The 115343-nt window shown below is 68.5% G+C and carries 99 protein-coding genes (1 of these 99 running past the window's edge); 52 read left to right on the top strand and 47 right to left on the bottom strand.

Annotated elements, in window-relative coordinates:
* A protein-coding gene (locus tag BM417_RS25995; RefSeq protein WP_093599680.1) for a LysR family transcriptional regulator crosses the window boundary here: on the bottom strand, window positions 1-476 show its 5' portion. It extends 349 nt beyond the left edge of the window; 476 of the gene's 825 nt are visible here — the first part of the coding sequence; it begins with the start codon at window positions 474-476; the stop codon falls past the left edge of the window.
* Window positions 477-513: 37 nt separating this feature from the next.
* On the opposite strand from BM417_RS25995, the gene BM417_RS25990 reads away from it, so the two are divergent.
* The 3 genes from BM417_RS25990 to BM417_RS25980 all read left to right on the top strand — a co-directional run bounded on the left by BM417_RS25990 (window position 514) and on the right by BM417_RS25980 (window position 4678).
* The gene (locus tag BM417_RS25990) at window positions 514-1410 is read left to right on the top strand and encodes an ADP-ribosylglycohydrolase family protein (RefSeq protein ID WP_093599677.1); all 897 of its coding nucleotides are present in this window, start codon (window positions 514-516) and stop codon (window positions 1408-1410) included.
* 87 nt (window positions 1411-1497) lie between these two features.
* Window positions 1498-3993: a PEP/pyruvate-binding domain-containing protein gene (locus tag BM417_RS25985; protein ID WP_093599674.1), complete on the top strand. Its 2496-nt coding sequence runs from the start codon at window positions 1498-1500 to the stop codon at window positions 3991-3993.
* A complete protein-coding gene (locus BM417_RS25980) occupies window positions 3980-4678 on the top strand; it encodes an EcsC family protein (protein WP_245822174.1) in 699 nt (232 codons plus the stop codon). The genes BM417_RS25985 and BM417_RS25980 overlap by 14 nt, the downstream gene beginning before the upstream one ends.
* Here BM417_RS25980 and BM417_RS25975 read toward each other — a convergent pair.
* Window positions 4675-5433 carry a bestrophin-like domain gene (locus BM417_RS25975; RefSeq protein ID WP_093599668.1) on the bottom strand — a complete coding sequence of 253 codons (759 nt, stop codon included), beginning with the start codon at window positions 5431-5433 and terminating at the stop codon, window positions 4675-4677. The two genes, BM417_RS25980 and BM417_RS25975, sit on opposite strands and share 4 nt — an antisense overlap.
* A gap of 315 nt (window positions 5434-5748) precedes the next feature.
* On the opposite strand from BM417_RS25975, the gene BM417_RS46985 reads away from it, so the two are divergent.
* The 4 genes from BM417_RS46985 (at window position 5749) to BM417_RS25955 (ending at window position 8636) form a co-directional block, all read left to right on the top strand.
* Entirely contained in the window at window positions 5749-6708 is a 960-nt protein-coding gene (locus tag BM417_RS46985; RefSeq protein WP_143138802.1) for a DUF6923 family protein, read from the top strand.
* 206 nt (window positions 6709-6914) lie between these two features.
* Complete coding sequence (locus BM417_RS47955) at window positions 6915-7082, top strand: hypothetical protein (RefSeq protein WP_177320604.1); 168 nt, start codon at window positions 6915-6917, stop codon at window positions 7080-7082.
* A 144-nt stretch (window positions 7083-7226) separates the two neighbouring features.
* The gene (locus BM417_RS25960; RefSeq protein ID WP_093599659.1) at window positions 7227-7655 is read left to right on the top strand and encodes a CBS domain-containing protein; all 429 of its coding nucleotides are present in this window, start codon (window positions 7227-7229) and stop codon (window positions 7653-7655) included.
* Between the two features lie 39 nt (window positions 7656-7694).
* Window positions 7695-8636, top strand: a complete 942-nt coding sequence (locus BM417_RS25955; RefSeq protein WP_245822173.1) for an MBL fold metallo-hydrolase — start codon at window positions 7695-7697, stop codon at window positions 8634-8636.
* Window positions 8637-8739: 103 nt separating this feature from the next.
* On the opposite strand, the gene BM417_RS25950 is transcribed toward BM417_RS25955, so the two are convergent.
* Entirely contained in the window at window positions 8740-9276 is a 537-nt protein-coding gene (locus BM417_RS25950) for an SRPBCC domain-containing protein (protein WP_177320603.1), read from the bottom strand.
* Window positions 9269-9616 (bottom strand): ArsR/SmtB family transcription factor, encoded by a 348-nt coding sequence (locus BM417_RS25945; RefSeq protein WP_093599650.1) that lies wholly within the window; start codon window positions 9614-9616, stop codon window positions 9269-9271. The genes BM417_RS25950 and BM417_RS25945 overlap by 8 nt, the downstream gene beginning before the upstream one ends.
* A gap of 77 nt (window positions 9617-9693) precedes the next feature.
* On the opposite strand from BM417_RS25945, the gene BM417_RS25940 reads away from it, so the two are divergent.
* Both BM417_RS25940 and BM417_RS25935 read left to right on the top strand, forming a co-directional pair.
* Window positions 9694-10659 (top strand): DUF3500 domain-containing protein, encoded by a 966-nt coding sequence (locus BM417_RS25940; RefSeq protein ID WP_093600646.1) that lies wholly within the window; start codon window positions 9694-9696, stop codon window positions 10657-10659.
* On the top strand, window positions 10577-11314 hold the full coding sequence (locus BM417_RS25935; RefSeq protein WP_322788988.1) for an endonuclease V: 738 nt from the start codon (window positions 10577-10579) through the stop codon (window positions 11312-11314). The genes BM417_RS25940 and BM417_RS25935 overlap by 83 nt, the downstream gene beginning before the upstream one ends.
* Here BM417_RS25935 and lspA read toward each other — a convergent pair.
* Genes lspA through BM417_RS25920 form a run of 3 tightly spaced genes read right to left on the bottom strand, consistent with a single transcriptional unit; the run spans window position 11286 to window position 13591 of the window.
* On the bottom strand, window positions 11286-11771 hold the full coding sequence (lspA, locus tag BM417_RS25930; RefSeq protein ID WP_093599644.1) for a signal peptidase II: 486 nt from the start codon (window positions 11769-11771) through the stop codon (window positions 11286-11288). The genes BM417_RS25935 and lspA overlap by 29 nt on opposite strands.
* Before the next feature lie 49 nt (window positions 11772-11820).
* A complete protein-coding gene (locus tag BM417_RS25925; RefSeq protein ID WP_177320602.1) occupies window positions 11821-12288 on the bottom strand; it encodes a YybH family protein in 468 nt (155 codons plus the stop codon).
* 4 nt (window positions 12289-12292) lie between these two features.
* Window positions 12293-13591 carry a 6-phospho-beta-glucosidase gene (locus BM417_RS25920; RefSeq protein ID WP_093599639.1) on the bottom strand — a complete coding sequence of 433 codons (1299 nt, stop codon included), beginning with the start codon at window positions 13589-13591 and terminating at the stop codon, window positions 12293-12295.
* 325 nt (window positions 13592-13916) lie between these two features.
* On the opposite strand from BM417_RS25920, the gene BM417_RS25915 reads away from it, so the two are divergent.
* The gene (locus BM417_RS25915) at window positions 13917-15941 is read left to right on the top strand and encodes a UvrD-helicase domain-containing protein (RefSeq protein WP_322788987.1); all 2025 of its coding nucleotides are present in this window, start codon (window positions 13917-13919) and stop codon (window positions 15939-15941) included.
* Here the strand turns inward: BM417_RS25915 and cutA are convergent.
* Both cutA and add read right to left on the bottom strand, forming a co-directional pair.
* Window positions 15924-16238, bottom strand: a complete 315-nt coding sequence (gene cutA / locus BM417_RS25910; protein ID WP_245822172.1) for a divalent-cation tolerance protein CutA — start codon at window positions 16236-16238, stop codon at window positions 15924-15926. The two genes, BM417_RS25915 and cutA, sit on opposite strands and share 18 nt — an antisense overlap.
* The gene (gene add / locus BM417_RS25905) at window positions 16235-17236 is read right to left on the bottom strand and encodes an adenosine deaminase (protein ID WP_245822171.1); all 1002 of its coding nucleotides are present in this window, start codon (window positions 17234-17236) and stop codon (window positions 16235-16237) included. The genes cutA and add overlap by 4 nt, the downstream gene beginning before the upstream one ends.
* Before the next feature lie 107 nt (window positions 17237-17343).
* Here add and BM417_RS25900 point away from each other — a divergent pair, with 107 nt between their 5' ends.
* Window positions 17344-19143, top strand: a complete 1800-nt coding sequence (locus BM417_RS25900) for a Xaa-Pro dipeptidyl-peptidase (RefSeq protein WP_093599630.1) — start codon at window positions 17344-17346, stop codon at window positions 19141-19143.
* Window positions 19144-19316: 173 nt separating this feature from the next.
* Window positions 19317-20357, top strand: a complete 1041-nt coding sequence (locus BM417_RS25895) for a DUF4192 domain-containing protein (RefSeq protein WP_093599627.1) — start codon at window positions 19317-19319, stop codon at window positions 20355-20357.
* Here BM417_RS25895 and BM417_RS25890 read toward each other — a convergent pair.
* Genes BM417_RS25890 through BM417_RS25875 form a run of 4 tightly spaced genes read right to left on the bottom strand, consistent with a single transcriptional unit; the run spans window position 20327 to window position 25203 of the window.
* Window positions 20327-22330, bottom strand: coding sequence for a S9 family peptidase (locus tag BM417_RS25890; RefSeq protein ID WP_093599625.1), 2004 nt, complete (start codon window positions 22328-22330; stop codon window positions 20327-20329). The genes BM417_RS25895 and BM417_RS25890 overlap by 31 nt on opposite strands.
* 6 nt (window positions 22331-22336) lie before the next feature.
* Window positions 22337-23299 carry a UDP-glucose 4-epimerase GalE gene (gene galE, locus BM417_RS25885; RefSeq protein WP_093599622.1) on the bottom strand — a complete coding sequence of 321 codons (963 nt, stop codon included), beginning with the start codon at window positions 23297-23299 and terminating at the stop codon, window positions 22337-22339.
* Window positions 23300-23335: 36 nt separating this feature from the next.
* Window positions 23336-24511, bottom strand: coding sequence for a galactokinase (galK, locus tag BM417_RS25880; protein WP_093599619.1), 1176 nt, complete (start codon window positions 24509-24511; stop codon window positions 23336-23338).
* Window positions 24508-25203 carry a metal-dependent transcriptional regulator gene (locus BM417_RS25875; protein WP_030474727.1) on the bottom strand — a complete coding sequence of 232 codons (696 nt, stop codon included), beginning with the start codon at window positions 25201-25203 and terminating at the stop codon, window positions 24508-24510. Before BM417_RS25875 ends, galK begins: the two co-directional genes overlap by 4 nt.
* A gap of 78 nt (window positions 25204-25281) precedes the next feature.
* On the opposite strand from BM417_RS25875, the gene BM417_RS25870 reads away from it, so the two are divergent.
* Window positions 25282-26145 carry a sulfurtransferase gene (locus tag BM417_RS25870; protein WP_093599616.1) on the top strand — a complete coding sequence of 288 codons (864 nt, stop codon included), beginning with the start codon at window positions 25282-25284 and terminating at the stop codon, window positions 26143-26145.
* 28 nt (window positions 26146-26173) lie between these two features.
* Here the strand turns inward: BM417_RS25870 and BM417_RS25865 are convergent, their stop codons facing one another.
* A complete protein-coding gene (locus tag BM417_RS25865; protein WP_093599613.1) occupies window positions 26174-26776 on the bottom strand; it encodes a DUF3558 domain-containing protein in 603 nt (200 codons plus the stop codon).
* Window positions 26777-26879: 103 nt separating this feature from the next.
* Here BM417_RS25865 and BM417_RS25860 point away from each other — a divergent pair, with 103 nt between their 5' ends.
* The 6 genes from BM417_RS25860 (at window position 26880) to BM417_RS25835 (ending at window position 36621) form a co-directional block, all read left to right on the top strand.
* Window positions 26880-28052 (top strand): acetoin utilization protein AcuC, encoded by a 1173-nt coding sequence (locus tag BM417_RS25860; protein ID WP_093599610.1) that lies wholly within the window; start codon window positions 26880-26882, stop codon window positions 28050-28052.
* 6 nt (window positions 28053-28058) lie between these two features.
* Entirely contained in the window at window positions 28059-30704 is a 2646-nt protein-coding gene (locus BM417_RS25855) for a bifunctional acetate--CoA ligase family protein/GNAT family N-acetyltransferase (protein WP_093599607.1), read from the top strand.
* Between the two features lie 187 nt (window positions 30705-30891).
* Window positions 30892-31725 (top strand): glutamate ABC transporter substrate-binding protein, encoded by an 834-nt coding sequence (locus tag BM417_RS25850; RefSeq protein ID WP_093599604.1) that lies wholly within the window; start codon window positions 30892-30894, stop codon window positions 31723-31725.
* Window positions 31726-31756: 31 nt separating this feature from the next.
* Window positions 31757-32524 carry a GntR family transcriptional regulator gene (locus tag BM417_RS25845; RefSeq protein WP_093599601.1) on the top strand — a complete coding sequence of 256 codons (768 nt, stop codon included), beginning with the start codon at window positions 31757-31759 and terminating at the stop codon, window positions 32522-32524.
* Between the two features lie 50 nt (window positions 32525-32574).
* Window positions 32575-36126 carry an ABC transporter substrate-binding protein gene (locus BM417_RS25840; RefSeq protein ID WP_093599598.1) on the top strand — a complete coding sequence of 1184 codons (3552 nt, stop codon included), beginning with the start codon at window positions 32575-32577 and terminating at the stop codon, window positions 36124-36126.
* A 153-nt stretch (window positions 36127-36279) separates the two neighbouring features.
* On the top strand, window positions 36280-36621 hold the full coding sequence (locus BM417_RS25835) for a hypothetical protein (protein WP_093599595.1): 342 nt from the start codon (window positions 36280-36282) through the stop codon (window positions 36619-36621).
* A 73-nt stretch (window positions 36622-36694) separates the two neighbouring features.
* Here the strand turns inward: BM417_RS25835 and BM417_RS25830 are convergent, their stop codons facing one another.
* The 6 genes from BM417_RS25830 to BM417_RS25805 form a co-directional block, all read right to left on the bottom strand.
* Window positions 36695-37360, bottom strand: coding sequence for a hypothetical protein (locus BM417_RS25830; protein WP_093599592.1), 666 nt, complete (start codon window positions 37358-37360; stop codon window positions 36695-36697).
* Window positions 37353-37937 (bottom strand): hypothetical protein, encoded by a 585-nt coding sequence (locus tag BM417_RS25825; RefSeq protein ID WP_093599589.1) that lies wholly within the window; start codon window positions 37935-37937, stop codon window positions 37353-37355. The genes BM417_RS25830 and BM417_RS25825 overlap by 8 nt, the downstream gene beginning before the upstream one ends.
* Before the next feature lie 72 nt (window positions 37938-38009).
* Window positions 38010-39188 carry an RtcB family protein gene (locus BM417_RS25820; protein ID WP_093599586.1) on the bottom strand — a complete coding sequence of 393 codons (1179 nt, stop codon included), beginning with the start codon at window positions 39186-39188 and terminating at the stop codon, window positions 38010-38012.
* A gap of 10 nt (window positions 39189-39198) precedes the next feature.
* Complete coding sequence (locus tag BM417_RS25815) at window positions 39199-39870, bottom strand: hypothetical protein (protein ID WP_093599583.1); 672 nt, start codon at window positions 39868-39870, stop codon at window positions 39199-39201.
* A 48-nt stretch (window positions 39871-39918) separates the two neighbouring features.
* The gene (locus BM417_RS25810) at window positions 39919-40719 is read right to left on the bottom strand and encodes an ABC transporter permease (RefSeq protein ID WP_093599580.1); all 801 of its coding nucleotides are present in this window, start codon (window positions 40717-40719) and stop codon (window positions 39919-39921) included.
* The gene (locus tag BM417_RS25805; RefSeq protein ID WP_093599577.1) at window positions 40716-41681 is read right to left on the bottom strand and encodes an ATP-binding cassette domain-containing protein; all 966 of its coding nucleotides are present in this window, start codon (window positions 41679-41681) and stop codon (window positions 40716-40718) included. Before BM417_RS25805 ends, BM417_RS25810 begins: the two co-directional genes overlap by 4 nt.
* A gap of 97 nt (window positions 41682-41778) precedes the next feature.
* Between BM417_RS25805 and BM417_RS25800 the strand changes: the two genes are divergently transcribed.
* Complete coding sequence (locus BM417_RS25800) at window positions 41779-43098, top strand: NAD(P)-binding domain-containing protein (RefSeq protein WP_093599574.1); 1320 nt, start codon at window positions 41779-41781, stop codon at window positions 43096-43098.
* Window positions 43099-43336: 238 nt separating this feature from the next.
* Window positions 43337-43882 carry a chloramphenicol phosphotransferase CPT gene (gene cpt, locus BM417_RS25795; protein ID WP_245822170.1) on the top strand — a complete coding sequence of 182 codons (546 nt, stop codon included), beginning with the start codon at window positions 43337-43339 and terminating at the stop codon, window positions 43880-43882.
* Here the strand turns inward: cpt and BM417_RS25790 are convergent.
* The 5 genes from BM417_RS25790 to BM417_RS25770 form a co-directional block, all read right to left on the bottom strand.
* Entirely contained in the window at window positions 43879-44724 is an 846-nt protein-coding gene (locus BM417_RS25790; RefSeq protein ID WP_093599571.1) for a radical SAM/SPASM domain-containing protein, read from the bottom strand. The two genes, cpt and BM417_RS25790, sit on opposite strands and share 4 nt — an antisense overlap.
* 172 nt (window positions 44725-44896) lie before the next feature.
* Window positions 44897-45478 (bottom strand): class I SAM-dependent methyltransferase, encoded by a 582-nt coding sequence (locus tag BM417_RS25785; RefSeq protein ID WP_093599568.1) that lies wholly within the window; start codon window positions 45476-45478, stop codon window positions 44897-44899.
* Window positions 45479-45547: 69 nt separating this feature from the next.
* Window positions 45548-47053 (bottom strand): aldehyde dehydrogenase (NADP(+)), encoded by a 1506-nt coding sequence (locus BM417_RS25780; RefSeq protein WP_093599565.1) that lies wholly within the window; start codon window positions 47051-47053, stop codon window positions 45548-45550.
* A complete protein-coding gene (locus BM417_RS25775; protein WP_093599562.1) occupies window positions 47050-47877 on the bottom strand; it encodes an NAD-dependent epimerase/dehydratase family protein in 828 nt (275 codons plus the stop codon). Before BM417_RS25775 ends, BM417_RS25780 begins: the two co-directional genes overlap by 4 nt.
* A 41-nt stretch (window positions 47878-47918) precedes the next feature.
* A complete protein-coding gene (locus tag BM417_RS25770; RefSeq protein WP_281251357.1) occupies window positions 47919-48665 on the bottom strand; it encodes an IclR family transcriptional regulator in 747 nt (248 codons plus the stop codon).
* Between the two features lie 166 nt (window positions 48666-48831).
* Between BM417_RS25770 and BM417_RS25765 the strand changes: the two genes are divergently transcribed.
* The 8 genes from BM417_RS25765 to BM417_RS25730 all read left to right on the top strand — a co-directional run bounded on the left by BM417_RS25765 (window position 48832) and on the right by BM417_RS25730 (window position 56511).
* A complete protein-coding gene (locus BM417_RS25765) occupies window positions 48832-50151 on the top strand; it encodes a sugar ABC transporter substrate-binding protein (RefSeq protein WP_093599559.1) in 1320 nt (439 codons plus the stop codon).
* Window positions 50152-50228: 77 nt separating this feature from the next.
* Window positions 50229-51119 carry a carbohydrate ABC transporter permease gene (locus BM417_RS25760; protein ID WP_218164564.1) on the top strand — a complete coding sequence of 297 codons (891 nt, stop codon included), beginning with the start codon at window positions 50229-50231 and terminating at the stop codon, window positions 51117-51119.
* Complete coding sequence (locus tag BM417_RS25755; protein WP_093599556.1) at window positions 51116-51994, top strand: carbohydrate ABC transporter permease; 879 nt, start codon at window positions 51116-51118, stop codon at window positions 51992-51994. Before BM417_RS25760 ends, BM417_RS25755 begins: the two co-directional genes overlap by 4 nt.
* Window positions 51995-52002: 8 nt before the next feature.
* On the top strand, window positions 52003-52905 hold the full coding sequence (locus BM417_RS25750; protein ID WP_093599553.1) for a 5-dehydro-4-deoxyglucarate dehydratase: 903 nt from the start codon (window positions 52003-52005) through the stop codon (window positions 52903-52905).
* A gap of 13 nt (window positions 52906-52918) precedes the next feature.
* Window positions 52919-54178 (top strand): glucarate dehydratase family protein, encoded by a 1260-nt coding sequence (locus BM417_RS25745; protein WP_093599550.1) that lies wholly within the window; start codon window positions 52919-52921, stop codon window positions 54176-54178.
* On the top strand, window positions 54175-55302 hold the full coding sequence (locus tag BM417_RS25740; RefSeq protein WP_245822168.1) for a hypothetical protein: 1128 nt from the start codon (window positions 54175-54177) through the stop codon (window positions 55300-55302). The genes BM417_RS25745 and BM417_RS25740 overlap by 4 nt, the downstream gene beginning before the upstream one ends.
* Window positions 55303-55367: 65 nt before the next feature.
* Window positions 55368-55838 (top strand): hypothetical protein, encoded by a 471-nt coding sequence (locus BM417_RS25735; RefSeq protein WP_093599544.1) that lies wholly within the window; start codon window positions 55368-55370, stop codon window positions 55836-55838.
* A 136-nt stretch (window positions 55839-55974) separates the two neighbouring features.
* The gene (locus tag BM417_RS25730; protein ID WP_143138801.1) at window positions 55975-56511 is read left to right on the top strand and encodes a hypothetical protein; all 537 of its coding nucleotides are present in this window, start codon (window positions 55975-55977) and stop codon (window positions 56509-56511) included.
* Window positions 56512-56580: 69 nt separating this feature from the next.
* Here BM417_RS25730 and BM417_RS25725 read toward each other — a convergent pair whose 3' ends face one another.
* From BM417_RS25725 to BM417_RS25705, 5 genes are all read right to left on the bottom strand, one after another.
* Window positions 56581-58245 (bottom strand): fumarate hydratase, encoded by a 1665-nt coding sequence (locus BM417_RS25725; RefSeq protein WP_407656174.1) that lies wholly within the window; start codon window positions 58243-58245, stop codon window positions 56581-56583.
* Window positions 58246-58519: 274 nt separating this feature from the next.
* Window positions 58520-59509, bottom strand: a complete 990-nt coding sequence (locus BM417_RS25720) for a sigma-70 family RNA polymerase sigma factor (protein ID WP_090073384.1) — start codon at window positions 59507-59509, stop codon at window positions 58520-58522.
* Between the two features lie 250 nt (window positions 59510-59759).
* On the bottom strand, window positions 59760-60185 hold the full coding sequence (gene dtd / locus BM417_RS25715) for a D-aminoacyl-tRNA deacylase (protein ID WP_093599539.1): 426 nt from the start codon (window positions 60183-60185) through the stop codon (window positions 59760-59762).
* The gene (locus BM417_RS25710; RefSeq protein WP_245822167.1) at window positions 60182-61669 is read right to left on the bottom strand and encodes a DUF7782 domain-containing protein; all 1488 of its coding nucleotides are present in this window, start codon (window positions 61667-61669) and stop codon (window positions 60182-60184) included. The genes dtd and BM417_RS25710 overlap by 4 nt, the downstream gene beginning before the upstream one ends.
* A gap of 10 nt (window positions 61670-61679) precedes the next feature.
* Window positions 61680-63176: a PucR family transcriptional regulator gene (locus tag BM417_RS25705; RefSeq protein WP_093599533.1), complete on the bottom strand. Its 1497-nt coding sequence runs from the start codon at window positions 63174-63176 to the stop codon at window positions 61680-61682.
* A gap of 77 nt (window positions 63177-63253) precedes the next feature.
* Here BM417_RS25705 and BM417_RS25700 point away from each other — a divergent pair, with 77 nt between their 5' ends.
* Window positions 63254-63568: a DUF3099 domain-containing protein gene (locus tag BM417_RS25700; RefSeq protein ID WP_093599530.1), complete on the top strand. Its 315-nt coding sequence runs from the start codon at window positions 63254-63256 to the stop codon at window positions 63566-63568.
* Between the two features lie 283 nt (window positions 63569-63851).
* On the opposite strand, the gene BM417_RS25695 is transcribed toward BM417_RS25700, so the two are convergent.
* Both BM417_RS25695 and BM417_RS25690 read right to left on the bottom strand, forming a co-directional pair.
* Window positions 63852-64730, bottom strand: a complete 879-nt coding sequence (locus BM417_RS25695; RefSeq protein WP_093599527.1) for a carbohydrate kinase family protein — start codon at window positions 64728-64730, stop codon at window positions 63852-63854.
* Complete coding sequence (locus BM417_RS25690; protein WP_093599524.1) at window positions 64727-65617, bottom strand: pseudouridine-5'-phosphate glycosidase; 891 nt, start codon at window positions 65615-65617, stop codon at window positions 64727-64729. The genes BM417_RS25695 and BM417_RS25690 overlap by 4 nt, the downstream gene beginning before the upstream one ends.
* A gap of 31 nt (window positions 65618-65648) precedes the next feature.
* Here BM417_RS25690 and BM417_RS25685 point away from each other — a divergent pair, with 31 nt between their 5' ends.
* The 4 genes from BM417_RS25685 (at window position 65649) to BM417_RS25670 (ending at window position 80130) form a co-directional block, all read left to right on the top strand.
* Window positions 65649-65900, top strand: a complete 252-nt coding sequence (locus tag BM417_RS25685) for a DUF3039 domain-containing protein (protein WP_090006425.1) — start codon at window positions 65649-65651, stop codon at window positions 65898-65900.
* A gap of 500 nt (window positions 65901-66400) precedes the next feature.
* Complete coding sequence (locus BM417_RS25680) at window positions 66401-75091, top strand: DNRLRE domain-containing protein (protein WP_093599521.1); 8691 nt, start codon at window positions 66401-66403, stop codon at window positions 75089-75091.
* Window positions 75078-75599: an SMI1/KNR4 family protein gene (locus tag BM417_RS25675; protein ID WP_093599518.1), complete on the top strand. Its 522-nt coding sequence runs from the start codon at window positions 75078-75080 to the stop codon at window positions 75597-75599. Before BM417_RS25680 ends, BM417_RS25675 begins: the two co-directional genes overlap by 14 nt.
* Before the next feature lie 22 nt (window positions 75600-75621).
* Window positions 75622-80130, top strand: coding sequence for a ricin-type beta-trefoil lectin domain protein (locus BM417_RS25670; protein WP_177320599.1), 4509 nt, complete (start codon window positions 75622-75624; stop codon window positions 80128-80130).
* 39 nt (window positions 80131-80169) lie between these two features.
* On the opposite strand, the gene BM417_RS25665 is transcribed toward BM417_RS25670, so the two are convergent.
* Window positions 80170-81255: a YihY/virulence factor BrkB family protein gene (locus tag BM417_RS25665; RefSeq protein ID WP_245822166.1), complete on the bottom strand. Its 1086-nt coding sequence runs from the start codon at window positions 81253-81255 to the stop codon at window positions 80170-80172.
* A gap of 156 nt (window positions 81256-81411) precedes the next feature.
* On the opposite strand from BM417_RS25665, the gene BM417_RS25660 reads away from it, so the two are divergent.
* Complete coding sequence (locus BM417_RS25660; RefSeq protein ID WP_245822203.1) at window positions 81412-83097, top strand: DEAD/DEAH box helicase; 1686 nt, start codon at window positions 81412-81414, stop codon at window positions 83095-83097.
* 32 nt (window positions 83098-83129) lie between these two features.
* Here BM417_RS25660 and BM417_RS25655 read toward each other — a convergent pair whose 3' ends face one another.
* Window positions 83130-83900, bottom strand: a complete 771-nt coding sequence (locus BM417_RS25655; RefSeq protein ID WP_245822165.1) for a class I SAM-dependent methyltransferase — start codon at window positions 83898-83900, stop codon at window positions 83130-83132.
* A 276-nt stretch (window positions 83901-84176) separates the two neighbouring features.
* On the opposite strand from BM417_RS25655, the gene BM417_RS25650 reads away from it, so the two are divergent.
* From BM417_RS25650 to BM417_RS25635, 4 genes are all read left to right on the top strand, one after another.
* Window positions 84177-85301 (top strand): sugar ABC transporter substrate-binding protein, encoded by a 1125-nt coding sequence (locus tag BM417_RS25650; RefSeq protein ID WP_093599504.1) that lies wholly within the window; start codon window positions 84177-84179, stop codon window positions 85299-85301.
* Between the two features lie 76 nt (window positions 85302-85377).
* Complete coding sequence (locus BM417_RS25645) at window positions 85378-86151, top strand: ATP-binding cassette domain-containing protein (RefSeq protein ID WP_093599501.1); 774 nt, start codon at window positions 85378-85380, stop codon at window positions 86149-86151.
* Between the two features lie 23 nt (window positions 86152-86174).
* A complete protein-coding gene (locus BM417_RS25640) occupies window positions 86175-87602 on the top strand; it encodes a sugar ABC transporter permease (RefSeq protein WP_093599498.1) in 1428 nt (475 codons plus the stop codon).
* A gap of 4 nt (window positions 87603-87606) precedes the next feature.
* Window positions 87607-88761, top strand: coding sequence for an ROK family transcriptional regulator (locus BM417_RS25635; RefSeq protein WP_093599495.1), 1155 nt, complete (start codon window positions 87607-87609; stop codon window positions 88759-88761).
* 71 nt (window positions 88762-88832) lie between these two features.
* Here the strand turns inward: BM417_RS25635 and BM417_RS25630 are convergent, their stop codons facing one another.
* From BM417_RS25630 to ppgK, 5 genes are all read right to left on the bottom strand, one after another.
* Window positions 88833-89012 carry a DUF7455 domain-containing protein gene (locus tag BM417_RS25630; RefSeq protein WP_231642793.1) on the bottom strand — a complete coding sequence of 60 codons (180 nt, stop codon included), beginning with the start codon at window positions 89010-89012 and terminating at the stop codon, window positions 88833-88835.
* Window positions 89013-89429: 417 nt separating this feature from the next.
* Window positions 89430-89972 carry a helix-turn-helix domain-containing protein gene (locus BM417_RS25625; protein ID WP_177320598.1) on the bottom strand — a complete coding sequence of 181 codons (543 nt, stop codon included), beginning with the start codon at window positions 89970-89972 and terminating at the stop codon, window positions 89430-89432.
* Between the two features lie 133 nt (window positions 89973-90105).
* Complete coding sequence (locus tag BM417_RS25620; RefSeq protein WP_093599489.1) at window positions 90106-90711, bottom strand: nucleotidyltransferase family protein; 606 nt, start codon at window positions 90709-90711, stop codon at window positions 90106-90108.
* Window positions 90712-90791: 80 nt separating this feature from the next.
* Window positions 90792-92111: an RNA polymerase sigma factor gene (locus tag BM417_RS25615; RefSeq protein WP_093599486.1), complete on the bottom strand. Its 1320-nt coding sequence runs from the start codon at window positions 92109-92111 to the stop codon at window positions 90792-90794.
* Between the two features lie 218 nt (window positions 92112-92329).
* Window positions 92330-93091: a polyphosphate--glucose phosphotransferase gene (gene ppgK, locus BM417_RS25610; protein ID WP_093599484.1), complete on the bottom strand. Its 762-nt coding sequence runs from the start codon at window positions 93089-93091 to the stop codon at window positions 92330-92332.
* Window positions 93092-93206: 115 nt separating this feature from the next.
* Between ppgK and BM417_RS25605 the strand changes: the two genes are divergently transcribed.
* The gene (locus tag BM417_RS25605) at window positions 93207-94001 is read left to right on the top strand and encodes an inositol monophosphatase family protein (protein WP_093599481.1); all 795 of its coding nucleotides are present in this window, start codon (window positions 93207-93209) and stop codon (window positions 93999-94001) included.
* A gap of 120 nt (window positions 94002-94121) precedes the next feature.
* On the opposite strand, the gene BM417_RS25600 is transcribed toward BM417_RS25605, so the two are convergent.
* Window positions 94122-94655, bottom strand: a complete 534-nt coding sequence (locus BM417_RS25600) for a PH domain-containing protein (RefSeq protein WP_093599478.1) — start codon at window positions 94653-94655, stop codon at window positions 94122-94124.
* Window positions 94656-94686: 31 nt separating this feature from the next.
* The gene (gene cei / locus BM417_RS25595; RefSeq protein ID WP_281251352.1) at window positions 94687-95409 is read right to left on the bottom strand and encodes an envelope integrity protein Cei; all 723 of its coding nucleotides are present in this window, start codon (window positions 95407-95409) and stop codon (window positions 94687-94689) included.
* A 422-nt stretch (window positions 95410-95831) separates the two neighbouring features.
* Here cei and BM417_RS25590 point away from each other — a divergent pair, with 422 nt between their 5' ends.
* Complete coding sequence (locus BM417_RS25590) at window positions 95832-96131, top strand: DUF4193 domain-containing protein (protein ID WP_030474775.1); 300 nt, start codon at window positions 95832-95834, stop codon at window positions 96129-96131.
* Window positions 96132-96194: 63 nt separating this feature from the next.
* On the opposite strand, the gene BM417_RS25585 is transcribed toward BM417_RS25590, so the two are convergent.
* A complete protein-coding gene (locus BM417_RS25585; RefSeq protein ID WP_245822163.1) occupies window positions 96195-96656 on the bottom strand; it encodes a DUF3093 domain-containing protein in 462 nt (153 codons plus the stop codon).
* A 24-nt stretch (window positions 96657-96680) separates the two neighbouring features.
* Here BM417_RS25585 and dut point away from each other — a divergent pair, with 24 nt between their 5' ends.
* Both dut and BM417_RS25575 read left to right on the top strand, forming a co-directional pair.
* Window positions 96681-97154, top strand: a complete 474-nt coding sequence (gene dut, locus BM417_RS25580) for a dUTP diphosphatase (RefSeq protein WP_093599469.1) — start codon at window positions 96681-96683, stop codon at window positions 97152-97154.
* A gap of 4 nt (window positions 97155-97158) precedes the next feature.
* Window positions 97159-97776, top strand: coding sequence for a DUF3710 domain-containing protein (locus BM417_RS25575; RefSeq protein ID WP_093599466.1), 618 nt, complete (start codon window positions 97159-97161; stop codon window positions 97774-97776).
* Here the strand turns inward: BM417_RS25575 and BM417_RS25570 are convergent.
* Entirely contained in the window at window positions 97773-98429 is a 657-nt protein-coding gene (locus tag BM417_RS25570) for an alpha/beta fold hydrolase (RefSeq protein ID WP_093599463.1), read from the bottom strand. The genes BM417_RS25575 and BM417_RS25570 overlap by 4 nt on opposite strands.
* Before the next feature lie 84 nt (window positions 98430-98513).
* On the opposite strand from BM417_RS25570, the gene BM417_RS25565 reads away from it, so the two are divergent.
* Window positions 98514-98879: an OB-fold nucleic acid binding domain-containing protein gene (locus BM417_RS25565; protein ID WP_036013248.1), complete on the top strand. Its 366-nt coding sequence runs from the start codon at window positions 98514-98516 to the stop codon at window positions 98877-98879.
* Complete coding sequence (locus tag BM417_RS25560; RefSeq protein ID WP_093599460.1) at window positions 98876-99640, top strand: DUF3159 domain-containing protein; 765 nt, start codon at window positions 98876-98878, stop codon at window positions 99638-99640. The genes BM417_RS25565 and BM417_RS25560 overlap by 4 nt, the downstream gene beginning before the upstream one ends.
* 363 nt (window positions 99641-100003) lie before the next feature.
* Here BM417_RS25560 and BM417_RS25555 read toward each other — a convergent pair whose 3' ends face one another.
* Complete coding sequence (locus BM417_RS25555) at window positions 100004-102550, bottom strand: helix-turn-helix transcriptional regulator (protein WP_143138800.1); 2547 nt, start codon at window positions 102548-102550, stop codon at window positions 100004-100006.
* A 42-nt stretch (window positions 102551-102592) separates the two neighbouring features.
* Entirely contained in the window at window positions 102593-105139 is a 2547-nt protein-coding gene (locus BM417_RS25550) for an AAA family ATPase (RefSeq protein ID WP_093599454.1), read from the bottom strand.
* Between the two features lie 89 nt (window positions 105140-105228).
* On the opposite strand from BM417_RS25550, the gene BM417_RS25545 reads away from it, so the two are divergent.
* Window positions 105229-105723 (top strand): RICIN domain-containing protein, encoded by a 495-nt coding sequence (locus BM417_RS25545; protein ID WP_093599452.1) that lies wholly within the window; start codon window positions 105229-105231, stop codon window positions 105721-105723.
* On the opposite strand, the gene BM417_RS25540 is transcribed toward BM417_RS25545, so the two are convergent.
* Together BM417_RS25540 and BM417_RS25535 are read right to left on the bottom strand one after the other, a co-directional pair.
* Window positions 105720-106376 carry a potassium channel family protein gene (locus BM417_RS25540; RefSeq protein ID WP_093599449.1) on the bottom strand — a complete coding sequence of 219 codons (657 nt, stop codon included), beginning with the start codon at window positions 106374-106376 and terminating at the stop codon, window positions 105720-105722. The two genes, BM417_RS25545 and BM417_RS25540, sit on opposite strands and share 4 nt — an antisense overlap.
* On the bottom strand, window positions 106376-107038 hold the full coding sequence (locus tag BM417_RS25535; RefSeq protein WP_093599446.1) for a potassium channel family protein: 663 nt from the start codon (window positions 107036-107038) through the stop codon (window positions 106376-106378). Before BM417_RS25535 ends, BM417_RS25540 begins: the two co-directional genes overlap by 1 nt.
* Before the next feature lie 82 nt (window positions 107039-107120).
* Between BM417_RS25535 and BM417_RS25530 the strand changes: the two genes are divergently transcribed.
* From BM417_RS25530 to BM417_RS25505, 6 genes are all read left to right on the top strand, one after another.
* Window positions 107121-109106: an APC family permease gene (locus tag BM417_RS25530; RefSeq protein ID WP_093599443.1), complete on the top strand. Its 1986-nt coding sequence runs from the start codon at window positions 107121-107123 to the stop codon at window positions 109104-109106.
* A complete protein-coding gene (locus BM417_RS25525) occupies window positions 109103-110308 on the top strand; it encodes a class I SAM-dependent RNA methyltransferase (RefSeq protein ID WP_093599440.1) in 1206 nt (401 codons plus the stop codon). The genes BM417_RS25530 and BM417_RS25525 overlap by 4 nt, the downstream gene beginning before the upstream one ends.
* A 62-nt stretch (window positions 110309-110370) precedes the next feature.
* Complete coding sequence (gene dxs, locus BM417_RS25520) at window positions 110371-112275, top strand: 1-deoxy-D-xylulose-5-phosphate synthase (RefSeq protein ID WP_093600628.1); 1905 nt, start codon at window positions 110371-110373, stop codon at window positions 112273-112275.
* Between the two features lie 225 nt (window positions 112276-112500).
* Window positions 112501-113142 carry an SPFH domain-containing protein gene (locus BM417_RS25515; RefSeq protein ID WP_093600625.1) on the top strand — a complete coding sequence of 214 codons (642 nt, stop codon included), beginning with the start codon at window positions 112501-112503 and terminating at the stop codon, window positions 113140-113142.
* A 46-nt stretch (window positions 113143-113188) separates the two neighbouring features.
* Window positions 113189-113872: a response regulator transcription factor gene (locus tag BM417_RS25510; protein ID WP_093599437.1), complete on the top strand. Its 684-nt coding sequence runs from the start codon at window positions 113189-113191 to the stop codon at window positions 113870-113872.
* Window positions 113873-113875: 3 nt separating this feature from the next.
* The gene (locus BM417_RS25505) at window positions 113876-115003 is read left to right on the top strand and encodes a sensor histidine kinase (protein WP_093599434.1); all 1128 of its coding nucleotides are present in this window, start codon (window positions 113876-113878) and stop codon (window positions 115001-115003) included.
* Window positions 115004-115343 lie beyond the last annotated feature (340 nt).

The raw sequence follows: 115343 nt of genomic DNA, 5'->3' as shown, positions 1-115343 counted from the left end.
CGCGGTTCGGTGAACAACGGCAGGATCCTCAGCCCGTCCGCCGGTACCGGTAGCCGCACGTAGCCGGCGTCGACGCGGCCGTCGTGGATCACCTCGACCTGGTCGTCCCACGTCGTGCGCCGCACGTCGACCCGCAGGCCAGGATGTCGTGACGCCAGCAGGCGCGCGGCGGGCGTGACGATCAGTCCCGGCATGAACCCGACGGTGAACGTGTCCGCCACTCCCACGCGCCGCAGCAGCGCCGAGGCCTGAGCGAGCAACGGCCGTGCGTCGCTCAAGAGTTGTTCGCCGCCGGGCGTCAGCACGGTTCCTTTCGGCGAACGGTCGAACAGTTGCACCTTGAGTTCGGTCTCCAGCGCGCGGATCTGCCGCGACAACACCGGCTGCGCGATGTGCAGGGCCTCGGCGGCGCGGCCGAAGTTCAGATGCTCCGCGACCGCCACGAAATACCGCAGCTTCCGCAGGTCCAAATCCATGTGACCAGAGTAGGCCAAACCGGTAAAATCGCAGGTGATGCGCATTGTTCTGCACACTCGTGCGCGCCTGGACCTCGCATACGCCTCGCTCGACGGACTCTCCGTCGGCGACGCTCTGGGCGCACAGTTCTTCATGGTCGGCCGCTCGTTGCCCGACCTCGTGGCCGGCAAGCCGCCACGGGGTCCGTGGGAGTGGACCGACGACACCGAAATGGCCTGCAACCTCGTCGCCGAGCTTCGTGATCACGGCGACGTCGACCGAACCCGGCTCGCGGCGACGTTCGCCGATCGCTGCGAGCCCTACCGAGGTTACGGCGCGGGGGCTTTCACCATCCTGCGCAAGATTCGCCAAGGCACGCCGTGGAAAGAGGCGGCCTCCAGCGCGTTCGACGGGCAGGGTTCGTGCGGCAACGGCGCCGCGATGCGGATCGCACCGCTGGGCGCGTACTTCGCCGATGACCCTCAAACCGTTACGACGCAAGCGATTCGGGCCAGCGAGGTGACGCACCAGCATCCAGAGGGCGTCATGGGCGGCCTCGCGGTGGCGCACGCGTCGGCCGTCGCCGCCAGGGCACGGCTGACCGGTGCGCCACCACGTGATCTGCTCGGGACGGTGCTCGACCACCTCGAAGACTCGTTCGTGCGCAAGGGGATCGAGAAGGCGCGCAAGATCGGCAACGCCGAGGAGGCCGCGTACGTCCTGGGCAACGGCTCGCGCGTGACGGCGCAGGACACCGTGCCGTTCACGCTCTGGGTCGCGGCCCACCACCTCGGCGACTACCACGCCGCCATCACGGCGTGCGTCAGGGCGGGTGGCGACGTCGACACCACGGCCGCGATCGTCGGCGGCATCGTCGCGAGCCCGCCGGAGCAGTGGCGCCGGGAGCGTGAACCCCTTCCGGACTGGGTGAGCCGCTCTGATCAGGAGCTTTGACCTCGGCAGGGTGATTTATTCATCACGTGTTGAGTTTCTGGTCGATTGCTCGTAACCTCCTCTTCAGCAGAACCTGAAGGGGTAGCCATGGCGCTCACGATCGACTTCAAGTCCATCGACGGCACGATGCTCGCCATCGTGGGCGGCAAGGCCGCGAATCTCGGCGAGCTCACCAGGGCCGGCCTGCCGGTGCCGCAGGGCTTCTGCGTCACCACGGACGCCTACCGCGCCGTCGCGCAGGCCGACGAGCTGGCGAGCACCACTCCGGAGAACGCCCGCAGGACGTTGCTGGAAACCGCTGTGCCGCAAGAGATCCGGGACGCGATCGTCGCCGAGTACCGCGTACTCGGCGACGACGTTGCCGTCGCCGTGCGGTCCAGCGCCACGGCCGAGGACCTGCCGTTCGCGAGCTTCGCGGGCCAGCAGGACACGTTCCTCAACGTCGTCGGTGAGGACGCGGTGGTCGACGCGGTACGCCGGTGCTGGGCCTCGCTGTGGACGGACCGCGCGGTCAGCTACCGGGACACGAACGGCATCGACCACACCACGACCTACCTGGCCGTTGTCGTGCAACGGATGGTGCAGTCCGCGGTGTCCGGCGTGATGTTCACGGCGAACCCGGTCACCGGCACGCGCGACCAGATCGTCATCGACGCGAGCCCCGGCCTCGGTGAGGCCGTGGTGTCCGGCGCGGTCAACCCCGACCACTTCGTCGTCGACGGCGGCGAGATCGTCGAGAAACGGCTGGGGGACAAGAAGTTCGTCATCCGCTCGCTGCCCGGCGGTGGCACCGAGCACGTCGAGGTCGGCGAGAGCGACGAACAATGCCTCACGGACGGGCAGATCCACGCGCTCGCGGTCCTGGGCCGCAAGGTGCAGCAGCACTACGGGTCGCCGCAGGACACCGAATGGGCTATCGACGACGACGGCGACCTGCACCTCACTCAGGCGCGCCCGATCACGACGCTGTTCCCGTTGCCGGACAACCCGGACGGCAAGGCGCACGTCTACTTCTGCTTCAGCCTCGCGCAGGGTCTCGAACGCCCGATCACGCCGATGGGGCGCGCAGCGTTCCGGGAGATCGCCAAGTCCGCCTTCGAGATCGTGATCGGCGACCCGAAGAGCCAGTCCTATGTGGAGAACGGCGAGCGCATCTTCTTCGACGCCACCAAGGTCTTGCAGAGCAAGGTGGGCCGCGAGTTCGTCACGCGCCTGCTCGGTGTGATGGAAGCACGCTCCTCCGAGGTGCTGCGCGGACTGTTCGACGACCCGAGATTCGCGATCAGGAACTCCTCGCCCACGCCGGCGCTCAAGCGCGTTCTCCGGCTGGCTCGCCGGTTCCGCGTGCCCGTGACGGCGATGAAGGCGCTGGCGAACCCCGAGAAGGCCGTGCGGAACGCGTTGTTGCTGGAGCGCGAGGTTCTGGAGAAGTCCGCGGCCCTCCCGATCGAGCAGGCGCTGCAACAGTGCGTCGTGCCCGTGCTGCCCCGGCTCGCGCCCACCGCGCTGATCGGGTTCGCGATGCTCGGCCTGGTCGGCAAGATCGTGAAGACCAGGCCGGGGGAGCTGCAGACCGTGCTGCGCGGCCTGCCGAACAACATCACCACCGAGATGGACATGGCGATGTGGGACATGGCGCAGGAGATCCGCCACGATCCCGTCGCGCTACGGCAGTTCCAGAACGGTGAACGCCCTGCCGCGCTTGACCGGTTCCTCGCGCGATGGGGCCACCGCGCCGTCGCCGAGATCGACCTCGGCCTGCCGCGGTGGTCCGATGACCCGGCGCACGTCATCGGCGTCGTGAAGAACTTCCTGCGCCTGCAAGGGGACCAGGCCCATCCGGACGTGGTCTTCGCCCGCGGCGCCGCCGAAGCCGAGGCGATGATCGACACACTCGCCCGGCGCGCCTGGGGACGTGGCTGGTTCGTGCGCTTCGCGTTGCGCCGCACCAGGTTGCTCGCCGGCCTGCGGGAGTACCCGAAGTACCTGATCATCACGTTGTTCGGCGCGTTGCGGAAGCGCGTCGCCGACATCGGTGCCCAGCTCGTCGCGGCCGACCGCCTCGACACCACAGACGACGTGTTCTTCCTGAACTTCGAGGAAATGCGCTCTCCGCAAGGAGATCTGCGCTCTCTCGTGGCTGAGCGCCGTGAGGTCTACGGCCGCGAGATGCGACGCAGGCACATCCCGCGCGTGCTGCTGTCGGACGGTACGGAACCCGAAGCCGTGCACCACGGCGCCCCGGTGGAGGGCGATCTCGTCGGCACACCGGCGTCGGCGGGCACGATCACCGGTATCGCGCGCGTCGTCATGGATCCGGTCGGCGCGCATCTCGAACCCGGCGAGATCCTCGTGGCTCCGTCGACCGATCCTGGGTGGACACCGCTGTTCCTGACGGCGGGTGGTCTGGTGATGGAGATGGGCGGCGCGAACTCGCACGGCGCGGTCGTGGCGCGGGAGTACGGCATTCCGGCGGTCGTGGGCGTGCGCGAGGCCGTGACGAGGATCAAGACCGGCGAGCGGATCACCGTCGACGGCGGCACAGGAGCGGTTCTGCTGGAACAGCCTGTTGACGTCTCATAGCGGCAACCGAACGCGTAATGTCGGGATTGTGGCTGAGTCCAAGGGTGAGCTGAACAAGGTCCAGCAGGGCATCGCCGATTACCTGCTGCGCGCCGGCGTCGACGGCTTCGGCCCGTTCAAGAGCGCCCGCGAGTCCGCGTCCGACGCGCTCGTCAAGAAGGGCGACGAGACCGACGCGATCAAGCACCTCATCCGCACGCACGTCGCGCTGGCGGGTGCCCAGGGCTTCGTCACGAACCTCGGCGGCCTGATCACGCTTCCGGTGTCGCTGCCGTCCAACATCGCGGCCACGTACGTCATTCAGACGCACCTCATCGCGTCCATCGCGTCGTTGCGCGGCCACGACGTGGATAGCGACGAGGTGCAGATGGCCATCCTGCTGTGCCTGCTCGGCAATGCCGGAACCGAGCTGTTCAAGAAGGTCGGCATCAAGCAGTTCACCAAGAAGGCCGCGTCGGCCCTCATTACAAAATACGGTACAAAGAAACTCGGCACCGTCGCGGCGAAGGGTGTTCCGCTGCTGGGCGGCGTCATCGGTGGAGGCATCGACGCCGCCTCTACCAGAGCGGTCGGCGCATTCGCAAATCGCTACTTCGCTCAGACGGATGCATTGCCGAAGGTCATCGACGGCGAGGTGCTGTCCGTGCAGATCGAGGAAGCCGACGGAAAGTCCGATTCGCGCTAGCTGAGCCGGTCCAGTGCGGAGCTGAACGCGTCCGACGGGATGAGCACGCCACCGCTGAACGGATTCTGGAGCTGGTAGATCGCGAACAGCAGCAGGACCAGCGTCGAGGTCAGCGTGATGGTGATCAGCAGCTGTGAGGTCAGGGTCGGCCCGCGGAACAGGTACGGGAACAGCAGCGAGAGACCGGTGCCGATCAGCAGCGCGAGCCACACGACCGGGTTGACCCCGTTGTCCGCCGCGTCCAGGCGTTCCTGCCTGGCCTGGTAGACCTCCCACAGCTGGTTCGCGGCCTCGGCCTTGCGGTCCTGCTGCCAGTCGCCGTCCGGCGCCGCCGCCGCGATCGTGTCCCTGATCTGGTTCAACCTCGTCCAGCCCTCGTCGTCGACGCTCTCGCCGTCGCGCATGCGGGGCCACTCGTCGTGGACGACGGTCGTCACGTAGTCGCGGATCAGTTCGTCGACCTTGGTCTTCGCGGGCTCGGGCAGCGAGTCCGAGGCCCAGTTGACGGCGACGAGGGAGTTCGCCTCTTTCTGCACCTGTTCCTCCGCGCCGTTGGCCGCGTCGAACAGGGAGATCAGGATGAAGGCGGCCAGCACCGCGTGCAGGCCGGCGACGATGCTGAACACCGAGCCGCCCGCGCCGAGGTTCTTCTCGCTCACTTCCTCCGAGCCGAACCGGCGGGTGATGACGACGAGAACGGCGGAGATGACCGCGGCACCGAGAACCCAGAGCGTGCCGCTGAAGTAAATGCTCAATTCGGCTCCTTTCTGGTGTGGGATTAGACCACGGTCTACTGTGACCGGTACAGCACGGTCTGGTTAACGAGTAATGGTCAGGTGGGAATGCGCGGCAACAGCAGTGATACCCGGTTGTCGTATTGGGCTACTCCATTCCGGTGGCGGCGGAATATGCTCGCGCTGGGTGGGGTCTCGTCCCTGTTGATGCTTTCCGCGCCGTTCACCAGCGCCGTTGCTCAGGCCGCACTGCCGAACTGTGACGCTTATCAAGTACGTTCATCCCATCGTGGAGACTTTTCGACGTTCACGAAAGTGGACGTCTCATCCGGTGGGGTGACAGAAGTAGCCCGCCTGGACTACGCGGTGAACGCGCTGGGGTACTCGGCGACGTTGGGCCGTCTGGTCGGTCTCACGTCCAAGGGTCATCACTGGTGGAAGAACCCCTCGCACGTCGTGCTGATCGACACCAAGGGCGTGGTCAACGACCTCGGACCTGTTGACGCGCACTGGTTCCGCACCGACGACGTGTCGGCGGGAGCGGTCGTCGGCACCACGTTCTACGTGCGCGACACCGCCCGGCTGCACGCCGTCGACATCGACCCGGCCAGCCCGTCGTACCTCAAGATCGTGCGAACCGTCGTGCTGGACTGGCCCGCTCTCACGCTCGACGACTTCACCGCCGATCCGGCGACCGGCAAGCTGACCGGGGTGTCGGCCGCGGGGTGGGGACCGGGCGAGGTCGTGTCGTTCGATCCGGTGACGGGGCGCGTGCTGAGCAGGACGGAGATCGCGGGCCTGCCCGGCAAGTCCACCTACGGCGCCGTGCTGATCGACGCCGCCGGCACCGTCTACGCCATTAACAACGGCTACAACGGTTACAGCCGCGTCTATCGCGCCACGGGCACCACGGCGGTGGAGCTCTCGACCGGTCCGCAGATGGGCCTGATCGACGCGGCGGGTTGCCTGCCGAACCCGATGCCGCCCCGCGTCGAACCTCCCGCCCCACGCCCCGAGGTGCCGCCCCCGCCGCCTCCCGCCCCTGGCGTCCCTCCTGCTCCGGCCCCGGCGCCCGTGCCGGTCGTGCGACAGCCTCCGGTCGCCACGACCCCGCCGTCTTCCGTTGCGCCGCAACCGGTGCCGGTCCGTGCCGCGCGTCAGCGGACCGAGCCCCGCCAGGAACTCGCGGCCGATCCCGAGACCACGCCGCTGACCAAGTCCCGCAAGTGGGCGGTGGTGACCGTCATCCTCGTGATGTTCGGCGCCGGCGCGGCAGCCGCTCGCGCACGGGGCTAGATCCCCGGATTAATTCGGTTGGCGTGCGGCGACGGCGTCGCTAACGTTGCGGACATGCGCCTCATCTGATGAAGCCCCGCAGCGCTCTTGACGCTGCCCTCGCGACCTCGTCGTCGCGCGCCTCCGGTGACCCATGAGCGGGTCCATCTCTCACGGCCGTTTCTCGCCGTGCCCTTTGCACGCCCTCTTCGCGAGGAGGCTTTCGCATGCCTGACACCACCCAACCCCAGCCCGAGCCGGGCAACCGCGCCGCGCGTCGTGCGCAGAAGCGGGGCAAGCAGGACCCGAACACGCACTTCCAGCAGCCACAGCTGCGTGCGCCGTTGGTCCAGCCGCGCCAGTTCGCGACCCGTCGCCGCGGAGGAACCGCGTAGCCGACGCCGAACCAGGCGCGACACCAGCAGGGGACGCGTTCGAGCGAACGCGTCCCCTGCTCTCTTCGTGGGTTCGATCTCCCGTTCTGTCCGGATCCGATCTAGCCTGAGTTGCTACCGGACCGACAGGATCGGAGGCGCCAGATGAGGATCGCTGACGTTTTGCGGGCCAAGGGAACAGCCGTCGCCACAATCGACCCGGACGTTCCGGTGTCCGAACTGCTCAGAGCGCTCGCCGAGCACAACATCGGTGCGATCGTCGTCGTCGGCTCTTCCGGCGTCGCGGGGATCGTGTCGGAGCGCGACGTGGTGCGCCGGCTGCACGAAGTAGGCATTGACCTGCTGTCTTCACCCGTGTCGGCGATCATGACCGCCGACGTCTTCACGTGTTCGCCGTCGGACACGGTGGACAGCCTCACGGTCGTGATGACCGAGCGGCGCTTCCGTCACGTACCTGTGCTGTCCAACGGCGAGTTGGTCGGGATCGTCAGCATCGGCGACGTGGTGAAGAGCCGGATCGGGCAGCTCGAACAGTCGCAGGACCAGCTGCAGGCCTACATCGCCCAAGGCTGACCCCCGTCGGATCTCCAGGACCTCACTACGCTTGATCGGGTGAAACCTTCTCCTGGTCAGCCCGGACTCGTCCCAGAACTGGTGCAGGTCGCACCAGGAGTCCACGCCTACATCCAGCCCGACGGGTCCTGGATGATCAACAACACCGGCGTCGTCGTCGGCTCCGACGACACGCTGCTGCTCGTCGACACCACGTCCACCGAGGCACGCAACCGCGCGTTGCTCGCCTCGGTGGCGTCGGTGTGCCCGGCCGAACCCCGCTACGTGATCAACACCCACCACCACGGCGACCACACCTTCGGCAACTGGCTGATGCCACCGTCGACCACGATCGTCGGCCACGACGCGTGCCGCGAAGAGGTGCTCACCGCCGGCCTGCTCGCCGCGCAGGTCCTGACCGGCCCGGACTACGGCCACATCGAGGTCCGCCCGCCGTCGCTCACCTACGCCACGTCCCTGACCCTGCACCTGGGCACACGCGTGGTCGAACTGCACCACCCCGGCCCGGCACACACCCGCGGCGACACCGTCGTGTGGCTGCCGGCCGAACGTGTCCTGTTCACCGGCGACCTGGTCTTCGCGGGCGGCCAGCCGTTCCTCGCCGAGGGCAGCATCCACGGCTACCTGTCGGCACTCGAGTTCCTGCGCTCGTTCGACGCCGCCGTAGTCGTCCCCGGTCACGGTCCGCTACTGGAGGGCTCCGAGATCAACCGCGTCCTGGACGACCTGGTCGCCTACACGACCTATCTTTCGGAGCTCGCCACGTCCGGCCACGCCGCCGCCAAGACCCCGATGGAGGTCGTCCGCGAGGCAGGGGAGTCGCGCTTCTCGTCGTGGCAGGAGTCCGAACGCCTGGTCGGCAACCTCCACCGCGCCTACCACGAACTCGACGGCAAGCCCCTCTCCGAACGCCTCGAACTCCCTCGCGTCTGGATGGACATGATGGAACTCCACGGCGGCCCCATCGCCTGCCACGCCTGACCAGCCAATATATTACTTCCCGCGTCCCACCTGACCTGCCACTTAGCAATGAGTCTTTGGACGACGACGTCAAAAGACTCATTGCTAAACCAGGTTTCACGTTCTAGACGGCCTGGTCGATGCCGGGCGGTTCGGGAACGTTCTCGGTCTTGGTGCCCGCCGGCATCGCCCACATGAAGGCGCGCATCATCGCGTACTGGAACCTCAGGCCCGCGCCGACATCGCCGGACTCCACGACCTGCTTGAGCGCGGCGAGGATGCCCTTCCAGGTGGTGTCGACCTTGTCGAGCCGCTTGACGCCCTCGGGCCAACCGGAGTTGCGCAGCGTGACGCGAGTGCCGCCGTCGATCTCTTCGAGCTCCCACGAGACGACGGTCCACGGGTCGTCGCGCATGGTGAGCCGCTGCGTGTGGGAGAGCAGCCGCGGCGGGTCCACCTCGACGACGCGGCCGACGACGAAGACCCGCTTCCCATCGGTCGACCGGTAGTACAACGGCGCGCCGGGCTCGAGCGCGGAGTCGAGCACCGCGTCCATCATGGCGCGCTGCTTGCCGTCGAGTTTGGTGATCTCCGCCCAGACCTTCTCGATGGGCGCGGCGATCACGATGCTGTGCAACAGCTCGGTGCCGGGTTCAGCCAACGTCCTCATCCTCCTGTTCGGCGCTCTCGACCGTGAACTTCAGGCCGACCAGCGCCGCTGCCCAGTTCTCCTCGTAATGCGCGACCCACCGCTGGTGAATCTGCTGGATGGGCACGGGATTCAGGTGATTGACCCGCTTCCGGCCCCGCGGCTCCACGAGCACCAGATCGGCCTCGCGAAGCACACCGAGGTGCTGCATGACGACGTGCCGGCTGGTCTCCAACTCCTCGACCAGCTCTCCCGTGGTGCGCGGTCCCGTGCGCAGGACGTCGAGGATCGCGCGCCTCAGCGGGTTCGCGAGGGCGCGCCAGACGGCGTCATCGTCATGTAGCAACTTCATTACGTAAGGTTTTTAACACCTAAGTGCGCCCATGTCGAGCATCGATACGTCGACATCAAGGCCTATAAGTTCGAGTGATGCTGCACGACGTCACTGACGCCACGCACCGATATATTAATTCGCTCGCCGGTGACCAGCGCGAACACTCGATTCGCGCGATCACGGACGACGACCTGAGGCACCGCTGGGCGTATACACCCGGTACACGCCCAGGACTCGCGCTCGGTGAGCTCCGGCGGGACCAGCGCAAGGCGGTGCACGGCATGCTGGCTACCGTGCTCAGCCCGCACGCCTATGCACAAGCCGCAGCGGTGATGGCGTTGGAAGACGTGCTCGACCACCGCGAAGGCGGGCGTCGCGACCGGCACAACGGCGACTTTTGGACCGTGCTCTTCGGTGCGCCCGGCAGCGATGAGCCGTGGGGCTGGCGCGTCGAAGGACACCACCTGTCTGTGAACGTCGTCGTCGCGGACGGCCGCGTCTCCGCGACACCGTTCTTCCTCGGCGCGAACCCGGCCCGCGTCACCTACCGCGGCCGCGTCGTAGGCCAGCCTCTGCGACTGGAAGAGGAACTCGCCCGCGAACTCCTCGATCGCATGGGCCCGACCGCCCGCCGCCTGGCCGTCGTCTCGGACACCGCGCCGCACGACATCCGCACCGGCAACGCACCACGAATCAGCCCGTCCGAACCGGTCGGCGTGACCCCGGCCCAGCTCGGCAAACCAGCCGCGGAGCTGCTCGCCGACATCGTCCGCTTCTACCTCGACCGGCTCGCGTACGAACTGGCCGACGAGGAGTTCGCCCAGATCGACCCAGATCGCCTGCATTTCTCGTGGGAGGGCTCGCTACGCCGAGGCGAGGGCCACTACTACCGCGTCCAGGGCCCGGAACTGCTCATCGAATACGACAACACGGCCAACGAGGCCAACCACGTGCACACAGTCTGGCGTCGCCATTCAGGTGACTTCGGCGACGACCTACTCGCTGCCCACTACGGCGCGTCACGGCACACTGTCTCCCGTGGAGTGGCCCAGAACGGATGACCCGAGAATTGACGCCGCCGTAGCAACACAAGAACGCCTGCGCACCCAGGTGATCACCACCAGCGCCCCTGACCTGCGAATAGACACCGTCGCAGGCCTGGACGTCGGCTACCGTAGCAATGACACAGTTGCGGGCGTCTGCGTGGTGTTCGATGCAAAGACGCTGGTCGTGCTCGACGAGGTCGTCGTCGAGGACACGACGGACTTCCCATATATTGCCGGGCTCTTCGCGTTCCGTGAGATGCCTGTCCTGCTGCGCGCCCTCGATCAGGTGACCGTCGCGCCCGACCTGTTGGTTGCAGACGGTCAGGGCCTCGCGCACCCGCGCCGGTTCGGCCTGGCGTGCCATCTCGGCGTGCACACCGGCATCCCGAGCATCGGCGTCGCGAAGAACGCGATGGGCGCGTTCGAACAGCCAGGCCACACACGCGGATCGATGAGCGACCTCGTCATGGACGGCGACAACGGCGACGAGGTCGTCGGCAGAGCACTGCGGACGCAGGATGGCGTGAAACCCGTCTTCGTGTCGGTCGGGCACAAGATCGACCTGGACCGGGCGTGCGCCGAAGTGCTGCGCCTAGCGCCGCGCTACCGGCTGCCCGAGACGACCCGCCGGGCCGACACGCTCACGAAGCAGGTTGCTTCGTCGGGGTGAAGCTCAGCAGCACGAGCAGGATCGCACCGCCGACCAGCGCGATGTCCGCGACGTTGCCGACGAACCAGCCGTTGTAGTCGATGAAGTCGACGACGTGCCCGCGCGCGAAGCCCGGCGGCCGGAACAACCGGTCGAGCAGGTGCGTCGTCGCGCCGCCCAGCATCAACGCGAGCGCGATCGCCCGCAGCTTCGACTGCGGCTGCATGCCGTACCGGGCGAGCATCACGACCGCGACGGCCGCGACGATGGTGAAGATCCACGTCGAGCCTGCACCGATCGAGAACGCGGCGCCGGGGTTGTAGAGGAGCCTGAACTGCAGGAACTCCCCGAGAACGGGAATGGGCGCGCGGCCGGTCAGCGCGCTCTCGGCCCAGAACTTCGTGGCCTGGTCCAGCAGCAGCACGAGCACGGCGATGCCCATGACGAGTGGCACGCGGCGAGAGGTGGTGGTGTCCATTTGCGGACGAGCGTAGTTAAGAACACCGCCACTCGGCATCGGACCCTGGTCACTCCTTGAACGCGTCGACGTCGTTGACGTCGGCAGCGGCGAGAAACTCCTCCTCCAGCGTCGCTGACCGCTCATCGGTGTCGTAGTCGACGCAGATGCGCCACCGTCCGTCAATACGTCGCGAATACGTGTGGAAGCGGCCATAGAACGTGCGCCCGTCGCCATCCGCACGCGTCGACACGAGCTGGAAGACGCCGCGCTCGCTCGCGACGTCGTTCGCCGCGATGCGCTCGACGAACCGGAACGCGATGCTCACCGAGCTGCCACGGTCAGCGAGATCTGCGAACCACTTCTCCGTCTGGTCCGCGTACTCGGCGAACCCGAACACCTGTTTCGCCGGGCCGCCCGCGCGGATCAGCTCCGGCGAGTACAGGTCCAGGAACGCCGGCGCGTCCAGCCGTGCGTAGAGGAGCGGGAACGGGTGCCAGACGTCGTCGTTGAGCTGCCTCAACAGAGTGGTGTCCACGACCTCAGAACGTAGCGCGGAAGACTTCGGACAGGAGCGGATGTGCGTCAACGATCTTGCGAGCGACGCTGACGGAGTCAACGAGCGGATGCAGCGCCAAGGCTTTCACCGCGTGTGCGCGCTCGCCACTGATGGCCGCCTTGATGGTGGCGCGTTCGACGACCTTGAGCGCGGTGACGAGTCCGACGCCCTCGTCCGGCACCTGGCTGACCGAGACGGGCCGCGCGCCGTTCGCGTCGACGAGGCTTGGCACCTCGACGATGGCGTCCGCGTCGAGGCACGACAACGTCGTCCTGTTCGGCACGTTGAGGATCAGAGTGGCTCGCTGATCGGACGTGATGGCGTGCATCAGGTCGAGGGCGACCCGCTCGTAGCCGCCGCCGTCGAGGTCGTCGCTGTCGCGTTCGTCATCGCGGGTCTCGGCCATGTAGGTCTGCTCGCGTTCGAGACGGGTCCGCTCCCAGCTGTCCCACGAAGGCGCCGCGTAGAACTGTTTCTGCTGTTCCAGCAGGAACGCCCCGCGCGACGCACCGGACTGCACCGCCTCACGCGTGAAGTAGTAGTAGTGCAGGTACTCGTTCGGGATGGCGCCCAACGTCCGCAGCCACTCGGCGCCGAAGAGCTTGCCCTCCTCGAACGACTCGAGCCGCTCGGTGTCGGCGAGCAGATCCGGCAGCACATCGCGCCCGTGCACGTGGACGCCTTGCAACCAGCCGAGGTGATTGAGGCCGGCGTAGTCGAGCCACGCGTCTTCGGGATTGGCGCCGATCGCCCGCACGACTCGTTTGCCGAGTCCGACGGGGGAGTCGCAGATGCCGATGACGCGGTTGCCGAGGTGCGCCGACATCGCCTCGGTGACCATGCCGGCCGGGTTCGTGAAGTTGATGACCCACGCGTCGGGCGCGTGCACTGATATACGACGTGCGATGTCGAGTGCGACGGGCACGGTACGCAGACCGTATGCAACGCCGCCGGCGCCGACTGTCTCCTGTCCGAGCACACCGCAGCCCGCCGCGACGCTCTCGTCGGCCGCGCGCCCGTCGAGCCCGCCGACACGGATCGCGGAGAACACGAAGTCCGCTCCGCGCAGTGCCTCGTCGAGGTTGGTCGACGTCGTCACGGTCGGCGCATCCGAAATATCAGCCGCGAGTTCGGTGAGCACGCCACCGATCGCGGCGAGCCGGGCGGCGTCGAGGTCGTGCAGCACGACCTCGGTCACGCGGCCGGGCGAACGATCGGCGAGCAGCGCGCGATAGACAAGCGGCACGCGGAAGCCGCCGCCACCCAGGATGACCAGCTTCATGCCTTGACCACGTCCTCGAGGGCCTCTCCTGCAGTCCGAGCCGCTTCGCTGAATCTTACATTCTCAGGTGCGGTGGACGACGAATTACCAGGGACCCACAATCGGACCACCAGGAGTCTTCGGTCGGCATCGGCTCGTCGGTCCGGGCAATGGAACCTTGATTGCCGGTGATCACCCGCTGGGCTCGCTGACCTGCGCGAATCATCTTCATCGCGGGATCACTCGAAGGGTTCCGCGCGCGACTGAAGTGTGATAAAAAGAATGGCTTTGCATTTTCGGAATGAATTTTCCGGGAAGACAAAATGATTGTATCACAGGGGGCAAGGTGTTGGCGAGCGAACAGGCACGGATCACCTCTCTGTATGAAAAGCTCGACAAAGAACGGAACAAAGCGGCGGCCGACCTCGCGGCCGCGCTGCGGGACACCGTCACCCAGCGACTGGACCGCGAGGCCTCCGTCGAGCTGCTGACCAGGGAAGTGGGGAAGTACCGCGCGGCGGAGGAGGGGTTGTGCTTCGGCCGCATCGACTCGGAGAAAGGCGACTGCACCTACATCGGGCGCGTCGGGTTGTTCGACGACGACTTCGAACCGCTACTGCTGGATTGGCGCGCACCGGCCGCGCGCCCGTTCTACACGGCGACCGCCGCGAACCCGGAAGGTGTCGTACTGCGACGGCACTTCCGCGTTCGTGACCGGGAGCTGTGCGACTTCCACGACGACGAACTGCTGACCGACACGACCGCACTGCTCGACGCCCTCAACGCGCCGCGGACCGCGACGATGCGCGACATCGTCTCGACGATCCAGGCCGAACAGGACGAGATCATCCGCTACTCGAGCCCCGGTGTGCTGGTGATCGAGGGTGGTCCCGGCACCGGCAAGACCGCTGTGGCCCTGCATCGCGTGGCATACCTGCTGTATACGCGCCGTGAACGCCTGTCTCGGCACGGCGTGCTGATCGTCGGCCCGAACACCGGCTTCCTCCGCTACGTCGGCGACGTCCTGCCGTCGCTGGGAGAGACCGACGTCGTGTTCGCGACACCCGGCGAGCTGTATCCCGGCTTCGTGACCGACATTGAGGACACCCCGCCGTTGCAACGGCTCAAAGGCGATATATCAGTTCTGGACCTGCTGGCCGTCGCCGTCGCCGACCGGCAGGAGTTGCCCGACGAGCCCGTCGAGATCGAGTTGGAGGACGTCGTCGTCCCGCTCGACGCGCACGTCGCCGCCCTCGCGCGAGAGAAGACCCGCTACTACGGCTTGCCGCACAACGCCGCCCGCAAGTACTTCTTCCTCGCGCTCGCCGAGGAACTCGTCGCGCCGGCGTTGCGGCTGATCGGCGTCGACTGGCCGGAGATCGAGGAGGACGTCCGCCACGAGCTCCGCCACAGCTCCGCGCTGCGCGACGTCGTCGACAGGCTGTGGCCGCTGCTCACACCAGAGCAGTTGCTCGCCGACCTGTACGAAGGCCGCTGTTTCCGGATCGGCGCACCGGAGCTGTACCGGCCTGATCCCGAGGCGTGGACGGTGTCCGACGTGCCGCTGCTGGACGAGCTCGCCGACCTGCTCGGGTCCGACGGCACCGCGGAGCGCGCGGCGAGGCGAGAGGAGGAAGAACAGCTCGACTACGCGCGAGGCGTCATGGACGTCCTGTCCATCGAGAGGCGCGCGGACTCCGACGAGTACATCGTCACGGACTTCGTCAACGCCGAGGTGCTGGCCGCCCGGCATGAGGTTCGCGACCAGCGCACCCTCGCCGAACGCGCCGCCGACGACCGCACGTGGACCTACGGCCACGTCGTCGTGGACGAAGCACAGGAACTGTCCGCAATGGACTGGCGCGTGCTGCTGCGCCGATGCCCGAACAGGTCCATGACCGTCGTCGGCGACCTGGCCCAGCGCCAGGCGGCGGGTGGTGTCCGGAGCTGGGGATCGGTGTTCGACCGGTTCGCCTATCGCCGGCTGGAGGTCAACTACCGCACGCCCGGCGAGATCATGGCAGTGGCCACCCCGGTCCTGAAGCTCGTCGACCCCGACGCGTCGGCGCCGGTGTCGGTACGCACGGCCGGTGTACGTCCGTGGGCCCGCCGCGTGACTGATATATCGGCCGCTGTGCGCGACGAACTCGACGCGCATGCCGCCGCACGCAACGAGCGCACGATCGCGGTCATCGGCGAAGGCTGGATGCCGCCGCGTGCGTCGAAGGGGCTGGAGTTCGACGTCGTCCTCGTCGTCGAACCGCAACTCATGTCGCCCAGCGAGCTGTATGTGGCGCTGACGAGGGCGACGCAACGGCTCGGCGTCCTGCACACCGGACCGTTGCCGCGTCACCTAAGAGGTCTCCTCTGAGACCCACGCCAGGTAGTCGTCGTTACCTCCGGTCACGGGGGTGACGACGACCTCGGGTACGTCATAGGTGTGATGCGCCTTGATGTGCACGACGAGGTCGTCGACGCGGATGGTGGACGTCTTCACGACGCACTGCCACTCCGCGTCGACGCGCACCTCTCCGTCCCACCGATAGACGCTGCGGATCGGCACGATCTGCACGCACGCGCCAAGCCGCGCCTCGATGACGCCCTTCGCCAGCGACTCGGCGGCCTCGGCGGAATCGACCGTCGTCGTCACCACACTCACACCACTCACAGCGCGTCGATCTCCTTCAACAACTGGTCCTTCAGTTCGACCGGCGCGTACGACGCCCGCACCGCTGCCCGCGCGAGATCGGCGAGCTCGTCGCGACCGAATCCGAACCGCTCGTGGCACAGCAGGTACTCGCGGTCGAGATCGGTGTGGAACATGCCGGGGTCGTCGGTGCTGATCGTCACCGGCACCCCGGCTTCCACGAGCCGCGGCAACGGGTGCTCGTCCAGTGACGTCACGGCGCCCGTGCGGATGTTCGACGTCGGGCAGACCTCTACTACGACGCCTTCGTCGGCGAGATGCCGCACCAGTTCGGGATCCTGCACCGCGCTGACGCCGTGCCCGATCCGTTCGGCACGCAGATCGCGCAGCGCGGCCCAGATCTCGCTGGGCGGCGTCGTCTCACCGGCGTGCGGCACCATGCGCAGCCCGGCGTCGCGTGCCATCGCGAACGCTTCGCGGAAGTTCGACCTAGGCGAGTCCGACTCGAATCCGCCCAGGCCGAACCCGACCAGCCCATCAGGCCGGTGCTCGGTCGCGAACCGCGCACTCGTCATTCCCCAGTCGCGGTCCCAGACTCCGGGAACGTCGAAGATCCACTGCAATGCCACGCCATGTACGGCGAGCGCCTCGTCGCGGCCCGCCTCCAACGCTTCGACGAGCTCGTCGGGCGCGATGCCCGCCCGCAGGTGGCTGGTCGCGCTGATCGTCAGCTCCGCATATCGGATATTGGTTCGTGCGGCGTCGCGCGCGTATCCGACGATGAGAGTGCGGACGTCCTCGCCGGTGGTGACGAGGTCGTTGACGATGCCGTACACGTTGATGAAATGCCGGAAGTCCCTGAACTCGTAGAACTTCCGCAACGCGTCCTCGTCGGCCGGCACCCGTCCGTCTGGGTGGTTGCGGGCGAGCGTGAGGACGGTGTCGACGGAAGCCGCGCCCACGAGGTGGACGTGCAGCTCGGCCTTCGGCAACACGCGGACGAAGTCGGAAATGTGCACGGTCCATGCTCTCAGGTCAAGGGCCGTTCGACGGGTGACATGTCTTGCAGTCAAAGGAGAGGGTGCAGGGCGATCCCTGTCTCTGGCTTCCGCATTGGGGGTGCCTCGTGAGGGGCGCACGAAGAGTTGCACTGCTGACAGCGGTGCTGGTTCTGCCATTCCTGCCCACGACGGCCCAGGCCGCTGAAGGGCCGGTGTTCAAGGACGGCGAGGCGCAACCCGTCTTCGATCCGAAGGACGTGGTGAAGGAGAGCCTCTGGGTCCGGGCACCGGTCGACAGCGACCGCGACGGCAAGGACGACGAGGTCTACACCGAGGTCGTCCGGCCACGTGCCACCGAACGTGGTCTCAAGGTGCCTGTCGTCTACATGGTCAGCCCGTACTTCTCGGGTGGTAACGACGTCGCCAACCACAATGTCGACGTCGAACTGTACGTGCCCGACAAGCGCAACGGCCGTTTGCTCAAGTCCTCCTCCGACGAACGCATCACCGCCGCCCTCGGCCCGAACCCGATCACGTCGGGTCGTTACGAGGCCTACTTCATCGCGCGTGGCTACGCCGTCGTCTACGCCGAGTCGCTCGGCACCGGCAAGTCAACGGGCTGCCCCACGACTGGTGATGTCAACGAGACGATCGGCGCGCGTGTCGTCGTCGACTGGCTCAACGGCCGTGCGACCGCACGCACCGCCACGGGCGAAGCCATCAAGGCGACCTGGTCGACCGGCAAGACCGGCATGATGGGCGTCTCCTACAACGGAACGCTGCCCAACGCCGTCGCCTCCACCGGCGTGCGCGGCCTCGAAGCCATCGTGCCGATCGCCGCGATCTCCAGCTGGTACGACTACTACCGCGCGGACGGCGCCGTCGTCGCACCCGGCACGTTCCAGGGCGAGGACGCCGACGTTCTCGCCGAGTACGTCTACACGCGCGCGGACAGGGAGATCTGCAAGCCGATCATCGCCGAGATCGCGAAGGACCAGGACCGCGTCACCGGCGACTACAGCCAGTTCTGGGACAAGCGGAACTACCTGAACGACGTCCGCAAGGTCCGTGCGGCGGTGCTGGCGGTGCACGGGCTCAACGACTGGAACGTCAAGATGACGCACGTCGAGCAGTGGTACTCGGCGTTGAAGAAGGTCGGTGTGCCGCACAAGATCTGGCTGCACCAGTCCGGGCACACCGACGCCGACACGCTGCGTTCGGTCGAGTGGCGGCGCACGCTGAACCGCTGGTTCACCCAGTACCTCTGGGGTCACCGCAACGGCGTCGACAAGGAGCCGAAGGCGACTCTGCAGCGCGAGGACAAGACGTGGGTCGACGAGAAGGACTGGCCGGCTCCGGGCACGTCCGACGTGAAGCTGCGTCTGTCCGCGGGTGGATCCACCAAGGGCGGACTCGGGATTCTGCCCGGCCGCGGCGTCGAGAAGCTGACCGACGACGCGACGAAGACGGCTGAGTCGTTGATCGACCTGGCGACCTCGCCGAACCGGCTCTCCTACACCTCGGAGGCCGCGAAGAAGCCGCTGCGGCTGTCGGGCAAGTCGACGGCGAACCTGAGGGTCGCGTTCGACCGGCCCGCGGCCAACGTGACGACGCTGCTCGTCGACCGCGCAGCGGACGGCAGGTCGCACGTCATCACGCGCGGCTCGACGGACCCGCAGAACAGGGAGCGGCCCGACAAGACGTCGCCGATCAAGCCCGGCAAGTTCTACGACGTCGAGGTGCCGATCGTGCCGGACGACTACATCCTGCAGACCGGTCACCGGCTCGAGTTCGTCGTGATCTCCAGCGACTACGACTACACGCTGCGCCCGAAGCCGGGTGCCGGCCTGTCGCTGGACCTCACCCGGACGTCGGTGGAGCTGCCGGTCGTCGGCGGCTGGCGCACCGTGTTCCAGACGTTCTGATGTGGTGCCGCGCTTCGGTCTCTCGGGGCCGAAGCGCGGCAACATAGCACCGACCCCCGACAAAACCCCGTTTCAAAGCGCCCCAAGATCTCAACCTGTCCACAGCCGCCCAGTTGTCCACAACCTCGCGGCCGACCCGGTTCACGACCCTGCCCGCCCTCCACAGTGGGCCCATGCCCTCAGCCCTCTCGAAGCCGATCCGCGTCCGCGCAGCCGGCGATCTCTACGCCGCCATCCCGCACCTGATGGGGTTCCACCCGGCCGACTCGCTCGTCGTGCTGGTGCTGAAAGACCATCTGGTCAGCATGACCATGCGCGTCGACCTTCCCCGCCCGCGACATAGAGGCCTACTCGCGGCCCAGCTGGAAGGTCCGTTGCAAGAACAAGGCGCCACGGAAGTGATCCTCGTGGTCGTGTGCCCGCCGTCCGAGCACATGCCCGAGGAGCTGCCGCACGAACCACTGGTCACCACGCTCAAACTCGAACTGGGCGGCGTGGGCATCGAAGTCGTCGAGGCGGTGTGGCTGCCGTCGTGCCAGAAGGACGCGCGATGGCTCTGCTATCTCGACGTCGACTGCCACGGGACACTGCCGGATCCCCAGTTGTCCGCCATGGCCGCCGCGTCGGCACACGAGGGCAACGTGACGTTCGAGTCGCGGGCCGCCATGGCCGCGATCGCCGCGCTGGATCCGCCTGAGGCACTGGAACGCAGATCCACGTTGCTCGACGAACTCGTGACAGCCTCGTGCGACGCTGACCCGAGCACTGAACTGCACCGGGTCAGCGACGCGATCGACGCCGTGGAGCACCGCAAGGGATCGTTGCCGGACAAGGAGATCGTCGCTCTGGCGAGGGCGCTGGCCGTGCCCGAGGTGCGCGACGCGAGCATGGGGTTCGCGACACAGCCCAGGTCCCGGCTGGCTGAACGCCTGTGGCTCGAGCTCACCAGGGGCAGCCCGGCGCCGGAACGAGCGGAGCCGGCCTGTCTGCTCGCGTTCTACGCCTACCAGCGTGGCGACGGCGGGATCGCGTCCATCGCGCTCGACGCGGCCGAGGAGGCCTGCCCCGGCCATGCGCTGAGCAAGCTCATCCGCGCCGCTGTCAGCGCCGCGTTCCCTCCGTCGGAGATGCGGGCGCTGGCCGCCAAGTACATGGACAGCGCCCGTGGGTTGCTCGCAGGCGCTCAGAGCAGTTCGGGTCGCTCCCAGTCCTGATCCAGGACGTGTTCGGCCAGGAACGCCCACACCGTCTCGTACCAGACCCGAGAGTTGCCGGGGGTGAGGATCCAGTGGTTTTCGGTTGGGTAGTAAAGGTATTTCGCATCGACCCCGTGGCGGACGAGGTCGAAGTACAGGCGATGCCCTTCACCGATGGGAACCCGGTAGTCCTTGTCCCCGTGGATGACGAGCATCGGGGTCTTGATGTCGGCCACCCGCAGGTGCGGGGAGTTGGCCAGGATCCGCTCCGGCTGGGTGAGGGGGTCGCCCATCTCCCGCATCCAGAAGTAGGAGCTGTCGGTGCCGCCGGAGAAGGCGTCGAGGTGCCACAGCGACGCGTGGGTGACGATCGCGCGGAACCGGTCGGTCTGGGTGGCGATCCAGTTGGCCATGTAGCCGCCGAAGGACCCGCCCATCGCGGCTGTCCGGGAGGCATCGATGTCGGCTCGCTCGACGGCGACGTCCGTGATGGCCATCAGGTCGGTGTAGGGCTCGGCACCCCAGCGACCCCAGCCGGCTTTGATGAAGTCCGGCCCGTACCCGGTCGACAGTGCGGGGTCGGGCAGCAGGATGGCGTAGCCGCGAGCGGCCATCAGCCACGGGTTCCAGCGCCAGGTCCAGCCGTTCCAGCTCATGACCGGACCGCCGTGGACCCACAGGACCAGCGGCGCGGGGGAGTCGGCGGAGGCGCCTTCCGGCAGCACCAGCCAGGAACGGACGGTCCTGCCGTCGGCGACGACCGTGGAGATCTCGGTGAGGGTGCCGGGCACCGAACCGAGGGCGCCGGGCGCGCGCAGCCGTTCCGGATCCTGGTCGGCTCCGGTGGAGGCGAACCGCACGGGCTGCGGCGGATGGTCGACGGAGTTGCGCAACGCGTACAGCGTCTTGCTGTCCGGGCTCACGACCAGATCGCTGTAGTAACCGGTGACCGTCAGCTTCGTGATCTCGCCGTTCGCCAGGTCCAGCCGCCACAGCGGCTGGTGCCCGAGGTGGCTCGCGGTGAAGAAGACCGCCGACCCGTCCGGACTCACCACCGGGTGGTCCGGTTCCTCCTGGAAAACGGGCGCCAGTGGCGTGATCGAATCGTCTGCCAGATCGATGCGCACCAGATCGCGCCGGTATGGGGAGTCCGGAGTGGACTCGCGGAACCGGATCGCGATCACGGCGGCGGAGTCTGGTGTGAACGTGGCGCCGTGGAAGGAGAAACCCTCCTCGGAGGCGATGACCCGCGGTGCGCCGCCGCTCGTGGCGACGACCCGGAGCTCGATCCTGCGGCCGTAGGCGGCGCTCACGTCGACGGAGTGGCCGTAGACGGCCTGCTTCCCGTCTGGGCTGAGCGCGATGTCCTCGTCGCTGAGCCTGCTTTCGGAGTCTTCGCTCAGGGCAGCGACCTTCTCGGCGGTGATGTCCGCGAGCGGAGCCGCGAGCAGTCGCGGGTAGGCCGGGCCGAGATCCGAGTCCCAGTACCTGATCGGGTACGACTCGTGCAGGATCGCTGTCACGCCGGCGTCCTCGCGAGCCTTGCGCTTGGCGTTGTCGCCGTCGCCGAACTCGGTGAAGCGGTACGCCGACGACGTGAACAGCACCGTCTCACCGGCGGCACGCACCTGACCGACTCCGCTACCCGGCCGCAGCACCTCGGCGGCCTCACCGCGGACCGGAAGCCGCCACAGCGCCTTCTTGTCCTTGGTCTCGCCCGGCTTCGCGAGCGGGTCCGGGCGGGCCGACAGGAACAGCAGCGACCCGTCCGGTGCGAACACGGGGGAGGAGTCGCCCTTGGCGGAGCGGGTGAGCCGGACGGCTTCCCGCTCCCCGGTGGGATCGACCTCCCAGAGAGCGCCCTGCCACGTCTTGCCGTCCGGCGCGAGCGAGGACACGACCGTGACGAGCCGGGTGCCGTCCGGGGACAGCGCGAGCGACGCGAGACGCGGGGTGGCGTTGTAGCTCTCGAAGGAGGCGAAGTCGGTCATCCCGGCTCAGGCCCCGTGCCGGGCGCGGGTGAACTCCCACGCGTCGCGGACGATGCCGGTGATGTCCGCGCGCTCGGGCTTCCAGCCGAGGTCGGTGCGGGCCCGCTCGGCGGAGGCGACCAGGACGGCAGGGTCGCCGGCGCGCCGGGGGGCGACGACGGCGGGGATCGGGTGGCCGGTGACCTCGCGGCAGGTGTCGATGACCTGCTTGACCGAGAAGCCCGTGCCGTTGCCCAGGTTGTAGATCCGGTGCTCGCCGGCGGTGGCGTGCTCCAGCGCGAGGAGATGGGCGTCCGCGAGGTCCGTGACGTGGATGTAGTCGCGGACGCAGGTGCCGTCCTCGGTGGGCCAGTCCTCGCCGTAGATCGAGATGTGCTCACGCTGCCCGAGCGCGACTTGGAGCACGAGCGGGATGAGGTGGGTCTCCGTCGCGTGCCGCTCGCCGATGCTGCCGTAGGCGCCGGCGACGTTGAAGTACCGCAGGCTCGTCGCCGCCAGGCCGTGCGCGGCCGCGTACGACGTGATCGCGTGGTCGATGGCCAGCTTGGTGGCGCCGTAGGTGTTGGTGGGCGCGGTGGGCGCGGTCTCGGGGATCGGCACCTCCCGCGGCTCGCCGTACGTCGCGGCAGTCGAGGAGAAGACGAGCTTCGGCGTGCCGTGATCCTTCATCGCGTCGAGCAGATGAATCGCCGTCAGGACGTTACCCGTCCAATACTTGCCGGGGTCCTGCATGGACTCGCCGACGAGGGACTTCGCCGCGAAGTGCAGAACTCCGTCGAACCCTTCCGCGAGGACATCGCCGATCACCTCGGCGATGTCGCCCTTGACGAAGCGCGCTCCCGCGGGGACGGCGTCCTCGTGGCCGGTGGAGAGGTCGTCGAGGACGACCACCTCGTGTCCGGCTTCGAGCAGCCTGGCGGCGCACACGCTGCCGACGTATCCGGCCCCGCCCGTGACGAGCAGCTTCACCACAGTCCTCGCATTCCTGGTCAAGATCGTTCTTGGCTACCGGTCCCTGCCCGCGCCCGCGGACGGAACCGCCGTGAAGAGCCTCGGCCGCGTGAGCGAGCGCGAGGCGAAGCCGGCGAGCACGGACCGTTCGACCTCGTCGTGCCGTTCGACGGGCACGAGGGCGATGGCCGAGCCACCGAAACCGCCGCCGACCATCCGGGCGCCCAGCGCGCCCGCCGCCATCGCGGAGTCGACGGCGACGTCGAGCTCGAGGCACGAGACCCGGTAGTCGTCCCGCAGGCTCGCGTGGGAGCCCGAGAGGAGGGGGCCGACGTCGGCGAGCCTGCCCGTGCGGAGCAGTTCGACCGTGCGCAGGACCCTGTCGTTCTCGGTCACGACGTGCCGCACCAGCGGACGCAGCTCTTCGGGCAACCTGACGAGCGTCTGGTCGAGCTCGGCGATGTCGACGTCGCGCAGCGCGGGGACGCCGAGGATGCCGGCCGCGCGCTCACAGCCCGCCCGCCGGGCGCCGTAGCCGCCGTCGACGAGGGCGTGGCTGGCACGGGTGTCGATGACGAGAACCTCGAGCCCGCTGGCAGCCGCGTCGAACGCGACCTGCTCAGGCTTGCCGGAGCGCACGTCGTAAAACAGGGCGTGCGCTTCGATGCAGCACAGCGATGCGGTCTGGTCGAGGATGCCGGTCGGTGCGCCCACGAAGTCGTTCTCGGAGCGCTGCACCCAACGCGCGATGTCCGCCCGCTCGGCGTCGACGCCGGCGAGGCCGAGCAGCGCGAGCGCGACAGCGCACTCCAGGGCGTGCGAGGAGGAGAGACCGGCCCCCGCGGGCACGTCGCCCGCGATGACGAGGTCAGCCCCGCCGGTGACGGCGATCCCCTGCTCGCGCAGGGCCCAGGCGACTCCACCGGGGTACGCGGCCCACCCCTTGACGGTGCCGGGGACTAGGTCGGCGACCACGACCGGGTCCGCTTCCTGCAGCCCGCCGTCGTCGCCCATCGTGCTGACGGTCATGACGCCGTCGGCACGGGGCGACGCCGCCACCGCGATGCGGTGGGGCAACGCGAACGGCAGCACATAGCCGTCGTTGTAGTCGGTGTGCTCGCCGATGAGGTTGACGCGGCCTGGTGCCGACCAGACCCCGTCGGGCGCGCGTCCGTGCAGGCGCTGGAACGCCTCGGCCGCCCTCGCCGCCGGTGTCGTCGCCTGGGTCACCGGGCGAGCACCATGACGGCGTGGGCGACCGCGGGGTCGAGTTCTGCCGTGGTGCCGTTGCCACCGCGCACCTGGATGACCTTGGCGCCACCCAGCGCCTCGACCTCCACGGTGCCGCCCGGCACCACGCCGGCGGCCTTCAGTTCGGCCATGAGGTCCGGGTCGAGCTGGACGTGCTCCGCGATGCGGCGCACCTCGACGCGCCCGCCGCCGCGGCGGGCCACCTCGTCCACGCGCACCAGATCCGCCTCGGCGGGCGGGGCGGGCTCGCCGTCGCCCAGCTTGTCGAGGCCGGGGATCGGGTTGCCGTAGGGCGAGGTGGTGGGGTTGCCGAGCAGCTTGATGAGCTTGCGTTCGACCGCCTCGCTCATCACGTGCTCCCAGCGGCATGCCTCGCTGTGCACGTGCTCCCACTCGAGCCCGATGATGTCCACGAGGAGGCGCTCGGCGAGCCGGTGCTTGCGCATGACGGCGATCGCGAGGTTGCGGCCCTGCTCGGTGAGCTCGAGGTGGCGGTCCTCCGCCACGATGACCAAGCCGTCTCGTTCCATGCGGCCGACGGTCTGGCTCACCGTCGGTCCACTTTGGCCGAGGCGCTCGGCGATGCGGGCGCGCAGAGGCACCACGCCCTCTTCTTCGAGCTCGTAGATCGTGCGGAGATACATCTCCGTGGTGTCGATGAGGTCGTTCACACCCGCTCCCCTTCGTATGGTGTCAATGGTAGTCGTGCCGGGGGACACAGGTGTCCGCGCGGGTGCAGGATGTGAGCCGTGCATCCCTTGATCACTCCTGAGGCCCTCGCCGATGCGCTGAGTGCGCGTTCGGCCACCGTCGTGCTGGACGTCCGGTGGCGTCTCGGCGGACCACCCGGACGCCAAGACTACGAGGTCAGCCACGTGCCTGGCGCGGTGTACGTGGATCTGGACACCGAGCTGTCCGCTCCGCCCGGGATCGGGGGCCGTCATCCGCTGCCGGATCCGGAGCGGTTGCAGGAGGTGCTGCGCGGCGCGGGGGTGCGCGAGGGCGGTCAGGTCGTGGCGTACGACGGTGGGGACGGCTCGGTCGCCGCGCGGGTGTGGTGGCTGTTGCGGTGGGCCGGGTTCGGTGAGGTCGCGGTGCTGGACGGCGGGTTCGCCGCGTGGGAGGCCGCCGGGCTGCCGGTGACCGCGGACGTGCCGGCCGCCCTGACGGCTGACACCGCGAGTGATGCCGCCGGTGACGTGGTGGTGCGGCCTGGGCAGATGCCGGTGCTGGACGCGGACGGGGCGGCGGCGCTCGCTCAGGAAGGTGTGCTGCTCGACGCGCGGGCGGCCGCGCGGTATCGCGGGGAGACCGAGCCGGTGGATCCCAAGGCCGGGCACGTTCCTGGGGCGCTCAACGCGCCGACCACCGGGCATGTGGGAGCGGACGGGCGGTGGCTCGGGCCGGAGGAGCTGGCCGCGCGGTTCGCCGGGCTCGGGGTGTCGGGTGGTGTGGCTGTCGGTGTGTACTGCGGGTCGGGCGTGACCGCGTCGTCCGTGGTGCTCGCGCTGGAGGTCGCGGGGATCACGTCGGCCGAGAAGCCGGCGGCGTTGTACGCCGGGTCGTGGTCCAACTGGTGTGCGTTGGACCGGGAGGTCGCGACCGGCGGATGAGGGTGCCCGTCAGGGATGGACGCTGGGGCTAGGCGCTGGGGATGCGGTTGAAGCCGTCGGTGGCGAGTTTCAGGGCCGCGGCGCAGGTGTCCAGTTCCTCGATCGCCAGGACGCTCACCGAGAAGGCCGGGGTGATGACGTTCGGGTCGTCGGTCAGCATGACGGTGACCTGGCAGTCCTCCTTGGAGGCGCTGACCTGCCATGCCGTGTTGCCGCCGATCTCGATCTGCTTCTTCTCGCCGTCCTGGTCCGCCACCTCGGGGACCGTGACCATCTGGGTGATGACGGTGGACGGGCCGGTGGTGGTGTGGATGCAGCCGCCGTCCGCCGAGGACTTGCCGCCGGTGGCGGCTTCGATGTCCGCCGCCTTGAGGACGCCGCAGGTCTCCAGGCCGGTGGCCTTCTTCCTGGTGGTGATCTTCACGTCGCCCTGTTTCTGGGCGGTGGGGTCCGCCGGCTTGGAGGCCGGGGTGCTGGCGGGGGGTTTCTTCGTGGTCGTGCTGGGGTCGGCGGGCTCTTGGATCGCGTTGGGGTCGGCTGCCGCCGAGCCTGTGACCTGTTCGGCGCAGCCTGTGACGGCGGCGAGGGTCAGGCCCAGTGCGAGGAGGATGGCCGCTGGTCGCAGGTGCATGTCGCCTCTGACCCCTGTTCGGTGCGATCGGTTCCGGCGACGTGCGCCAGAAAGGGTGCGCTGGGAAGGCGCGCCGGAAAGTGGCGACTGTAGGTTGCTGGGCATGGGTAAGCCAGCCGCTGTTGTCTGGGACAGGTCCTTCCTCGGGTACGACCTCGGTGGCGACCATCCCCTGAATCCGGTGCGGCTCGACCTGACCGTGCGGCTCGCCACGGCGCTCGGGGTGCTGGACGGCGTTGACCTGCGGGTGCCTGAGCCGGCCAGCGAAGAGGAGATCGAGCTGGTGCACATGCCCGGCTATCTGAGTGCTGTGCAGGCGGCGCCCACGGCCGGGTGGGATGTCGGGCACGGGCTGGGGACGCCGGACAACCCCGTGTTCGAGCGGATGCACGAGGCTTCGGCGTTGGTCGTGGGCGGGTCGCTGGTGGCGGCTCGGGCCATCGCGTCGGGTGAGGTGGATCGGGCGGTCAACATCGCGGGTGGGTTGCACCACGCGATGCCGGACAGCGCGGCCGGGTTCTGCGTTTACAACGACTGCGCGGTGGCGATCGAGTGGCTGTTGCGCAGCGGGGTGGAACGCATTGCCTACGTCGATGTCGACGTGCATCACGGGGACGGGGTGCAGACGGCGTTCTGGGACGACCCTCGGGTGCTGACGGTCTCGTTGCACCAGCATCCGATGAGCCTGTGGCCCGGTACCGGCTGGGCCGATGAGGTCGGTGGCGCCGGGGCCGAGGGGAGTGCGGTCAACGTGCCGTTGCCCGCCGGGACGCGGGACGGCAGCTGGATGCGGGCGTTCCACGCGACGGTGCCCTCGTTGTTGCGGGCGTTCCGGCCGCAGGTGCTGGTGACGCAGTGCGGTGTCGACACGCACAAGGAGGATCCGCTCGCGGACCTGTCGTTGAGCGTGGACGGGCATCGGGCGATCTATCAGGCTTTCCGGGACCTGGTGAACGAGCACGGGTACAAGTGGCTCGCGCTCGGCGGTGGCGGGTATGAGCTGCTCAGGGTGGTGCCGCGGTCGTGGACGCACCTGCTGGCGACGGTCCTGGACCGCGACGTCGACCCGAACCGGCCGTTGCCGGCGGACTGGGTGGCGCACGCGACACGCATCGCGCCCGAGTGGCCTTTGCCTGCGTCGATGACGGATGGATGCGACGCTGGGTACCAGCCGTGGGGTGGGGACGCCGAGGAGCCGGTGGACAAGGCGATCCGCGAGACCCGTCGCGCGGTGTTCCCGTTGCACGGACTTGATCCCGACGACCCCAGGGACTGAAGCCAGGTGGGCTCCGAAAACGGGCACAGAGATCCGTTCGACTTCCCGAGGCACTGGGAGGCGGACGTCGTCCTCAGCGACGGCGGCACCGTGCACCTGCGGCCGATCACGCCGGACGACGGCGAGAAGCTGCGGGAGTTCCACGGCCGGCTGTCGGAGCGGACGCGGTACTTCCGTTACTTCGGGCCGTACCCGCGGATCCCGCAGCGCGACCTCGACCGGTTCAGCACCGTCGACCACAACGACCGCGTCGCGCTCATCGCGCTACTGGGCGACGACATCGTCGCCGTCGGCAGGTTCGACCGGCTCTACGGTGACGGCCACCGGGGAGACAGCGCGGAGGTGGCGTTCGTCGTCCAGGACGGGCACCAGGGCCGCGGGCTGGGCAGCATCCTGCTCGAACACCTCGCCGCCGCGGCCAGGGAGGTCGGGCTGGAGCGGTTCGAGGCCGAGGTGCTCGCCGAGAACGGGCAGATGGTCCGGGTGTTCCGCGACGCCGGCTACCAGGTCAGCAGGGCGTTCGAGGAGGGCGTGCTGCACCTGGAGTTCGCGATCGACCCCACCGACGAGTCCGTCGCCGTCGCCAGGGCCCGCGAGCAGGCCGCCGAGGCCCGCAGCGTGCACAACCTGCTGCATCCCCGCAGCGTCGCGGTCATCGGCGCGTCCACCGACCCGACCAAGATCGGGCACGCGGTCCTCAAGAACCTCCTCGAAGCCGACTTCAACGGGCCCGTCTACCCCGTCAACGCCGAGCATCGCGCCGTGCGGGGCGTCCGGGCCTATCCGACCGTGCTCGACATCCCCGACGACGTCGACCTCGCCGTCGTCGCCGTCCCCGCGGCCAGCGTCGACGAGGTCATGGACGGATGCCTCGCCAAGGGCGTGAAGGCGCTCGTCGTCGTCAGTTCGGGCTACGGAGAGACGGGTCCGGACGGGCTGTCGGCCGAACGCAGGCTCGCGGCGGAGGCGAGAGCGCACGGCATGCGCGTTGTCGGCCCGAACGCACTCGGCGTGATCAACCTCGACCCCAAGGTCCGCCTCAACGCAAGCCTCGCCCCGAAGCTGCCGGCACGGGGCCGCGCGGGCTTCTTCTGCCAGTCCGGTGCCCTCGGCACGGCCATCCTCGCCAACGCCGCCGGCTGGGGCCTGGGCCTGTCCACGTTCGTCTCGGCCGGCAACCGCGCCGACGTCTCCGGCAACGACCTGCTCCAGTACTGGGAGACCGACCCCGCCACCGACGTCGTCCTGCTCTACCTGGAGTCGTTCGGCAACCCGCGCAAGTTCGCGAGGCTCGCCCGCCGGCTCGGCCGCACCAAGCCCATCGTCGCGGTGAAGTCCGGACGGCACGCCGTCGTCCCCGGCCTCGCCGCCACCGCCGCGAAGGTCGACGAGGCGAGCGTTCAGGCCCTGTTCGAGCAGGCCGGCGTGATCCGGGTCGACTCGCTGGCCCAGTTGTTCGACACCGCGCTCCTGCTCGCCCACCAGCCGCTGCCCAAGGGCAAACGCGTCGCCGTCGTCGGCAACTCCACCGCGATCGGCCTGCTCGCCGCCGACACGCTGCTCGCCCAGGACCTCGACCTCGCGGGCGACCCCATCGACGTCGGTGCCCAGGCCACCCCCGACGAGTTCGCGAAAGCGGTCAAAGAGGCCCTGGACCGCGCCGACACCGACGCGCTCGTCGTCGTGTTCGTGCCCCCGATCGCGGTCCCCGGCGCCGCCTACGCGCGGGCGATCAAGGAATCCGCGCACCGCACGAAACCGATCGTCTCCACGTTCTTGGCGGTCGAGGGCATTCCCGACGAGCTCAAGATGCCCGGCAAGGGGTCGATCCCCAGCTACGCCAGTCCCGAACGGGCCGTGCTCTCCCTGGCCCGCGCCGTCCGCTACGCCCGTTGGCGCGCGGCGCCGCAGGGCAACTTCGTGCGCCCCGAAGGCATCGACGCCGAGAAGGCGCGATCCATTGTGGACAGCCCGCAGACCGAGCTCCGCCTCGACGACCGCAAAGCCGTCGAACTGCTGGAGTGCTACGGCATCGACGTCGTCCCGTTCCGCATCGCCCACAGCGCCGAGGAAGCCGTGCGGGCGGCCGACGAACTCGGCTATCCCGTCGCGATGAAGGCCACCAGCGAACGCCTGCGTCACCGCACCGATCTCGTCGGCGTCCGGCTCGACGTCGCCCACGCCGAATCGGTCACGGGGGCCTACCAGGACCTCGCCGAACTCTCCGGCAAACCGGGCGTGTACGTGCAACGCATGGCGCCCAAGGGAGTCAGCTGCGTGCTGGGCCTGCAGGACGACCCGAGCTTCGGCACGCTGGTCTGGTTCGGACTGTCGGGTCTGGTCAGCGATCTCCTCGGCGACCGGGCCTACCGGGCAGTACCACTCACGGACACCGACGCGGCGGAACTCGTTGCGGCACCGAAAGCAGCGCCTCTGCTCACCGGTTACCGCGGCGACGAACCCGCGGACCTGAAAGCACTTCAGGATTTGGTACTCCGTTTGGCCGCACTGGCCGAGGACCTTCCGGAGGTGCGTTCGCTGAAGCTCGAGCCCGTTCTTGCTTCTGCCGCAGGGGCTTTCGTGAGCAGCGCCCGCATCGTCATCGGCCCTCCTCCGTCCCTGCACGACGCCGGTCCACGCCGCCTGCGCTGACTGCTGGGCTGACTGCGGACTGATCTGTTACCGCACCGATTCCGTTGTTTCCATTCGCGTCGAGGTATGGACATGCGTCGGTTCGCCGCTTAGGTTTCCGGCATCGCCCAGCAGCGCCGAAGCAGGTGCGCAGGCGCATGCCCGTTGGAACAAACGCTGTAGTTGATAACCGCTGTAAGAGGGACGAATGACGCCGAGAGCACTTCTCCGCCTGGTCGCGGCAACATGTGCGGCCGTGCTCCTGCTCGCCTCGTGCGCGGGTGGCGGCGGTTCCGGTATGGCCAGCAAGGTCAGTTCGAACGACCGCATGGTCATCGCCGTGTCGTACGACCAGCCGGGACTGTCGGTGCGCAGGCTCGACGGCAGCTACCGCGGCTTCGACGTCGACGTCGCCAAGTACATCGCGAACGAACTGGGCGTCCAAGAGGAGAACATCACCTGGAAGGAAGCGCAGCCCGGCAACCGGGAGACGCTGCTGACCAGCGGTGAGGCCGACATGGTCGTCTCCACCTACTCGATCACGGACAAGCGCAAGCAGATCGTCGACTTCGTCGGCCCGTACTTCGTCGCGGGCCAGGACCTGCTGGTGCGCATGAACGAGAATCGCATCGAGGGCCCGAAGTCGCTCAACGCCACCCTGCGCCTGTGCTCCACCGCCGGCTCGACCTCGGCCGAGTACGTCCGCGACCAGTTCGCGAAAGACGTGAAGATGGTCGAGTACGCCAAGTTCAGCGACTGCGTCACGGCGCTGCTCGCGGAGAACGTCGACGCCGTCACCACCGACGACGTGCTGCTCGCGGGCTACGCCGCCCAGAACCCCGAGCTCCTGCGGGTCGTCGGCGATCCGTTCAGCAAGGAGGAGTACGGCGTCGGCCTGCACCGCGACGACCCCGCCAGCAAGACGAAGGTCCAGGCCGCGATGCAGAAGATGATCGACACGGGCGCCTGGCGCAAGTCGCTCGAGGCCAACATCGGATCTTCCGGCTACAAGATCCCCGACCCGCCGAAGCTGGCCCCGTGATCACACGGGGCGTCACGTAGGCTCACGCCACGTGAACCGCGTCCCGCCGCACCGCGCTGATCGACCCGTTCGCGCGGGCATTCCAGAACACGGCCGTCTCCCGCGCTACTACGCGGTCAAGGCCGAGCTGTTCGACCTCGTCGAGAACCTCGGCGAAGGTACCGTCCTGCCCTCCGAACGTGAACTCGCCGAACGGTTCTCCGTCTCGCGCGTCACGCTGCGCCAGGCGGTCAGCGAGCTCGTGCTCGAAGGCAAGCTCATCCGCCGCCAGGGCAGTGGAACGTTCGTCGCGCCGCCCAAGCTCGTCCAGCCGTTGTCCCTGGTCAGCTACACCGAGGGCATGCGCAGGCAGGGCGTCGAGCCGAACCGCACGGTCATTACGGTCGAGGAGCTCGGCGCGGACGAGGGTCTGGCCCGCGACCTGATGCTCGAACCCGGCGACCCGATCGTGCACCTCGAACGCGTCCTGCTCGCCGACGACGAACGCATCGGCCTCGAATCGACGTACCTGAGCCTCGGCCGCTTCCCGGACCTGCTGGAGAAGCTCGACCCCGCCGGCTCGCTCTACGCGTGCCTCACCGAACGGCTCGGCGTCCGTTTCGCCGAGGCCGAGGAGCGCGTCGAGACGGTGCTCGCCACGCCCCGCGAGGCGCTGCTGATCGGCACGAACCCGGCGCTGCCCATGCTGTTGCTGCACCGCGTCTCCTACGACGTCGACGGCCACCCGATCGAACGCGCCCGGTCGCTCTACCGGGGTGATCGGTTCAGCTTCGTGGCCAGGCTGCACGCGGACCGTTAACTGGCTCATTCGGAACGGAACAGGATCGGTCCCCGAAGCGTCTGAGGATCATGGCGCTGGAACCGGAGATCGGGCTCGTCGGCAGGGACGACATCACCGCGTTGGTGGAGTCCCTGGTGGAACGCCGCGCGAAACACCCCCTGCCGGTGATCGTCGCGTTCGGTCCCGGCGGCAGCGGCAAGACGTCGCTGCTCGACCACGTCCGCCGCCGCTACCGCGACGCGCCGACGGCGAAGGTCGACCTCGACAAGGCCGGATCCCGTTCCTGCAAGGACATCCTCGACGTCGCCGCCGAGCAGCTGCGCTCCTACCGGCACGCCGAGTTCGGCCGAATGCGGTTACCGCGCTACGACCTCGCCCGGCTCGCGCTGTACACCGAGCCCGCGGACGATCCGCACCACCGCGCCCGTGAGCTCGCCGCCAAGCAGATGACCCGGCTCGTCGCGGTGGCCGATGCCGCCGAGGTCGTCGAGATGCTGCCGCCCGCCCAGGGCCTGGGCAAGGTGCTGCGGCCGTTGCTGCTGTGGCTCATCGGGCTCGCGGTCGTCGCGCCGAGGCCGTTGCGCTGGCTGCTGGGCGGGCCTCGGGTCGCGAGTGCGTTGCGCTGGTTCGAGAACTACGTCGGCGGCGAGCTGAAATCGGGGCAACGCCCGAAGTTCGACGCCGCACTCGTGCACACGTGGAATCTCAACCGCGCCGGCGAGACGCTGGAGATCGACCGCCTGCTCGTCGCCGCCTTCCTCGCCGACATCACGGCCGCCTACCGGTTCCGCCGTTACCGCAGGATGAACAGCCTGTTGCTGCTCGACGGCGCCGACCTGCTCGACGGCATCGACTCCTACCTGCCCCCGAAACGGCCACGGCCCGCCGCGCGGGCGACCGACTTCCTGAGCCTGCTCGCCGAGCGCCGCGCGAAGGAACCGCACGTGCCGCTGCTCGTGATCGCCACCAAGCAGTCCGCGCCCGCGCTGGCCGACTCGGCGGTCTTCAAGCCGGTGCGCCTGGAGCCCTTCACCCTGGCGCAGACGCGGCAGTTCCTCGCCGAGTGGAACCGCACCCGCAACAGCACGGTCGAGTCCGAGGCGCTCGTCGAAGAGCTTCAGGAGGTCACGCACGGCCACCCGCTCGCGGTGCGGCTCGCCATCCAGCTCGTGCAGTTCGTGTTCGCACGGGACCAGGTGTTGCCGTCGGTGCGCTCGGTGTTCGACGAACGGCTGCCGGTCGACGAGACCACGACGTTCCAGGACGCCACCGTCGGCGACTACCTGCTTCTCCGCTTCTTCCAACGCATTCCGGGCACCGAGGAGATGCCCGAACGCGAGGCGGCGCGCGAGATCTTCGCCCGTCTGGCTGCCCCGCGAGTGCTCGACCGGCACGTGATCCGCGCGCTGCTGCCGCCGTCGTGGTCGGCCGAGAACATGCGCTCACTGCTGGCGCAGCTGAGCTTCGTCGGCCAGGAGGGCGAGAACTTCGTCCTGCACCCGCTGTTGCGCGACCTTCTCGCACGCAGGCTCCGCGACGTTCCGGCGGACCAGCCGTTCTCGCACGCGAACGTCCATCGGTTGCTGAAGGATCGTTACGACAGCCTCGGGCAACGCGAAGACGCGCTCTACCACGCACTCGCGCTCGGCCAAGTCCACCTCGTCGCGCATCGCCTGCGCCCGCACGTCGACGAACGCAGCGACCGCTGGATCGCCGAGCTCGCCGCCATCGCCGAAGCCCCGATGCCGCCCGGCGAAGGTGAACCGGAGTTCGACGAGGAGCCGCGCACGTGGTGGGAGCGCCTGAGAACCGGCACCAAACGCAACCTGCACCGCCGCTACGACAGCGTGGTGCGCCCGGAGACGGGACTGCTGGAGGACGCGGTCATCGCGACGTGGGAACTGCGCTCCCGCAGCCGGACCGTCCGTCCGACCGTCGAGATGTACGACCAGGTTCTGCGCACCCACCAGGAACTCGATGGCGCCGAGGAACGTCTGACCGCCTACCGCGCAACGAAACGCGCGCTGGAGCACAACACGCCCGCGTCGCCGCCGGTGTCGCTGCCGCGCCCGTCCACGGTCGGCAGGTTCCCGTATCCGCGTCGCTGGCCGGGCCGCAACTCGGTGCGGCGCGTGACCGTCTACCTCGTCGTCGTGCTGCTTGTCCTGTACGGCGCGGCTTTCTATCTCCAGAGCAGCACCACCTGCTTGCGTTACGGCGTTCTCGAACCCGCCGAGCTCGTCGCGGACCTCGGCGGCGCCCGCACGCGCCTGTCCAAAATGGATGGAGTGCAATGCGTTGGCCTGAGCGAGAAACCGGGCAGGTTCGCCTACGGTGACCCGGCCACGCAGAACAACGACGACGCCGAGGTGGAGGAGCTCGCGAAGCTCATCGCGGAGGAGAACGACCGCGTCGCGAAGGTGAAGGACCGCAGCGTCGTCACGATCGTCGTCGCCACCATGCTCAGTTCCAGTGAGCGCGTGAAGCGGGACCTGTCCGCGGGAGTGAACGAACTGCGCGGCGCCTACCTCGCCCAGCGCGACTGGAACCAGCTCGACGGACTCGGCCGCAATCCGTTGGTGCGCCTCGTTCTCGCGAACTTCGGGGGCGAGTCCGCGCATGCCGAAGTCGTCGCGCGGCAGATCCGCGACTACGCCGAACGTGACCCGTCGGTGATCGCTGTGACCGGTCTCGGGCAGAGCCGTGAGACCACGCAGTCCGCGCTGGCGGTGCTGGGCCCGTCGAAGGAACGGCCGACCGGCATCCCGATGGTCGGGTCGTCGTTGTCGTCGACGAACTTCAGCCAGAAGCCGTACTTCTTCCGCGTCGCGCCGGCCAACGACCGTCAGGCGCAGGTCGCCGCCCGCATCATCGAACGCACCGAAGCGTTGCGCGGCCGCCCGTTGCACCTCGTGCGCAGCCCAGGAGACGAGTACAGCTCGGATCTCGCCGATGGGTTCCAGGACGTCCTCAAGCCCGAACGCCACGACTACGACGAGACGGCCAACGCGGTCACCACCCAGCTGGGGCAGGTGGTGACGGACATCTGCGAGAAGGCTCCGAACCCGCTCATCCTCTACACGGGCCGCACGGCGGAGGTCGGCGGGCTGCTGACCGAGCTGAGCCACAGCAACTGCACCGACCCGGTGGTGTTCGGCGGCGACGACCTGACCCAGCTCGAGACGACGAACTTCACGGATCTGGAAGACATCAAACGATTCGCCGACGGCCGGCTCTACTTCACGACGTTCGCGTGGACGCCGGGCCGCGAGCCGATTCCCCAGCCGACGCAACAGTTCTTCACCACGTACGAGGCCGCTCAGAAGAAGCACGCCAGAAGGGCATTCCTTTCGGGCCCCAACGGACATGTCCTGCTCGCTTATGACGCCGTCAGTGTTGTCGCACGGCAGACGTCCGTTGGGGCGTCACGAGAAGACCTCTACGAAAGGCTGCGCACTTTGCGTGACTTCCCGGGCGCGTCCGGGAGGCTGACATTCGACCGGACCGGTGCGAGCGGCACGTCCGGCGCAGACCCGGCCGACAAGCTGGTCGTGGGCCAGATCGTCAAGCTGGACAACGGTTTCCTGGTGTCTCGCTACGTGTCCCACGAAGGAACATGACCATCAGGTGAAGTGACTGCGGGTCACCGCACCCCGTGTGGGCGTAGGAAGATACCGCCCGTTCGCACTCGTTTCCCGCTCAAGTCGCGGAGGTACTGTTGACGGTACGAACTTCAGGACGTCCGCAACGGTGCGGAGGAGCGGGGGTGTGCCGTGTCCTTCAAGGCGGAGTTCCTCGCAGAACTCGAGGATTGCCTGCGCGGCTACGGCGCGGTCCCGGTGAGCAATCCCGACGCACTCGCGTTGTTCATCGAGTTCGTGCGAGCCCTTCCGGCGAGTGACCAGAGGCTGCGTTGCCTCGAAGGTGTCGACCAGGGTTCCGGGTCGTTCTGGAACAACCCGGCGGTGTGGTGGGAGCAGGTGCCGCGGTTCGGCGCGGGACTTCCCCGTTGCGGATCGGCGGAGTGCCGCAAGCTGCTGGACGACATGCTCGACGAGGCGATCAGCGACGAGATCGACGTGCTCGAGATGGAGATCCGCGAACTGCCCAGCTGACGCGGGAAAAGGGTCCGGACATGCCTGCCGGCGCCGCCACCTGTTACGGCCACGGCGCCGGGGCTTCCAGCACTTATTTGACGGCGACCAGCGACTTGAACAATTCCCGATAGCGGTGGAGAGCCAGTCGCAGGTCCTCGGTCTGTGGATCACCGTTTCCCTCGAGCTGCTTGGTGAGGGAGCGGTGCCGGCTGTTCAGTTCCTCGAGAGCGCGGGTCACGAGGTCGTCGGCCTTGCGGACGGCGGCCTTCGGGTCGTCGACGAAGTCGTACTGCACCGACTGCCACTCGTCCTCGAGCTTGCTGGACAGCTTCTGGTCGCTGCTCTTCTGGTCGGTGCGCGGCTGGTCGGCGCGCTGCGACCCGGTGGGCTGCTGACCGGTGCGGTGCTGCTCGCCGCGCTCGTGTTCCGTGCGCTGCGCCTCGGTCCGGTTCGTGTCGGTCCGCTGAGCGTCAGTGCGCTGAGCGTCGGTCCGCTGCGCCTCGGTGCGCTGAGCGTCGGTGCGCTGCGCTTCGGTGCGCTGCGCTTCGGTCCGGTTCGCGTCGGTGCGCTGGCCCTCGGTGCGCTGGCCCTCGGTGCGCTGGCCCTCGGTGCGCTGGGCCTCAGTGCGCTGGGCCTCAGTGCGTTGCGCGTCAGTCCGTTCCGCGTCGGTGCGCTGCGTCTGCTGCGGGGTGCGCTCGCCCTGCTGCGGACGAGCCGGGGTGGGAACCCCAGCGGCGTGAGTGGGTGCCTCAGACATCAGTCTTCTCCTTCCGCACGGTTTCCCTGTTCTTGCGCGGCTCGGCGCCGTGTTCGAGCAGATCCGTGAAGAGTTCGCGGTAGTGCACCATCGCGGTGCGAAGGTCCTCGGTACTGGCCTCGCCGATCTCCTGGCGCTCCGAGATGTCGTGCGCCTTGCGGTAGTGCTCCAGGGTCCGCGCGTGCTCGACGGACAGAACGCTCAGCTGCGCCTCGTAACCCTCGGTGGGGTAACCGCGCTCGGCCATCAGATCGGTCACGAGACGGTCGGCGTCGGCGATCGCACTCTCCGGCGAGTCGACGAACTTCGCCTGCACGTTCGCCCAGTGCCGGCGGTAACTCTCCTGTGCCGTCTGGGAAAGCGGCTTCAGGTCGAACTCGCTGTGGCGGTGCTCCCGCTCGGCGAGCTCCTTCTCCGCGGCCGTTCTGCTGTCGCTGTCCGTGACCGCGCGGTCGTATTCAGGGCCGAAGCGGTCGCGCAGCTTCTTGCGCTGCATAGCGGGCCTCAGCACGAACGCGAGGACCGCCAGCACCACTAGAACCGCGACCACCAGGCCGATGATGGCGCCCGTTGACATGGAAAAACCTCCAAGACAGGCAAGAAAGACTCTGCTGTCCTGGAGGCTTCCCGTTCACCCACAAGGGAAACATCAACCCTTGATACAAACCACCTGCTTGAGCTTGGCGACCACCTCGACCAGGTCGGACTGGTTCGCCATCACGGTGTCGATGTCCTTGTAGGCGCCCGGAATCTCGTCCACCACGCCGGAGTCCTTGCGGCACTCGACACCACTTGTCTGGGCAGCGAGATCCTTCGTCGTGAACGTCTTGCGGGCCTTGTTGCGCGACATCCTGCGGCCGGCGCCGTGCGACGCCGACTCGAACGAGTCGGGGTTCCCGAGGCCGCGCACGATGTACGAACCGGTGCCCATGGAACCCGGGATGATGCCCAGCTCACCAAGTCCGGCGCGGATCGCACCCTTGCGCGTCACCAGAACGTCCTCGCCGAAGTGGTTCTCCTCCGACACGTAGTTGTGGTGCGCCGAGATCGGCTCCTCGAAGACGATCTGCGGGAACTCGCCCCGCAGCACGTCGCAGACCAGGCGCAGCATGACCGCGCGGTTGCGTCGCGCGTAGTCCTGCGCCCAGTACAGGTCGTGCCGGTACGCGGCCATCTCGGGCGTGCCCGAGAGGAACACGGCGAGGTCCGGGTCCGGCAGCTCGGAGTTGTGCGCGAGCGTGCGCGCCACCGCGATGTGGTGCTGCGCCAGCTCGTTGCCGATCCCACGTGACCCGGAGTGCAGCATGACCCACACCCGCTGGTCGCCGTCCAGGCAGACCTCCAGGAAGTGGTTGCCGCCCCCGAGCGTGCCCATCTGGTGCAGCGCCTTGTCGGCGCGTGCCTTCACGACGGGCGTGAGGTCGTCGAACTTCCTCCAGAACGTGCCCCAGTCGGACGCGTCCCTCTCGGTGAACGCGGTCGCCTTGTGCTGACCGAAACCGACGGGGACCACGGCCTCCATCCGGGACCGCAGCCCACGGAGTGTCTCCGGCAGGTCGCTGGCCGTGAGCGAGGTGCGCACGGCGGTCATGCCGCAGCCGATGTCCACGCCGACGGCCGCGGGGGAGACGGCGTCACGCAACGCGATCACCGAACCCACCGTGGCGCCCTTGCCGTAGTGCACGTCGGGCATGACCGCGATGTGCTTGAACGCCCACGGCAGCGAGGAGATGTTCTGCAGCTGCCGCATGGCGAACTCCTCGACCTCGTCCGGTCGAGTCCACATGCGAATGTCCACGTTCTGGCCGCGGACCAGGGTTGCTGCCATGCCCACGAGGTTAGGCGGCGCTTTGCCCGTTCCACAAAAGAGTTTCCGCGCTCACGAACTCCCACGTGCCCTTGCGCACCTTGGCCTTGCGGAGGTCACCACCGATGTTCGTGACGAACGCCCGCACGGTCGGCAGGTCGTCGACGCCCGCGATGAGGATCGCCTTGTCCTGCAACGTGACGCTGCCGCCGCCGAGCTTCTCGCGCGCGACCGCGTCCTTGAGCAGGCCTTCGCGGACCTGCTGCGCGGTGATGCCGTCGACCTCGACCTGGACGGCGTCGACCTTCGGCGAGTTCGCGAGCAGGAAGCGGAACGTGAGCACCGACTCCTGCCGGAACTGCTTGCTGATCGTGGATGCGGTGTGGCGCAGGGCTTCTTCGTTCAGCGTGACGTCGAACTTGCGGGAGCGTTCGAACGTCGTCTGCTGAAGGTCGCCCGACCAGAACACGCCGTCGAGCAGCGTCGAACGGGTCGTGAAGCCGCCGTTCGCGTGCACGACGGCGCGGACCTCGCGGTCGAACTTCACGAGCCTGTCCCGCAACCGCGGGTCGGCGGGGTCGGTGATGATCGCGGTGTTGTTCGTCGCGAAGATCTCCGGGCACGGCAGCGGTGCGCCCGCCGCCGTGCCGGTGGAGACCGCGAACGCCAGTACCGACGTGACTGCCACGAGAAGATTTCGCATGGGGCACAACGTATTGGGCGCGACGCGGTTCGGCATACCCCGTTCCACTCAGCGGGCTACGGCGCGTTTGTACTGGTAGTTGGCCAGCGGAACGAAGATCAGCAGGAACACCACCACCCAGCCGAGCGACGCGAGCACCGGGTGCTGCAGCGGCCACACGTCCGGCGGCGTCTGCAGGGGAGAGGTGTTGCCGAACAGTTCGCGGGCGGCCAGCGTGACCGCCGAGACCGGGTTCCACTCGGCGACGTGACGCAGGCCCGCAGGCAGGTTCTCCGACTGCACGAACGTGTTCGCGATGTAGGTGATCGGGAAGATGAAGATGAAGCTGGCGTTGTTGAACACCTCAGGACTGCGCACCAGCAGCCCGATCCACGCCATCGCCCACGAGAACGCGTAGGCGAAGAGCAGCAGGATCCCGACCGCGGCGAGGGCCTCCAGCGGCGACGAGTGGATGCGCCAGCCGACGATCAGGCCGGTGATCATCATGATGACGATGACCAGCGCGTTGTTGACCAGGTCCGACGTGGTGCGGCCGACCAGGACGGCCGAGCGCGCCATCGGCAGCGAGCGGAACCGGTCGATGATGCCCTTGGTCATGTCCTCGGCGAGGCCGCTGCCGGTGATGGTGGCGCCGAACAGCACGGTCTGCGCGAAGATGCCTGCCATCAGGAACTCGCGGTAGTCCATGCCGGGGATCTGGATCGAGCCGCCGAACACGTAGGCGAACAGCAGCACGAACATGATCGGTGCCGCGGTGGAGAACACCAGCAGGTCCGGTACGCGTTTGATCTTGATCAGGTTGCGCTTGGCGACGACCGCGCCGTCCGCGAGCGCTTGCAGCAGCTTCACTTCTGTTCCCCTTGCGCTGAGTCGTCTGCGACGTGCCCGGTCAGGGCCAGGAACACGTCGTCGAGGGTCGGTCTGCGCAGCCCGATGTCGAGGACCTTCACCGACTCGGCGTCCAGCCGCCGGATCGCCTCCATCAGCACCGAGGACCCGCCCGTGACCGGCACGGTGAGGTGGTTCTGGCGGTCGTCCGCGTCGATCTGGCCGACGGCGAGACCGGCCAACGTGCCGGCGGCGGTGCTGAGCTCGGCGGACGTGGCGACGGACAGTTCGAGACGTTCGCCGCCGACCTGGTCCTTGAGCTGGTCGGCGGTGCCTTCGGCGATCACCCTGCCGTGGTCGATGACGGCGATCTGGTCGGCGAGCCGGTCCGCTTCCTCGAGGTACTGGGTGGTGAGCAGGAGGGTCGTGCCGCCTTTGACCAGTTCCTCGATCACGTCCCACATGCCCAGCCGGGAGCGTGGGTCGAGGCCCGTCGTCGGTTCGTCGAGGAACAGCACGGTCGGCTTCGCGACGAGCGCGCCCGCGAGGTCGAGCCTGCGCCGCATGCCGCCGGAGTAGCCCTTCACCGGACGGTCGGCGGCGTCTTCGAGGTCGAAGCGGGCGAGCAGTTCGCGGGCTCGTTCCCGGCTTCTGGCGCGGCCGAGGTGGTAGAGACGGCCGACCATGTCGAGGTTCTCGAACCCGGTGAGGTTGTCGTCGACGGCCGCGTACTGGCCGGAGAGACCGATCTTCGTGCGGAGTTCGTCGGCCTGCTTGCGCACGTCGAGCCCGGCGACGCGCGCCGATCCCTCGTCGGCCTCGAGCAGGGTGGTGAACACGCGTACCGCTGTCGTCTTGCCGGCGCCGTTGGGACCCAGCAGACCCGTGATGGTCCCCTCGGGCACGGTGAGGTCCAGGCCGTCGAGCGCGACGACCGATCCGTAGCGTTTGACCAGGCCTTCGGCCACGATCGCGTCTGTCATGCGGGCATCATGGCGCTGAGGTCTGACAATTTCGTCCGATTTATGACCTTGTCCAGGTGATTGACAGGCGCTTTGAACGTGAAAATACTTCAGAGTCATGGAACGCGTGTGCGTCATCGGGGCAGGGTCCTCCGGCATCGCCGCATGTCAGGTGCTCGGTGCCCGCGGCATCGAGTTCGACTGCTTCGAGACCGGGTCGGAGATCGGCGGCAACTGGCGCTACCTCAACGACAACGGCATGTCGTCCGCCTATCGCTCCCTCCACATCAACACCTCGCGGCAGATGATGGAGTTCAAGTCCTTCCCGATGCCCGCGCGTCTGCCCGCCTATCCCTCGCACTTCCAGATCGCCGAGTACTTCGACGACTTCGTGAAGCACCACGGGTTCCGCGACCGCATCCGGTTCCGGACCGAGGTCACCTCGGTTTCCGTCGCGCCCGGTGGCTATTCCGTCACGACGCGCGATCGCGATACCGGCGAGGAGATTTCGGGTGTCTATCGTTCAGTAATCGTCGCGAACGGGCACCACTGGTCGCCGCGGATGCCCGAGCCCGCGTTTCCCGGCTCGTTCGACGGCGAACAGACGCACGCGCACTTCTACAAGACGCCCGAACGATTCGCGGACAAGAAGGTGCTGGTTCTCGGCATCGGCAATTCCGCCTGCGACATCGCGGTCGAGACCTCACGCGTCTCCGCGCGGACGTTTCTGGCGATGCGCCGAGGCGCGCACATCATGCCCAAGTACCTCTTCGGCATGCCGACCGATCACCTGACGACCTCGCCGCTCGCCCGTTTCGCGCCCGCCTGGCTCCAAGCGCTGTCCGTGCGGGCGATGCTGCGGCTGGCACGCGGCAAGCTCTCCGACTACGGGCTGCCCGAGCCGTCGCACGGCATCCTCGCCGCGCACCCGACGGTGTCCGACGACCTGCTGACCCGGCTCGGGCACGGCGACATCACGGTGAAACCGAACCTGACGCGGCTCGACGGGGCCGGGGTCGTGTTCGCGGACGGGTCCCGCGAGGACGTCGACGTGATCGTCTACTGCACCGGCTACAAGGTCGACTTCCCGTTCTTGTCCTCTGCCGAGTTCCCCGCCGTGTCGTCCGCGGACAACGAGGTGTCGTTGTACCGGCGGGTCGTGGATCCGGCGCATCCCGGGCTCTACTTCCTCGGGCTGATCCAGCCGCTGGGGGCGATCATGCCGCTGGCCGAGGCGCAGTCCGAGTGGATCGCCGACCTGATCTCGGGGCGTGGGGTGCTGCCTCCGGTGCCGGAGATGAAGGCGGAGATCACCTCCTACCGGGAGACGCTGCGGCGCCGGTACGTGAAGTCGAAGCGGCACACGCTGGAGGTCGACTTCCTCGGGTACCAGCGGGAGTTGCAGGAGGAACGGCGGGCGGGCGCCGCTCGCCGCTGACTCGTCGCGCCACCTGGTGGGGCCCTCGATGTCGACCTTTGCAATGAGTCTTTTGACTTCGTCCGCAAACGTATTTTGCATCCGGGGTGGGTGGGCAGCGATATATCGGTCTGCGGACCGGCCGTGAGCTGGGCCTTAGCAATGAGTCTTTTGACGGCGTCCGCAAACGGCTCATTGCTAGGGGCTGAGAGGCGGGGAGTGAAGGGTGGGGGCGGGGCTGCGTGGGTACGGTCGGAGCGTGTCGTCGAGTGCTCAGGTGATCGTTCTCAACGGTGGGTCCAGCTCCGGCAAGTCGGGGGTCGCGCGCTGCCTGCAGGCGGTGTTGCCCGAGGCGTGGCTGGCGATCGGGGTCGACACGTTGATCGACGTGATGCCCGCGCGGTTGCGGCTCGGGTCGGAGGGCATTGGGTTCGCGGTCGACGGTGAGGTCAGCGTCGGGGCCGAGTTCCGGTTGCTGGAGGACGCTTGGATGAACGGCGTCGCGGCGATGGTGCGCGCGGGGGCGCGGGTGATCGTGGACGACGTGTTCCTGGGTGGGGCCGAGTCACGGCGGCGGTGGGAGAAGGCCCTGGACGGGCTTCGCGTGGTGTGGGTCGGGGTGCGGTGTGATGCCGCTGTCGCCGCCGGGCGCGAGCTTGCTCGTGGTGATCGGGTTGCCGGGATGGCCGAGGCGCAGGCTGAACTCGTGCATCGCGGGATGAGTTACGACGTCGAGGTCGACACCGCGAAGGCCGAGGCGGTCGAGTGCGCGAAGGTGATCGCCGCACAGGTCGGGACCGTCTAGGGGCGGGGTGGGTCGTCGTTCGGGGCGCAGGAGCCGCCGCCCTGGGGCCAGCACGAAGGGCCGGCGGTGACCGGCGGGGCCAGTCGAGCGGTCGACAGGATCGTGGCTAGATCCGTATCCAATATATTGCCCAGCTGGGTTCGGCGGGCGAACACGCATGGCCAGACTTCGCCGGACGATGAGATGGCGACGGCGCCGTGGCCGCAGCGGCCGCAGAGTTGGTCGAGACCGGTCTGGCCAAGATTGGACTGGTCAGGGTCAGGTGAAGCGTTTGCGCCGCGGCCGATGCGGCGTAGGCGATCGCCGCCGATGTCGGTGACGCCCAGCGAGGAAAGCTCGGCTTGGGCGCCGTGGGTGCGCTGGCGGCCGATGTGGTCGGAAGAGCTGACATCGATGACGCCGGCGCGCAGCGGGATGTCGCGGCGCAGGGCCTCGGCGATGTTCGCGCGGGTGCGGGCGTGACTGCCGCGCCGTCGGGTGATGGCCTCGTGCTGGGACGCCGTGTCGGAGTAGTAGCTCGTCGCCAGGCGCACGCCGGGGCGGGAGAAGGTGTCCCACAGGCGCGGGCCGATGTGCACGAGATTGCTGAACACCTCGACCTCGAGTCCGGCGACCAGTCCGCGATCGACGAACTCCGGTAAATCGGGGTGCAATGTCGGCTCGCCGCCGATGAACTGAATCGAGTGCGCGCCGAGTTCGGCCACATCGTCGATGATCCGGAACCAATCGCGAGTTCTGAGCACGCCCTCGTCGCCGCGCGGTCCGGACTCCGCGTAGCAGTGCGTGCAGCTCAGCTGACATTTGCCGGTGATCTCAAGCCATGCGAAACGCAGGTCGGTCATGTCCCGCTCCCCTGGACGACGCCGTGCGATAACCATCTTGCCCCGGCGGGCCGCGAAAGGAGCTGTCGAATTCATTTAAACATCGGACTGATGTTGGCTCGGTGACATGTCACCGACACGAATACGGCGTGCGCCTGGCCGTATTGGTATTAACCGACTAATCAATCGCGGATCAGGAGCGTCTCATTAGGAAGCACGCGAAACCGCTTCCGGAAGCGGGCTCCGGCAGCCGCTCGATGTCGAACGACGCCCCGAACAGCCGCTGCTCGTCACCCACGGCGAGACCGGGGAACCGGGCGCCACGACGCTTCCACCACGGGATCTCGTCGTAGAAGCACCACATCAGGAACAGCGAGCCGGGGTGCGACAGCCGCAGCACGGTCGCCGCCATCGCGTCCTGGGCGGGACCGCGCAGGTCGTCCAGCACGCTGTAGTCGACGAGCAGGTCGAACGTCCCGGAGACGCCGGGGATCGACGTGGCCGTCAGATCCCCCGGCAGCCACTCGATCGACAACGACGGCGGCGTCGCGCGCCGGGCCTTCTCCAGGCCGACGGGGGAGAAGTCCACGCCCGTCACGTCGAAGCCGTGCTCGGCCAAGAAGATCGAGTTCGCCCCGCTGCCGCAGCCGAGATCGATCGCGCGGCCCGGCGCGATCCGTCCTGACGACACCAGATTCACCAGTTCGGCACGGGGACCGCCCTCCCACGGCGCCCAGGTCCGGTACATGAAGTTGTAGGCACGACGACCGACCATCCCATGTCCTCCCAACGAAAAACGGGGCCGCCGACGTGAAGTCAGCGGCCCCGCTCATCCGGCAACCTTTCAGTGCACGCCGAGCACGCCGTCGATCCGGCGCGGAATGCCGAGCGGGTTCGCGTCCCGCAACTCCGCCGGCAGCAACGCGTCCGGCCACGACTGGTACGTCACCGGCGCGATCCAGCGGCGGATCGACGTGGCGCCCACCGACGTGTGCAGCGGGTTCGTCGTCGACGGCCACGGGCCACCGTGGTGCTGACCCCACGCCACCGCGACACCGGTCGGCCACGCGTTGAAGATGATGCGACCCGCGACGTGCCGCAGGACCTCGGCGATCTCACCGGCCTCCGCGTGGTCCGACGCCTCCGCGTGCACCGTGCCGGTCAGCGTGCCCGGCAGCTTCGCCAGCACCGAGTGCAGTTCGGCGGGGTCCGAGTAGGTCACGGCCAGGGCGGCCGGGCCGAAGTGCTCCTCGGTGAGCTTCTCGAGGTTCTCCTCGAACACCGACACCGGCACGCTGAACAGACGCGGAGCCACGGCCCACGCCTCGTCCGGGCGCGTGCCCGCGGACACGACGGTCACCAGGTCCGACGCGGCCAGCGCGTCCGTCGACGCCGTGTAGGAGTCGCACATCCGCTCGTTCAGCATCGCGCCACCGGTCGTCGCCGCGACGGCCTCACCCAGCGCGGGCACCAGCGCCTCGGGCGTGAAGACCAGGCCGGGGTTCGTGCAGAACTGGCCGACACCCATCGTCAGCGACGCCGCGAACCCGGCCGCGATGTCCTCGCGCTCAGCCGCGCCCGGCAGGATCACCGTCGGGTTCACGCTGCCCAGTTCGCCGTAGAACGGGATGGGGTCCGGCCGGCCCTGCGCCAGGTCGAACAGCGCCCGCCCGCCACCGGTCGAGCCGGTGAAACCGACCGCGCGCACCGCCGGGTGCTTCACCAGCGCGACACCCGACTCGGTGCCGTACACGATCCCGAACACACCCTCGGGCGCACCGGCCTCGCGGAGCGCGTCCACCACGACGCGCGCGGTCTCGCGCGACGTCGACGGGTGCGCCGAATGTGCCTTCACCACAACGGAACAACCGGACGCCAGCGCGGAGGCTGTGTCACCACCGGCGACCGAGAACGCGAACGGGAAGTTCGACGCGGAGAACACCGCGACCGTCCCCAAAGGACGGAGCACGCGCCGCAGCACCGGGCGCGGCGGGATGATGTCCGGGTTCGCCGTGTCCAAAGTGGCCTCGACGTAGCTGCCCTCGCGCAGCACCTCCGCGAACAACCGCAGCTGGTTCGTCGTGCGCTTGAGCTCGGTCGTCAGCCGCGGCACGCCCAGCGCCGTCTCGCCGTCCGCGGTCTCGACGAGCAACGACGACTCGCCGTCCAGCGCGTCCGCGACCTTCTCCAGCACCACGGCACGATCCGCCGCCGGAACGACCGACCACGCCGAGAACGCGACGGCCGCGGCGGAGGCGATCCGGTCCACCTCGCTGTCGGGGGTCTTCGCAACCGGCTCGCCGAACGGCTCACCGGTGCGCGGGTTGTATCCCTGAACGACGTGGCTCAACGCCCTGCCTCCTTGACTGCCGTGTCGAAATCGGGGCCACACCAGGCCCCGCCCACGTACCTCGCCGCGGGCGACGAGGGATCGAGCTCACCGCCGTGCTGCTCCAGCACCGCTGCCGCGTACTCCTCGGAGTCGTCCTGCGGCTCGTAACCGATGGCGCGGGCCTCGTCGAGCGAGAACCAGCCGCGCTTGTTGTTCGAAACTCCCCACACGATCCGGAAACCGGGGGACGGGAAGGAAAGAGCCGCCTCGAACAGGCGCGCGCCGTCGTCCGGTGACATCCAGGTCGAGAGCATCCGCACGTCACGCGGCTTCTCGAAGCACGAACCGATGCGGATCGCGATCACGTCCATGCCGTAGCGGTCGGCGTACAGCGACCCCAACGCCTCCAGCGCCACCTTGGACACGCCGTAGTACGTGTCCGGGCGCGGGAACGCGTAGTCGCCCGCCTCGCCGTCGGCGCGTTCCAGGTAGCCGACCGCGTGGTTCGAGCTGGCCAGGATCACCCGGCGAACTCCCTGCCGGCGCGCGGCTTCGAGCAGCGTGTGCGTGCCGTCGATGTTGACCCGCAGGATCTTCTCCCACGGCTCCTCGAGGCTGTGGCCACCGAGGTGGATCACCGCGTCGACGTCCTTCAGCGCCGCTTCCATCGCGGCCATGTCGGTCACCGACGCCTCGACGAGCTCGACGTTCTCGCCGTCGGCGGCCGCGGGTAGCTCCGCGATGTCCAGCAGCCGCAGGACACGGCCCTCCGCCGCGAGGCGGGTACGCATGAGCGTGCCCACCCCGCCGCCGGCGCCGGTGATCAGGATGCGTGCGGTCACGGGTTGGACCCCTCCGTCTTGTTCAGGTGTATCGGCAAAGCTCAGCGACCGAACTGGCGGAGGAGTTCGGTGATCTGCCGGGCGGCGTCGAGCAGAGCGGCGATGACCTGCCGCTCGTGCTCGGGGTCCAGTCTGCCCAGAGGAACCGAGCAACTCATAGCGTCCAGAACGGGATTTCGATAAGGCAACGCCACCGCGAAACAACCCAGCCCGGGTGTGTTCTCCTCGCGTTCGTGGGCATAGCCGACATTTCGGAACCCGGCGAGCTGCTCGTGCAGCGCCGCCCGATCGGTCACGGTGTTGGGGGTCAGCGGCGACAGCTCGGCCGGAAGGATCAGATCGACCTCCTCCGGCGTCCGCGTCGAGAGCACCGCCTTGCCCAGCGACGTCGAGTGCGCGGGCAGCCGGCGGCCGACGCGCGAGACGACCCGCAGGTGGTGTTCGGACTCGCGGCTCGCCAGGTAGACGACGTCCGCTCCGTCCAAACGGGCAAGGTGAACGGTCTCGTTGATGTCCTGACGGACCTGCTCCATCACACGGATCGCCGCGCGTACAACAGGGTCGTGGTCCAAATAGGACGTACCGACGAGCAGCGCGCGTACGCCGATGCCGTACGTGCCCCGGTCCGAGTCGACCTCCACCCAGCCGCGTGCGACGAGCGTCTGCAGCAGCATGTAGAGGCTGGACTTGGGATAGCTGAGCTCGCGGTGCAGCTCAGTGAGCGTCAGTCTGCGGTCTGACGCGGACAGCACCTCGAGCAACTCCACCGTTCGGTCGGCGGACTTCACTGCGCCCGGACGAGCTGTGCCTCTGTCGATCGGCGACGCCACCTGGCCTCCTCGAAACCTGTGCGCAACATGCCCTTGACACGTCGCTGTGGTGATTCTTACAGTCCTGCATCAGGTTCACAAGTACGACCCACGTTCATATATCTGAACACGAAGGGCTCCGACGATGCGCCGTAGAACAGCCACGACAATTGCCACGCTGGGCGTGGCAGCGCTGCTCGCAGGATGCGGCAGCGGTGGCACCACGGCGACGTCGTCCAAGGACCCGAGCAAGCCTCTCGAAGTGTGGACCCGCTCGACCGAGGCGACCGCGAAGGTCTACGAGAAGATCTTCAAGTCGTTCACCGAGAAGACCGGCGTGCAGGTCGACTACAAGCCGATCTTCAACGACTTCGACAAGCAGGTGCAGCAGCGCGCCGCGTCGAAGGACCTCCCCGACGTCGTCATCACCGACACCGGCTCGCTCGGCAACTTCGTCAAGCAGGGCTGGACGACCGAGGTGAAGCGCGACGACGTCGCGGGCAGCGGCGACATCGTCGACCGCGCGTGGAACAACGGGAAGGGCGCGGACGGCAAGTTCTACGCCATCCCCTACTCCACCCAGGCGATGGTCACGCTGATCCGCAAGGACTGGCGCGAGAAGCTCGGCAAGCCGATCCCCACCACGTGGGAGGAGCTCGACGACCTCGCGAGGGCCTTCACCCGCAACGACCCCGACGGCAACGGGCAGAACGACACCTACGGCATGCTCGTGCCGGGCACGACCGACCGCGGCTACCTCGCGTGGTGGGCGGCCAGCTACATCTGGCAGGGCGGCGGCGACATCCTCGAGGACGAGGGCGACGGCAAGTTCCGCGTCGGCATCGACTCGCCGGAGTCGACCAAGGCCGTCGAACGGCTGCGCAAGCTCTTCTGCGAGGACAAGGTCATGCAGCCCGGCTCGCTGACCCTGGGCACGAACGACGCGCACCCGCTGTTCGAGTCGGGCAAGAGCGGCATCTACCTCACCGGCCCGTACATGATCGGCCGTTTCGACAAGTCGGTCGGCAAGGACAAGTACGAGGTCATCGCGTCCCCGAAGGGCCCGGCCGGTGCCACGGTGCTCGGTGAGGGCGAGAACATCTACCAGATGGCCGGCTCCGCGAAGACCGCCGACCAGAAGAAGCTCGCCGAGTACCTGATCACGTCCGAGGCGCAGCAGGCCGGCATGAAGGGCGACCCGCAGCCGGTCGTCCGCCTGCCCGTCAACAAGACCGTCGACGTCAACGCGACGTACAAGGACCCGCGCTGGGCGACCGTGGCGGGCGTGTACTCCAGCGAGGCGCGGCCGTTCCCCAGCGTTCCGAACTTCGCGCCGTTCCGGCAGAAGACCTCGGAGACCCTGAACTCCATCTTCGCGAAGTGCCCCGCTGACTCCTCGGCCGAGCTGAAGACCCTCGCGGAAGCGCTCAAGAAGGAACTCGACAACCAGAAGGCGTCGAAGTGACAGCAGTTCAGTCACTCGGCGACACCCGAGACGTGGGCTCGACGGCTAGTGGCGGCGGTGCCGTCGAAACCCACCCCGTGAGGCGACGCCGCCGGCGTCGCCTCACGGGAGCCACCTTCATCCCGTGGCTGTTCCTGCTTCCCGCCGTACTGATCTTCCTGGTCTTCAAGTTCATCCCGATGGCCGAGGGCATCCGGCTCTCGCTGTTCGAGGTCCGGCCGTTCCTCGGCGACATCTTCGTCGGCTTCAAGAACTACGCGACGATCCTGCAGGACGAGAAGTTCCTGACCGCCAGCTGGCACACCCTCGTGCTGGCCGGCGGTCAGACGGTCGGCGCGATGGTGATCGGCTTCTTCCTCGCGCTGCTGCTCGAAGGCCACACCAAGTCGCTGTGGTTCGTGCGGTCCGCGGTGTTCCTGCCCGTCGTGGCGGCCACCGCGGTCATCGGTGAGATCTGGCGGCTGTTCTTCTACCCGGCGCCCGAAGGCTTCCTCAACGAGCTCATCTCGTGGGTCGGCCTCGGGCCCTGGGAGTACATCCACAGCACGGACACCTCGCTGGTGTCGGTCATGTTCGTGGGCATCTGGAAGCACGCCCCGTACGACATGGTGCTGATCCTCGCCGGGCTCGCCGGCATCGACCGCCAGCAGTACGAGGCCGCCGCGATCGACGGAGCCTCGACGCCGCAACGGATCTGGAACGTCACGCTCCCCGCGCTGCGGCCCGTCATCACCATCCTGCTGACGCTGGCGGCGATCCGCGGCCTGCGCGTCTTCACCGAGGTGTACGTGCTCACCGGAGGTGGCCCCGCGGGGTCGACCGACGTCTGGATGACCCGCGTCTACACCACGGCGTTCGAACAGTCCGAAGCCGGACTCGCCTCGGCGGGCTCGGTGTTGTTGTTCCTGGTCACGCTCGTTCTCACGGTCAGCGTGCAGTGGTACCGCCGGAGGAAGGAGGCGCGATGAGCGTCAACTCGAGCCGCTTCGACAGCGCCATCGGCTGGTCCACCCGGCCGGACGCCTGGGGCAGCAAGGCCATCCGCTTCCTTTTCAGTGCCCTCGCTGTAATCCTTTTCTGCGGCCCGCTGCTGGTCATCTTCTCCGGCGCGTTCGACCACAACCCGGACCCGACCAAGCTGTCGGTGATCCCGGACAACCCGTCGCTGATCAACTTCCAGGTCGCGGCGGAGAACAAGATCTGGCACTACCTGATGAACTCGCTGGTCATCGCCGGTGGTGCGCTGCTGTTGCAGCTGTCGGTGAGCGTGTTCGCCGCCTACGCGTTGGCGCGCAAGAAGTTTCGCGGTCAGGCCATCGCACTGTTGGTCATTCTCGCCACGATGATGTTGCCGGAGGAGGTCATCGCGATCCCGCTGTCGCTGGTGATCGGAGACCTACCGCTGGTGCACGTGAGTCTCAGGGGCACCCTGCTCGGCGTCATCCTCCCGTTGGGGGCTTGGGGTTTCTCCATCTTCGTCATGACGGAGTTCATGAAGGAGATCCCCAGCGAACTGGAGGAGGCAGCCAAAGTGGACGGTGCCGGGGAGCTGCGTCTCTTCGCGCAGATCATCCTCCCGCTGTGCAAACCCGCGCTCGGCGTCATCGCCGTGTTCGGCTTCAACATGATTTGGGAGCAGTACCTGCTCCCCCTGATCGTCGCCGCTGACCCCTCCGATTACACGCTCACGGTCGCACTTCTCGCGCTCCGGTCCGACGATCAGGTCGGAACGGGCATCGTGCTGGCCGGAGCGTTGCTGGCGCTGGTACCGAGCCTGGTCGTGTACCTGTCGCTGCAGAAGTCCTTCCTGCGTGGGATCACCACCGGAGCGATCAAGGGATGAGTCTGGTTATGCAACTCGATGGTGTGCTGTTCTTTCCGGTGACCCCGTTCGACAGCGAGGGGAACATCGCGTACGACGTGCTCGCCGAGCACGTCAAGCACGGTGTCTCCGCCGGGCCGGGCGCGGTGTTCGCCGCCTGCGGCACCGGCGAGTTCCACGCCCTGGGGCTGGAGGAGTTCGAGCGGGCGGTGGCCGTCGCGGTCGAGGCGACCGCGGGCAAGGTGCCGGTGTTCGCCGGCGCGGGCGGCTCGGTCGTCGCGACCAAGCAGTTCGTGCAGGCGGCGGAACGCGCCGGTGCGCAGGGCATCCTGCTGCTCCCGCCGTACCTGGTGACCAACCCGGCCGCCGGACTCGTGCGGTACGTGGCCGAGGTCGCCGGCGTCACCGAGCTGCCGATCATCGTGTACCAGCGCAACAACGCGCGGTTCACGCCGGAGACCGCCGTCGAGGTCGCGCGGATCCCGAACGTCGTGGGCTTCAAGGACGGCATCGGCGACCTCGACCAGATGCAGCGGATCGTGCTGTCGGTTCGTGCCAACGTTGACAAGCCGTTCCAGTTCTTCAACGGCCTGCCGACCGCGGAGATGACCCAGCTCGCGTACCGGGGCATCGGCGTCGAGCTGTACTCGTCGGCGGTGTTCTGCTTCGCGCCGGAGATCTCGATCGGCTTCTACAACGCCGTGCAGTCCGGCGACACCGAGCTGGTGAACCGCTTCCTCTACGAGTTCTACAAGCCTCTGGTCGAGCTGCGGGACAAGGTTCCCGGCTACGCGGTCGCCCTGGTGAAGGCCGCGGTGCGCGCGAACGGACTCGAGGTGGGCGGTGTGCGGCCGCCGTTGATCGACCCGTTGGACGAGCACCTGGCCGCTCTCGACAAGATCATCGCTGCGGGCAAGGCTCTGCTGAGCTGAGAGGGCGTTCGGAATGAAGATCACCGAGATTGTTCTGACACCGATCGCGTTCCGGGACCCGCCGCTGCTGAACTCGGCCGGCGTCCACGAGCCGTGGGCGCTGCGCACCATCGTCGAGGTGCACACCGACGAGGGCATCTCGGGGCTGGGGGAGACCTACGGCGACCTTGGGCACCTGGAGCGCTCAAGGTCCGTTGTGGACTCCCTGATCGGCCTCGACGTGTTCGCGTTGAACGAGATGCACGCGCGGGTCTCCGCCGTTCTCGGCGGCAAGGCAGGCCAGGACAAGCACGGCCTGACCGGGAAGATCACGGCGGAGAGCACCGTCGACCGCGTGTACTCGCCGTTCGAGGTCGCCTGCCTGGACATCCAGGGCAGGGCGCTCGGGCGTCCGGTGCACGACCTGCTGGGCGGTGCGGTGCGTTCCGCCGTCCCGTACTCGGCGTACCTGTTCTACAAGTGGGACGGGCATCCCGGCGCCGAGCCGGACGAGTGGGGCGAGGCGATCGACCCCGCCGGCATCGTGGCGCAGGCGACCAAGATGATCTCGCGGTACGGGTTCGGGTCGATCAAGCTCAAGGGCGGCGTCTTCCCGCCGGAGCAGGAGATCGAGGCGATCCGCGCTCTGCGCGAGGCGTTCCCGGACCACCCGCTGCGGCTGGACCCGAACGCGGCCTGGTCGTCGGCGACGTCGCTGAAGGTCGCCGAGGAGCTCGACGGCGTGCTGGAGTACCTGGAGGATCCGACGCCGGAGATCTCCGGGATGGCGGAGGTGGCCGCGAAGGCGCCGATGCCGTTGGCCACCAACATGTGCGTGGTCGCGTTCGAGCACCTCAAGCCTTCGGTGGAGCAGGACGCCGTGCAGGTGCTCCTGTCCGATCACCACTACTGGGGCGGTCTGCAGCGGTCGCGTCAGCTGGGGATGATCTGCCAGACCTTCGGCATCGGCCTGTCGATGCACTCGAACTCGCACCTCGGCATCTCACTGGCCGCGATGACGCACCTGGCGGCGGCGACACCGAACCTGAACTACGCGTGCGACACGCACTACCCGTGGAACGCGGCGGACGAGGTCGTGGAGCCCGGCGTGCTGTCCTTTGTGGATGGTGCGGTGCCGGTGCCCGTCACGCCTGGTCTCGGTGTGACGCTGGATCGTGACGCGTTGGCGCGCATGGCCGAGAACTACGTTCGTTGTGGCATCACGTCTCGTGACGACACGGGCTACATGCAGAAGTTCGACCCGAGCTACGAGAGGAAGCGTCCCCGGTGGTGAAGTCGGTTGTCCACGCCTATCCGTGGGACCTGATCGGAGACCCTGAGGCCGTCGCGCGGTATCAGGAGCTCGGCGTCGACGCGATCGCCGTCGCCGCGTCGTATCACACCGTGCGGGCCGCGACGCCGCTGCACCCTTCGCATCGAATGGTCGACGCGCGGCACGCGGCGTTCTACCTGCCGGTGCGTTCGGAGAAGTACGGCCGGCTGGTGCCCGCGGAACCGTCCTGGGTGGACGGTTCCGACTCGTTCGGTGCCGCGGCGGCTTTGGTTCGTGCCGCGGGACTTCCCGTGTACGCGTGGACCGTGCTGACGCACAACTCGCGGCTGGGCGACCTGCATCCCGATGTGACCGTGGTGAACGCGTTCGGGGATCGCTACCCGTACGCGTTGTGCACCGCGCAGCCCGACGTCGTCGAGTACGCGTCGGTGCTGGTGTCGGAGGTGCTGGAGCTCGGCGCGCCGGACGGGATCATCCTGGAGGCCTGCGGGCCGCTGGGGTTCTTCCACGGCGGGCACCACGAGAAGACCGACGGCACGGACTGGAACGCGGTGCAGCAGAAGCTGTTGTCGCTGTGCTTCTGCTCTGCCTGCACCGCCCTGTACGCCGACCCGGATGCCCTGCGTGAAGCGGTCCGGGCCGGGGTCGATCGCGGGGCGTCCAGCGTCGAGGAAGCGCTGGGCGCTCTCGCGGAGAACGTTCAGGCTGTGCGCGCCAGCGTTGTGCGGTCGTTGCGGCAGAGGCTGGTCGGCGAGATTCGTACGGCGGCGCCTTCGATCCGGATCGGCATGCACGTGACGGCGGACCCTTGGGGCACTGGGCCGTTCGCGACCGTGGCCGGGGGAGTCGACGCCGACGTCGACGTCCTGACGACGATGTGCTGGCCAGGCCCGGAGATCGCCGTCCCCGGCATCGAGGCTCTTCGTGCCGTCGCCCCGGACACGCGGATCGCCGCGTACGTGCTGGGGTTGCCGCCGAAGCCGGCCGACGGTGCTGCGTTGTCGAAGGAGTGGCTCACGTACCTGGACGCCGGTGTGGAGGAGTTCCACCTCTACCACGGTGGTCTTGCGTCCTCGGCCCGGTTGGAAGCTTTGCGAGAGGCTGTAACGGCCGTTAGCCGCTAACTGGACCGCTAACTGTGAAGGTAAGTCACTGCAACCCGTTGTGAGCGCGGTTCCGTCCTCTGAACATGAGGCACATAGGAACCGTAGTTGGCACTGGCGTCCTGCTGCTGGTCATCTCGGCCTGTGGCAGTGCGCAGAACGCGGGCACTGGAGCAGGTGGCGGTCAGGAGTTGCCGACCGCCACCTCACCTTCCGAGCTGCCCCCGAACGTCGCGCCAGGAGAAGTGCCGCCGGACGGCAAACCCGTGACGAAGCTCGATGCCAACGGTCTGGCGCCGGACCATCCGCGCACCGTGTGGACGCAGGGCGACGGGAAGACCGTCGGAGTCGTCGCCCAGGAGGGCGGATGCGGCAAGGCGAGCGCGTCCGTGCTGGAGCAGAACGCTTCCACGGTGAAGATCGAGCTGCTCGAGACGCTGCCGCTGACCAAGCAGATGTGCACTATGGACATCCGCTTCCCTCCGCTGACGGTGCAGCTCTCCGAGCCCCTTGGTGAGCGCACGGTCGCGCTGACGTCGCGGCAGGAACAGAAGTAGACCTTCCTCCCACGGTGCCCGGCCGGCATCTGCCCCGTCGGCCGGGTACCTCTTTTCTTCGCGGTGAAAGTTCGACCGGACAGGTCGCAGGACATTTGACAGGGACTTCGTGTCCCGGTTTGCGAGGATGGACCGCATGAGAAACGCCGTCGCTGCCGTTGCTCTCGCCGTCGTGCTCGTCGGTTGCTCGTCCGGCACGCAGTCCGGCGCGCCCGGCTCCAGCTCGTCGGGCGGGTCGCCCACGGGCACGACCGCGCCCGGTTCGAGCGGCACCCCCGGCACGGGCTCGTCGGGCGGGAACCCCACCGCGCCCGTCCAGCCTCCGGTCTCGATCTCGGAGGAGAAGCCCGTCGTCCCGCCCAACGTCACGCCCGTGGCGAAGGAGAAGGTCGACACGACATCGTTGTCAGACACCTACCGCGACGAGGCCTACGTGTTCGGCGACGGCCGTGACGTGCAGGTCTTCGGCGTCGGCGGCGGCTGCAAGGAGGCCCGCGCCGAGATCACCGGCCAGTCGGCCGACATCGTCCAGATCACGCTGGTCACGATCACCAAGCAGCCCCCCGGCACCGTGTGCACCCAGGAGGTCCGTCAGGTGCCACTGACCGTCCGCCTGGACGCGCCGCTGGGCAACCGCCGCCTGGTGCTCGAGTCCCGCGAGGAAACCGGCTGACGCGTAGACGACGCAGGACGGCGCACCCTGCCCTCGCGTGCGCCGTCCTGCTGTCGTTGGTGAGAAGGTCTAACGGCGGAAACTGATCTGCAGGGTCGGGGTCGACGTCTCCGCGAAGAAGTCGTTGCCCTTGTCGTCGACCACGACGAACGCGGGGAAGTCCTCGACCTCGATCTTCCAGACCGCCTCCATGCCCAGTTCGGGGTACTCGAGCACCTCGACCTTGCGGATGCAGTCCTGCGCCAGCCGCGCCGCCGGGCCACCGATCGAGCCCAGGTAGAAGCCGCCGTGCGACGAGCAGGCGTTCGTCACCTGCTTGGAGCGGTTGCCCTTGGCGAGCATCACCAGCGAGCCGCCCGCCGCCTGGAACTGCTCGACGTAGGAGTCCATCCGGCCGGCGGTCGTCGGGCCGAACGAACCGGAGGCGTAACCCTCGGGCGTCTTGGCCGGGCCGGCGTAGTAGACCGGGTGGTCCTTGAGGTACTGCGGCATCTCCTCGCCGGCGTCGAGGCGTTCCTTGATCTTGGCGTGCGCGATGTCGCGGGCCACGACCAGCGGGCCGGTCAGCGAGACGCGGGTCTTCACCGGGAGCTGGGTGAGGATGTCGCGGATCTCCGACATCGGGCGGGTGAGGTCGATGCGGACGACCTCGTCGGACAGGTCCTCGCCCTCGATCTCGGGCAGGAACTGCGCCGGGTCGCGTTCCATCTGCTCCAGGAACACGCCCTCGGCCGTGATGCGCGCCTTGGCCTGGCGGTCGGCCGAGCACGACACCGCGATGCCGACCGGGAGGGACGCGCCGTGGCGGGGGAGACGGATGACGCGCACGTCGTGGCAGAAGTACTTGCCGCCGAACTGGGCGCCGATGCCGAAGTTGCGCGTCAACTCCAGGACCTGCTGTTCGAGGTCCGTGTCGCGGAACGCGTGGCCCAGCGCCGAGCCCTCGGACGGCAGGTTGTCGAGGTAGCGGGCGGAGGCGAGCTTCGCGACCTTCAGGTTCTGCTCGGCGGACAGGCCGCCGACGACGACCGCGAGGTGGTACGGCGGGCACGCGGCGGTGCCGAGCGAACGGAGCTTCTCGTCCAGGAACGACGCGAGGCGCTTCGGGTTCAGCACCGCCTTCGTCTCCTGGTAGAGGAACGTCTTGTTCGCGCTACCGCCGCCCTTGGCCATGAACAGGAACTCGTAGACGGGCTCCTGGCCGGGCTTGTGGAACACCTCGATCTGCGCGGGCAGGTTCGTGCCGGTGTTCTTCTCGTCCCAGAACGTCACCGGAGCCATCTGCGAGTAGCGCAGGTTGAGCTCCTGGTAGGCCTCGTAGACGCCGCGGGCCAGCGCCTGCTCGTCGTCGCCGCCGGTCAGGACGGTCTCGGAGCGCTTGCCCATGATGATCGCCGTGCCGGTGTCCTGGCACATCGGCAGCACGCCACCGGACGAGATGGCGGCGTTGCGCAGCAGGTCCATCGCGACGAAGCGGTCGTTGCCGGAGGCCTCGGGGTCGTCGATGATCTTGCGCAGCTGGGCGAGGTGCGACGGGCGCAGCAGGTGCTGGATGTCCCGGATCGCCTCCTTCGCGAGCAGCGTCAGCGTCTCGGGCGCGATCTCCAGGAACTTGCGGTCACCGGCCTCGATGAGCTTGACCCCGTCGGAGGTGACGAGGCGGTACTCGGTCTCGGTGTCCTTCGCGAGGGGGAGGACGTCGGTGTACTCGAATGTGGTGGGCACGGGGTACACAACTCCAACGGTGTGCAGTTCGGATCAGAAAACCGTACCGCCATCAAAGGGACGTACTGGTCCCCGTCCACCGTGTTCTTCGCAACCGTGTTCCTCGCAGGGCCCGCGAACGCGGAAGGCCGGGGCGGCCCCCGGCCGTCCCGACCTTCCTTCGCGTGCTAACCCGACTCACGACGGGCGTCGCGTGGCTCTGGTAACGCCCGACCGTGCCGTGAGTTGAGTCACAAGTCAATACTGCCGGACAGGTGAAACCTGACCGTGACGACTTCAGGGACTACGAGGCGTAGGCCCGCAGCTTCGCAGCGCGTTCGCCCTGACGGAGCTTGGACATGACCTCGCGCTCGATCTGACGCACCCGCTCACGCGACAGGCCGAACCGCTTGCCGATCTGGTCGAGGGTGCGCGGCTGGCCGTCCTCGAGGCCGTAGCGCAGCCGGATCACGGCCTGCTCGCGCGGCTCCAGCGTCGCGAGAACGCGGCGCAGGTCGTCCTGCAACAGCCCGGAGATGACGGCGCTCTCGGCGTCGGTGGCGTCCGAGTCCTCGATGAAGTCACCGAGGGGAGCGTCCTCCTCCGTGCCGACCGGCATGTCGAGCGATACCGGGTCACGCGCGTGGTCGAGCAGGTCGGCGACCTTGTCCGGGTTGAGCCCGGCCTCTTTCGCGAGCTCCTCGTTCGTCGCCTCGCGGCCGAGCGTCTGGTGCAGGTCGCGCTTGATCCGCGCGAGCTTGTTCACCTGCTCGACGAGGTGGACGGGGAGGCGGATGGTGCGGCCCTGGTCGGCCATGCCGCGGGTGATGGCCTGGCGGATCCACCACGTCGCGTAGGTCGAGAACTTGAAGCCCTTGGTGTAGTCGAACTTCTCGACGGCGCGGATCAGGCCCAGGTTGCCTTCCTGGATCAGGTCCAGCAGCGGCATGCCACGGCCCGTGTAGCGCTTGGCCAGCGACACGACGAGGCGCAGGTTGGCCTTGAGCAGGTGGTCCTTGGCGCGGCGGCCGTCGCGGACGAGCGCCCCCATCTCGTCGCGGCGGGTGGGGGTGAGGCGCTTGGCCGTCTCCAGGACGTGCTGCGCGAACACACCTGCCTCGATGCGCTTCGCGAGCTCCACCTCCTCCTCGGCGGTGAGGAGCGCGGTCTTGCCGATTCCGTTCAGGTAGACTCGAACGAGGTCGGCTGCTGGTCCTTGCGCGTCGAGTTCGTGCTCGACGACGGTGGGCGTGTTCTCTCCGACTTCACGGTCGGAGATCCTCGTGACGGTCATGGATCTCCCTCCCCCTGGTGCGGGCGACGCTGCTGTCGGTCAGGACAGTCGCGCGTGGCGGTCAAGGCGGCGCGGCGCTGCGCCCTGGTTGCCGGTTGCGGCGGGCCCGCTCGGGATCCCATCGCTAGCTGGCTGATACCTGGGTAACGAAGACGATTCCGAATTCGTTCCCGACTTCCATGACCTGAAGACGTCATCGCAGTCACAGCGGTTGCGCGACTAATCTGAGGATTGCCTGAGAACCGTTTAGTCAGAGCTCGACGATCACCGTGAACGGACCGTCGTTCACGCTCCGTACCTTCATCTCGGCTCTGAATCGTCCCGTTTCGACGCGCGCGCCCTTTTGGCGTAGTTCCTGCACGACGGCGTTCACCAACGGTTCCGCGTGCTCGGGCCGGGCGGCCGCCGTCCAGGACGGACGGCGGCCCTTGCGGGTGTCCCCGTAGAGGGTGAACTGGCTGACGACCAGCAGCGGAGCACCTGTGGACTCACAGGACTGCTCGTCGTCGAGGATCCGCAGGCCGTGCAGCTTCTGCGCCATTTTGCGAGCGTGCTCGGCCGTGTCGTCGTGATGGACGCCGAGCAGCACCAGCAATCCGGGCTCGTCGATCGCGCCGACGATCGCCCCTTCGACTTCGACACTCGCTTCTGTGACGCGCGCCACAACTGCTTTCACGCGGGAATCAACATTCCGTGCCGGATGAGATCACGAACGATCGGCAAGGCCGCTTCTGCATCGATTTCTCCGTAAGCGAACTCGAGCAGCGCGAGCAGGTCCTCCAGCGGTAGCGAGCCGTTGCAACCGGCGACGAGCTTCGCCGTCGCCTCGTCGACCTCGTGCTGCCAGCCGGGCCCGTCGGTGCGGTGCAGGCGCGCGACGACCTTGCGCCAGCCCTCGTCGCCCGGCTCGGACACCTCTTCGAGCAGCACGGTGTCGGCGACCCGGAACCGCCGGCCCAGCAGGTCGGGATTCGCGCGCAGCCACGCGACGTTGTCGAGCCAGCGCGCCGCCTCCGGGCCCAGCGGGTCGTCGTAGGCGTGGCGCAGGTCTTCGCAGATGACCTGGGAGTGCATCTCGTCGGTGCGCCGCAGCGTCACGTAGCCGAAGCCGACGCCCTGGACGTCGTTCTCCTCGAACCAGTCCAGCCACGCGGCGGCCTTCTGGCGCCCCTCGGGGCTGCGCGGGTCGACGCCCGCGTCCTTGAGCCACGTGCCGACGTACAGGGCGGGCTCGGCGATGTCGCGCTGCACGAACCACGCGTCGATGCCGCCGCGCGGGAGCCAGCTGGAGACGCGCTCCTCCCAGTCCTCACCCTTGCGATGCACCCACGACGCGAGCAGCTGGCCGACGCCGCCCTCGTTGAGGAACGCGGGCAGCTGCCGGATGACCAGCGCCGACGCGTCGTCGCCGCCGAGGCCGGAGTCGCGGTAGACGAAGTCCACGCGCGGCGGGCCGACGACGAACGGCGGGTTGCACACGACCTGGTCGAACCGCCGGTTGCGGACCGGGCCGAACCACTCGCCCTGCACCGTCTCCACGTCGAGCCCGTTGATGCGGAACGTGCCCTGCGCCAGCCTGAGCGCGCGCTCGGACAGGTCGGTCGCGGTGATGCGCTCGGCGTGCGTGCTGGCGTGCAGCGCCTGGACGCCGCAGCCGGTGCCGAGGTCGAGCAGCGTGCCGACCGGCGTGCGCTTGGTCGCGCGGGCGAGGCTGATGGACGCGTGGCCGACGCCGAGCACGTGGTCCTCGGGGACCGCGCTGCCGCGCAGGTCGGAGTCGAGGTCGGCGATGACCCACCAGTTGTCCTCGTACGGCCGCACGTCCAGTCCGGCCTTCAGGTCTCCCGCGGTCTTGTCGACGGTGAGGATCTCGTTCCTGACGGCGTCGTCGATGTCGACTCCGTCGAGCGCCTTGCGGACGTCCTGCTCCGGCTCCTGGTCGCCCAGCAGGAAGAGGCGGATCAACGTGCCGAGCGTCCCGGCGTCCTTGCTCGCGCGGCGGGCGGGCTCGGGCTCACCTCGGCCGAGCGCGGAGTGGGCCTGGGAGCCGAGAGCCTCGACGACGCCGTCCGCGGTGTAGCCGGCGGTCTCGAACGCCCCGCGCAAACGGGCGCACAGGTCAACAGAAAGATCGGGGTGCACGGGTGGAGATGCTTTCACGCCGCCAGGGTCACCGTGAGTTCTGGAGGGTGATCTGGAGGGCGATGGCCATCGCGAGCCGCTGATCGGGATCGTCGAGGGGGAGCGGCGTCACCTCGGACATCTTCTGCATGCGATACCGCAACGTGTTCGGGTGCACGCTGAGCTCCTTCGCCGCCGCCCGCACGTCGCCCTGAGCCGCGAGCCACGCCCTCAGCGTCGTCGCGTACTGCGTCCCGTACTCGGCGTCGTACCGCAATATATTGGATATCGGCCCACGGGTCGGCAGTCGTCCGGCCTCGGCGACGGCGGCGAGCCGGTGCAGCAGAACCCGAGCCCACGCGTCGTCGTATACAACCGGTGTGCCGGTAGAAAGCGCGAGGCATTCGTCCGCTTCCTGCCGTGACGTGGGCAGCTGCGTCGCCTCGGCCGGACCTCCGATGCCCGCCAGCACCGTCGCCTCGGCCGGCAGCTCGCGGACCAGCGACCGCACCCACCCGACGGCGTCGTCGGCGGCCGGGATGACGGTGTAGAGGACGTTGCCGAACAGCGCGCTACGCCCAGGCCGTGACCAGCCGAAGCCCGCGGTGGCCCGCTGGAACGCGAGCACCGCCGCCCCGTGCTCGCCCTCGCCCGCATGAGCCTGGACCGCGATCACCCGCAGGTCGGCGGACGGCAGCCCGAGGCGCGCGACATCGGCGGACTCCGGGTGGTCGAGCAGCCGGATCACCAGATCCGCCTCGGCCTGGCGTTCGAGATCGGTAGACGCCCGCGACCGCAGCAGGTGCAACGCCGCCGTGCGCGCCCCGTCGACCAGAGCAGCACTCCGCGCCGCGTCGACCGGCCCTGTCACCTCGACCCAGACGGAGCCGAGAAGCTCACGACCCGCCCGCACCGCGGCGACGAGGCGGTTGCCCAGCTGCGGGGTCAGCTTGGGCACGAAGATCGGCTCGTCCGACGACGCGAGGTGCGTGAACACGCCGAACTCGTCCAGCGCCCGCCGCGCCTCCTCGGGAACACGCCGCCCGAGGATGGTCTGCACGCGAACGGGGTCGACGTCCTCCTGCCGGTAGGAGTAGGCGAGCACCCGGGACTGCTGGTCCTCGATCGTCACCGGCCCGCCCACGACACCCGCGATGACGTCCGCCAGGCCGAACAGGTCACCGGTCCGCGTACCGCCGTTGACCAGCGTCTGCGTGACGTTCGCGAGCTGCCCCCACGGCACCGACGGATCTACGAGCAACACCGCGGCACCGGACTTCTTGGCGGCGGCGATCACCCGCTCGTCGAGTGGCGGCTTCCCGTGCAACACCACGGCGGAAGCGGCGGTGGAAGACACCAGACGCGCAGCGGCGGCCACCGATGGAGTGCCCAGCCCCAAGAGCACATCGCCTGCGGCCGCCGGCGTGTTCTCCGCCGGATCGTGCAGGGCGACCCCGCGCAGTTCGGCGTCCCGCCCCCTGGGTGCGCAGGCCAGATGCGTGCCCAGACTGCCGAGCACGTCCACGAGGCGATCAAGGGCGACCACCCGCGGATGTTAACCGCCGACCGGGTGTCCCGGCGGTCACTCGGACGTGGGACCATGAGACACGTGGAGGTGGTGTCGTGAGCAGTCCCGACCGGAACGACACCCCGGTGTTGATCACCGAGGCGGCCCCGTCCTACGAGGAACAGCACGCCGCCCGGCGACGCAAATACGCGATCATGATGAGCCTGCGCTTCCCGTGCCTCATCCTCGCGGCGCTGTTCGCTCACATCTGGTGGCTCGCCCTGTTCTTCATCGTGCTGTCCGTGCCGTTGCCGTGGATGGCCGTGCTGATCGCGAACGACAGGCCGCCGCGCAAGACCAAGAAGGCCAACCGCTACGAGGTCGAGCGCCGCGCCATCACCCAGAAGAGCACCACCGTCATCGACGGCTGATCCGCCGCCGAATCCCGCACGACCGGCCCGTCGCCCAACGCCGCTCACCCCTTTGCAATGACTCTTTGGACTTTGTCCGCAAACGTCTCATTGCTAGGGCTGGCCCTTGCTCGCCTCGCCTTTGCAATGAGTCTTTTGCGGACGCCCGCAAACGTTTTTTGCATCCGGCCTGGCGAGGAGGGCACGGCGACCTGGGCCGATGGCCTCGGCGGCGAGGTTGGCGGGGCGTGCGGAGGGCACCGGTATATCAGCGGCGAGCTGATATACCGGCTGAACTCAGGGGCTAGCGGGGTGGTTGGGCGCCTACGACGCTGACCGCGCGGGAGCCTGCACGGACGCCGCCGAGGAGGGCGTCGCGCTTCGACGCACCGGACAGCCAGGCCGCGAGGAAGCCCGCGTCGAAGGCGTCGCCGGCGCCGGTCGAGTCGACGCACTCGGTGACTTCAGCGGGGACTGAGATCAGCTCGTCCGCGTCCACCCACGTCGCTCCGTCAGGACCAGAGGTCACCACGACGGCACCGACGTGGGACAGCAGGGACTTCGCCGCCGCCGGTTCGGAGGAGCCGGTGAGAGCGAGGAGCTCGTCGGCGTTGGGAAGCAGGAAGTCGACGCCGCGCACGTCTTCGAGGAACGCCTCGGCCGAGTGGATCAGGACGGCCGCCTGGGGGTCCACGGACGTCGTCCAGCCCGCGGCGCGGGCGGCTTCGAGCACGGCCAGGCCCGCGGGGCGTGAGGTGGCGTCGAGCAGCACGTAGCCGGACAGATGAAGGTGGCCGTCGGTGCCGGTGAGCAGGCCAGGGTCGAGGTCGGCGGGGGAGAAGCGGGCGTTCGCGCCGCGGTCGGGCAGCATCGAGCGCTGGCCGTTCTCGTCGACCAGGACGACCACGCAGCAGGTCGACAGTTCCTGGTCGACCGCGAAGGCGCACTGGACGCCGGCGTGGGTGAGTTCGGCGTGGACCTGGCGTCCGGCCGAGTCGGCACCTACGCGGGCCACCAGGACCGGTGAGGCGCCGCACGCGGCCAGCCACACGGCCGTGTTGGCGCCGGCGCCGCCGGGCTCGATGGTGACCTTCGCGCGCACGTCGCCGCCGTGGGCGATGGGGCCGGAGTGGCGGGCGACTACGTCCAGGCCTGCGTCACCGACGACAACGATCGGCCTCATCGGAACAGCTCAACAGCGACAGCGGCGGCGACCGAGGCGTTGTTGACGACGAGTTCCTCGTTGGCGTCGAGGCTGACGCCCTCGCTCGCGGTGTGGAAGTGCTCCAGCAGGACGGGCGTGACGTCCTTGCCGCGCACGTCCCCGTCGACGAGCTTCTGCAGGCCTTCCGCGAGCAAGCGGTCGTGCAGGTCGGTGTCCATCTCGAACGCGGCGGGGATCGGGTTCGCCAGCAGCATGCCGCGACCACCGGCCGCGAACACGGCGGCGGCTTCGGCGGCGGTCTCGACGCGCCACGGGACGTCGAACTCCGACTCGCGGCGGTAGAAGGCGGGGAAGCGCGAGGTCTGGTAGCCGACGACCGGCACCGAGCGGGTCTCGAGCACCTCCAGGGTCGCGCCCATGTCCAGAATCGACTTCACTCCCGAGCAGACGATCAGCACCGGCGTCGTCGCCACCACGTCGAGGTCGGCGGACACGTCCCACGTCTCGCGTGCACCGCGGTGCACGCCGCCCAGGCCGCCGGTCGCGAAGACGCGGATGCCGGCCTGGTGGGCCAGGGCCGCGGTCGACGCGACGGTCGTCGCGCCGCTGCGGCCCAGGGCGTAGGCGGGGCCCAGGTCGCGCAACGAGAGCTTCACGAGGTCGCCCTGGTTGCAGACGCGGTCGAGCTCGGCGGAGGTGAGGCCGACGTGCGGTACGCCGTCGAGCACGGCGATCGTCGCGGGAACGGCGCCGGCCTCCCGCACGACCTTCTCCAGGCGTGCGGCGACGGCCAGATTGCGCGGCGCGGGCAGCCCGTGGGACAGGATGGTGCTCTCAAGAGCGACGACGGGCCGGTTCTCGGCCAGTGCGGCGGCAACTTCATCGGCGATGTGCAGCGTGGTCACGAGGGGACATCATCCCAGGTACCCTGGGCGCGTGAGCACCCAGACTCTTCCTGAGGTCGACGTACGGCCGGACGAGACCGACCAGTCTTCGGACGACACGCCGAAGATGTTCCACTACGTGCGCAAGGCGAAGATCGCCGAGAGCGCCGTGATGGGCACGCACGTGGTCGCGCTGTGTGGCGAGGTCTTCCCGGTCACGCGGTCGCCGAAGCCCGGTTCGCCGGTGTGCCCTGACTGCAAGAAGATCTACGAGAACCTCCCTCCCGGCGGCGACGGCGACTGAGCCCCGCCCCTAGAACTTCATCACGCAGCCGCGCCCGGTGCCTCGATCTCACTCGAGGCACCGGGCGCGGCTGTCTCATTTCGCTGTCGTGATCTTGTGACCGAAGCGTGAGCGGCGGCGGCTAGCTTCGCGCCCGTTACATCCGCAGCGGTGAGTTTTCGCACCTTGACCAGTGGAAAGACCCCTGCGACGGTTCTGGCCGGGCCAGGGGAAGGTCCTCACAACCAACGCTCTGGGGGGAACGCGTGAGACACGCGTCGGGGTTTCGTGCTGCTCGTAGACCGGTTTGCTTATTGCTCGTCTTAGTCGTCATCCTGCCGATCCTGGGTGGCTCGCAGACCCCTTACGGCACCTTGGGAGCGTTACCGCTCGGTGCCTCGACCACCGCTCCAGAACAGCGCACCGGAACCGCTGACGGTTCCCCACGCAGCGCTTCCGCAGACTCCACTCGCGCCAACGCCCATCTCCCCAAGCGCGACCAGCCGCGTCCCGCGGGGGCCGTGCCTGACCAGGCACCCGCGCTGCCCGAGGTGAAGAAGTCCGCGCACGAGCAGCAGAAGGTCACCGCGAAGGTCGACCAGCCGCGGAACCTCCCCGCCATCGACCCGGACGCGAAGGAGAGGCAGGGCGACCGCACCGCCACCACGCAGACGTTCGACAACCCCGACGGCACCCGCACGCTCCGGCTGCACACCGGTCAGGCCAACGTTCAGCGCCCCGACGGTTCGTGGGCGCCCGTGGACCTCACCCTGCGCCCCGCCGACGGCCGGGTCGTACCCGCGGTCTCTCCTGTCGACCTGACCCTTGCCGCGACCAGTGCCGACGGCGCACTGGTCAGCGTGGGTTTCGGCAACGACCGGCGCCTCTCCTACGGCCTGCGTGACGCTGCCGGAGTCCGTGGCGAGACGCGGGGCCCGGAGATCGCCTACCGCGGTGCACGTCCCGGCGTCGACGTCCGGCTCACCGCCACCCGCACCGGCGTCAAGGAAGACCTCGTACTGGCCTCCGCCGCCGCGACGTCCACCTTCACCTTCGACCTCACGCTGGACCGCCTCCAGCCGCGCCTGACCGAGACCGGTGACCTGGAACTCGTCGACGGCGACGACGTCGTGGCGACCATCCCGGCCGCCTTCATGGACGACGCCGCCGGTGTCCGCTCGACCGACGCCCGCTTCACGCTCGAAAAGACCAGCGACCGGACCTGGGCGCTGCGCCTCGACCTCGGCCAGACATGGCTGCGCGACCCGGCCCGCGTCTTCCCGGTGACCGTTGATCCGTCGGTCGGCACGTACAACGCCGACAGTGACGACACCTTCGTGCGGACCAACGCCTCCGGCCAGTCGACCGCGCCGGAGCTGCAGGTGGGGCGGGTGGAGGGTCAGCCGACCGCTCGTTCCTACCTGCACTTCGGCGGCGCGCTGAACTCGTTGCGCGACAAGTACGTCGTCGGCGCCTCGTTGGTGATGGACAACATCTGGTCGCCCAACTGCACGCCCAAGCCGGTCAGCGTCTTCGAGGTCACCCAGGGCTGGAACGGGTCGACCATGAAGTGGCCTGGTGCCGCCGTCGGCCAATCGCTGTCGAGCAAGTCGTTCGCTCATGGTGCTCCTGGATGTGGTGACGCCTGGGAAGGGTTCGCGCTCGACGCCGACCTCATGACGAGGTGGACGCACGGAGCGGCGCTGAGCAACGGCCTTTCGGTACGCGCTTCCAACGAGGCGGACTCCGGCAGTGGCAAGCGTTTCGCCTCCGCCAACTCGGCGAACCCGCCGTACCTGGACGTGAAGTACTCCCCGGAGGGCGCGTCCTTCGAGACGACCGACGTGCTCCTGCCGACGAACACCCGTGCCGGCAACATGACCGTGAAGGTCACCAACCTCGGCCAGTCGACCTGGTCCACCGGCGGCGGCATCAGCTTCGGCTACATCGTCAAGCAGGGTGACACGGTCATCCGCACCCGCAAGGACTTCCGCGCGAACGTCGCGCCGATGCAGACCACCACTTTCACCGAGGTCCCGATCGACCCGCTGGCGCCGGGTGACTACCAGCTCTACCTGACCATGTTCACGCCGGACGGGCAGCAGGACTTCTCTGCGGCACACGGCGTTCCGTACGGCCGGGTGGACATCAAGGTCAGCAACGTTCCACCGTCGACCAACTACCAGCAACCCGGCAGCGGCGCGGTGGTCGAGTCGGTGACGCCGACCCTGTACGCGGAGGGCGTCGACGCCGACAACTGGCCTGCGAAGGGCCTCACCTTCAAGTTCCGGATCTGTGCGAACACCGATCTGACGGAGAACTGCCAGGAGTCCGGCTGGACCGGGCAGTCGTGGACGCCCAGTGCGACCGGGGCGCACGCGCTGCGCTGGAGCAAGACCTACTACTGGAGCGTCAAGGTCCACGACACCGTGGACGAGAGCGTGACCTGGGCGGGGCCGCTGGTCCTGTCGACGCGGGTGCCGCAACCGCAGATCACCTCGCACCTCGCGGGCAGCCCGAACTCGGCAGAAGGCCCCGGTCTCGACCCCGGCATCGGCAACTACTCGACCGTCGTCACCGACAGTTCCGTGGGCACGGCCGGACCCGACCTGACGATCAGCAGGACCTACAACAGTCTCGACCCGCGTCGCGACACGGCCTTCGGCGTCGGCTGGGCTTCGCGCCTCGACATGCGGCTCAAGCAGGACGACGACGGTTCCCGCAACGTCGTGGTGACGTACCCGAACGGTCAGCAGGTCCGCTTCGGGCGCAACCCCGACAGCTCGCCGCTGGGTGACGGAACCTTCGGCTCGCCACTGGGTGACAGCACCGAACTCGTCTACACCTCCGCGAGCGGCATCTACACGCTGCGTGACAACACCGGCGGCAGGTGGCGGTTCGACGTCCTGGGGAAGCTGATCGAGATCATCGACCCCACCGGACTCACCGAGCAGCTCGCCTACAACGGTGAAGACCGCATCGCGACGATCACCAACAAGACCAGCGGCCGCACGCTCACGCTGACGTGGCAGGGAAATCGGGTGTCGACGGTGTCGACGCAGGCGCCCGCCGCCAATGCCGCACCGCTCGTGTGGAACTACACCTATGAGGGCGAGAAGCTCACAAGGGTCTGCGTGCCGGGTGACGCACCGAACTGCACCACCTACGGCTACACGAACGGATCGCGTTACCGCAGCTCGGTCGTCGACGACAACCCCAAGGCCTACTGGCGGCTGGGGGAGACCACCGGCGACTCCTTCGCGAACGTGACCGCGCGCCAGGACGGCGAGAACTCGGCCACCCAGCACGGCGTCGTGCTCGGCACCGACGGCGCTCTCGGTGGCACCGCCGACAAGGCCGCGACCTTCGACGGCAACAGCAGCCACGTGACGTTGCCGGCCGATCTCACCAAGATGACCATGTCGCTCGCTGTCGAGCTGTGGTTCAAGACGACCTCGCACGGCACGTTGGTCAGCTACGCCGACAAGCAGTTCCCGGAGGGCACGGACAAGTCGACCCCGTTGCTCTACGTCGGCACGGACGGCTTGCTCTACGGCGGGTTCAGCAAGCGTGACACGGGTGGGCCGCGGCAGATCGTGAGCACCGCCGAGGTCAACGACGGCCAGTGGCACCACGCGTTGCTCTCCGGCGCCATCGACATCCAGACCCTGTACGTGGACGGCAAGAAGGTCGGAGAGGACCTCGCCGGGCTCATCGATCACAAGCAGCAGGGCAAGCTCGCGGTCGGCGCCGGCGTCGCCAAGGGCTGGCCGGCCACCAACGACGCCAACTTCCACTTCAACGGCTCGATCGACGAGGTGGCGGTCTACCAGCACTCGATCGGACCGCTCGCGGCGGCGCAGCACTTCGCGTCCCGCACCGAGATCGCCCAGCTCGACACGATCACACTGCCGCAGGACAACCGGCGGTTCGCGAAACTGACCTACGACGACGTCCAGGACCGGGTGAAGACCCTGGTCGACAAGCAGGGCCGCACGTGGTCGCTCGACACGCCGAAGGTGCAGGGCGCCACGCGCACCGCGATCGTCCGCGGTCCCAGCAACTACGGCGACTGGTCCTACGCGTACGACATCGACAACGGCGGCAGGCTCACCGGCCGCACGCATGACGGTGTGACGCGGAAGTTCGAGTACAACACCAAGGGCTTCCTGTCGGCATCTGTCGACGAGATCGGTTTGCGCACCGAGCTCACGACGGACGACCGCGGCAACGTGCTCAGCCGCAAGACCTGTCGTGCGCCGGGATCCTGCAACACGACCTACTACACCTACGTCCAGTCCACCGACCCTCTCGACCCGAGGCGAGACAAGCTGGAGTCCACTTCGGACGCTCGGTCAGCGTCGGCGCAGGACACCGGCTACCGCGTCAGCCACGCCTACGACACCGCCGGCCGCAAGATCAGAACGAGCTGGCCGGTGCCGGCCGGGCAGATCGGCGTGCCGACCGAGACCAACGTCTACGCGACCGGTGACGAGGACGCCGTCGGCGGCGGCAAGGTGCCGGTGGGACTGCTCGTCAAGACCGTCGGGCGGCGCGGTCAGAACACGCTGTTCTCCTACCGCGCCAACGGAGATCTCGCCGAGACGACGGCTCCGACGGGTCTGCGCGTGAGCTACGGCTACGACGCGATCGGCCGCCGCACGTCGGTCACCCAGGCCAACGCGGGCGGCGCCGTGTTCGGCACCACGACCACCGAGTACACCCCGCGTTCTCTGGTGGCCAAGGTGACCGAACCCGCTGTGACCAACCCGGTCAGCGGACTGCGGCACCAGAAGGTGACGAGCTACCGCTACGACGGCAACGGCAACGTGCTCGAGAGCACGGTGTCCGACGCGTTGCCCACCGCGAACGGTGGTGATCAGCCACGCACCACGTTGATGACCTATGACGCGCAGGACCGGGTCGTCCAGACCCAGCTTCCCGACGGTGGCAAGGAAATCCGCGAGTACCTCCACAACGGACTCACGGAGATCCTCACCGACGTGCAGGGCATCAAGTGGGCCTCGCAGTTCGACGAGAAGGGCCTGTTGCAGTCGCGGTCGGCGACGGGAACCGGTGTCGACCCGGAGGACCCGGGCAACACGGGCCTCGTCGTGGAGTCCAACGTCTACGACGACGCGGGCCGGTTGAAGCAGACGCAAGACGCCCAAGGGCGCACCACGTCATACCTCTACTACGACGACGGCCTGAAGGCGAAGACAGTCCGTGAGCACTACACGGCTCCGGACGGCCATGTCCAGAACGTTGTTCTGGAGGACTGGTCCTACGACCCTGCCGGCAACCCGACCGAGTTGGTGTCGCCTGGCGGCATCAAGAACGTCCAGACCTACGACGCCGCGAGCTTCCTTACCGGCACCACGCTGGACCCGCAGGGTCTTGCCAGGTCCACGACCTACCTTCGTGACGCCGACGGCAACCCGACGCGCGTCGAGACCCGCGGCGCGGCGGACCCGAATCGCGTCGAGACCAAGTCCTACGTCTACGACGGCGCGAACCAGGTCACCCGCGAGGACGTCTTCCTGGACGCCACCACCACGTTCTCCACGACCTACGACCGTGACGAACGCGGCCTGGTCAAAGCGCTGACCGACCGGCGCCAGCTGACGACCGACTACGCCTACGACCCCGCCGGTCGGCTCGTCTCGACCACGCTTCCGGCGACCGAGGTGTGGGTCAACGGCACTCGCACGCCCGGTTTCCGCCGCGTCGAGACGGTGGGCCGCAACGCTTTCGGCGAGCCGAGCTACAACAAGGGCAGCGACGGGGCGGTCACCGCGTTCGAGCGGGACCTGATGGGCCGGGCGGTGAAGACCAAGCTGCCCGACTACACCCCGCCCGGTGGGCAGGTCATCAGACCGGAGATCCTCGCCGAGTACGACAAGGCCGGTCGCACCACCAAGATGACCGACGCGCTCGGCCGGGTCACCACCCACGAGTACGACCCGTACGGCCACGTGCTGAAGACGACGGTGCCGCAGGTCGACGCGACTCCGAGCTTCATCAGCACGGCTTATTCCCGAGCCGGTGACGTGCTCACCAAGACGGACCCGAACGGCGCGCAGACCCGATTCACCTACGACGAATTGGGCAGGCAGGTCACTTCGACGCTGGTCGAGCGCTCGTCCGGCACGCCGGTGTACTTCACCACGACGATCAAGTACGACGCGTCCGGCAAGCCGGTCGAGGAGACCAACCCGATCGGCGCGGTCACCAAGAAGACCTTCAACACCGCCGGAGACGTGCTCACCGCGACCGACCCGACCAACCGGGTCACCACCAACACCTTCGACATCGCGGGCAGACTCGCCACGACGACCGACCCGGCCGGTTTGGTCACGGCGCTCACCTACGACCTGCTGGGCCGCCAGACCAAGATCGCGAACGTGGTGAACGGCGTCGAGAAGCGCTCGGCGAGCAAGGCCTACGACGCGATGGGCAACGTCGTGGCGGAGACCTCGCCGGAAGGCCGATCACGCACGGCCGTCTTCGACGAGCTCGGACGGCTCGTGACGCAGGTGGAGAAGGTCGACGCCACCAAGTCGATCACCACGCTGCACGGCTACGACAAGGTCGGCAACCGCAGCAGGTTCGTCGACGGCAACCAGAACACGACGACCTACACCTACAACACGCTCGGTCAGCCCGAGTCGATCATCGAACCGTCGACGACCGCCCACCCGAACGCGGCCGACCGCGCGTGGACGAGCGAGTACGACGCGGCCGCGCAGGCGGTCAAGCTGACCAAGCCGGGAGGTGTGGTCACCACTCGCGAGTACGACCAGCAGGGGCGGCTCAAGACGGAGCGCGGCAGCGGTGCGGAGGCCGCGACGGCAGACCGGTCGTTCGGCTACGACAAGTCCGGTCGTGTCATCCGCGTGTCGGGCCCCAACGGTGATAGCGGGTACATCTACGACGACCGGGGCAACCTGACCCAGTCGTACGGTGCGGCCGGCAACGCCAAGTACGCCTACAACGGCGATGGCACGGTCGCGACCCGCGAGGACACGAGCGGCACGGCGACGTTCACCTACGACAAGGCCGGTCGGATCGTCACGGTCGTCGACCCGCTCTCAGGGCGCACGGTCGACCTCGGTTACGACGCGGCCGGGCGGAACTCGCTGATCTCCGACCGCTCCGTCGGCGGGTGGACCAATCGACGCATCGGCTACGACGAGTTCGGCCGCACCGTGTCCGACCAGCTGGAACAGATGGTCGAGCCGGGTGCGCCCAGTTCCGTGATCATCGGCACCGAGTACGGCTACGACCGCGACGACAAGGTCACCTCGAAGAAGGTCACCGCGAAGTCGTCCACCCAGGACAACGCCTACGCCTACGACGGCGCGAGCAGGCTCACCCGGTGGACCGGCCCGGCGGGTGCGACGGACTACAGGTGGGACGGTGCGGGCAACCGCGTCGGCGTCGGCACCACGACGTACGCGTTCGACGAGCGCAACCGGCTCAAGTCGGGTGGCGGTGCGACCTACAGCCACACCGCCCGCGGCACCATCTCGTCGGTCACCGAGAACGGCCAGACGAAGAACTCGGCGTTCGACGCGTTCGACCGGCTGGTCACCGAGGGTGCGGCCACCTACGCCTACGACAGCCTCGACCGGGTCACAGACCGCAACGGCAAGAAGTTCCAGTACGCAGGCCTGTCCAACGAGGCCGTGTCCGACGGCACCCGCTTGATCAGCAGGCTGCCCGACGGCAGGGCGTTCTCCGACAAGAACGCCGCGGAGACGGCCAAGGGCAGGATGCTCTTCAGCGACCGCCGGGGTGATGTGATCGGCCGCTACCTCGGCGCGGCCGTCGACGGAACTCGCACGTTCGATCCGTTCGGCAAGGTGACGGCGTCGGCGGGCAACGTCTCGCCGATCGGTTTCCAGGGCGACTGGACGGACGCGGACACCGGCTCGGTCAACATGACGGCCCGCTGGTACTCACCGAACGCCGGCCAGTTCGCCAGCCGTGACGACTGGACCCTCGCCCCGACGCCGTCCGCTGCGGCCAACCGCTTCCAGTACGGCAACAACGACCCGGTCGGCAACACCGACCCCACCGGGCACTTCGTCCCGCTGGTGATCTTCGGCGTGGCGTTCGCGGCCGAGACGGTCGCCGCCGCGTTCACGACGACGGCGGTGGTCGCGGTCGGCTCGGCTGCGGCGATCGACACCTACAACAACTACTCGGACTGGAACCGCTCGCAGAACCGCCAGTCCGTGAACCAGGCCGCGAAGTCCACCCTCAACGTCGCGGGCGGTGTCGCGGCGGCCGGAGCGCTGGTCGACACGCTCCGCAAGTTGCTCGACGCTCTCGGCCGGGTCTGCTGGGTGGGTTGCGGTCCGAAGCCGCCGTGCGTGGGTCAGTGCACCACTCCGCCCGGTGGCGTTGACACCGTGCCGCCGGGTGGCGGTATCCCGACGCCTCCGCCGCCACCGCAGTGGCTGGTCGACGCGATGACCGCGATTCCGAAGCTGGCAGCGGGCTCGACCGTGGTCGGCAGGGCCGCCGCACTGCTCGCGACGACCTCCGCCACGGCGGTGCTCGACCGCACGGACGAGTACGCCGAGGAAGAGGTCAGGGTCACGAAGGACGACGACCCGGACACCAACTTCAACGGGTCCATGGACGCCCTGCTGAAGTTGATCGGCAAGACACTGCCGTACCTGTTCAACGGCAATGATGATGACGATGACTGCAACCCGTACGTCTTCTACGGTTCTTTGAACTACAAGGGCCAGGCGACGGGCATGAATGCTCGCCTCTGTCCCGGTGACATCGACGCGGCCAAGGAGCGCGGGACCGATGCCAGCAGCCACATCCATCCGCCGGGCTGGCCGGTCAAAGCCGACGGCTCGACCGCGAATCCGCGGAGAGGGCCGGACCGAATGGGGCGCAGCCACTTGCTGGCGAAAATCCTGGGCGGCCGGGGCAATGACCCGCGCAACCTCGTCACGCTCTATCAGGATCCGGTGAACAACTCGCCGGGCATGAAGACGTACGAGGCCATGGTGGACCAAGCCGTCAGAGCCGGTGAACCGGTCTTCTACAGCGTCATTCCGCTCTACAGCGACAGTCAGGACATGCCGACCGCGGTGAGGATGTACGCGCGAGGAGATAATGGATTCTGCGTGAATGTAACCGTTATCAACTCCCAACAGCATCAGGTGATGAACAATGGATCTTGTTGACACGTGGCGAGCCCTGCTTGGAGACGTGGGCAAGCCTGCCCCGCAGGTCGACTGGGCGGCTGTCGAAGCAGAGCTCGGCACCGCGCTGCCCGCGGACTACCGGGTGCTGGCCGAGAACTATCCCGGACTGGACATCGGGCAGTTCCTGTCGGTCTTCCATCCCGTGAGCAGCGGTCCCGACGAATTCAGCCTGCGGGAGTTCGCTGAGCAGACGCTCGGCAACCTCAGGAAGCTGCGGGAGGACGTGCCCGGTCTCATTCCGCATCCGCTTCATCCCGAGCCTGGTGGAGTGCTCCCGTGGGGTGTCACCGACAACAACGACTTCCTGTGCTGGCTCAGGAAGGGCGAACCGGACGAGTGGCCGGTCGTGGTGACGAGCGTCCACGAATGGTGGGTGCACGAGGGGAACATGCAGAGTTTCCTCGTCGGGGTTCTGAAGAGGGAGATCGTCTGTCCGCTCTTCCCGGACGACTTCCCCGATGAGGATGTCGTGGTCGAAAGCGTATGACCAACGTGAGAAACGGAATGAAATGAGAAGATTGCGACGTGCGGCCGTCTCGGCCGTGTGTTTGACGCTGGGGGCGGCTGTCGTCGCAACACCGGAGATGGCGCTCGCCGCGCCGCCAGGTGCCCAGAGACCGGACGTGGTGAACTCGGCCGGCGACGCGAGACCCGGTGAGTCGCTGCTCAAGGACGCCAAGGGCCGCACCGTCGTCTACGTCGAGGGCGCGCAGGAGCAGCAACTTCGCGCGGCCGTCGCGAAGGCGGGCGGCGTGGTCGCCGACACCGACCAGGGCCGGGTCAAGGCCGCGGTGCCGGGCGACAAGCTCGACGTGGTCGCAAGTCAGGCCGGTGTCACCGAGGTGCGGCTGCCGGACAGGGCCGTGCCGATGGACACCAAGTCCGAGGGTGTGGGTCTGTCCAAGGCCGACCTGTGGATCGCGGACGGCAAGAAGGGTGCCGGGGTCAAGGTCGGCATCATCGACGTCGGCTTCGGCAACCTCGCCGACGCCCAGGACAACGGTGACCTGCCGCCCACCGGGGCCCAGCTCACCATCAACAACTCGGGCTGCGTCGACGGCTCTGTGAAGACCCCGCACGGCACCGCCGTCGCCGAGGTCGTGCACGACATGGCGCCGGACGCGCAGTTGTTCCTCGCCTGCATCGAGGACACCGTCAGCTTCTCGGCCGCCGCGGACTGGCTCAAGCAGCAGGGCGTCCAGGTCATCACCGCCGCCGTGGGCTTCCTCAGCCCGACGGGGAGCCGCGGTGACGGCACCGGCCCCGCGGACAGCCCGGCGGACGTCGTCAAGCGCAGCCGCGAGTCCGGCATCCTGTGGTCGGTCGCGGCGGGCAACCAGGCACGCCTGCACTTCGCGGGCAAGGCCGCCGACGCCAACGGTGACAGCTGGGTCGAGTTCGCCGGTGGCGCGCAGAACAACGGCTTCCCCGTGGAGCCGGGCCGTGAGGTCACGGTCGGCCTCCGCTGGGACGCGTGGCCGACGACCAAGGAAGACCTCGACCTCTACGTCATGTCGGCGCCGCACCCGCCCACCAGCGACAACGACCCGGATCTGAAGGGCTGGTCGAAGAGGGCGCAGAAGGACACCCCAGGCGGGCTCAGCCCGACTGAGCAGTTCTCGTTCGCCAACACGGGCGCGGCGACGATGACCCACTGGGTCTACGTCAAGAACAACAACGCCAAGTTCATCACGCCGTTCGAGCTGTTCGTCAGCGGTCCGAGCGGGCAGTTGCAGAGCTACACCGAGGCGGGCAGCGTCACCGAGCCCGGCACGTCGCCGCACGTCATCGCGGTCGGTGCCACCGCACCGAACTCGGGTGCGGTGGAGGCCTACAGCAGTCGCGGCCCGTCCATCGACGGCCGGACCAAGCCGGATCTCGTGGCGTTCGACAAGGTGTCGACGACGACGATCAACCAGTTCTCCGGCACGTCGGCCGCCGCTGCTCACGTGGCCGGTGCGGCGGCGCTGCTGAAGTCGGCGAACCCGGCGCTGGACGCGATGCAGATCCAGACGTTGCTTCAGTCGAAGGCGTCGCCCAAGAAGTCCGACAACACGTGGGGCAACGGCACGCTCAACCTGGGCGCGCCGACCGGCACGCCCGCCGCCCCCATGGGAGCCAAGTTCACGATCGACCAGGTGCCGACGCGTGTGCTCATGGAGCAGTTCGCCGCTGGTGAGACCAAGACGCTTCCGTTCCCGTCCTTGCCGGGCGGTTCGAGCGCTGTCGCGATCACGCTGTCCGCGAAGGCCGCTCAAGCCGACGTGGGCGACTTCGCCATCGAGGTCGCTCCCGGTGACCCCGCAGCACTGGCGGGTAAGGCGCCGGCACTGAACGCGCGTGGTGACAACGCCCTCACGTGGCAGTCGCTGACGCTCTTCGCGCCGCTCGACGGTGCCCGGTCGATCAAGCTGCGCAACCGCGGCAACGGCCCCGCGTGGGTCGCGGTCGAGCGGATGGGTTACTTCCACCCGGAGCAGGGAACGAACACCTACTTCGCGAAGGCCGCGCCGGCTCGGGTGCTCGACACCCGCGGGTTCCCGGTCGTCGCGGGCGGTAACACCCGCAAGACGCCGCTCACCGGCGGCAACCCCGCGGAGAAGACCGTGGACGTGCAGATCCGCGATGTCGCGGGCGTGCCGTCGACCGCGACATCGGTGGTCGTGAACCTGACCGGGTTCGAGGCCACGGCGGAGCAGTACCTGGTCGCGCACGCCGGTGGCACCACCCACAGCGCCACCACGTCGGTCGCGGTGTCCCCCGGTGACAAGCGGACCAACCTCGTGGTGGTGCCGATCGGAGCGGACGGCAAGATCCGGGTGACCAAGGTCAGGGACGACTACACCGCCGGTGTGGCACTGGACGTCCTCGGCTGGTTCGCGGAAGGCGATGCCGGCGCCAGGTACGTGACGATGGCCGATGCCGGTCGCGTCGCGGACACGGCTACGGGGCTGGGTGTGCCCAAGGCTCCGGTCGGGCACGGCAAGACGGCTTCGTTCCAGGTGGCTGGCGTCGTGGGTGTTCCTGCCGCGGCGACCACGGCGGCCGTGGCGCTGACCGGGCGCGACGACAACCTCGGCACCGAGCTCAGCGCGGTGTCGAAGGAGGTCGGCTGGCTGGCGGCGAGCCAGGTGGCCACGCGCAAGACGGAGACCGCCTCCGGGCTCGCGCTCGTTCCCCTCGGGGCCAGCGGCCAGGTCCACGTGCGCAACGAACGCGGGCAGACCAAGCTCACGGCGGATGTCACCGGCTACTTCATCGGTGGCGAGCGGGTCGCGACCTCCGGTGTGGGCAACTGCGTCGCCGCCGCGGACGGTGCGGGCTTCAACAGCATCTTCGACGGGCGGCACGAGAACGATCTCGGCGGCTGGCAGTCCACCGGGACGAAGATGACGCAGGACGGCTGTGAGGCAGTCACCGCCAACACCAACGACGTCAACTGGTACGCGGCACACACGTACGGCAGCGACTACACGCTCAAGCTCGACTGGAAGGCCACGTCGGCGTCGTCCGACTCGGGTGTGTTCGTCGGCATCACCAACCCCGGCACCAACGCGGGAAGCCCGGGCCAGAGCGGTTACGAGGTCCAGATCGGCCCGACCGCAGCGTCGGGCACGCTGCAGACCGGTGGCATCGTCGGGATCCAGGCACCGACCACCACGTCGTCCGTCAAGCCGGTCGGCGACTGGAACACGTTCGAGCTCCGGTTCCGCTGGAACACGGTGACCGTGTTCCTCAACGGTGTGCAGGTGAACGAGCACGGCTTCTCCGACGCGACGGCGGCGAGCAGGAACACGTTCATCGGCATCCAGAACGACAACGTCGGTGACCCGGTGCGCTTCCGCAACGTGCGGATCAAGCGGGACACGCCGGTGCGGTCGGGCATCATCGAGAGCGTTGGCGGCCGATGCCTCGACATGTACAACGCCGACCCGATGCAGACGGTCGTCCAGCTGTTCAACTGCCACGGCGGCTTCGCCCAGACGTGGACGATGCACGGTGGCCTGGTGATGGCGGGCGGCAAGTGCCTGCGTGCTGTCGGCACCACCGACGGCACCGAGGCGGTCATCGGCGGCTGCGCGGGTGACGACTACCAGCAGTGGGTGCTGCGCGGGGACACCAGGCTGATCCACCGGGCGTCCGGCCGGTGCCTCACTCCACGCAGCGCTGCGAACGAGGCGAGGCTCGAACTGCGTGCCTGCACCACCTCGGACACGTCCCAGACGTGGAAGACGCCCGCGGTGTCGACCACGAGCAAGGTCGGCCAGGTCGTGACGCAGACGGGCAAGTGTCTCGACGTGTTCAACGCCGATCCGACGTTGAACAGGGTGGAGGTCCACCCGTGCCACGGCGGCGTGAACCAGTCCTGGGTCGCGCTCTACGACGGCACACTGCGGGGCTCCGGCAAGTGCCTCAACGTCGCGTCGCTCACTCCGGGAGAGGGCAGCTCCGTCACCCTGGAGGCTTGCAGCGGCGCGCAGCACCAGCAGTGGGTCTCGCAGCCCGACGGCACGCTGGTCAACCCGCTCTCGGGTCGCTGTCTGACGTCGGCGGGCACGAACCCGGGACCGATGACGATCACCACGTGTGGTGGCTCGCCGTCGCAGAGCTTCCGGCTGAGCTCGCAGACCACGTCGGTCGGCCAGGTCGTGGGCCTCGCGACGAAGTGCCTCGACGTGTACAACAACGACCCCAACACGATCAGGCTGCACGGCTGCATCGGATCGGCGGCGCACAACATCTGGTCCACCGGTGACGGCACTCTGCGCGTGCTCACCTACTGCCTCGACATCCAGCACCCCGGCAACGGGGCACTGGTGGTCGGTGCGGGGGGCGCCTGCCGCGGTGACAGCGGACAGGTCTGGTCGGCGCGCTACGACGGCACGATCATGAACCCGTTGTCGAACCGCTGCCTGGACGTGTACGGCGCACTGCCGGACGACGGCACGCAGATCACCATCGGGGACTGCCACGGCGGTCTGAACCAGAGGTGGGCGACACCGGTCAACCCGAGCTGATCGGATCGGGAGGACCTGCGGCAGCGGGGGTGGCTTCGGCTACCCCCGCTGTTTCTCTTCCTCCGGGTGCTGGCGCTGCTCCTGGATCTTGAGCGGCGTCGTCAGCTGCGTGTCGGCGGGGGAGGGCGCCGAGTAGACCGTGTCGTTCGTCTGCTGGGGCTGCGCGGTCTCCTCGCGGATGCGGGACGCCGCGCGTTCCATCTCGAGCCTGCGCCAGCGGCGGCGCTGGCGGCGGGTCATGCGAGCCGGCCACATGTCCTGGATGGCGCTGTTGAAGTACGCGCCGATCGTGATGGCCAGGCCGATGAAGAACACGAACAGCAGGAACGCGATCGGTGTCGCCAGGGCGCCGTAGGTGTAGCCGGTGGTGGTGATCCACTGGATGTACAGGCGCAGGCCGATGGACGACAGGATGAACACCGCCATCGCGAGGATCGCGCCGGGCAGCACCCGGTGGTATGGAAGTCGCCGCGGCAGTGCGACCTTGTAGAGCAGCGAGAGCGACAGGACCAGCAGCAGGGCCACGCCGGGGTAGTAGAACCGGCCCACCCACGTCGCGATGTAGGGCTGCCAGGACGTGGGGAAGAACTGCGGCAGGACGTCCGGGCCGAGTGCCAGCACCGGCAGGCCGATCACCAGCGCCACCAGGGACACCATGTAGAGCAGCAGGGCGAAGATGCGCTGCCACAGCTCGTTGCGCACGCCGTACTGGCCGTGGGCGACCGTGATCGCGTCCACGAACGACGACATGGCCGACGATCCTGCCCACAGCGAGATCAGGAAGCCGATGGAGACGATCTCGCCCTTGCCGGTCGAGAGGATCTCCGCGACCGTCGGCTGGATCACGCCGTTGACGACGTCCGCGCTGAAGATCGTCCGGGTGAATCCGATGATCTTCTCCTGGACGGAGAGGACGATCTCGGGGCCGAACCAGGTGCCGATCCAGCCCATCGAGCCCAGCACGCCGAGCAGCAGTGGCGGGAACGACAGCGTCTGCCAGAACGCGGCCTCGGCGGCTTCTGAGAAGATGTTGCCCTGCCACGCCTTCGACAGCGTGCGCGCGAGTAGACGCAGCGGCCCCTTGCGGCCGGACCTGCGTGCGTCGTTGTCGGAAGGCGGACCCATCGCAGTGACAAGCATGGTGCATACCGCCACGTTTCGCGGCATCGACGCTCGGAACAGGTAGAGTCGCGGTGCCCTCGGCCACCGTCCGCCTGAGGGTATTGCCTTGTTTGACCTGCATAAATGAGGAGAAACACGTCTGTGACAGCGACAGCAGCAATGCGACCGCTGCGGGCATGGCAGCGCCGCGCGCTGACCAAGTACCTGGCCGTGAAACCGAAGGACTTCCTCGCCGTCGCCACGCCGGGCGCGGGAAAGACGACGTTCGGACTGCGGGTCGCCGCGGAGCTGCTGGCCGATCGGACGATCGAGGCCGTCACGATCGTGACCCCCACCGAGCACCTCAAGCACCAGTGGGCGAAAGCGGCTGCCGAGCAGGGCATCCACATCGACTCGAACTTCCGCAACACCAACGCGATGACCTCCCGCGACTACCACGGTGTGGCCGTCACGTACGCGCAGGTCGCCGCCCATCCGACGTTGCACCGCGTGCGCACCGAGAACCGCAAGACGCTCGTGCTGCTCGACGAGGTGCACCACGGCGGCGACGCGAAGTCGTGGGGTGACGCGATCCGTGAGGCGTTCACGCCCGCCGTGCGCCGCCTCTGCCTGACCGGCACGCCGTTCCGCTCCGACGACTCGCCGATCCCGTTCGTGCAGTACGAGGAGAGCAACGGCGGCTTCAAGACGTCCAAGGCGGATCACACGTACGGGTACTCCGACGCGCTGCGCGACGGCGTGGTGCGGCCCGTGCTGTTCCTGGCGTACTCCGGTGAGGCGTCGTGGCGGACCAGCGCGGGCGAGGAGTTCACCGCGCGCCTGGGCGAGCCGCTGACCCAGGAACAGACCGCGCGGGCGTGGCGCACCGCCCTGGACCCGGCCGGCGACTGGGTGGCGTCCGTGCTGCGCGCCGCCGACCAGCGGCTCACCCAGAAGCGCGAGAACGGCCTGCCCGACGCGGGCGGCCTGGTGATCGCCACCGACCAGACCGTCGCGAAGGCTTACGCGCAGGTGCTTCAGCGCGTCACGGGCCACATCCCGACGCTGGTCCTCTCGGACGACCCGAAGGCGTCCGGCAAGATCGCCGAGTTCGCCGCGACGAACGAACGCTGGATGATCGCCGTCCGCATGGTGTCCGAGGGCGTCGACGTGCCGCGGCTCGCGGTCGGCGTCTACGCGACGTCGTCGTCGACGCCGCTGTTCTTCGCCCAGGCCATCGGCCGCTTCGTGCGCAACCGGAAGCCCGGCGAGACCGCCTCGGTGTTCCTGCCCTCGGTACCGGTGCTGCTGGCGCTCGCGTCCGAGCTGGAGGCCGAGCGCGACCACGTCCTGGGCAAGCCGCACCGCGAGAAGGACGGCTGGGACGACGAGCTGATGGCGGCGGCCAATCAGACCAAGGACGAACCCGGTGAGGACGAACGCGCCTTCACCGCCCTGGGCACCACCGCCGAGCTCGACCAGGTGATCTTCGACGGCTCGTCGTTCGGCGCCCCGACCCTCGCGGGCTCCGAGGAGGAGCAGGAGTACCTCGGCCTGCCGGGACTGCTGGAGCCCGACCAGGTGCGGACCCTGCTGCTGCAGCGGCAGGAGGAGCAGATGGCGACCGCCGCCAAACGCCCCAAGCCCGAGGTCGCGGTGCGGGAGGCGAGGCCCGTCGGCGTGCAGGAACGCCTCGCGTCACTGCGCAAGGAGCTCAACACCCTCGTCGCGATGCACCACCACCGCACGAAGAAGCCGCACGGCAAGATCCACAACCAGCTGCGCGAGTACTGCGGTGGGCCACCGACCGCGATGGCCACCATCGAGCAGCTCGAGGAGCGGATCTCCACTCTGCGCTCCTGGTAGGACAGGGTTTCCGGCAGCCGATATCCGATATATCAGTTGCGGGTGACGGCGACGGCCAGCGTGTCGTAGTGCGTCGTGAAGCGGCCGCCGATCGCGTCGATCGCGCCGCCGACGTCGTCGAGGAGCCCGGTGACCTGCTCGGTGCCGAGCAGGGCCATCGGGCCCATGGTGAGCATGAGGTCGAGGTAGTCGGCCGTCGTGTAGGTCTGCTCCCAGCTCGCCCGCCACTGGTCGGCGTGGGAGAACGCCCCGGTGCCGACGAACGCTTCACCGGTGCGCACGCAGCCCGCCTGATAGGCCTCGAACGCCTCGTCACGGCTCTGGCCGACGCGGAACGGGATGTCCGGCGCCGCCTTCCGGTAGGCGTCCATGAAGGCCTGGGCGATCGGCTCCGGCGGTGCGAACACGTGCCAGAGCGCCACGAACACCCCGCCGGGTCGCAGCACCTGGGCTACCTGGCGCGGACCCGCTTCGGGATCGACCCAGTGCCACGACTGCCCGGCGACGACGGCGTCGAACTCGCGGCCGGCGGGATCCCAGGTCTCGAACTTCGACACCTCGACGGGCACCCCGGTGCCGCGGGCGAACTCGGCCATCCGCTTGTCGTGCTCCACCTCGAGCACCTCGCAACCGGCCGCGCGCAAGGGGCGGGAGAGGACGCCGGTGCCGCAGCCGACGTCGACGACGCGGGGCCCCGGACTGACCTCGATGATCTTCCGCACGAGCTCGCCCGGATAGGCCGGGCGGGTGCGGTCGTAGCGAGCCGCGTCGGCACCGAACGAGTTCGCCAGCCTCTCAGTCAATACTTCTGGGGCTTCCTTGTCGACGGTCATGCACCCAACCTAGGGATGTCCGGGAGGTGACAGGCGAGTGTTCGCCGCGGGCGATATCCGATATGTCGCCGTTGGAATCGGTAGCGCGGTGGTAACGCTCTCACGACTCTCAGTGACTAAATTTCGTCAGGGTTACCGCATCGTTGCGACTTAATCGATCCAGTGTGGTTCCGGTCACGCATATGTCAGGCATACGTTGTGCGCCACAACATTCTCTGTGACACAGCGCAGTGAAAGGGATGGCGGATGCGCAGCAAGACTCTCGCTTCCATCGCTGTTACCGCGGGCCTCGCCCTGACGGTTACGGCATGCGGCGCCAACACCTCCTCCAACACCGGAGGCAGCACCAACACGAGCACTGGCAGCGGCACGGGCGCGAAGGTCGGCGTGATCCTGCCCGAGACCAAGACCTCCGCCCGCTGGGAGGGCTTCGACAAGCCCCTCCTCGAGGCGGCTCTGAAGGCCGAGGGTCTCGACCCCGACATCCAGAACGCCCAGGGCGACGTCCAGAAGTTCAGCACCCTCGCCGACGGCATGATCAACAACGGCGTCAAGGTCCTGATCATCGCCACGCCCAACAGCGAGGTCGGTGCCTCCGTCGCCAAGAAGGCGCAGGCCCAGGGCATTCAGGTCATCGACTACGACCGCCTGAACACCGGTGGCTCCTCGTCTTACTACGTGTCGTTCGACAACGTGAAGGTCGGCGAGCTGCAGGGCCAGGGTCTGGCCGACGCGCTCAAGGACGCCCCGCAGGGCGCCAACGTCATCGAGATCGAGGGCGCGCCGACGGACAACAACGCGACCCTCTTCGCGGACGGCCAGAAGAAGATCCTCAAGCCGCTGTACGACTCGGGCAAGCTCAAGCTCGTCCAGTCGCAGCCGATCGACGACTGGGACAACCAGAAGGGTGGTCAGGTCTTCGAGCAGATCCTGACCGGCAACGGCGGCAAGGTGGACGGCGTCGTCGCCGCGAACGACGGCCTCGCCGGCGCGATCATCACCGTGCTGAAGAAGGTCGGCCTCAACGGCAAGGTGCCGGTCACGGGTCAGGACGCGACCCCGGACGGCCTGCAGGCCGTGCTGCTCAAGGACCAGTACATGACCGTCTTCAAGCCGATCAAGGAAGAGGCCGAGGCGGCTGCCAAGCTGGCCGGTTTCCTCGCCAAGGGCGACACCGCGGGCGCTGACAAGCTGGCCTCCGGCGTCACCAAGGACACCAAGGCGAGCCGCGACGTCAAGTCCGTTCTCCTCACGTCGCAGCTGATCACCCGCGACAAGGTCAAGGTCGTCGTGGACTCCGGCTTCGTCAAGGCCTCCGAGGTCTGCGTGGCCGCCACCCAGGCTGCCTGCACCGAGCTCGGCATCAAGTAGGACCGCTCGTGACGAGGGCGGGGTGCGCGTCTGTCGCACCCCGCCTCTCGCCGCGTGTTACCCCGGAGGAAACCCAGTGAGCGAGCCGATTCTCGAGCTGCGCGGCATCAACAAGAGCTTCGGTCCCGTGCACGTCCTGCACGACATCGACCTCGACGTCAACCCTGGCGAGGTCACTGCCCTCGTCGGCGACAACGGCGCGGGCAAGTCGACGCTGGTCAAGTGCATCGCGGGCATCCACCCGACCGATTCGGGTGAGGTCCTGTTCGAGGGCCATCCGGTCCACATCAAGGGCCCGCGTGAGGCCGCCGAGCTCGGTATCGAGGTCGTCTACCAGGACCTCGCTCTGGCCGACAACCTCGACATCGTCCAGAACATGTTCCTCGGCCGTGAGCGCACCAAGGGTGGTCTGCTCGACGAGTCCGACATGGAGCAGGCGGCGCGCAAGACGCTGGCGTCGCTGTCGGTGCGCACGGTCAAGTCCGTCCGCACGCAGGTCTCGTCGCTGTCCGGTGGTCAGCGCCAGACCGTGGCGATCGCCAAGGCCGTGTTGTGGAACAGCAAGGTCGTGCTGCTCGACGAGCCCACCGCCGCACTCGGCGTCGCGCAGACGCGCCAGGTCCTCGACCTGGTCCGCCGCCTCGCTGAGCAGGGCCTGGGCGTCGTCCTGATCAGCCACAACATGAACGACGTGTTCGAGGTCGCCGACAAGATCGCGTGCCTCTACCTCGGCCGCATGGCCGCCGTCGTGTCGACCAAGGACGTCACGCACGGACAGGTGGTCGAGCTGATCACCGCCGGCCGTTCCGGTGACCTGGGCATCGCGCGTCCCGAGGCGGCGACGATCTGATGAGTACCGAAGAGGCGAGCAGCATGACCGACACCACCGAAACGCACGAGGGGGAGGCCCCGCAGGGCGCCATCTCCGACTTCGGCATCGACACGACCTCCCGTTCCACCAGCGAGGCCATCAGGGACTACTGGTCCAGTGTCCGCGGCGGCGAGCTCGGCTCACTGCCCGCTCTGCTCGGACTGATCGTGCTGCTCATCGTGTTCAGCTCGCTGTCCGACTCGTTCTTCACCCTCGGCAACCTCGCCAACCTGCTCCAGCAGGGCGCCAGCATCACCATCATCGCGATGGGCCTGGTGTTCGTGCTGCTGCTCGGCGAGATCGACCTGTCCGCCGGCACCGCGTCCGGCGTGACGGCCTCGGTGATGGCGCTGGACCTGATCCACGGCGGCAACCTGCTCGGCGGCATGGGCGACGGGGTCTTCTACATCTTCTGCGGCTGGCTGGTCCTCGCGGTCGGCCTCTCGCTGCTGATGCGCCTGTGGACCGGCGCCGTGCTGTCCGGCATCGCGCTGGTCATCGCTCTGCTCGGCGTGCCCGCGAACGCGTGGATCGGCATGCTGCTGGCGATCTGCGTCGGCGCGTCGATCGGCTGCATCACCGGCTACCTGGTCGCGAAGATCGGCATCCCGTCGTTCGTCGTGACCCTGGCGCTGTTCCTCGTGTGGAGCGGCGTGGTGCTGCAGTTCATCGGCCAGGGCGGCACGCTCGGCCTGCGCGACGACACGATCTTCCAGGTCGCCAACGGCAACATCGGCACCGCCGGGTCGTGGATCCTGTGCGTGATCGCGGTCGGCGGCTACGCGGCGGTCTTGCTCAACCGGCACTTCACCCGGCTGCGCAAGGGACTCGTCGCCCAGCCGACCGCGCTGGTGCTGACCAAGATCGGCGGCCTCGCGCTGCTGGCCGCGGTCGCCACGTTCGCGCTGACGCAGAACCGGTCGCCCAGCACCCTCGTGGTGATCGCGGGCGTGCCGTACGTCGTGCCGCTGGTGCTCGTCCTGCTGGTGATCGGCACGTTCGTGCTCGACCGCACCAGCTACGGCCGTCACCTCTACGCGGTCGGCGGCAACAAGGAGGCCGCGCGCCGCGCCGGCATCAACGTGGAGAAGATCCGGATGAGTGTCTTCGTCATCGCCTCCTCGGCGGCGGCGATCGGCGCCATCGTCTACTCCTCGAAGGTCGGCTCGGTCGACCCGAACGCCGGTGGCGGCAACACCCTGCTGATGTCGGTCGGTGCGGCCGTCATCGGTGGCACGTCGCTGTTCGGCGGCAAGGGCCGGCTGCGTGACGCCGTCATCGGTGGTGCGGTGCTGGCGGTCATCGCGAACGGAATGGGCCTGCTCAAGCAGCCCTCCGCCGTCGTGTTCATGGTGACCGGTCTCGTCCTGCTGCTCGCCGCGAGCGTCGACGCGTTGTCCCGCCGCCGAGCGGCGACCGTGGCTCGCTGACGAGGTGACTGGACCTACGTCCGGCACTCGTCCCGACGAGATCCGCAGGCACAACAGGACGGCGTTGCTGCGCCGCCTGCACATCGACGGACCGTCCACCAGGGCGTCGCTCGCGGCTGAGCTCGGTCTCAACCGCAGCACGATCAAGGCCCTGGTGGACGGCCTCGCCGAAGCCGGTGTGGTCGCCGAACGCGTGCCCGCTCTGCGCAGCGGAGCGGGCCGCCCTTCCCTTCTGGTGCTGCCCCAGCCGCACGCGGCCGTCGTCATCGCGATCGACGTGCGCGTGGAGCACGTGGCGATGGGGTTCGTCGGCCTGGGCGGGGAGATCCTCGGGCGGGACAGCTGGAACCTGCACCGGACGCGTGATCCGGGGGAGGTCATCACGCACATCGTCGAGTCGGCGCGCCTCATGGCCGACGACCTCGACGCCACCGCGGTCGGGGTGGGCGTCTCGGTGCCCGGTGTCGTGCGACGCGCCGACGGGCACGTGCACGAGGCACCCAACCTGCACTGGACCGGTGTGGCACTCGGCAAACGCCTGGAGGCGGTGCTGAAGCTGCCGGTCCAGGTCGGCAACGACGCGGAACTCGGCGCACTCGCGGAGCATGTGCGCGGTGCGGCCAGGGAGTCCGCGGACATGGTCTACATCTCCGCGGACGTCGGCGTCGGCGGGGGAGTGATCCTGTCCGGACAGCCGTTGCGCGGCTCCGGCGGCTACGTCGGCGAGCTCGGGCACATGGTGGTCAATCCGCGCGGCCTGCGGTGCTACTGCGGCTGCGACGGCTGCTGGGAGACCGAGGTGGGCGAACCGGCGCTGTGCCGGGCGCTCGGCCTTCCCGACGACGCACCGCGCGGCGCCGTCGTCGCGGCACTGCGGGCACTGGACGACCCGTCGGTGCTCGACGAGTTCGCCGGCTGGCTCGCGCTGGGACTCGCGAACATCGTCAACGTCCTGGGCCCGGAACTGGTCGTGCTCGGCGACCTGTACACGGCGCTGCCGGCGTCGGTGGTCGACTCGGTGAGCGCCGCCGTGCAGGTGCGCAGCCTGGTCTCCCGCGCGGTCGGCGGAACCCAGGTCGTGACCTCGCCGCTGGGCCGGGACGCGAAGCTCATCGGAGCGGCCGAACTGGCCTTCGAGCCCGTCCTGGACGCCCTCTAGAAGCCCGGAGAAGCGAAGGGGGCGGAGATCCCTGGAGGATCTCCGCCCCGAGCGGCTAGGTGGGGTGGAAGTCAGCCCTGCTGAATTTCAGCAGCGAGTTCGCGCAATTTCTCACTGTGCGCCCGGGCGTGGTGCCCGCAGAACAGCAGCTCGCCCCCGGACGGGAGCAAAGCGCGAACCTGGGCAGCAGCCCCGCAGCGGTCGCAGCGGTCGGCAGCGGTCAACTCGGGGCGGGTGAGTGCTGCAGTCATGATGAATCTCCCTCCGTCCCGGCAACGGAACTGAGGTGTTCCGGTGCCCTCTTACCAAGCTGCGACCACAGCGCCCCTGGCAGGTGCGCGGTGCTCGCTGGCTCCACTCTGACAGACGTTTCGGCGATAGTCAGTGTTCCCGTGTACGTGGCGACTCGCGTCACTCTCGGATTTACCCGGCCGCAGCAGGCTTACACATGTATTTGCCACCGGTTCACCGTCTTGACACGCACGCTGAGCAACCGGAAACCCGCTGGTGGAGCAGCACGTTCGGGCCATCCGGTCGGTTGCGTGCGACCGGGAGTGTGATATCGCTTGCCCTTGTCCGCCCTCCGCGAACAGGTCACGAACGTCCCACGATTCGGACGCGGAACCGTGATCAAACTCCCGATCGAACGCTTGCTCGGGCCCGCTCGATCAGCTCGCGAGGGCGGCGCTGATCGCTCGTGCGGCGTGCCCCACGGCCTCCCTCAGGGCCGTGGCGCTGCGCCCGTTGTCGAGCACCGCGGACACCGTGCCGATGACGCTGCTGGACGGTGAGCGCACCGGAGCGCTGACGAACTCCATGCCCGCCGGCACCGTCGCCCCCGGCCGCAGCCGGGCCACGTCCTCGGCCCGCACGATGCTCGCCGCCGCTACCAGCACCCGGTCCCGCCGCGGCACCGCGAGGATCGTCGACGTCCTGATCGTCGCGGACAGCGCCCGCAACGGCTGTCGCGCCACCCGCAGAATGCCCGGAGCAGGTTCCCAGGCCTGCCCGAGCCGGAACATCTGCGCGCCGATGCGGTAGCGGCCGCGCACGTTCTCCACGGCGCCCAGGTCCTCCATCTGCTCCAGAAGGCGATGCACCGTCGTCTTCGGCATGGCGCAGCGATCAGCGAGTTGCGTGAGCCCCAGCTCACCCTCGTCCATCAGCTTGTCCAGCAGTGAGAAAGCCCCTTCGAGTACAGACCTGCCCATGTTTTCCAGCCCCCTCGTTCCGGTGTCCGGAACTGTCCCTGTGCACCCCTCCGGCACAGCCACACACTGATGGTGTCGCGGATGCATTGGCGGCACATGAGTACAGGGGTACTCATCTTTCGCATGCGCACGATCAGGCCTGCTCAGGCCAGGGCAGCACGGTGAGCTCCGGCCACTGCCCCCGCCAGCGCGTGGTCTTGGCGTCGTAGACGGCACGGGGAGCGAGCACGGGATTGGGGCGGACGACGAGGTTGAACACGTCAGCGAGGCCGTGCGGCGCGTAGACGCGCCACTTGCCGTTGGTTTCGAGGCGCACACCCAGGCAGCACGTGGTCGCCGCGAACGAGTCGATGGCTGCCTCGGTGGACGTGTAGGGCGCGCACGGAACCCCGAAATGATCCTCGTACCAGAGGTGCACACGCGCCTCGTTGCGGATCTCGACGACCGCGGGCAGATCGGCGAACGCGCGCTCACCGGCCTGGATGACCTCGTTCTCGGCGTCCCAGCCGAGATCGGAGTCGTCGAAGTAGAACAGGTCGTAGTCCCTGATGCCGTCGGTCGGCGACCGGCCGGTGACCACGTTCCACACCGTCTGGAACACGCACCCGGCGGTCAGGTACCACCCCGGGAGGTCCAGTCCGGCGGCGCCGCGCAGGACCTCCACGAGGACCTCGTTGCGAGCGAGGACGGAGCGCAGCGCGTCGGCCTGTTCGTCCACCGGAAGCCGGGCGAGGATCATGCCGCAGGAAAGCACACGGCAAAACACAACAGCCCCGCACCGAACCGGTGCGGGGCTGTGTGCGTATGACTGGGTAAGACCTAGTCGAGGTAGTCGCGCAGAACCTGCGAACGCGACGGGTGACGCAGCTTCGACATCGTCTTGGACTCGATCTGGCGGATGCGCTCACGCGTGACGCCGTAGACCTGACCGATCTCGTCCAGCGTGCGCGGCTGGCCGTCGGTGAGGCCGAAGCGCAGCCGGACGACGCCCGCCTCGCGCTCGGACAGCGTCGCGAGCACGGACTGGAGCTGGTCCTGCAGCAGCGTGAACGAGACGGCGTCGACAGCGACGACGGCCTCGGAGTCCTCGATGAAGTCACCGAGCTGGCTGTCGCCCTCGTCACCGATCGTCTGGTCCAGCGAGATGGGCTCACGCGCGTACTGCTGGATCTCCAGCACCTTCTCGGGCGTGATGTCCATTTCCTTGGCGAGCTCCTCCGGGGTGGGCTCGCGGCCCAGGTCCTGGAGCAGTTCGCGCTGGATGCGACCGAGCTTGTTGATGACCTCGACCATGTGCACCGGGATGCGGATGGTGCGGGCCTGGTCGGCCATCGCGCGGGTGATCGCCTGCCGGATCCACCAGGTGGCGTACGTGGAGAACTTGTAGCCCTTGGTGTAGTCGAACTTCTCGACGGCGCGGATCAGACCCAGGTTGCCCTCCTGGATCAGGTCCAGGAACGCCATGCCGCGGCCGGTGTAGCGCTTGGCCAGCGACACGACGAGACGGAGGTTCGCCTCGAGCAGGTGGTTCTTGGCGCGCTCACCGTCACGGACGATCCAGCGCAGGTCGCGGCGCAGCTGCGGGGTGAGCTTCTCCGCGTCCTCCTCGGAACGGCGCACGCGCTCGGCGGCGTAGAGACCCGCCTCGATGCGCTTGGCGAGCTCGACCTCCTCCTCCGCGTTGAGGAGGGCGACCTTGCCGATCTGCTTGAGGTAGGCGCGGACCGAGTCGGCCGAGGCGGTGAGCTCCGCGTCCTTGCGCGCCTGGCGCAGGGCCTCGGACTCCTCCTCGTCCCAGACGAAGTCACCCTTGTTGTCGGCGGTGTCCTCCGCCTCCTCGGGCTCGTCCACGACGGGCTCGTCGACGATCTCGACGTCCTCGACCAGGTCCTCGGCGCCGGGAGCGCCTTCCATGTCCTCGGGCTCGTCGCCGCTCTTGGCGGCGCCCTTCGCGGCAGGATCGGCCTTACCGGCCGTCTTGCGCGGGGCCTTGGCGCCGGCTGCGGGCTTCTTCGCTGCCGCAGCGGTCGTCTTGCGCTTCGGCTTCTCCTCGGCCTCGCCGGCCGCGGTCGCCTTGGTGGTCCTGGCGGCGCTCGCGGCGGAGCTGGAGCGTCGGGTTGCGGATTCTGCGGCTGCCACGTACGCCCTTTCGCGACGGTCGTTCAAGGCAAACCAGAGGGCGCGAAACCTCGGTCGCCAGAGTTCGGGGGATCTCCCCGCCGATCTTGCTTGGCGGGTGTGCGTTCCATTGTAACGACGTCCGTGACTCGGTGTTGCGCCCCGAGGTGCTTCGAGGCGCTCTCACCTGCGTTCTCGCAGCTAGATCGAGTCGGACACGTTTCGGTGTCGAACGCTCGTCAAGGCCTGACGCCGTGCGCGGCGGCCCACGCGGCACCGACGATGCCCGCGTCGTTCTTGAGCGCGGCGGCGACGACCTCGGTGCGGACCTCGAGCAACGGCAACCACTTGTGCGCCTTCTTGCTCACGCCACCGCCCGCGATGACGAGGTCGGGCCAGATGAGGTCCTCGAGCACGTTGACGTACCGGCTGACCCTGGGCGTCCACTCCTCCCAGGACAGGCCCTTGTCCTCCTTCACGGAGGCGGCCGCGCGCGATTCCGCGTCGTGCCCGTCGACCTGGAGGTGGCCGAACTCGGTGTTCGGGACGAGCTTGCCGTCGAGGAACACCGCGCTGCCGATGCCCGTGCCGAACGTCAGCAGGACCACAGTCCCGTTCTTGCCGACGCCCGCGCCGAACGACATCTCCGCGATGCCGGCCGCGTCCGCGTCGTTCATCACGACGATGTCCTCCGGCCTGCGCTTGAGGCGCTCGGCGAAGAGCTGCTGGGCGTCGCAGTTGATCCAGCCCTTGTCCACGTTCGCGGCGCTGAGGGCGACACCGTGCTTGACCACGCACGGCAGCGTGACGCCGACCGGGCCGTCCCACTGGAACTTCTCGACGATCTCCGCGACGACCTCCGCCACCGCCTCCGGTGTCGAAGGCTGGGGCGTGGGGATCCGCATGCGTTCGCCGTCCAGTGCTCCTGCTTCGAGGTCGACCAGGCCGCCCTTGACGCCGGAGCCGCCGATGTCCACACCGAACCCGCGGGTGATGCCCATCCCCGTGGTCCTTCCTACTCGATCCTGCTGGCTTCGATTCAGTACCTGTGGTGCGCAGACATTAGCCTGACGTTGTCCGATAGTCCCGTGCTAGTGACGCAGGAGGGAACCGGTCGTGTTCGATCCCCGGCCACTCGTTGACATCGCGACGACCATCGGGCGGGAAGCGGGCGCACTTGTTCAGCGCATGCGTGCTTCCGCCGTCATCTCGTTCGACACCAAGAGCACCTCGACGGACGTGGTGACCGCCGCCGACCGCGCCTCAGAACAACTCGTCCGGACGCGTCTTTCCGAGTTGCGCCCCGGCGAGCCGGTGCTCGGCGAGGAGGAGGGCGGAACCGTCGTCGAGGGTCTGACCTGGGTGGTCGACCCCATCGACGGCACCGTCAACTACCTCTACGGAATCCCCTGGTACTCGGTGTCGATCGCAGCGCAGCTCGACGGCGAGTCCGTCGCGGGCGCCGTGGTGGAACCGGCGACCGGCCGTGTGTGGACCGCCGCACGCGGCTACGGCTCCTTCTTGGACGGTGAGCCGCTACGCGTCTCCGCGACGACCGACCTGTCGCTCTCATTGCTGGGGTACGGGTTCGCCTACCGGCCGGAGCGGCGTCAGCGCCAGGCCGACGCGTGGGCGCGGATGTCGACTCGGGTGCGTGACCTGCGCCGGGCCGGTGCCGCGTCGCTGGACCTCTGCTCGGTGGCCGCCGGCCGGCTCGACGCCTACACGGAGCACGCGCTCGGCCGGTGGGACTGGGCGGCCGGCGGGCTGATCGCCGCGGAGGCCGGTGCGGTCGTGCGGCTGCCGGGCTCCTCTCCCGAACTGGGGGAGGACGCGACGTTCGCCGCGACACCCGGCATCGCCGACGCCCTGTACAGCGCGCTCGCCGAGTCCGGCTACGGCAAGGTCTGAAAACCGCAGGTCAGAGCGCTGATATATCGGTTGTGCAAAAGACGTTTGCGGACGTCCGCAAACGTCTTTTGCACAAGGGGCGGTTTCGAGGTTGATCCAGTCAACGTTGATGTTGACCAGTCAACGTCGGTTAGCGGGCTGTCCGGTCAGCGTGGAGATGAGGGTGACGACCTCGTGGACGTCCGGGACGTGGATCAACTCGGCCACCGTCCCGTTGCCGTAACCGTCCGGCATGACCCGGCTGTCGAGCCGGATGTGGCCGGAGCCGCCGGGCTCCTCGGTGAACGCCAGATAGCCGATCTCGGTGAGCGGCGCAGACCTTGCTCGGCGGCCAGGCACGGACACGACGCGCTGGTCGGTCACGTAGTAGGTCGTGCGGCGCAGCGTCTGGTAGCGCCAGACGAACGGTTCGGCAATACCGAGCAGGCCGAGCACCGCGAACCCCGTGCACACGCCGAACACGTCGGACCAGCTGCCGAGGTAGTCCGCCCACCCGTGTGCCGCGGCGGCCACCACCACGACGAGCAGGATCAGGACGGCGTGGAACTTCAGGCTGAAACGGATCCACGTCAGGTCCGGGCGCAGGAACACCGAGTGCTTCGCCGGTTCGCCCTGCCAGAGGACGTGCTCCTCCGGAAGAAGATCAACCCCCATGCGCGCAAGGTAGCGCGGGCCCGGCGAGAAGTCAGCAGGTCACTTCGCGCGCGCCGGCCAGGCTGTCGGCGTTGAGCGTCGGCGGGGCGGCCGCGGCCACCTGACCGCCCTGCTGCTCCGGCTGCTGCTCGGCCCACTCCTTGAGCTGGTCGAGCACCTTGCGGGCGTCGCTGTTCGGCTTGACCTCGTCGAACTTCTTGCCGATCGCGATGTCGAGGGTGGCGTCCTGGCGGTCGTCGCGCACGAGCTCCAGGCACGGCTCCAGCAGCGACAGCGTCCTCGCGGCCGACGCTCCGGGCGCGCCGAAGCGGATCTGGCCGCGGCAGTTCATGTCGCCTGCCGGGTAGACCAGGTCGTTGCCGGGGTCGGCCGCCTGCTTCAGGCCGAGCTCGGTGAACATCGTCGCGACGGCCTTGGCGTGGTTGCGCTGCGTCGAGGCGTTGACGACCTTGAAGTTGACCTCGCCGACCGGCACCGGGTTCGTGCGGTCGAGCGCGTCGTGCTCCAGGACGGTGCCCAGTGCCGGAGGCGGTGCCGTCGACGTGGCGGCCGGATCGGCCCCCGCGACCGCCGAGGACGTCGTCGCGACGTTGCCGGGCGCGTTGCACTTGATGGCCGCGTCCACGTCGCTCGCGTTGCCGAGCACCTTCACCCACACGAACACGGAACTGACCAACAGCACCGCGAACAGGACGAGCGCGGGCACGGGCCGACGCCTCTTGTAAGGCGTCAAGCTTCCCGATGCGGATCCCACGTTCGAAGCCCTCCCCGTGATCCGTCCCCTGAGATCAGCCTAGGCCCTGCCCGGCTGTTGCGCGCCCTGACGTGCGTGACCGAACGCACCGTCCTGATTGCTCACAGTCAGGACGGTACCGGTCCGGCGTCAGGTTGCACGCCAGAGCGCACGTGCTCCCGCACAGGGTATCGGTCCAGCGTAGAAAGGTTGTGTCACCCGTCCGGTCGGTAAGGGGTAACCCGATGACGAGCCACCTGGGCAATGAGCTACCCTCTGCGCGCTCCGCACACATTTCGATCAAGCCGACGGTCACGTCAAGGGGGTTGGCTTGCCCGCCGGGTGTGCGAGACCTACGTCACCTTGACGTGGGGCACAAAAGAGGTCGCTGGAGCGTTAACCAGCGACACGAACAGTCTCCGTAGACCGCAGGGGTGAAGAAGATGGCGACCGACTACGACGCGCCGCGTCGCAGCGAGGCGGACGAACTCGCTGAGGACTCCCTCGAGGAGTTGAAAGCCCGGCGGAACGAGACGCAGTCCGGCGTCGTCGACGTCGACGAGGACGCGAGCGCGGAGAACTTCGAGCTTCCGGGCGCCGACCTGTCCGGTGAGGAGCTCACGTTCAAGGTCCTGCCCAAGCAGGCCGACGAGTTCACGTGCTCGAAGTGCTTCCTGGTGCACCACCGCAGCAGGCTCGCCGAGGACAACGGCGGCACGTACATCTGCCGGGACTGCGCCTGAGTTCAGTCCGCCGAAGAAAGAACTGGGCGCTCACCCTCACGGGTGGCGCCCAGTTGTGTTCTCTCAGGACTTGATCGCGGCGGCGAGCTCGTCGGGATGCCGCGTGCTGATCACCCAGTAGGGCGTCGGGTCCTCCGGGTCGGTCACGCGCACCCGCACGAGCGGCTTGACCCAGCCCCGGTGCACGACGAACGCCGCCGGGTCGAGTTCGCGGCCCATGATCCTGCGGCGGTCCTCGGCGGCGATGATCTCGACCTCGCCGAGCAGCTCCAGCGGGATGTGCGCGTCACCCGCGCGCAGTTCGCCGTCCGCGACCTCCACCTTCGTCGATCCCATCCGCACGATCAGCACGATCGTCAGCGGCAGCAGGATCACGTACGGCAGCCAGGAACGGACGCCGGGGAAGCCCATGTGCACCTCGGCGGCCAGCAACGCGGCCGCGAGCAGCGGCAGCGGCCAGATCCACCACGTCACGTACAGGCGTTCGCGGAAGGTCGTAGTGGCGGTCACGGCAGTCTCACTCACGTCGTCAGGGTAATCTCGGCCGCCGTGTCCAGCGTCGAGGTGTTGCTGACCCGGCTCGATCCGGGGGTTCCCGTGCCCGCCTACGCCCGTCATGGCGACGCGGGCGCTGATCTGGTCACCACGTCGGACGTGGTCATTCCACCAGGTGAGCGCGCCGTGGTCGGCACCGGTGTCGCCATCGCGCTGCCCGAGGGGTTCGCCGGGTTCGTGCACCCGCGGTCCGGACTGGCCGCGCGGGTCGGGCTGAGCGTGGTGAACACGCCCGGCACGATCGACTCCGGCTACCGCGGTGAGATCCGCGTTTGCCTCGTGAACCATGATCTCCGTGAGCCGATCGCGCTGTCGCGGGGCGACCGGATCGCCCAGCTCGTCGTGCAACGCGTCGAGCACGCGGTGTTCCGCGAGGTCACCGAGTTGCCGGAAACGGAACGCGGTGCGGGAGGCTATGGCTCGACCGGCGGGCACGTGGTGCTCGCCCGGATGAAGGCGGAGGGGTAGGGGCATGTTCGGAAGGCGCCGCAAGCGCGGTCGTCACTCCTCGGGGGCGGTCGAGACCGGTCCCGAGCACGACGAGGTCTTCGACGACGTCGACGGCCCGTGGGACTCGACGGTCGCGCCCCAGGACGACGTGGAGCGGCTCGACCTGGGATCCGTGCAACTGCCGATGCCGGACGAGGCCCAGTTGCAGGTCGAGATGGACCAGCAGAACGGCTCCGTGCGTGCCGTGCACGTCCTCACGTCCGTCGGCCAGCTGACGGTCAGCGCGTTCGCCGCGCCGAAGTCGGGCGGTCTCTGGCGCGAGGTCGGCGCCGAGCTGATCGACGGCCTCAAGGAGGACGGCGCCCGCATCAACCGGGAGAACGGCGAGTGGGGCGAGGAGATCACCGCGCGCAACCAGGGCGTGCAGATCCTCTTCGTCGGCGTCGACGGCCCGCGCTGGATGCTTCGCGGCGTCGCGGCCGGTCCCGAAGAGCACTTCGAGCAGAACTCGCAGGCGCTGCGCGAGATGCTGCGCGGCACCGTGGTCGTCCGCGGTGAGCAGCCGATGCCGCCCCGCACCCCGCTGCCGGTCGAGCTGCCTGAGGCGATCGCCCGGCACATCCAGCAGCAAGAGGGCTAACGAGCCCGCTGCCACGCCTGCACCGCGCGCCCCAAAGCGCGCGGGTAGGCGTCCAGCGTCGTTGTGACGAGCACGGCGCGTGGGATGGCTTCCGCCCAAGCCCGCGCTACCGCGATCGGGTGCACCGGGTCGTCGGCGCACCCGACGATTCCCGTCGGCACGTCCAGCGACTTCAGCTCGTCCAGCGTCGGCGCGAGCGACTCCGCAGCCTCTTCGAGATGCGGCACGAGCTGGTCGCCGTAGCCGCGCCACGCCCGTTTCAGCTCGTCGTGCAGCCAGCCGGTAGTGCCGGCGAGCGCCGTCGTGAGCCCTTGTGTTCGGACGATCTCCGCGCTGGCCCTGGCCGCGAGCGCCGCCGGTGCCTCCTCCGGTGCTCCGGTCCACGCAGGCAGCGCCAGGATCAGCCCCGCGCACCTGTCCGGGTTGGCCACGGCCCACCGCGCGGCGACGTGCGCGCCGAGTGAGACGCCACCCACCACGATCGGGTGGCCTGCCGGGGCATTTTCGAGGGCCGTCAACCGTTCACCGAGTGTGCGAACCCGCGGTGCGTCGAGAACGGCACCGACCTGCGACAACGGCTCGGTGAAGACAGATCGGACGAACACCTCGTCGGAGGCGGTTCCGGGCAGCAGGAGGACGGTCTCGGCAGGCACGCCCGAGATTGTCGTTGCCCGTGCGTACCCTCACTGTCAGACGGCCCACACCACGGGGCCACCAGAGCAATGCAGGAGTCGGGGATGAGCGGCTATTGGCGCCGCTTGGTGCGTCGCTTGACCAGCGACGTCACCGAGCTCGACGCGGACGACCTCTCGCGAAAAGCGGAGGCCGTCGGCGCGGTGAAGGCCTGCGACTGCAAGTCCGGTGAGGAGGTCACCGTCCTCGGAAGACTCCGCAGCGTGGAGCTCTGCCCCAGGGACGCGGCCGCCACCCTGGAAGCCGAGCTCTACGACGGTACCGAGGGCGTCACGCTCGTCTGGCTCGGCCGCCGTCGCATCGCGGGAATCGAGCCTGGTCGGACGATCAAGGCCCGAGGCCGCATCGCCGTGCGCGACGGGCGCAAGGTGCTCTACAACCCCTATTACGAGTTGCAGAACGCTTCATGACCTCAGCTGAGACCGAAGAAAAGCAGCCCACCGTCCTAGAGCAGATGGGCGGCGTGAGCGGAATGCTCTACTCGTCGCTGCCCGTCCTCGTCTTCGTGATCATCAACTTCGCGACCAAGAACCTGATGGCCGCGATCATCGGCTCGCTCGCCGCCGCCGTCGTCATCGGCGTGATCCTGGCCGTGCGCAAGGGCACCATCCAGCCCGCGATCTCCGCCGTCTTCGGCGTGGGCATCGCGGCGTTCATCGCCTACAAGACAGGCGAGGCCAAGGGGTTCTTCCTCTTCGGCATCTGGCAGAGCGTCGTGTACGGCAGCGCGTTCCTGCTGTCGATCATCGTGCGCTGGCCGCTCGCCGGCGTGATCTGGACGTTCCTCAACGGCAGAGACCGCTCCTGGCGCGACGACAAGGCCTCGGTCCGCGACTACGACATCGCGACCTTCGTGTGGGCCCTGGTCTTCTTCGCCCGCTTCGTGGTCCAGCGCTGGCTCTACGACGAGGACCAGGTCGGCTGGCTCGCGGTCGCGCGCCTCGGCATGGGCTACCCGTTGATGGCCGTCGCGCTGCTCGCCACGGTCTGGGCGGTCCGCCGCGCCGACAAGCGCCTCAAAGCGGCCGAGGAGGCCGCCGAGGCCAAGGCCAAGGCGGAGGCCGAGGTGGACGAAGTGTTGGCCCGCACGGCCGACGACCTGCTCACCCCGGACATGGACGAGCTCAAGCGCGTCGTCGACGCCGAGTCCCGCGACAAGTCCAGAGACTGACCCCGCTCTCCCAAGACTGACCCGCTCCACTTCGACGCGGCCGGCGCTTCCCTTCGGGGGCGCCGGCCGCGTTGTTTTCGTGGCAACGCAGGTGGAGCAGGCGGAAGCCGAGAGAGCAGCCTGCCGATGGCCGGTAGGCGATATGTCGGATCGCGCGAGTGTTGCTCGCGCCGTCGACCGCTGCCGCCGACCGGATGCAAAAAACGTTTGCGGACGAAGTCAAAAGACTCATTGCAAAGGTGTACGGGCAGGTCGGCGTGGGTGTGCGGCCAGGGACCCCAGGCGCGATGTGGTGCGCGGTGTGGTGGGTGTCGGTGAGGTGGCTAGGCGCGTGACATCCGATATATGGGATATCAGCCGAGGTCAGGACGGGCCGAGCACGGTTCGCAGTTCGTCGCGGCCCGTCACGCCGAGAATCCCGTAGATCGCGTGCAGGTGGTTGTCGACCGTGCGTTTGGACGTGTGGAGCTGTTCGGCGATCTGCTGGTTGGTGAGTCCGGACGTGGCCAGGCGGGCGACCTCGGCCTGGCGCCGAGTCAGGTGGGTCAGGCCGTCGGCGCACAGGGCCGGGGTGCGGACGCCGTCGAAGTCGCGCATCAGGAGGGCCTGGCGGGCGGAGGCCTGGGAGGCGGCGCGGGCGTCGCCCCGGGCTCGGTGCAGGCCGGTCGCGGCGGCGAGGGCTTCGGCGGCGTAAAGGGTGGCGCCCAGGCGCTGGAAGGCCGTTGCCGTGGCCTCCAGGGCGGTCGGTGCGGCGTCCGCGAGGGCGGTCGCGTGTGCCGTGTAGGCCGCGGTCATCGGGTCGTCCATCGTGGACGTGAGGGCCGTCAGGCGCTGGGACGTGTCCACGCCGAAGCGGGCGGCGTTGTGCAGGGCCATGGCCTCGTTGCCGTGTACGCCCAGTTCGGCGCATTCGTCTGCGGCGGCCATCGCGGCGTCGGCGGCGGCGCGGAGGTCGCCGGTGCAGGCGAGTACCTGCGAACGGGTCACCGAGACCGTGGTGCCGGTCAGGCGCCATGCCGGGCGGCGGGCCTTCTCGGCGCGGGCGAGGGCTTCCTGGGCCAGGGTGGCGTCGCCGCAGATCGCCGCGGTACCGGCCAGGTTCGCCAGCGCGATGGCGTCGAAGATCAAGGGACGCGAAGGGGTCTTCGGGCTGCCTTCGCGGGCCAGGCGCAGGGCTTGGGAGCCGTGGCCGCGCATGCGCGCGCAGAACGACAGCACGCCGAAGAGCGATGTCGCGCCGGTGAAGGCCAACTCGTCGAACGTTCTGTCGTGCATCGTCAGCGCAAGGGCTTCCGCCTCGGCGAGGTTGCCGGCGAACGCCAGCGCGAAGCAACGCATGCGCAGGGCGCCGTCGTCGGGCTCGGACAGGTCCTCCAACGCCTCGTAGGCGGCGATCTCCTCGGCAACCTCGCGATAGCGGCCTGCGTGCAGGAGGCACAACGCCCTGGTGCGTCGCAAATGGACGGTCAGGTGCGGTGCCACGGGCTGATAGGTGCTCTCGAGCACTGTCGCCACGTGGCCGTGTTGCGCGGCCTCGATCACCCGGACCACCTGAAGCCAGTCGCGCAGGTCGGCGGGGAGGCCGGGCACGTCGACGTGGTCGAGCACCGCGGCGGCGGCGTCCGCGTCGCCCAGACCGAAGTGGAGGTTCATCGATCGGGTGGCGCCGAGGCGGCTCAGGTCCTCCGCCGACAGCGGGCCCGACATCACGTCCGCCAGCGTCGCCTCGGCCTGGTCCGGTGCGCGGCCGTGCATCAGGACCTGGCCGAACACGTGCCCCACGCGGTTCAGCCCGCCCGCCTCGACGGCGCCGCGGCACAGGCGTTCGGCGAGTGCCACGTCCTGCGCGGCCCAGGCCTGTTCGGCGGCCGCGGCCAGCAGGTTCACTGAGATGGGTGAACCGCCGTCGAGCCGCCACGTGGCGATGCGCATCAGGTCTTCACGGCGGCGTGCGCCCGTTGCTTCCAGAGCGGCGGCCAACGCGCGTTGGTGCGACTGCGCGCGCAACGTCGGGCACGTCGTACGAAGCAGGCTGCCGTACAACGGATGCCCTAGCCGTACGACCACGCGACGCCCTGACGGCACGACACGGATCAACCCGCGCGTCTCCAGGTCGTCCAGCGCCTCCTCGCGCACCAGCGACGCCAGCAGGTCCAGTTCCACCGGCTCGGAATACGCGAGCAGTTCCAGCGCGTGCCGGTGCGACGGTTCCAGCCGGCCCAGGTTGGACTGCACGAGCTCCGCGAGCCGTCCGCCGAGCTCGATCGCGCCGTGCCACGACCAGATGCCGTCGTCGGCGCGCAACGCCCCCATCGCGCAGCCCGACACGACGAGTTCCCTGAGGTACAAGGGATTTCCCGCGCTGCCCGACCACAGCAGCGTCGCCGACCGCGTGTCGACCGGCCCGTCCAGCGCGCGTTCGAGCAGCAGGTCGGACTCGGCCCGCGACAGGTCGCCCAGCGGATATCGCCGCAGCAACCCGTCCTGCCACAACTCGGTGCGCTCACCGGGCCGTGAGGTCACGAGCACCCGTGCGTGTCCGTGCCGGATCACGTGATGCAGCAACGCGATGGAGGCGTCATCGAGCAGATGTGCGTCGTCCACCACGATCATCAACGGCAGCTGTTCGGACAGAAGGTGCTCCACGGCGCGACCGAGCGGGTTCGCCGTGCGCAGGTCAGTCGGCAGCATCGCGGCCATCGCACCGAACGGGATCGCCGACGTCGCCACCGTCGCGTAACAGCGCCGCACGGCCAGACCGGTGCGCTCCAGCCGTGCCACGACCTCGTCCGTGAGCCGGGTCTTGCCCACACCGGCGGGGCCGACGAGCGCGGCACCCTTCTCGTCGGCTCCGGTGAGCGCGGACATCACGTCCTCGAGCTCCCGCACCCTGCCCACGAACGGCCACACAACTCGCAGTGTGCCGAGGTCCGGCTCACCGCGCACATCGATTTACGCCCCTTGGCCGAACAACGCGCGCAAGCCACCCCGTCCCGTCACGCCCACAGCCGCGTAGGTCGTGTGCAGATGGTTGTCCACGGTGCGTTTGGCGATCGCCAGCCGTTCGGCGATCTCCACGTTCGTCAGCCCGGCCACGGCCAGCCGCGCGATTTCCAGCTGACGTGGCGTCAACGCGGCGAGCGTGCTCGTCACCACCAGGCCGGGCGTGGTCGCGCCGTCGAACGACTCCGCGAGCGCCGACGCCTGCCGTTCCAACCGGTCCGCGTCACGGGGCCGGTCGTGCAACCGCGACAGCCTGCTGGCCTCCGCGAGTGCCTCGGCCGCGTACAACGTGGCACCACACGCCGTGAACGCCGCCGCCACCTCCTCCAGCCCCGCCGGGTCCCGCAACGCGCGCGCCTGGGCGTGCGAGGCGTACGCGGTCGTGAGCGGATCCTTGCGTGACTTCGCGAGTTCCAGGAGACGAGGCGAGGTGTCCGCGCCGAACCGTGCGGCGTCGTGGAGCGAACCGATCTCCTCGGAATGCGCGCCGTGCGCACGAGCCAAGGTGGCGTTGTCCAGTGCAGCCTGCATCGCCTCGTTGACCCGCCCTGCGCCCGCGAGCACCCACGACCGTGCGGCCCCCACGGCGAACTGCGCGATACGCCACGCGGGCCGCAACCCTGCTTCCGCGCGTGCCAAGGCGCGAAAAGCGCGATCCGACTGCCCCTGCAACGCCGCACCGGTCGCGAACTCGGCCAGCAGCAGCACGTCCCACATCATCGGCAGCGCGGCCGGGTCCGGAACGCCCTCCGCGGTGATCCGCACCGCCGAAGCGGCCTTCCCGCGCAACCGCGCGCTCTGGCTCAGCAACACCCGAGGCGGCACCTGCGTGACCGACCAGCGGTCCTCCTCGATCAGCTCGGCCAGCGCCTGCGCGCCCCGCTTCTCCGCACCCACCAGGTCGCCACACCGCAGAGCGCTCTCGTTGCGCACACCGTTGGCCGCGCTCATCAACGACGGGAACCGCCCCGCTGTCGCCAGCACGGCCTCATGGTTGTCCTCGACCCGTGCGATGGCATCGGTGTAGCGGCCCGCGAACTGGTCGGCGAACGCCAGCACCTGCCGTCCCGCCGTCTCAGCCCAGCCGCCCTCGGCGATCAGCAGCTCACCGCCGAGCCGCGCGAACCCCAACGGCGCGGCCTCCAGCGCGAACGTCAGCGCGACGAACAGCACCGCGTGCTCCATCTCGGCCGGCAGTTCTCGTTCGGTGACGAGATCCAGCACGGTCACGGCGGCGTCCTCGTCACCGAGACCGAAGAACAGGTTGAACGCGCGCGTACAGCCGACCTGGATCACGGTCAGCATGTCGCCGCCCGCCGCCATGGTCTCGGCGAGCACTTCCTCGGCCTGTGCGCACTGACGTTGGTACATCAGCACAAGACCCAGCACGAGCCCCACGCGTGATGTCGCCCCACGCGCTATGGCGGCGCGCGAGAGCCGTTCCGCGAGCTCCCAGTCCTGAGCGGACAGTGCCTGCTCCGCCGCCCGTGCCAGCACATCCGGTGACTCGGCCGTCCCGCTGTCGAGCCGCCACGTCGCGACGCGCACCGCGTCACCGGGCCGGTCCGCGCCTTCCGCTTCCAGCCGATCGGCCAACGCACGGCGGTGCGCACGCGCCCGCAACGTCGGGCACGTCGCCCGCAGGCGCGCGCTGTAGAGCGGATGCGCGACGCGCGCGCGTCCGTCATCACCTACGCGCATGAACCCCATGTCCACGAGGTCTTGGGGAACAGGCAACAACCTGGGTTCCAGCGGTTCGCCGTACGCGAGCAGTTCCAGCGCCCGCCGCTGCGGCTCCGCGAGCCGTCCCAGCGTCAGGTCGACGAGCTCGGCGAGCCGTCCGGACAGCTCCAGCGGCCCACTCCAGTTCCACCCGCCCACGGTCTCGGTCAGCGCGCCCGAATGCCGTCCTGCGGCGACGAGTTCCTTGAGGTACAACGGGTTTCCCTGGCTGTTCGCCCACACCAGATGCCGCGTCGAGGCGTCCGCCGGTCCGCCGAGAGCCGTCGCCAGCAACGCGTCCGCGCATTCCTGGTCCAGCGCGTCGACCCCGACGACGGTCAACCCCTCCATGCCCCAGCCGGGCCGTGCGGTGCAGATGACCCGCGTCAGCCGATGGCGCACAAGATGCTGCAACACCAACAACGACGCGTCGTCGAGCAGATGCGCGTCATCGACCGACAACACCCGCCGCCCGCCACGAGAGAGATGTTCGGCGGCCGCGCGCACGGACGACGACGGCAGGATCGAACCCCGCGAGGCAGGCAGGTCGGTGGGCACGAGCGACGCGATCGCGCCGAGTGGAATCCGGGACGTGGCGACCGTGGCGTAACAACGCACCGCCGGGTGCGGCACGGCGGCGAGGGCCTCAGCGGCCAGACGTGTCTTGCCCACGCCTGGAGGGCCGGACAGCAGCACCGCGCCGTCCACGGCCAACGCCCGCAGCGCGGTCCGAAGCTCTCTCTCGCGCCCGACCAGGGGCAGCTGATCGCTCACAGGTAGTAAGTGCTCGCTTCCGATGCGCAGATACCGGACCGGACGAGCATGCCCTGTATCAGGCGGCGAGCGGCAGGCGTCGAAAGGCCATGAAACTTCTCAAGCGCAAGGCCGCGATCCTCGCCGCACTGACCCTCGTCGCCGGCGGCGTCCTCGTCACGTCCTCCGTGGCGCAGGCGCAGAACACCATCTACGTCCAGTCGAAGTTCAACGGCCGGTGCATGACCGCCGCGACCGGCCAGAACGGCGCCGGGGTCATCATGGTCGACTGCCAGAACGCCCTCACCCAGCGCTGGTACTGGGACGGGCTGAGACTGCGCAACGCGGACGGCGGCAGATGCCTCACCGCCGCCTGGGGCAACCTCGACAACGGCGCCCACCTGCAGATGTACGACTGCCAGACGAGCAACAACGCCTTCCAGCTGTTCTACCGCCCCGCCTCCACGACAGCGGAGGTCGGCCGGATCCGGTCGTGGCAGTCCGGCAACCGGTGCGTCGAGATCGCGGGCGCGAACTGGTGGAACGGCGCCTCCGTGCAGTTGTGGGACTGCCACGGAGGCGGCAACCAGTACTGGTGGGCCTAATAGCCCAAAGCGGTCTTGATGTCCTGCTCGACGGCGGCGGTGGTGACGAACAACAGCTCATCGCCGCCTTCGAGCGTGTCGTCCGGCTGCGGCACGATGACCCGTCCGCCGCGCAGGATCGTCACCAGAGCGGCGTCACGGGGCAGCGTCAGCTCCGAGACCGCGCGGCCGGCGAACGGCGTCGACTCGTCGAGCGTGATCTCCACGAGGTTCGCCTGGCCCTGACGCAACGTCATCAGCCGTACGACGTCACCGATCGTCACGGACTCCTCGACCATGGCGGCCAACAGCCGTGGCGTCGACACGGCGACGTCGACGCCCCACGACTCGGTGAAGAGCCATTCGTTCGTCGGGTCGTTCACGCGCGCGATGACGCGCCGGACCGCGAACTCCGTCTTGGCCAGAAGCGACACCACGAGGTTGACCTTGTCGTCACCCGTCGCGGCGATCACCACGTCGCACAGGTGCATGCCCGCGTCCTCCAAAGAGGACAACTCGCACGCGTCGGCCTGCACCCACTCGGCCTGCTCGACCGAGTTCGGGTCGAAGTGCTTGCGGTCGCGCTCGATCAGCATGACCTGGTGCCCGTCCGAGACGAGCTCCTGCGCGATGGACCGTCCCACCGCCCCCGCACCAGCGATCGCGATCCGCATCAGCCCTCCTCCGGTGCCTGCAACGCCGCCGCCGCGACGTCGGTGATCGTGCCGGACAGCGCCGCCACGTAGATGGTGTCGTCGGCCTGCACGACGGTCTTGGCGTCGGGCAGCACACCGGTGCCGAAGCGCATCACGAACGCCACGCGCGCGCCGATCGCCTCTTCGAGCTCGCGCACCGGCTGCCCGACCCACGCCTCGTCGACCTCGATCGGCAGCACCGCCACGGTCCCGGACGGGTCACGCCACGCGGTCGCCGCGCCTTCGGGCAACAGCATCCGCAGGAATCTGTCAGTGCTCCACGGCACCGTGGCCACGGTCGGAATTCCCAGTCGCTCGTACACGGCGGCGCGCTTGTGGTCGTAGATGCGCGCCACGACGTGCTCGACTCCGAACGTCTCGCGCGCCACCCGCGCCGAGATGATGTTCGAGTTGTCACCGCTGGAGACCGCCGCGAACGCGCCCGCGCGCTCGACACCGGCCTCGATCAGGACATTGCGGTCGAAACCGTTGCCGACGACCTGCTGCCCGTGGAAGTCGCTGCCCAGCCTGCGGAACGACTGCGGGTCCTTGTCGATCACGGCGACCTGGTGTTCGAGTCGCTCCAGAGCCCTGGCCAGGGACGCCCCCACCCGGCCACACCCCATGATCACCACGTGCACGACATGCCTCCTCAGGCGAGCTCTCCGCAGAACCTACCGAGCATTAGCCCGTCCCGGTGAGCGGACCCCTTACGCTCTGGCCGTGTCCAAGCTCGCCACCGCTGCCAAACGCCTCCTGGTCGGACGGCCGTTCCGCAGTGATCGCCTCGCGCACACCCTCCTGCCCAAACGCATCGCCTTGCCGGTGTTCGCCTCCGACGCCATGTCGTCGGTCGCGTACGCGCCGGAGGAGATCTTCCTGATGCTGTCGGTGGCGGGCCTGAGCGCCTACGCCATGGCGCCGTGGGTTGGGGTCGCGGTCGTCGTGGTGATGCTCACCGTGGTGGCCAGCTACCGGCAGAACGTGCACGCCTACCCGTCCGGCGGTGGCGACTACGAGGTCGCGACCGTCAACCTCGGCCGCAGAGCGGGCCTGACCGTCGCGAGCGCCCTGCTCGTCGACTACATCCTCACGGTCGCGGTGTCGATCTCGGCGGCCGCGGCCAACATCGGCTCCGCGATCCCGTTCGTCGCGACCCACAAGGCGGAGTTCGCCGTCGCGGCCATCGTGCTGCTGACGGCGGTGAACCTGCGCGGCATCCGCGAGTCCGGCAGCGCGTTCGCCGTGCCGGTCTACGCCTTCATGATCGGCGTCTTCGGTCTGATCGGCTACGGCCTGTTCCGCGGCCTCGTGATGGGCGACGACATGCGGGCGGAGAGCTCGGGCCTCGAGATCCACGCCGAGCAGGACCACCTGATGGGCCTCGCGTTCGTGTTCCTGGTGCTGCGGGCGTTCTCGTCCGGCTGCGCCGCCCTCACCGGCGTCGAGGCGATCAGCAACGGCGTGCCCGCGTTCCGCAAGCCCAAGTCCCGCAACGCCGCGACGACGCTGCTGCTGATGGGCGGCATCTCGGTCGTCATGCTGATGGGTCTGATCATCCTCGCCCAGCTCACCGACGTGCGGATGGCGGAGTTCCCGCAGCAGCAGATCACCAACGCCCCTGAGGGCTACGAGCAGAAGACGATGGTCGCGCAGGTCGCGCACGCCGTGTTCGACAACTTCCCGCCCGGCTTCTACTTCATCGCCGGCGTCACCGCGCTGATCCTGGTGCTCGCCGCGAACACCGCGTTCAACGGCTTCCCGGTGCTCGGCTCGATCCTCGCCCAGGACCGCTACCTGCCGCGCCAGCTGCACACCCGCGGCGACCGGCTGGCGTTCTCCAACGGCATCGTGTTCCTGGCCGGGTTCGCGGTCGTGCTGGTGATCGCGTTCGACGCCGAGGTCACGCGGCTGATCCAGCTCTACATCGTCGGTGTGTTCGTGTCGTTCACGCTGAGCCAGCTCGGCATGATCAAGCACTGGCACCGGCTGCTCAAGACCGAGACCGACGCCCAGAGCCGCCGCCGGATGCGGCGCTCGCAGGCGATCAACACGTTCGGTCTCGTGATGACCGCGACCGTGCTGGTCATCGTGCTGATCACCAAGTTCACCAAGGGCGCCTGGATCGCCATCGCCGCGATGGCCGCCATCTACGCGTTGATGACGGCCATCCGAAAGCACTACGACACCGTCGCCGAGGAACTGCGCAAGCAGGAGCGCGTGCGCACTATGCCCGCGCGTAACCACGCGATGGTGCTGGTGTCCAAACTGCACATGCCGACGCTGAGGGCGTTGTCCTACGCCAAGGCCGTGCGTCCGGACGTGCTGGAGGCCGTCACGGTCAACGTCGACGACGGCGACACCCGCAAGCTCGTCGCTGAGTGGGAGAAGGAGAACTTCAAGATCCCGCTGAAGGTGATCGAGTCCCCGTATCGGGAGATCACCAAGCCCATTCTCGACTACGTCAAGCGCGTCAAGTCGGACAACCCGCGCGACGTTGTTACCGTGTTCATTCCCGAGTACGTGGTCGGCCACTGGTGGGAGCAGCTGCTGCACAACCAGAGCGCGTTGCGGCTCAAGGGAAGGCTGCTTTTCCAGCCGGGTGTGATGGTGACCAGTGTCCCGTGGCAGCTCGAATCCTCGGTGAAGGTCAAGGACAAGGACGTCATCGCGCCCGGCGCTGTTCGAAGGGGACTTGACGACCGATGAGCACCACCAAAGAAGACTGGACCGGACGCAAGTTCGAAGTAGAAGTGGGGCCTGTCGCTCACGGCGGGCACTTCGTCGCACGGCACGAGGGGCGCGTTCTGTTCGTGCGTCACGCGCTGCCCGGCGAACGCGTTGTGGTGTCGGTGCACGAGGACAACGGCGGCTCGTTCTGCCGTGCGGACGCCGTGGAGATCCTCGAGGCGTCACCGGACCGCGTCGAGGCGCCGTGCCCGTTCAGCGGGCCGGGGATGTGCGGTGGTTGCGACTTCCAGCACGTCTCGTGGGACGCGCAACGGGAGCTGAAGGCCCAGATCGTCCGTGAGCAGCTCTCCCGCCTCGCCAAGATCGAACGCGACGTGGTCGTGGAGGCGCTGCCGGGCGGCCCGCTGGAGTGGCGGACCCGGATCCGGATGGCCGTCGACCGTGACGGAAGGCCGGGTTTCCGCGGCCTGCGTTCCCACGATGTGATCCCGATCGACCACTGTGTGATCTCCCGTCCGGGCATGGTCGAGGCGGTGGCCGACCGTAAGTGGCGGGCACAGGAGCTCACGATCGTCCAGGACGGTGACGGCAACCGTCATGTGGGTGAGGTGCGCGGCCGACACACCGTGCGACGCGCCGGAACCGGTACGGCCGTCGAGACCGCCGCCCAACGAAAGTGGCGAGTTTCGGCGGATGGTTTCTGGCAGGTCCACCCGGCCGCCGCGGACACGTTCGCCACGGTCGTGGGGGAGTGGGCCGCGGCCAAGCCGGGGCAACGCGCGTGGGACCTCTACGGCGGTGCGGGGCTCTTCGCCTCGGTGCTCGGACGACAGGTCGGCGAGACCGGATCCGTGCTGGTCGTGGAGTCTTTCCCCGGTGCGGTGGAGGACGGCCGGCGCAACCTGCGCCGCATGTCCCAGGTCGAGTGGGTGGCGGACAAGGTGGAACTCGCCGTGACGCGCAAACTGCCCGTGGAGAACCCTCACGTCGTGGTGCTCGACCCCCCTCGCAAGGGGGCGGGCAAGGTCGTTGTGGCTGAAGTCGCACGACGCCGTCCCGGGCGGGTCGTCTACGTGGCCTGCGACCCCGCCGCACTGGCCCGCGACCTGGCCGAATTCACAGTTCAGGGGTACCGGCTCGCGGAGCTGCGGGCGTTCGACGCGTTCCCCATGACCCATCACATGGAGTGCATCGCCCTGCTCGTCCCTGAGACGAGCTGAGGCAGCGTCTCAGTCGCGTCTCCGTAGACTGAGCCGAAGTCTTCAGGAGTGAGGTGGGCGTGGTGACCCTGCTGGAGTCCGTGCACGGACCAGCTGATCTGAAACGGATGGACGACGCGCAGCTGAAGCAGCTGTGCGACGAGATCCGGCGTTTCCTGGTCGACAAGGTGTCCAAGACGGGCGGGCACCTGGGCCCGAACCTGGGTGTCGTCGAGCTGACCGTGGCACTGCACCGGGTCTTCGACTCGCCGCAGGACCCGATCGTGTTCGACACCGGTCACCAGTCGTACGTGCACAAGATCGTCACGGGCCGCCGCGACGGCTTCGACCGGCTGCGCAAGCAGGGCGGCATGTCGGGCTACCCGTCGCGGTCGGAGTCCGAGCACGACGTGCAGGAGAGCTCGCACGCCTCGACGGCGCTGTCCTACGCGGACGGCCTGGCGAAGGCGAAGCAGATCAACGGCGCTCACGGCCACGTGGTCGCCGTCGTCGGCGACGGCGCGCTGACCGGCGGCATGTGCTGGGAGGCGTTGAACAACATCGCGGCGGACAAGACCCGTCCGGTCGTGATCGTGGTCAACGACAACGGCCGCTCGTACTCGCCGACGATCGGTGGTCTCGCGGACCACCTGTCGTCGCTGCGGCTGCGCCCCGGCTACGAGCGCGTGCTGGAGAAGGGCAAGAGCGCGCTTCAGCAGACGCCGTTCTTCGGCAAGCCCCTCTACGCCGCCCTGCACGCCGCCAAGCGCGGCATCAAGGACGCGCTGGCGCCGCAGGCGATGTTCGAGGACCTCGGCCTCAAGTACATCGGCCCGGTCGACGGCCACGACATGGCGACGCTGGAGTCCGCTCTGCAGCGCGCGAAGTCGTTCGGCGGCCCGGTGATCGTGCACGCGGTCACCCGCAAGGGCATGGGGTTCGCGCCGGCCGAGAACCACGAGGCCGACCAGATGCACGCCACCGGCGTCATCGACCCGATCACCGGCGAGGACGTCAAGCCGTCCAGCCGGACCTGGACGCACGTGTTCTCCGACGCGCTGGTGCAGGTCGGACGCGAACGTTCCGACGTCGTGGCGATCACCGCCGCGATGCAGGGGCCCACCGGTCTCGACCCGTTCGCCAAGGCGTACCCGGAGCGCTTCTTCGACGTGGGCATCGCCGAGCAGCACGCGCTGACCTCCGCCGCCGGACTGGCGATCGGCGGTCTGCACCCGGTCGTGGCCGTCTACGCGACGTTCCTCAACCGCGCGTTCGACCAGTTGCTGATGGACGTGGCGCTGCACAAGCAGGGCGTCACGGTCGTGCTGGACCGGGCCGGCGTCACCGGACCGGACGGCGCGTCGCACCACGGCATGTGGGACATGTCGATCCTCGGCGTCATCCCCGGCGTCCACGTGGCGGCGCCGCGTGACGCCGGAACGCTGGTCGAGGAACTGCGCGAGGCCGTGGCGATCTCGGACGCGCCGTCGGTGATCCGTTACCCGAAGGCCTCGGTCGGCCCGGACCTGCCCGCGTTGGAGCGCGTGGGTTCCGTGGACGTGCTTCGGCGCTCGGGCAACGACGTGCTGCTGGTGACGGTCGGCGCGTTGGGCGGGCTTGGTCTCGAGGCCGCGCAACGGCTGGAGGACCAGGGCATTGGCGTGACGGTCGTCGACCCGCGGTGGATCTACCCGATGTCGGTGGACCTCGTGGAGATGGCCGCGTCGCACAAGCTCGTGGTGACGGTCGAGGACGGTGGCCGGCACGGTGGCTTCGGTTCCTCTCTCGCGGCCGCGTTGCGCGACGCCGACGTCGAGGTGCCGTTGCGCGACATCGCTCTGCCGCAACGGTTCCACGACCACGGTGAGCGTGGCGAGGTGCTGGCGTTGTGCGGCATCACCGCGCAGGACGTCGCACGGCGCGTGACGGAGTGGGCCGCTCGCCTGGAGTGCCTGCCCGTGGAAATCGACGCGCCCGCGGACAAGTAGTTCGGCTAACCTCCACCTCGCGCCGCCTTCTGCGGCCCGGCAGGACTTCCTCGCCGGGTTCCGCGATCGGGGTGGCGCAGGGGCGCTGTAGAGGCACCAGGTTCAATTCCTGAACGCCACGACCCCGGTCGCACCAGGGGATCTCCGGCTCTGCGAGTCCTTTCCGGACTCCCGCCGGACGTCCTGCCGACCGGGGTCGTGGTCTGTCTGGACGAGGTGGAGACGATGAAGCACACGTTGTACCCGTGGGAGCGGGGTGTTCGGTTCGATCGCGGTGTTCTGGTGGGTGAGGTGGAGCCCGGCCAGCACAAGTTCCCGCGGCACGTCGTGCTGCACCGTGTCGACGTTCGTCCGCGCTCACTCACCCCGGCCGCACAGGACGTGCCGACCTCTGACGGCGTGCTGGTCCGTGTGACCGTTGTCGTGCGGTGGGCCGTGTCCTCGGCGACGACGTTCGTGGTGGCGTCCGCTGGGCCTGAGGCTGAGCTCTACACGGCCGTGCAGCTGGCGTTGCGCGGTGCGGTGCTGACGCGCGCACACTCTGCCGTTGACGCCGAGCGTGACGCCATCGCTGCCGAGGTGCTGGCCGGTGTGGCCGCGCGGGCTGCCGAACTGGGTGTATCGGTCTCCGATGTGGCCGTGCGCGATGTCGTCATGCCTGGGGAACTGCGTCGAGCCGCCTTGGCCGAGCTGGTGGCGGCGTCCGAGGGACGTGCGGCGTTGGAGCGGGCACGCGGGGAGACCGCTGCGCTGCGGTCGTTGCTGAACGCGGCCCGGCTGGCCGAGGAGCACCCGGCGTTGCTGGAGATTCGTGCGCTGCAGACCGCCTCCACGGTCGTGGTCGATCGGCCTGCGCGCAGGAAGTGAAGGTGTCGTTAAGCGCCTTCTCAGGTGAATGTGGCACCTTTGAGGCGTGCGGATTCTGGTAGTCGAGGACGAGGCGCCTCTGGCCGACGCGATCGCTCGCGGCCTGAGGCGCGAAGGCATGGCCGTGGACGTCGCCTACGACGGCGAGAGCGGGCACGAGAAGTCGACCGTCACGCGGTACGACGTGGTTGTGCTCGACCGCGACCTTCCCGGGATGTCCGGCGACGAGCTGTGCAAGGAGATCCTCAGCTCCGGCGCGCTCACCAGGGTCATGATGCTGACGGCGAGCGGGTCCATCGAGGATCGCGTGTCCGGCCTGTCGCTGGGCGCGGACGACTACCTCGCGAAGCCGTTCGCGTTCCCCGAGCTGGTCGCGCGCGTGCGGGCGCTGGCCCGGCGCGCGACCCCGGCGACGCCGCCCGTGCTGGCCGCGCAGGACGTGGAACTGGATCCGGCGCGACGCACCGTGTCGCGCGGAGGGCAGCCGATCGAGCTGACCCGCAAGGAGTTCGGGGTCCTCGAGGTGCTGCTCGCGGCCAAGGGATCGGTCGTCAGCAGCGAGGAACTGCTTGAGCGCGTGTGGGACGAGAACGCCGATCCGTTCACCACGACCGTGCGCGTCACCGTGATGACGTTGCGCAAGAAGCTGGGCGAGCCGGGCATCATCGACACCGTCGTGGGCTCGGGCTATCGGGTCCCCAGTGCCTCGAACGGCTCTGCAGAGGACTGACCTGTGCGACGACGCGGGCCAGGACTGCGTCTCCGGATCACGCTGCTCACCACCGCGCTCGTCGCCGTGGTGAGCGCTGTCCTGCTCTTCCTCGGCTGGACGCTGGTCGGGCGGGTCTTCGACTCGTCGCCGTCGTTCCCCTCCGACACCCAGGTCACGGTCGACGGCGTCAACGTCACCGTGAAGGTGCTGACCGACGCGTTGACCGCCACCGCGCGTCAGGACCTGCTGCGCGCCGGCTTGATCGCGTTCGCGTGCATGGTCGTGGCCGCCGCTGTCCTGGCGTGGACGTTCACCGGCCGTGTGCTGAAGCCTCTGCACGACGTGACGGGTGCCGCTCGCCGGTTGTCGGCGGAGTCGCTGGGGTCGCGGTTGCGGCTGGAGGGTCCGCGTGACGAGGTCGCCGAGCTCGCGGACACGTTCGACTCGATGCTCGACCGGCTGGAAGCAGCCTTCGACTCGCAACGCCGGTTCGTGGCGAACGCGTCGCACGAACTGCGCACTCCTCTCTCGGTGGTGCGCACCGAGCTGGACGTGACTCTGTCCGATCCGGACGCCGACGTCGAAGAGCTGCGACGCATGGCCGGTGTCGTGCGCGCGGCGGGGGAGCGTGCCGAACAGCTGGTGTCGGCGTTGCTGCTGCTCGCACGCACGGACGGGATCGGGCTCGCTGTCCGTGAGCCGGTCGACCTGTCCGCGGTGGTCGAGTCCGCGTGGAAGGCGACACGGGCCGAGGCCGAGGCACGCAACCTGCGCGCGGTGTTCCGGTGCGTGCCGGCGCTCGCGGTCGGGGATCCCGCGCTGCTGGAGCGCATCGCCGGCAACCTGCTGGAGAACGCCATCCGGCACAACCACGTCGGCGGATGGATCGAGACCGCGGTGGAGACCGGGCCGCAGTGGTCGGTTCTACGGGTGTCGTCATCGGGTCAGCTGATCCCGCCGGACCGCGTGGAGGAGCTGTTCGAGCCGTTCCGGCGCGGGGGCAAGGACCGGACCAGCCAGTCCGGCACGGGTCTCGGGCTGTCGATCGTGCGTGCCGCGGTGGCAGCTCACGGCGGGTTTGCGCAGGCAGTGGCCGTGCCGACCGGTGGTCTGTCGGTCTCCGTGCACCTGCCGAGCGCACCTCACTGAAGCTGGATACAAGATTGTCGGCGTGGCCCCGGTCACACTGTGCGTCGATCTTGGCGGGTTTGGGCCGTCCGCGTGGTCTCTGACCTGCGGTTACGCCGTTAGGGACCCCCGATTTGGATCTCGTGGGGGGCCCGTGTAAATTTCTCCATGCCAGCACGGAACGGGCCGGGAAACACAGCCGGAACGGAGTGCGGCGAAAGACTTCTAAGCCTGACACAGCCCCGGAAGTGACTCTCCTCGGAGATTAGCTGCGGTGTGCGCGTGTTCTTTGAGAACTCAACAGCGTGCCGAAACACAGCCAGTAATATATGAATTACCTCCTCGTCGAGGTAGTTCCTTT

Source organism: Lentzea waywayandensis (genome assembly GCF_900115955.1).
Lineage (GTDB): Bacteria > Actinomycetota > Actinomycetes > Mycobacteriales > Pseudonocardiaceae > Lentzea > Lentzea waywayandensis.
This window is presented reverse-complemented; position numbering and strand designations above follow the sequence as displayed.

Coding starts and splice junctions, on each gene's coding strand:
- BM417_RS25990 (WP_093599677.1), top strand. CDS start 514: ATGCGCATTGTTCTGCACACTCGTGCGCGCCTGGACCTCGCATACGCC.
- BM417_RS25985 (WP_093599674.1), top strand. CDS start 1,498: ATGGCGCTCACGATCGACTTCAAGTCCATCGACGGCACGATGCTCGCC.
- BM417_RS47955 (WP_177320604.1), top strand. CDS start 6,915: ATGCCTGACACCACCCAACCCCAGCCCGAGCCGGGCAACCGCGCCGCG.
- BM417_RS25960 (WP_093599659.1), top strand. CDS start 7,227: ATGAGGATCGCTGACGTTTTGCGGGCCAAGGGAACAGCCGTCGCCACA.
- BM417_RS25945 (WP_093599650.1), bottom strand. CDS start 9,616: ATGAAGTTGCTACATGACGATGACGCCGTCTGGCGCGCCCTCGCGAAC.
- BM417_RS25940 (WP_093600646.1), top strand. CDS start 9,694: ATGCTGCACGACGTCACTGACGCCACGCACCGATATATTAATTCGCTC.
- lspA (WP_093599644.1), bottom strand. CDS start 11,771: ATGGACACCACCACCTCTCGCCGCGTGCCACTCGTCATGGGCATCGCC.
- BM417_RS25920 (WP_093599639.1), bottom strand. CDS start 13,591: ATGAAGCTGGTCATCCTGGGTGGCGGCGGCTTCCGCGTGCCGCTTGTC.
- BM417_RS25895 (WP_093599627.1), top strand. CDS start 19,317: ATGCCCTCAGCCCTCTCGAAGCCGATCCGCGTCCGCGCAGCCGGCGAT.
- BM417_RS25890 (WP_093599625.1), bottom strand. CDS start 22,330: ATGACCGACTTCGCCTCCTTCGAGAGCTACAACGCCACCCCGCGTCTC.
- BM417_RS25865 (WP_093599613.1), bottom strand. CDS start 26,776: ATGCACCTGCGACCAGCGGCCATCCTCCTCGCACTGGGCCTGACCCTC.
- BM417_RS25860 (WP_093599610.1), top strand. CDS start 26,880: ATGGGTAAGCCAGCCGCTGTTGTCTGGGACAGGTCCTTCCTCGGGTAC.
- BM417_RS25850 (WP_093599604.1), top strand. CDS start 30,892: ATGACGCCGAGAGCACTTCTCCGCCTGGTCGCGGCAACATGTGCGGCC.
- BM417_RS25840 (WP_093599598.1), top strand. CDS start 32,575: ATGGCGCTGGAACCGGAGATCGGGCTCGTCGGCAGGGACGACATCACC.
- BM417_RS25830 (WP_093599592.1), bottom strand. CDS start 37,360: ATGTCTGAGGCACCCACTCACGCCGCTGGGGTTCCCACCCCGGCTCGT.
- BM417_RS25825 (WP_093599589.1), bottom strand. CDS start 37,937: ATGTCAACGGGCGCCATCATCGGCCTGGTGGTCGCGGTTCTAGTGGTG.
- BM417_RS25820 (WP_093599586.1), bottom strand. CDS start 39,188: ATGGCAGCAACCCTGGTCCGCGGCCAGAACGTGGACATTCGCATGTGG.
- BM417_RS25815 (WP_093599583.1), bottom strand. CDS start 39,870: ATGCGAAATCTTCTCGTGGCAGTCACGTCGGTACTGGCGTTCGCGGTC.
- BM417_RS25805 (WP_093599577.1), bottom strand. CDS start 41,681: ATGACAGACGCGATCGTGGCCGAAGGCCTGGTCAAACGCTACGGATCG.
- BM417_RS25800 (WP_093599574.1), top strand. CDS start 41,779: ATGGAACGCGTGTGCGTCATCGGGGCAGGGTCCTCCGGCATCGCCGCA.
- BM417_RS25790 (WP_093599571.1), bottom strand. CDS start 44,724: ATGACCGACCTGCGTTTCGCATGGCTTGAGATCACCGGCAAATGTCAG.
- BM417_RS25785 (WP_093599568.1), bottom strand. CDS start 45,478: ATGGTCGGTCGTCGTGCCTACAACTTCATGTACCGGACCTGGGCGCCG.
- BM417_RS25765 (WP_093599559.1), top strand. CDS start 48,832: ATGCGCCGTAGAACAGCCACGACAATTGCCACGCTGGGCGTGGCAGCG.
- BM417_RS25755 (WP_093599556.1), top strand. CDS start 51,116: ATGAGCGTCAACTCGAGCCGCTTCGACAGCGCCATCGGCTGGTCCACC.
- BM417_RS25750 (WP_093599553.1), top strand. CDS start 52,003: ATGCAACTCGATGGTGTGCTGTTCTTTCCGGTGACCCCGTTCGACAGC.
- BM417_RS25745 (WP_093599550.1), top strand. CDS start 52,919: ATGAAGATCACCGAGATTGTTCTGACACCGATCGCGTTCCGGGACCCG.
- BM417_RS25735 (WP_093599544.1), top strand. CDS start 55,368: ATGAGGCACATAGGAACCGTAGTTGGCACTGGCGTCCTGCTGCTGGTC.
- BM417_RS25730 (WP_143138801.1), top strand. CDS start 55,975: ATGAGAAACGCCGTCGCTGCCGTTGCTCTCGCCGTCGTGCTCGTCGGT.
- BM417_RS25720 (WP_090073384.1), bottom strand. CDS start 59,509: ATGACCGTCACGAGGATCTCCGACCGTGAAGTCGGAGAGAACACGCCC.
- BM417_RS25695 (WP_093599527.1), bottom strand. CDS start 64,730: ATGAGGCCGATCGTTGTCGTCGGTGACGCAGGCCTGGACGTAGTCGCC.
- BM417_RS25675 (WP_093599518.1), top strand. CDS start 75,078: ATGGATCTTGTTGACACGTGGCGAGCCCTGCTTGGAGACGTGGGCAAG.
- BM417_RS25670 (WP_177320599.1), top strand. CDS start 75,622: ATGAGAAGATTGCGACGTGCGGCCGTCTCGGCCGTGTGTTTGACGCTG.
- BM417_RS25665 (WP_245822166.1), bottom strand. CDS start 81,255: ATGGGTCCGCCTTCCGACAACGACGCACGCAGGTCCGGCCGCAAGGGG.
- BM417_RS25660 (WP_245822203.1), top strand. CDS start 81,412: ATGCGACCGCTGCGGGCATGGCAGCGCCGCGCGCTGACCAAGTACCTG.
- BM417_RS25650 (WP_093599504.1), top strand. CDS start 84,177: ATGCGCAGCAAGACTCTCGCTTCCATCGCTGTTACCGCGGGCCTCGCC.
- BM417_RS25640 (WP_093599498.1), top strand. CDS start 86,175: ATGACCGACACCACCGAAACGCACGAGGGGGAGGCCCCGCAGGGCGCC.
- BM417_RS25630 (WP_231642793.1), bottom strand. CDS start 89,012: ATGACTGCAGCACTCACCCGCCCCGAGTTGACCGCTGCCGACCGCTGC.
- BM417_RS25625 (WP_177320598.1), bottom strand. CDS start 89,972: ATGGGCAGGTCTGTACTCGAAGGGGCTTTCTCACTGCTGGACAAGCTG.
- BM417_RS25620 (WP_093599489.1), bottom strand. CDS start 90,711: ATGATCCTCGCCCGGCTTCCGGTGGACGAACAGGCCGACGCGCTGCGC.
- ppgK (WP_093599484.1), bottom strand. CDS start 93,091: ATGGGCATCACCCGCGGGTTCGGTGTGGACATCGGCGGCTCCGGCGTC.
- BM417_RS25600 (WP_093599478.1), bottom strand. CDS start 94,655: ATGGGGGTTGATCTTCTTCCGGAGGAGCACGTCCTCTGGCAGGGCGAA.
- BM417_RS25590 (WP_030474775.1), top strand. CDS start 95,832: ATGGCGACCGACTACGACGCGCCGCGTCGCAGCGAGGCGGACGAACTC.
- BM417_RS25575 (WP_093599466.1), top strand. CDS start 97,159: ATGTTCGGAAGGCGCCGCAAGCGCGGTCGTCACTCCTCGGGGGCGGTC.
- BM417_RS25565 (WP_036013248.1), top strand. CDS start 98,514: ATGAGCGGCTATTGGCGCCGCTTGGTGCGTCGCTTGACCAGCGACGTC.
- BM417_RS25560 (WP_093599460.1), top strand. CDS start 98,876: ATGACCTCAGCTGAGACCGAAGAAAAGCAGCCCACCGTCCTAGAGCAG.
- BM417_RS25545 (WP_093599452.1), top strand. CDS start 105,229: ATGAAACTTCTCAAGCGCAAGGCCGCGATCCTCGCCGCACTGACCCTC.
- BM417_RS25540 (WP_093599449.1), bottom strand. CDS start 106,376: ATGCGGATCGCGATCGCTGGTGCGGGGGCGGTGGGACGGTCCATCGCG.
- BM417_RS25525 (WP_093599440.1), top strand. CDS start 109,103: ATGAGCACCACCAAAGAAGACTGGACCGGACGCAAGTTCGAAGTAGAA.
- BM417_RS25515 (WP_093600625.1), top strand. CDS start 112,501: ATGAAGCACACGTTGTACCCGTGGGAGCGGGGTGTTCGGTTCGATCGC.